Raw genomic sequence first — 90,042 nt, 5'->3', positions numbered from 1 at the left:
CGCCTCTCTCGACGCGCCTCTCTCGACGCGCCCCTCTCGACGCGCCCCTCTCGACGCGCCTCTCTCGACGCGCCCCTCTCGACGCGCCTCTCTCGACGCGCCTCTCTCGACGCGCCTCTCTCGACGCGCCTCTCTCGACGCGCCTCTCTCGACGCGCCCTTCTCGACGCGCCTCTCTCGACGCGCCTCTCTCGACGCGCCTCTCTCGACGCGCCTCTCTCGACGCGCCTCTCTCGACGCGCCTCTCTCGACGCGCCGTTCTAACACGACTAGCGCTCCAATCGGTACCCCACCTTCCAGACTGTCTTCACGTGCTGCGGGTTCGCCGGATCCGCCTCGATCTTTCGTCGCAACTCGGCGACGTGTGAATCCACCGTGCGCGTCGTAACGAACGCGCTATAGCCCCACACTTCCTTCAACAGCTCATTGCGGGTGACGACCGCGCCGTCCCGGCGGACGAGGGCAAGCAGCAGTTCGTACGCCTTCGGCGTCAGCGCGCAGGGCACTCCGCCGCGGGTAACCATTCGCGAGCTCGTATCGACCACGACGTCGCCGAAGCGCAGGGGCGCAGGCGCGGCGGCGCCATCGCGCGAGGAGCGACGCAGCAGCGACCGGACGCGCTCGAGCAACTCGAGGACGCCAAATGGCTTCGTGACGTATTGGTCGGCGTCGAGACGGAAGCCGCGAACCTTATCTGCCTCCTCGGCCTTGGCGGTGAGAATGACGACGGGCATCTTCATGCCGCGACTGCGCAGCGTCTGTAGCACTTGATAGCCATCGAGCTCGGGGAGCATGAGGTCGAGAAGGATCAAGTCCGGCGCCCACTGCTCGGCGACGGCGATCGCCTGCCGGCCGTCGTCGGCGATGGACGTCTCGTAGCCCTCGAGACTCAGATTGTACTGAATCCCGGCTGCGAGATCGGCGTTGTCCTCGACGATCAGGACGCGTGCCATGACGCGTCGGCGAGCGCGACTCGCCCGTTAGGCGGCGACACTCGCTGAAGGGGCAGCGTGACAACGAATCGCGCGCCCCGGGCCGCCGTCGCCGGCTCGACCCAACACCGGCCGCCGTGCAGCTCAACGACCTCGCGCACGATCGTTAGGCCGATCCCGCTTCCGCCCTTGGCCTGCGCCGCGGCTCCGCGGGTGAACGGCATCCAGATCTGCTCGCGCTCGCGGACGGGGACGCCCGGGCCTTCGTCCGTGACGCTCAAGACCACCTCCGCATCGCGCTGCTCGAGCGAAACACGCACCGTCTGATCGTTAGGCCCGTACTTCACGGCGTTGTCGAGGAGGTTGATGAGGAGATGCCGGAGTGCTTCCGGTCGCATCGCGAGCGTCGGGCGTGCTTCGATGGCGGTCACGATGCGGACCCGGCGCGAGGTGGCGAGCGGCCGAAACTCGTCGACGATGTGCTCGACTTCCGCGCCGAGATCCGCCGGCGCCGCGACCGTTCCCTCGCTCCGCCCAAGGCGCGAGAAGCGGAGCACGTTCTCGACGAGAAAATGAAGGCGCGTCGTCTCGCGATCGATGTGGCCGAGCGACCACTCGCGCTCGGCGTCGGTCCTGGCGCGTCCGAGACGGAGCGTCTCCAGATAGAGCTTGATCTGCGCGAGCGGCGTCCGCAGCTCATGCGACACGCTCGACACGAAGTCCGCGCGAAGACGGGCCAGCTCGCCTTCGCGGCGCAGCTGCGCCACCGCGACCACGGCGAGCGCCGCCGCGAGGCCGAGGACGCCGAACAGCATCGGCAGCCGCGACGACGGCATCCCACCGATGATCAGAGTTCCTGCAACTTCGGGTCGTATGATCGCGTCGACACCTAACGAACCGACACGGCTCGGCAGATCGATGTGCGACTCGAGGGGCGACGTCAGTCCGGGTGCCGAATCGAAGACTCGGTGGCCGGTGCGATCGCTCACGCGCACGGCGAGCACGTCGCGATTGCGACGGCCCTCGGTAAATGTGGAGGGGAGCAGCCCGTTGCCGTCGAGCACATCCGAGAGGAGGCCGGACAGCGCCGTCGTCGAGTAGCGTGCGCCATAGACCATCGTGTCCCCCCACGACGTCGGCATAAGCGTGTACGCGGCGAGCATCGGTCCTTCGCTCGTCTCACCGACGACTAGCGTGTAGCCGTGATCCGGCTGGCCAGCGGCGCGAATCCGTCGTGTCAACGTGTCGACGAGATACGTCTTTTCGGCGCGCGAGTAATCGCCGGCGAAACCAATCGCGAGCGGCTCCGGCATGGGCCGATCGACCTCCCATCCGTGCATCGGATCCGGATGGCTGTTGAGGCCGACGTCGAGATGGTCAGAGCCGATTTTGAGCGCAAAGAATGTGGACGGATTGGGTCCACTGCGTGCGCGGTGACACATGCACGCGGCGTCCCATGGCAGGTAGTGCGCGAGATCGCGCGCATCCGGCACGCGCGGCGACGTGTGCATTCCAACCCCATGATTCACCGCGCCGAGCGACTCGCGGAGCAGCGTCGTGAGCGCCTCGTTGAGATGCTGAGCGTAGCTCCATGCAGCGAAAGTGGCGTACTCGCGGAGCGCCCGCTCGGTCACCTCCTGCTGCGACCGAACCGTCCGCTGCGCGTCGACCACCGCGAGTGCCGTGAGGCCGATGCTCGCGAGGAGAACGATGAGCGGGACGCGAAATCGGAAGGACGAAGGCAGGCGGGTGGGAAACACCGAGGTATCATGGGTCGGGGACCTCGCCGGGACAACAGAGGGGGTGTGTAGGAACTGTGAAATCAGGGACGACAGCGGGCCACTAGAGCGAGCCGAGAAGAGGCCGCCGTTCTCGGCCCGACGTTCTCGACGGGCCTCTCTCGACAGGCCCTCCCGTGTGCCGCAGTTCGGTTCTATCCTCGCCTAACGAGCCGTTGGTGTATGAATTCTCGACGCCCGTAAGGCCGTTCGGACGACTCGTCCCTTCGACGGTCTGACCAGTCCGCCCATGTACTCGTCTGGTAGGCGTGAACGCGAAACGCGGCGATCGGGTGCTCGCCTCGGTCGCTCCCGTGTCCGACCCGACGATCCGCGAAATGCCGCCTCGCTCGCCGTTGACGTACCTGCCGTTCAGCCATGCCCGCAATAGCGCCTGTGCCCTCGCGACCGCGGCCGGCCTCCTCCTCGGCAGCGCGCGCGGCGCCGGTACCCAGGGCGTCGTCCCGCAAGGGGCGCCGCGCGACATGTCGCGCGTCGCTCTCCGCGACAGCACCGTCTTTCCGCCCATCATCCTGCGGGAATTTCGCGGCGCCTGGTTGAGCCCAGCGGCGGATGGCGACTGGCCCTCTCGGCCTGGTCTCACGGCTGAGCAGCAACAGCGCGAGTTGATCAACCTTCTGGATCGCGCGAAGGCAATTGGCCTCAATGCGATCATCTTTCACGTGAGGCTCAGCGGCGACGCGCTCTACCCCACGCCGCTCGCACCGTGGTCGGCCAAGCTCACCGGTCGCCAGGGAGTGAGTCCGGGCTACGACCCACTCGCCGTTGCCGTGCGCGAGGCGCACGCGCGGGGAATCCAGCTGCACGCCTGGTTCAATCCGTTTCGCGCATCACTCGACGGCGGCATCAAGGCGGCGCGAAATCACGTTACGCGCACCCACAGAGATTGGGTCCGTCGCTACGGCCGGCAGCAGTGGATCGATCCGGGCATTCCGACGGCGCGCGAGGCTGTGCTGGCGACGATCATCGACGTCGTCCAGCGCTATGACATCGATGGCGTACACCTCGACGACTTCTTCTACCCGTATCGCGAGACGCGAACGCACTATCGCCGCGTCGGTCGCGGACGTCATCGACACACCATCAAGATGGTCCACGAGCTCGATTTCCCCGATCAGTTGTCATGGATCAAGTACGGTCGTCGACAGAAATGGACGAACCGGGACGATTGGCGTCGTCACAACATCGACGATTTCGTCCAGCAACTCTATCAGCGCGTGCACGTCGCAAAGCCGTGGGTCGCGGTCGGCATCAGTCCGTTCGGTATCTGGCGCCCCGGTTATCCCGAAGGGATCGACGGACTCGACTCGTTCCGCGAGACGTACGCCGACTCACGCAAATGGCTGCGCGAAGGTTGGGTCGACTATCTCGCGCCGCAGCTCTATTGGCAGGTGGACGCCGCCGAGAATCGCTTTCGCGCGCTCGACGCCTGGTGGCGCACGCAGAATCCGATGGGGCGGCACATCTGGATGGGTCTCTACACCGCCGGCGCCGTCGGTCAGCCGCCGTGGCCGATCGACGAGATTCCGCGACAGATCACGATCCTTCGCGATGCCCGCGAAGGATCGATCGATTCCAATGGACACATTCACTTCCGACTCGGCTCGCTCGTCGCCAACGCCGGTCCACTCTCCGGCTCGTTAGGAGACCGGTTGGAATCGGATAGCTACCGCGACCCGGCCCTCGTTCCCGAAATGCCCTGGCTCGGCGGCAAGCCGCCGGCGCCGCCTGGCGCCGAGATCGTCAACGCGAGCGACGGCGACCGCCTAACGCTGAAGATCACCGCCGGCGATAGCGCCGCGGTATCGCTCTGGGTCGTCCAGATGCGGGACGCGGACGAGCACTGGAAGACGACGATCCTGCCCGTGGCGACGCGCGAATTTGTTCTGCCCGACAGCGCGGATCCGGATCTCGTGGCTGTATCGGCCGTGGATCGGGTGGGACAGACGAGCACGCGAACCGTTCTCCGACTGAGGCGCTAGCTCGTCATGCTGAGGAGCGAAAGCGACGAAGGATCTGCTTTCAAGGTTCTGAAAGCAGATCCTTCGTTTCGCTCAGGGTGACACCGGAGCTTTATCGAGTCGCCAGCTTCGGCGTCTCCTCGCTCGGTGCTTCCGCGAGCTTCACGTGCACCGTCTTCTCGGCGCCCTGTCGAACGAGCGTGAGTGAGACGACGTCGCCGGGGCGCTCGGAGCGAATCACGCGCTGAAGGGACGCGACATGGTCGATGTCATGACCGTCCGCGTTGACGATGATGTCGCCCTTCTCGATGCCGGCAGACTTGGCCGGGCTGGCGCCGTCCTGCGGGAACTCGGCGACCAGCGCACCACGGATCTGTGCCACGCCACCCTGCACGAGCTTGTCCGTTTGCGCGTCCTTCTGCGTCACTTCCCGAAGCTCGAGGCCAAGGACGCCGCGACGAACGTGACCGTACTGGACGATCTGGTTCATGACGTCCTTTGCAAGCGTCACCGGAATCGCGAAGCCGTAGCCAGCGTAGCTGCCGGTTGGGCTGGCGATTGCCGAGTTCATGCCAACGACCTCGCCGTGGATGTTGACGAGCGGTCCACCCGAGTTTCCGGGATTGATCGGCGCATCCGTCTGAAGATTGTCGACTACTGCGTACGGGCTGCCATAGAGCCCGGCGAGCCCACCCCGGCCCTTTGCGCTGATGATGCCCTGCGTGACGGTGAAGTCGAGGCCGAGCGGATTGCCGATCGCGAGCACCCAGTCGCCGACGCGAGTCGTCTCGTCGTTTCCGAGAGGGACGGTCGGCAGATTGTGCGCATCGATCTTGATCACCGCGACGTCGGTTGTCGGATCGCGACCTATGACCTTCGCGTCGAACTCACGCCGGTCGGAAAGAATGACCGTGACTTTGTTGGCGTCAGCGACGACGTGGTTGTTCGTGAGAATCGTTCCATCGGGCGACACGATGAAGCCGGAGCCCGAGGCGTGGATCACGTTGTCCTGCACTCCGCCCTGCCCACGTTGACCTCGACCGCCGAACGGCGCACCCATGTCGGGGAAGCCGAACTGACGAAGATCCGGGAAGTCGGGCATCTGCTGCATGCGCTGCGACGCCGGAACCTTGCCTTCGATGTGAATCGAGACGACGGCAGGGGTAACCTGCTGCGCGACGGCCGCGAACGCATTCTGCGTCTCGACGAGCGGTGCGATGACTGTTGCGTTGACGGCGCCGGCGTGCGCATTCGTGGACGCCTGCCGCGACGATTGAGCATGCAACACCGTCATGACGCCAGAGGCGACAATTGCGGCGCTGCCGATGGAGAGAGCGAGCGCCCGCGTGCGCCCGCCAGACGGTAACACAGACATGTTCAATTCACCTTCAAGTGTTAGAAAGTTGTAACCACTCGCGGCGTTAACGGTCGAACTGTGCGGACCATGGCCGTACGTCGCAGGAACGTAAAAGGCGGCCCCGATGCTCCGGCGCCGCCTGATGAGAGAACTGGAACACCGACGAGAATACCTACCCTGAGATGTCGAGAGGGTTCCGCCCGACATGGCGAGCCAAACCATTTCGCGCGATGCGCCATGGACTGTCGCGCTTGGCATTCGTGCCGTCGCGCTCCTCGTGAGCGGCGCGATCTGGCGGCGGGCGTCTCCGCGGCGTGCATTTGGAGGCGACAGGAGCTCTGCGGGGGAACAGGGCCGACGTACAGGGTGTCCGCAAACTCGCTCTGGCCCGTTTTGCTGAACGGCGCTACGCTCTATCAGTGGCCCTCTTAGCCCTTATTCTCTAGCCCCTAGCTCCTCGTGTACAAGCTCACTGAAACCAATTGGATCTGGCGCGACGGCGAGTTCATTCGCTGGCAGGACGCGCAGATCCATGTGCTTTCGCACTCCGTGCAGTTCGGCTCCTCCATCTTCGAGGGGATTCGCTGCTACGGCACAGCTCGCGGACCGGCCATTTTCCGGCTCCAGGACCACCTGCAGCGCATGATGGATTCCGCCAAGATCTACCGGATGGATTTGGCGTTCTCAATCGATGAGCTGGTGGCGGCGTGCTGCGAGCTGGTCGAGCGAAACGAGCTCGATGCATGCTACCTGCGGCCGATGATCATCCGTGGATATGGGGCGGCGAGCATGGTTCCCTTTGCCAGCCCGATCAACGTGTACCTGCCCTGCTGGCCATGGGGGACGTACCTCGGCGAAGGCGCGCTCGAGAACGGCGTCGACGCATGCGTCGCGAGCTGGAATCGTGTCGCCCCGAACACGATTCCGGCGATGGCAAAGATCGCCGGCAATTACCTGGGCGGTCAGCTCATCAAGATGGAAGCGATGGCCAAGGGTTTCGCGGAGGCAATCGCGTTAGGCACCGACGGCATGCTGAGCGAAGGCTCCGGCCAGAATCTCTTCCTCGTGCGAAAAGGCACGTTGTACACGCCGCCGATAGACGGGACGCTGCTTCCCGGCATCACACGCGAGTCGGTGCTCTCGCTCGCGGCCGAGGCGGGTATTCCGATTCGCGAGGAGCCGCTGCCGCGCGAAATGCTGTATATCGCGGACGAAGTGTTCCTCTCGGGCACGGCGTCGGAGATCACGCCAATCCGCAGCGTCGACAAGATCACGGTTGGCGCGGGGAAGCCGGGGCCGGTGACGAAAGAGCTCCAGCGAATCTTCCTGTCGACGGTACGCGGCGAGGGGCAAGATCCGCACGGCTGGCTGACGTATGTCCGCGCCGAGCGTGCCGATGCGCGTCCGTTGGTCTCTGAGCGGAGAGGGTAGAAGCTGTAGAGGGTTGAGGGTAGAGGGCAGAGGGTGTCGCTCTCAACCCTCTACCCTCCACCCTCCACCCTCCACCCTCTACCCTCTACCCGCTGCCCTCCCACGCATTCATTTCGGCGCGACGAGCATTCCCTTGTCGTCGAGTTTGAGCGTCGCCTTCGCGCTCGCTTCGACGGGCGTCATCTCATCGGCTTCGACGCGGATCTTGTCCGGCGCGACGCGAGCAACGGTGACGCGCGCGCCGGCGTGCATTCCCTTGAGGCCGAGCTCCGCGAGCTTGTCTGGGGATTCGAGCACGGCAGTGAAGCTCATCCCGATGCGGAGCTCGTCGTCGTCGCGGGGCTGGAGCTTCGCGCCGAGCTGCTCGGCGATCGCTTTGGCCGAGACCATGGTTGGGGCGGTGCTCTGCGGCTTGGGTTCCTGCTGGGCGGCGAGTGGCGCGGCGAGTGACGTTAGGCAGAGAGCAAGCGCCCACGCGCGCGGACGGAACGAAATGCTGGTCATGGCTACCTCCAGAAAGGCTTCTCTCGGTCGTGGTTGGTGATTGGTTGCTGATTGGTGGTGATTCGGATCGGCCGCTGGCGTCTTCTCGCCGGCTACCGACCACGAATCACGAATCGCCAACTACCAACCCACCAATCACCCAATCACCACCTTCACTTCCCCGGGGCCTGATCACTGTTCCCGATATCCCGAATGATCTTGTACCGGCCGTCGGGTTGTTTTCTCCAGATGACCAGGAATTTCCCGACGGCATGGCTCGGCTTTGCGCCTTTGGCAGCCGCGTTGCTGACGTCGTACGTCCCGGTTTCAATGGCGTACTCGCCCGACACGATGAGATCTGTCGTTTGGAGCTTGAACGAGGTCGGTTTCATCGTCGCCACCATTGCCCCGAAGGCTTTGGCGATTGCGTCGTGGCCACGGATGGTTGGCATATTCGCATCCATGAACATGGCATCGTCGGCGTAGAAGCTGGCGAGTGTCGCAGTATCACCTTTGAGCGCTGCCGCGCCGAAGCGCGCGTCGGCGCTATCGATCAGTTGCCTAACGGCGGCGGCGTCCGGCGTCGCCGTGCCGGCAAGGGTCGCGGTCGCAGGTGCAGCGGTGTCGGACCGACGAGCGTCCTTGGCACCGCACGCGGCGAGGGCGAGGAGAACAACGCATGTGAAACTCGAGCGCATACACGTTTCCTTTATTGAATGGGATGAGAGACCAGCGCGACGGTCACTTCGCGGGCAGATCACTGTTGAAGATGTCGCGGATCGCCTTGTAACTGCCGTCCGCCTCCTTCTTGAAAACCGTGAGCCCTTTTCCCTTGTCGCTCATCGCCTTGCCTGTCTTTGGCTGGATTGTCATCTCGAACGACGCCGTCTCGATCGCGTAGTCGCCGGTGATGAGAAGATCCTCACGGTGCGTCGCGAACGCGGTGACCTTTCCGGCTGCCAAGAAGGTGGCGAGCGCCTTCACGATCGCTTGGTGTCCCCTGGCCAGCTTGTCGTTCGGCACCATGACGATAGCGTCGTCGCCGTAGTACGCAGCCGCCGCAGCCCTGTCGCCCTTGAGGAGGGCGGCACCCTGCGCCGAGTCGGCGGCTTGGATGGCCTTGCCGATCGCTGCGGCGTCGACGCTCGGTGCGCCGGCGAGCGTCGCCGCGGCTGGCGACGTGGTATCAGTGCGCCGAGCTTGCTGTGTGGTGCATCCGGCGACGGCGGCGAGCGTGATCAACACGAGACACGATGTGCGCATGACGGTACCTCCGAGTGGGTGGCCCGGCGGAAATGGCGGGGGCCCCTATCATGGGCTCACCGTGCTCGTGCGGCAAGTCAGCGGCCTCCGGCCGCTCCGGCCCGCAGCGAGGCGGGATGAATGACCGTGGATGATGCCCCCGGTCCGACGCGTTGCGAGCGTGAAGCATCGAGCACTCCCCGCGGCAATCCCTCTAGATTCGTCCCATGCGCCTTCGCACCCGACTTCTCGCGCTCGCGATCCCCGCGCTCGCCTGCAGCGCCGCGGCGAAGCACCTCTTCACAGCGCCAACGGTCGCGTTTCGCGGTGTGACACTCGAGAGCATCACGCCGATCGGTGGACGCGTGCGAGTGAATCTCCTCGTGCACAACCCGAATCCATACAGTCTCGCGACGTCGGGGATGACGTACGAGTTGTTCGTGCGCGACACCATCGCGGTCGCGCGCGGAGTCGACACACTGCACCGAACCGTCGGCGGGCACGATTCGCTGCTCGTCGCGCTCCCGCTCGACCTGAGCCTGCGCGGTATACTCGCTGCCGGGAACGCGGTCGTCGGCTACGGCATGGTGCCATACCGTCTCATCGGCACCGTTACGGCGGACACGCCGATCGGCTCTCGCAACATCCCCTTCGATCAGAAGGGTGAGTTTGCGCCCGTGAAGCCGCGGTGACGCTGGTTGCTGGTCGCTCGTTGTTCGTTGCTGGTGATTGGCGGCGCGATCGATCGAACCCAAACATCGATCTCAACCACCAACCACCAACCACGTAGTCAGGCGGGCGTCGGAATCGGCTTCGCGGGCGCGATCGCCTCGACTTCGCCACGGGCATTCGTTAGGCGCGCCAGCTCGATCCCCATCTGCTGCGACGCCTCGAGCACCGAGGTGATCGGGCGCAGATCGGTCTCGCCGCCGTGGAGTCGCAGCAGATCGAGCCGGATCGACTCCAGCGCCGCGACTGCTTGCGCCAGAGATTCCCGAGCATGCGCTCGCGGCGCCGCGAGTGCACCGTCTCCACCCGCGTCGAGCGATTCGACGCGCTCGACATCCGCCCGGCAGGCAGCCGCATGCGCTTCGAGTCGCCTAACGACGTCGGGCAGCTCCGCGAGATGGATGCGATACGACTTCGGCAGCGCGTCGAACAGATCGCCAACCGCCAGGCCCAAGGCCATCTCGGTCGGGCGGTAGTCGAGCGATACCGGTCGGTCACGACGCTTCGGTGTCAACAAGCGCGTCACCAGCGCGCCCGCGCGGCTACTCCAGAACCAGGTCCGCACCGCACCCGTTAGGCGGCGTCGCAGGTCGCGCGGGACAAAGGGAACGCCGAGCGCGTGCGAGGCGATCGCGGACACGACGGCTGCTACCCCGGGGACGGCCACGACCGCCATCGCAAGAACTCGCGCTGGAAGCGAGTGTGATACCCACCGGAGAAGGCTGTAGGGATCGATCACGCGGGTTACCAGAAGCCCGAATAGCGCCGCAAATCCGATCGTTGCTCCGCGTAGAATCTGGAACCCGCGCGACAGCTGACCCTCTCGCTCGAACGCCAGCTCCTCGCGCTTTTCTGCCTGCCATAGCTTCACGGCGTGCTGCACATCGGGCAGTGTGTAGCCCGCTCCAAGCACTTTGCGCAGCTTCCGGGCGTGGAAGGTGAAGCTCGGGATCGCTGGCAGAAGCATGAACGCGAGTGTGACTGGCCAGTCGCCGCGCCGCAGCTCCGAGAGCGTGCCCATGAAGAAGACCGTGCTCCACATCAGATAGAGCGGCTTGAGCGGGTCCGACGCCCGGAGCCACAGTCGAAGTGGCGCGGGCAATTGCGTGCGATTCGATGGGAACTCGTCGAGCGCATCCGCCATCGCCTCACCCGTCGCAAAGCGCTCCGCCGCGTCTTTCCGAAGACAGCGGTCGATCGACGCTGCGAGGGGTCGCGGTAATCCCGATACGGCACGCGCCAGTGGCGTTGCTGGCTCGTTCACCTGTCTCGCCAGTAGCGCCGGAAGCGTCTCGGCGTCGAAGGGAAGGCGGCCCGAGAGCGCGAGATAGCCGACAATACCGAGGGAATACAGGTCGCTGCGGCCGTCGACCACGCCACCAGTTGCTTGTTCCGGACTCATGAATTGGGCCGTACCCATGATGCGTCCGGCACTTTCGCCATCGTCGTCACCCGTAGCGATGCCGAAATCGGTGACGAGCGCACGGCCCGTTGCCTTTTCGATCAGAATGTTGTCCGGCTTGACGTCGCGATGGACGACGCCGCGGCCATGCGCGTAGGCGAGCGCCCAGGCAACCTCTCGCAGCAGTCGAGTCGCGACCGCGGGAGAGAGAGGACCCCGTAGTCTCAATCGCTCACCGAGCGTCTCACCGTCGACGAACGCCATGGCGAAGTAGACGAATTCGCCCGCCTCGCCGACGCGGTATATCGGAACGATGTTCGGATGAGAGAGCGAAGCGGCGGTGCGGGCTTCTCGAACGAAGCGCTCGCGTAGCTCGGGACGAGTGCCTGGGAGGACCTTGATCGCAACCAGCCGGTTGAGCTGAACCTCGCGCGCGAGGTACACGATGCCCATTCCGCCCCGACCCAGCTCCCGCTCGAGGGAATACTCCCCCGCCAAGGCGGACTGCAGTTCGAGGAACTCCGGGTCCACGCGCGCCGCCATGTTCAATCTCCTGGTCGAGTACCTCGCTTACGGGAGGAGGGCGCTTCGGGTTGCGGCGTCGGCTCGGCGCGTATCCTGACCAGACTGCTCGATGGCGATTCATCGCGATGAATATGCCGAGCGATCGGGCCGAGAGACTCCGTTTCCTGCTTGCGCCGTGCGACTTCGAGCGCCGTGATGCAGGTGGTCAGCCAGACGGCGCCGGCGGCGAGTCCACCGACGACGTCGCTGAAGAAATGAAGGCCGAGGTACAGCCGGCTGTACCCGACGGCCGCGACGAGCATTGCGCCGATGAGGATGGTCGAGGTGCGCCAGAATCGGGAACCTGTTAGGCAGATCACGAAATACGCAATCATGCCATAACCCACCAACGCGCCGAGCACATGGCTGCTGGGAAAACTGAACGACGGCTCGGAGGCGTAGGCGATCTCGAAGATCGGCCGGTCGCGATGGATCGCATGCTTGAGTGCCCACGCGAGCACTTCCGCGCCGGAGAGTGCGGCGAGCCAGCCGGCGAGGGGCAGCCAACCGCGGCGCGACGAATACCAGATCGCGAGGGGCAGTCCGAAGACCGCGGTCGTCGACATGGTTCCGAGCCGCGTCACCGCAACCGAGAAGGCAATGCCGTGAGGCGTCGCACCGGAGTGCAACACTTCGGCGAGATCGAGATCGAAGCGGACGATCGCAGTCTTCGACAACACGCTCTGCGCAATCGCGGCAAAGACCAACAGCAAGACGAAGCTGACGCCGAGTCCAAGCGTGAGGTTGAGACCGAGATAGTGGGCCGGTGAGAATCGACGGAAGAGAATGGACTGCGCACGCGGTGATCGATCGGCGAGCCAACGCACGGGCCGCGACATCAAGACCCGGTGCCACAACGTGCCCTCGGCGCGCCAGGTGGCGTCGACGTCCTCGATCAGCCAACCGCCGGCGACGGCGAGTGTGACGAGCGCCGCGAGTCCGAAGCCCGCGACAAGAGAGGCGCGTACGATCTGATGATAGAACGGTGATGCGTGATGACCGAAGAAATAGCCGATGGCGCAGAAGGCGCAGGCCCAGATCGCGGCGCCGGCGAGATTGTACAAGGTGAAGCGGCGGGCGTCCATTTGCGACACGCCGGCGACGACCGAAATGAGCATACGCACAACTGGCACAAAGCGGCCGAAGAGCACCGCGCTCGTACCATGCCGCTCGAAAAAGCGATGCGCGTGGGCCAGGGCATTGCCGCCCCTGTGGGCATGACGCGAGATGAAGCTCGAGCCGGTGCGGCCGAGGTAGAATGCCGCGGTCGTCCCCGCCGTGGTCGAGAGCGTCGAGACGAGAAAGACGAGCGCGAGCGAAAGATGGCCGCGCGCCGCGAGCGCCGAGGCGGTGACGACCGTCGTATCGGTCGGGAACGGAATAGCCAGCCCTTCACCGAACAGGAAAAGGGCGATCAATGCATAGCCGTAATGTGCTACGAGCCCAACTAGATGCGCAGCCACGAAGCGGAAGATATCGAGACGGACACACCAATACGGCTGGCAGCTTCGATGCCAGCCAAGGCCCGTTTCGCACTACTTCAGGCTATACACGTAGGCCGCGAGAGCGCGGAGCTCGCGGCCGTTGAATTGGGTGATGTTCGGCATCTGCGTGCCGGGCTTGAGCGACTGCGCATTCGCGATCCATCCTTCGAGCGCGCCTAACGAGTTCGGCAGTACGCCCGCGGCGATCGTTCTGCGGCTGCCGACGTGGGTGAGATCCGGCGCAATCTGGCCCCGTGCCGGAGTGCCACGCACGGTGTGACAAACGACGCATGGGCCATTCACAAAGACCCGCTGTCCGAGCTGCGTCAGTGAATCCGCGGGTGGAGTGGCCGGTTCGAGCTGCGCGCGCCACCACCGGGCGAACGTGGCCGAGTCGTCGGCGACGACGGTGAAGGCCATGTGCGCGTGTTGGAGCCCGCAATACTCGGCGCACTGCCCGCGATATTCGCCGGGACGCTCGGCGCGAAGGCGAATGTCGTTCGTGTCACCCGGGATGAGATCGAGCTTGCCTTGCAGCTTCGGCACCCAGAAGCTGTGGATGACGTCCGCGGAGGTCAGAAGCACTCGCACCGGCTGACCGACGGGGATGTGGATCTCGTTCGCAGTCGTCAAGTACGTCTGCAGCTTCGGTCCGAGATAGTCGATCTGCCACCACCACTGGCGGCCGGTAACGTGAATGGTCAGCACCGGTGGGGCGCCGCGCACGGGGAACATTCCAAGAGTGCTCATCGCGACGACGAAGATCGCGACGAGTACGAGCGTGGGCATGAGCGCCCCGCCATACACGATCCAGCCGCGTCCTCGTGGCGTGAGGTCCGGACTGAGGTCCGTGGTGCGCCGATTGCGCGACACGGCCCAGGCAAGCACGATCACGACCCCGATGAAGATGATCGCGGACAGCACGATCATGAACCAGCCGAGCGTCGCGATGCGTCGTGCCGGATCGCCGCTTGCGTCGAGCGCGTTCATCGGCGTATCGCACGCGGCCAGCGCCACGACGGTCGCGGGGAGCGCCATACGGATCGCGGCGTACTGAACGCGGCACCCCATCAGTTCCGTAACGTGTAGAGGTAGGCGACCATGTCGCGCGCGACAATCGGGGAGACGTGGAGATTCGGCATCGCGGTATTCGGCTCCACGGATTGCGGATCAATGATCCACCGTTTCATGTTGTCCGGCGTGTTGGGCAGCTCGCCCGCGATCATCGTGCGATCGGCAATGCCATTGAGCGGCGGGCCAACCAGTCCCGCTGCGCCAGCGATGCCGTCGATCTGATGACACGCGCCGCACGAGAAAGCCGCGAGCGCCGTCGCGCCGCGCGAGACGTCGCCTCCCGGCACCGCGCTGTTGGAGACGCGCCGGGCGCACGCGACGACAGCGATGACGATGAGCACACGCCAGCTGCCTAACGACCGCGACCGGATCATGGGATGCCCCCGGAGACCGCGACGTTGGACGGTGCACGGTGATTGGCGAGCCAGGTCGCGAAGAGCGCTCCCGCAGCGGCGATGTAGAAGAGTCCACCCGGAACCCACATGATGAGCCCTGCGAGCTGCTGGTCCTCGAGCGGCGTGATCCCCCACGCACGCGCTCCCGCGGCCTGTATTGGGAACCATGGCTCGCGCGCGAACGCGAGTACGGCGCCTAACGCGCCGCTCTCCATCGAGGTCGCGAGAAGGAGAAGCACGCCGATCGCATAGGCCGATCGCCGTTCGTGTCGCGGCAGAAGAATGCGCCACCAGAGCAGGATCGCCGTCGCGATGAAGCTCAGGTGCTCGAGCGCATGAACCCAGGGCCGCTCGAGCGCCAGCGTGTACAATCGTGGCGCGTGCCAGAGCCAGAGCGCGGCCGTACTGCTGCCGAGGGCGAAGGGCCACGTTGTCGCTCCATGCCAGACGGCGAGAAGCCCCCGTGTGGCGTGCCGCTGCCGCAGCCACGTTAGGCGCCGTGGCGGCAACAGCCACGCCGCCGCCACATGCGGCATGCCGAGCACGAGGAGTGGCGGCGCAAGCATCATGAGGAGGAGATGCTGAACCATGTGCGCCGAGAAGAGCGTCTCTCCCAGAGCGTCGAGCGGTGACAGCAATGCGATGGCAATGGTCGCAAGGCCAGCCGAGAACGCGGTGACTCGCCAACGCGGAACGCCGCGGCCGACACCGGCTCGTCGCCACAAGGCGCGTACGCCCGACGCGTACGCGGCGGCCGCAACGGCAATCGCCACGATGACGCCGGGTTCGCCACCCCACGACGTCCACACATCGGCGGGACTCAGTGCGCTTGCATGCATGCGTTCAACATCAATGGCGCAATCGCGATCAGTGCGATGCCGAATGCGAAGATCGAGGCGACGAGAATTCCGACGAGCGCCATGAATCGAGCGCGGTCCCACTCCACGCGCGTGCTCTGGCCTGGTGGACGCGAGGCGACAATCGCGCGGTACGACCCGCGCGCCGCCCAGAGGGAGCCTAACGCGAGCACGGTGAAAGCCACGCCGAACACGACCTGCACGACGCCCGGGCTGGCGACCGGCCGCCCACGCAGGCCGTTCGGTGCGATGTCACAGCCACGCGACACGAGGAGATAGCCGACAATGAGCGCGATGATCCAGGCGGCCGGCGCGATCAAAACGCCAAACCACAGTCGCCGCTGACTCACGGGAATTCGCTCGGTGCCGGCGTCGATCATCGATAGAACTGGGGCGAGAGATAGATCGCGGTCAATATCGCGAGCCAGACGCCGTCGACGGTATGCCAGTACAGGAACACGTTCTTGACGGCGAGGTGCCGGTGGGCATCGAAGTGTCCGAGCAGTGAGCGAAGCCCGAGGTAGAGCATCAGCACGAGCCCGAACGCCACATGCACACCGTGAAAGCCTGTGATCGTGAAGAAGAGCGAGACGTACGCGTGCTCGCGTGGTCCCATGTGCTGCAGCTTCTCGGCGTACTCGCGCATCTGGAGAACGAGGAACGCGGCGCCAAGCCCGAACGCGACGAGCAATCCGATGCGAAAGCGGCCTCGTTCGTCTCGCTCGATGCCCTTCTCCGCCCAGATGGCCGCCCCGCTGCTCGAGAGGAGCAGCGCGGTCATGATCAGCGGCAGTTGGAGTTTCGGGAGCTCGAAACCAGGCGGCGGCCATTCTCGGTTGGCGACGGCGACATAGAGATAGCTTGCGAGCAGATAGGCGAAGAGCATGGCCTCGGTGAGGCAGAAGAGCACCATGCCCCACCACCCGACCTCTTCGCTGGAGCGAGTAGCAGGTGGGAGACGTCGGTCGTCGGGGAGCGGAGTAGGAAAGGCCCGCGCCGTCATACCTCGGTCTCCAACATCTTGTCGTGAACGGGCCACAGCCAGCGCGCGAGACAGAGCAGGGTCGCCACACCGCCGAGAGCCGTCAACCAGTCGAGCCTAACGAGCAATCCGACAAAGGCGACGAGCAGCGTAACAGCGATGAGCACGGTCCAGCCATTGTCTTCCGGCAGTTCGATGACCGCTTCGAGCTGGGCATCCAGCGCCGAGGTGCGCGGCGTGAGCCGCCCCTCGTCGTAGGCAGGGCCGAAGCGCAGCCCGCCGTCCCAGAGTGGATCCCGGCTCGTCACGAGCGGGATATGCTCGAAGTTGTACTCTCGCGGCGGTGAGCTTGCGAGCCACTCGAGCGAGCTCGCGCCCCACGGGTCGGGACCGGCCAGCACACCGGCGAAGCGGCTCTGCGCGACGTTCCAGATCGTGATCGCGACGCCGATCGCGAAGAGATACGCGCCTAACGTGGAGACGAGATTCGAGCTCTCGAGTCCGAGGCCTGGCTGGAATGTGTACACACGGCGCGGCATGCCGAGCAGCCCAGCAATGTGCATCGGAAAGAACGCGAGGTTGAAGCCGATCGTCATCACCCAGAAGCTCGCCTTGCCGATGCTCTCGCTCAGCAACCGCCCCGTCATCTTCGGGAACCAGTAGTACAGGGCCGCGAACACCGCGAAGACGGAGCTTCCCGCAATCACGTAATGGATATGTCCCACCACGAAATACGTATCGTGGATCTGCCAGTCGAACGGCACCGCGGCGCCCATGACGCCCGTGATACCGCCGATCGTGAATTGCAGAATGAAGGCGAGAGCGAACAGCATCGGCGTGGCGAGTACGACACGTCCGTGCCACATCGTCGCAATCCAGGCGAAGATGGTGACCGCGCTTGGAATCGAGATGGTCATACTCGCAGCGCCGAAAAAGCTCATCGACAGCTGCGGGAGGCCCGTCGCGAACATGTGATGCACCCAGACGCCGAAGCCAATGAGCCCCGTCACCACCGTGGAGACGGCGAGAAACGTGTGGCCAATGATCGGACGCCGGCAGAAGACGGGAATGATCATCGAGAGCATGCCCGTGGCGGGAAGGAAAATGATGTACACCCACGGGTGTCCGAACACCCAGAACAGGTGTTGCCAGAGCAACGGCGTGCCGCCGAGCGCCGGATTGAAAAAAACGAAATGCCAGCGTCGCTCCAGCTCGAGAAAGCCGAGAGCGACGGTAAGTGCCGGCATTGCGAGCACGACGGAGATCGACATCGTGAGCGAGCTCCACAAGAACAGCGGCATGCGATCGATCGACATGCCGGGTGCTCGCAGTTTGAGAATCGTGACGATGGAGTTGATCGCGCCCGCCGTCGTCGAGATGCCGAGGAAGAGGAGTCCGAGGACGTAGAACTCCATGTTGATTCCGGGATCGAAGCGCGGTCCGGTGAGCGGCGTGTACGCGAACCATCCGCCATCGGGCGCGTGGCCAATGGCGAAGCTCGCGTACATAAACACGCCCGCAAGCAGAAATGCGTAATAACTGAACGTGTTCAGCCGTGGGAAGGCGAGCTCTCGCGCGCCGATCATGAGCGGCGTGAGATAGAAGCTGAATCCCGATAGCACCGGCTGAATGAAGAGGAACATCATCGTGGTGCCGTGCATCGTGAACAGCTGGTTGTACAGCTCCGGTGAGAGGAGACGCGCTTCAGGGCGCGCGAGCTGCGCGCGCATCAACGCTGCTTCGACGCCGCCGAGGAGAAAGAAGACGAAGGCGGTGACGATGTAGCGAATGCCGAGCTTTTTGTGGTCGACCGTCGCGAGCCACGCCAGCGCGTTGTGTGGACTGGTCCACGATGCCTCGAGCTGGCGAATACTCGTCGTCGCGATCTCAGGGAGCGCGGTCGTGTCCATGACGAATGGCGGGTCCATTGTACGGCGTCGAGCGCCCGGGTCGTGCATTCATCACGCCATGACCGTGTAATTCCGGCGAATGAATAGGCCGCCCATTCAATTGTCGGTGCGCGTGCGCTAGCCGCCGCTCGAAGCGGTGCCACCTGCCAGGAGCTAGACCCGCAAGGCTAGCCCCTGGTCCCTCGCCTCCAGTTCCTATCTACGGAAGACGAACGACGTCGGCGCTCCGAGCACGATTTGCGTCCCGACCGACAGCGTTGCTCCGGCGACCGTGCCGGTGAACACCAGGCCGTTGAAGGAATCGGTCAGCGTGATCTGGCCGTTCTTGAACGAGAACGTACCGCCGACCGGCGCGTTGGTGTTGACGAACATCTCGTTCGTCGTTAGGTCCGTGCCGCGCACGCCGAGCTGGCCGGTCCAGCTATTGTCGTCCGCCAGAACTACGCTGCCGCTGACGAACTCGTCTCGCTCCTGCGAGTCCTCGTAAAACGCCGCGGGCACATTGTTTCCGTTCACTGTCTGGAGTGTGTAAGTCCCTGCGACTGTTTCGGGACCAATAGCCTTGTCGCCGCCACACGCGATGAGTAGCATCGCGAGGGACGCCAGCACGTACCTCCGCATAACGCCTCCCTGAGTGAGTGCGTCGCTCATCCTCCCCCATTTCCACACGAGCGGACGCCCTTGGAGGCCGCGAACGCAAATCGCGGGCGAGACAGTGCCGGATACCCGTGGAAGCCGATCGACTCGTTACAGCCGGTACGCAACGCGTCGAGACGAACACGACAGTCCCGCGCGCGCCGGACGCGACTCGTTATGCAACAGCTCAGGAGCTTTTGCGGGACGAACGCTTGCGGGAAGTCCGCTTGCGCGAGGAACGCTTGCGCGGGACCTTCGCTCCCTTCTTGCGCGCTTCCGACAGTCCGATCGCGATCGCCTGCTTGCGGCTCTTCACCTTGCCACCATGGCCGCTCTTGCCACGCTTCAGTGTTCCATGCTTTCGTCGGCGCATCGCGCTCTCGACGCGCTTGCTTGCACCGCGGCCGTATTTTCGTCGACTCGATTTGCGGCCGCCACGCTTTGCTGCCATGACCCCTCCGGGTAGAAGCCCGTCTTCGAGGAACGAGCCGATCCGGGTGCAAACATGATACCGCCCTACATGAATCACGGCGTCAACCGATACTCGAAAGGAGTCGTGTGTCGTGACGTCCGCTACACGGAGCATGAAGATGGAACTATCGAATGCGTTGCGCGCGCAACTACGGCGCGAGTCGAAATCCGCCGTCTCCGAATGCTGGGTGTACACCGCCGAACACGGGATTCAAGAAGTCACACTGCCTAGCGCGCAAGCGACGCTGACCATCGAAGGCCACCTGCTCCGACCCTGGTGCTTACTCGATCGCACGATCCTCGGCTGCGCCCTCGCGATTCTGTACAGCGTCGAGGCGCCCCCGCGCGAGCTGCGCGAGCGAGTCACGCAACTCGCGCGGACGCGATTTGCAGATCGTCCGTGGTTTCCACGTGCCCGGAACGCCGAGCGCAGCGCGTAGTGCGGGGCGCGCAATCTCTTGCCGCTGAGCACGAGCCTGATTCGTATCCTCTAGACGCGGGGCTCGGATAGCGCACACAATTGCGGGATGGCTCCAGCACCTATTCGCGTCGGTCTGATCGGCTATGGACTCGCCGGTTCGGTCTTTCACGCGCCGCTCATCGTTTCGACGCCGGCGTTGCGCCTGGCCGCGATCGTCACCGGCGACTCCGATCGGCGCGCGAAAGCCGCGCACGATCATCCGAGCGCGCGAATCGTGGAGAGCGCAGATCGACTCTGGGACGATGCCCGCGATCTCGACTTCGTCGTCGTCGCGACGCCGAATCGAACGCACGTGCCGCTCGCCCGAGCGGCGCTCGATGCGGGGCTACCGGTCGTCGTCGACAAGCCCTTCGCGCCGACTGCGGCCGAAGGTCGCGCACTGATCGCGCATGCCAGCGAACGTAACCTGCTGCTCACCGTCTTTCAGAATCGGCGATGGGACAGCGACTTTCTCACCGTTAGGCAATTGGCCTCGGACGGGAGCCTCGGAACCGTGTTTCGTCTCGATTCGCGCTTCGACCGTTGGCGGCCGATTCCGAAAGGAGGTTGGCGCGAACGCGGCGATCCCGCCGAGGCGGGCGGGCTACTGTACGATCTTGGGAGTCACCTGATCGATCAGGCGCTGTTGCTCCTTGGGCCCGTGTCCGATGTGTATGCCGAGCTGGATCGCCGCGCTGGGAGGCCGGTCGACGACGATGCCTTCGTCGCGCTGGCGCACGCATCGGGTGCGCGCTCACATCTAACGATGACCGTCGTGGCCGCGCAGCCTGGTCCGCGCTTCCACATCATGGGCAGTCGCGCCGCGTATTTGAAATTCGGGTCTGATGTTCAGGAAGATGCCTTGAAACGGGGCGAGCAGCCGACGCGGCCGGGCTGGGGTGAGGAGCCGCCCGAGCGCTGGGGCACGTTAGGCGTCGCCGACGACCGCCAATCGGTACGGACGGTGCCCGGCTCGTATCAGGATTTCTATACCGGCGTTGCGGCGGCGCTCCGCGAGAGCACGGCGCCGCCCGTCGACCCTAACGATTCGGTCGCCGGGCTCGAGATCATCGAGGCGGCGCAGCAGTCGGCGGCTGGCCGACAGGTCGTCTCGATCAGGCGCGGATCGTGAGCCAATCCGTGCGGACGCGGTCCCACTCCTGAATGAGGAGGCCGCGCTGCTCGAACAAGAGCCGGATCCGTCCGGGATCGTAGCCGACGACTTCCTCGAGCACCGGCACGAGCACGCTCAGCGCGTCGTCGCTGATCACGGTCCGGCGTGCGATCTGCGCGATGTGCCGTGCTTCCGACGCGGCAATCGTTAGGCCGTCGCCGCGATTGACGTGGAGCATCACATGGATGTCCGAGCTCCCGTCGCCCACGTAGACAACGCGCTCGCGCGGAACGCCGAGTCGAAAGCGGAGCTCATCGAGCGCCGCGACCTTGCCGAAGCCGGCCGGGACGCGCAGCACGGACGCGATCTCGCCCGTGGCAGCGTCGAACTCGAAACAGGTCGCGATAATTCGGTCGGGCGGCACGATGCCGTCGAGCGCGGCATTCACGACTTCCTGCGGCGCCGCGGACAGGACGTAGAAATCGAAGCGATAGCCGTCGATGCCCCGCTCCAGGCAATCGGCGAGCATATCGATGTTCCGCTTGAGACGGATGCGGCGGCCGACGTCGACGAGATCGTCACGGCGCACGCGGCGGAATTCGGGGTCGTGGCGCAACAAATAGGTCAGCTCCGCGCCCGACTGCACGAGGTTCAGCCGCGACAATCCCGCGACTTTCTCCGCGAAGCCGGTGAGGCCGAGCGACTCGCTCAACAGATGCCCCGAGTCGTTGAAGCTCAGGGTTTGATCGAAGTCGCTCACGAGCAGAAAATGCTTCGACATGCGGTTCCTCCGCGACGAAAACGCCCCCGCATCGGTCGAGGCGGGGGCGGGGGCGTATATCGTCAGTGTATGCTCAATTCGCCAGTCACGGTTGCGCCCCAGCCCTCGGCCGCCCCGCCTGGAGGGCGCCGATACGAAGCTGCTGGTGGCCAAATACGCGAGCGTTCATGGCTGGCGAACCACGAAGGTCATTGGGATGCCGACGTCGGCGTTTATCGCAATGTAGACGACCGGCGTGAAAGATCAATCGCGAGTATGGTGTCGCATGTCACCGTTCGGTCACGCTCGTCGCGCGGCGATGTCGATCGTGAAGCCGAATGGATCGTCGATGCAGAGGCCACGATCGCCGTCGCGAACGATCGGCACGACGTGAGCGAACGCTAAACCCGAGCGTGGCGTGGCCGAACGCGCTCGCGTCGGCCAGCGTCCAGGCCCTATGGATGTCGCGGACGACCGACGAGCGCGATCCCCAGGCGACGCAGCCAGTCGACAAAGGCTCGCGCCACCAGCGGCACGAGGCGCAGCGGTTCGGCCGGAATCGGCACCGCGGGCATCGCGCCGGCAACGCGCGCCGTTGTCGGCGTCGTCGGCGGGGAGGGCGGCAGCGGTTCCGCCTGCAACTCGGCCAGCTCGGGGGCCTCGAGCGTGCCGCGCAAGCATTCGGTGAACTGACGGAAGAGCTGTTTGTTCACGGACTCGATCATCCCGCGCCCGAATTGAGCCGCACGACCCACAATGTCGACATCGGCGACGACCTGCACGTGCGTCGCGCCGCCATCGAGCGGCGTCAGCCGACTCGTCATCGTCATCTTCGCCGAGCCGGCGCCGCTGCGTTCGCGGCCCTCGCCAACCATGCTGACGACGTGCGCGGCGTCGTCACGTCTCGTGATCGTCACGCGACCGTCATACGCCGCGGTGATCGGGCCGACCTTGACCTTCACGCGTCCGAGGAAAGTCTCGTCGCCCTGGACTTCAGTGAGCTCCGCGCCCGGCAGACAGTTCACGACCTGGCGAGGGTCGACCAGATAGCGCCAGGTGCGCTCGACTGGCGCGCGGAGCTCGAAGGTCTCTTCGATACGAAGCGACATCCACCACCTCCGTTACGCGCATATACCTGCAAACGCACGGACTCACGAGGACAACGGCTAGACGCGCATATGGACGAGCAATGTCAGCGAAGAGCTTGCAGCAACGCGAGCGCGCCCGGAAGGGCTCGAACCTCCAACCTTCTGATCCGAAGTCAGATGCTCTATCCAATTGAGCTACGGGCGCAGCGTCGCGGGCACCTTTCGGGTCCTTAGCGGACTCATTGACAGGTGGCCTGCTCAGAGTGACTCTAGCTGCCATCATGGCTCGTGGCCAGAGGGACCGCGCCCGCGGCCCGCTCCGCCGCGCCATGTGCAAGGGAGGCGCGAAATGATTCCGTCGTCCTTCGATTATCTCGCGCCGGCGACACTCGGCGAGGCAGTCAACCTGCTGCACGAGCACGCCGGCGACGCCAAGATCCTGGCCGGTGGCCAGAGCCTGATCCCAATGCTCAAGCTCAGGCTTGCCGAACCGGCATTGCTCATCGACATCAACCGCATTCCGGGGCTCGGCTACGTCGACGAGCGCGATGGCTCGCTCCGCATCGGCGCGCTCGCTCGCGAATCCGATCTCGAAACCGCATCGGTCGTTAGGCAGCGCTATCAGATACTGAACGACACGACGGCCGTCATCGCCGATCCACTCGTCCGGAACTCGGCAACGGTATGCGGCAACATCGCTCACGGCGATCCGGGGAACGACCACCCCGCGACCATGCTCGCGCTCGAGGCCACGTTCGTCGCCGTCGGGCCGCGCGGCGAACGCCGAATTGCGGCACGCGACTTCTTCCTCGGCCTGTTCAGCACTGCACTCAACGAAGACGAGATCCTCGAGGAAATCGTCGTTCCACGGCCGACGGCGCCGGCTGCGGGAGCCTATCTGAAGCTCGAACGCAAGGTGGGCGATTACGCGACCGCGGGCGTCGCCGTTCAACTCACTCTGGATGCGAGTGGAGGTTGTGCGCGTGCGGGAATCGGCCTGACAAATGTCGGCGCGATGGCGATCGAGGCGGTGCGTGCACAGGACTTCCTTCGCAATAAGCCGCTGGACTCGCCGACGATTGCCCAGGCCGCCGAGATTGCGGCGGGCGAAGCCGATCCGATCGAGGACCGCCGAGGCTCGGCGGACTACAAGCGCGATGTCGTCCGCGTACTCACTGCGCGCGCCATTCGCATCGCCGCGAATCGCGCTGCCGGAGCGAACATCGCAACGCCGCTGCCGTTCACCTACTCGCCCTCACAAGCAGCGCTCAGGAGTTAGGAGGCCAGTCATAGTCCCGAGCCCCCTATTCCCCAGCCCCCAGCCCCTATTCCCATGTCCAAGCACTCCGTTTCCGTCACCGTGAACGGCACGGCGCATCGCTCGGAGGTCGAGGCACGACTGCTACTCGTCCACTATCTGCGTGACGAGTTGCGCCTGACGGGCACCCACATCGGCTGCGACACGACGCACTGCGGCGCGTGTACCGTGCTGCTCGACGGCAAACCGGTGAAGTCGTGCACCTTGTTTGCGGTGCAAGCGGATGGACGCAGTGTGAGCACAGTCGAGGGCCTGGAGCTCGGGGGCGAACTGCACGCCGTGCAGAAAGCGTTCAAGGAGGAGCACGCGCTGCAGTGCGGCTTCTGTACGCCAGGAATGATGATGTCGGCGGTGGCGCTGCTCGAGCGCAATCCATCGCCGAGTGAGCTCGAGATCCGTCAGGCGATCTCGGGGAATCTGTGCCGCTGCACCGGGTACGTGAACATCGTCAAAGCCATTCAGCATGCCGCCGCGGACATGCGAGCAACGAGACACACGCCGGCGTATGTGCCGGCGCAGGAGCCGGCCCAAGTGAGCCGTTAGGAATCTGCGTATCCATCTCTGAGAGGTCTACTCGCCATGACGATGCCGCACACGAGCCCCGAAATCAGTGGCATGGGTCATTCGATGAAGCGCAAGGAAGACGGTCGCTTCATTCGCGGAAAAGGAAATTTCGTCGACGACGTGGTGCTGCCGGACATGCTGTTCATGGACATCGCCCGTAGCCCGTTCCCCCACGCGAAGATTCTGAAAATCGATTCGTCGCGTGCGCTGGCCACGCCGGGAGTGCTCGCGGTGATCACCGGACGCGACCTCGAGAAGTACAACCTGCACATGATGCCGACGTTGATGAGTGACACGCAGATGGTGCTACCCACCGATCGCGTCGTGTACCAGTCGCAGGAGGTCGCGGCGGTTATCGCCACCAGTCGTTATGCGGCCGCCGACGGCGTCGCGGCGGTCGACGTCGAGTACGATCCACTCCCGCCCGTCGTCGATCCATACAAGGCGATCGAGAAAGGGTCCACGCTCGTTAGGCCCGATCGGAAAGACACGAATCACATCTGGCACTGGGAAGCGGGCGACAAGGCCGCGACCGATCGGGTGTTCAGCGAAGCGGATCGTACGGTGTCGCAGCACCTCTATCTACCGCGGATCCACGTGTCGTCGATCGAGACGTGCGGCTGCGTTGCCAGCTACGACAAGGCCAACGAGAAGCTCACCGTCTACATGACGACGCAGGCACCGCACGCCGTGCGCACCGTGGTGGCGCTCGTGGCGGGCCACGTTGGCTTGTCCGAAGAACGCATTCGGATCATCTCGCCCGACATCGGCGGCGGCTTCGGCGGCAAAGTGCCCGTCTATCCGGGCTACGTCATTGCCATCGCCGTCTCGTTCTTGTTAGGCAAGCCGGTCAAGTGGATCGAAGATCGAATGGAGAATCTCCAGGCCGATTCGTTCGCCCGAGACTACCATATCGATGCCGAATTGGCATTCAAGAACGACGGTACGATCACCGGCATGCGAATCAAGACGCTCGCCGACCACGGCTGTGCCGACGCCGCCGCGAATCCGTCCAGGTTTCCCGCGGGACTGTTCAGCATCGCGACCGGATCGTATGACATGGCTGCTGCGCACATTGCCGTCGATGCGGCCTATACCAACAAGCCGCCCGGCGGCGTCGCCTACCGTTGCTCGTTCCGCGTCACCGAGGCCGTTCACACCATCGAGCGCATGGCCGACATCGCCGCGCACGAGCTCAACATGGATCCCGCCGAGTTCCGGTTGAAGAACTTCATACGTCCGGAGCAATTCCCCTATCAGTCGGCCACGGGCTGGTCCTACGACAGCGGCAATTACAAAGCCGCGCTCGAGATGGCGATGATGAAGATCGGCTATTGGGATCTTCGGAGGGAGCAGGAAGAAAAGCGCGCTCGCGGCGAGTTGATGGGGATCGGCATCTCGAGCTTCACCGAAGCAGTGGGAGCTGGACCGTCGCACACGTTCGACATTCTTGGGCTCAAGATGTTCGACTCGTGTGAGATTCGCATTCACCCGACAGGAAAGGCGCTCGCGCGCTTCGGCACCAAGTCGCAGGGCCAGGGACACGAAACGACGTACGCGCAGATCGTCGCCCAGGAGCTCGGGATTCCCGCTGCCCACGTCCAGGTGGAAGAAGGTGACACCGACACTGCGCCGTACGGACTCGGCACGTACGCGTCGCGTTCGACACCGACGGCTGGTGCCGCAGGCGCAATGGCGGCGCGAAAGATCCGCGACAAGGCGCGCAAGATCGCCGCGTATCTCCTCGAGGCGAGTGAAGACGATCTCGAGTGGGAGCCTGGGAAATTCCATGTTCGTGGCTCACCCGATCGCGCGAAGACGATTCAGGAAATTGCGTTCGCCGCGTACACGAATCATCCGCAAGGTATGGAGGCGGGACTCGAGGCGACGCACTACTACGATCCGCCGAATCTGACTTTTCCATTTGGCAGCTACATCGCCGTCGTCGATATAGATCGCGGTACTGGCGAAGTGAAAGTTCGTCGGTTTGTTGCCGTCGACGACTGCGGCAACGTCATCAATCCGATGATTGTGGATGGACAGATTCATGGTGGCCTGACGCAAGGGCTCGCGCCGGCGCTGATGGAAGAAATCCAGTATGACGAACAGGGGAACATCCAGGGCGGGAGCTTCATGGATTATCTGCTGCCGACGGCGATGGAGACGCCATCGTGGGAGTTGGATCGCACCGTGACGCCGAGTCCGCATCACCCGTTAGGCGCGAAGGGTGTCGCCGAGAGTCCAACCGTTGGAGCACCACCGGCGATCGCGAACGCGGTCGTGGACGCGCTGTGGCATCTGGGCGTTCGGCACATCGATATACCGATTACGCCGTTCAAGGTGTGGAAGATCCTGAGAGAGGCAGGGGTTAGAGACTAGGGGTTAGGCACTAGGGACTAGGGACTAGGCTGGCGCGTGACTGATATTCTCGAGCGTGTCACTGAACTACGGGCGAAGCGAGAGGCATTCGTCCTCGCTACCGTTGTGGCGAGCTATCCGCCGCAATCGGTGCGGGCGGGGGCGAAGGCCGTCGTTCTCGCCGACGGCACGATCGAGGGATGGATTGGCGGTGGTTGCATACGGCCCGTCGTCATTGACGAGGCTCGTGAGGCACTCGCGGCGAGCGCGCCGCGTCTCGTGCGGATGAACGCTGGCGCGAGTCGGGCCGACGCGTCGCGCGGCGTGCGCGACTATCCAATGACCTGCCAGGGTGAGGGTGGCGTGGAGATCTATCTCGAGCCGATGCTGCCGGCGCCCCGCCTCTGCGTCCTCGGCGAGACGCCGGTGGCCCGGGCGCTGAGCGATCTCGCGGGCGCGATTGGATATGTCGGGGTGGCGTCGCCCAACGAAGCCGACGCGGTCGTCATTGCAACGATGGGCGTGGGTGACGAGGACGCGCTCGCCCACGCCGCGCGAAGCGACGCCGCTTATGTCGGCCTCGTCGCCAGCCGGAAGAAAGCGCGGTTTCTGTTCGACTACCTGCGGGCAAGCGGCGTGCCTAACGACCAACTCGAACGCGTCAAAGCACCCGCCGGTCTCGACATCGGCGGCATGTCGCCAGGTGAGATCGCCTTGAGCATTCTCGCCGAAATTGTGCAGCGTCGCCATCATGCTGAGCGCAGCGAAGGATCTCCCATCCTTTCGTCGAAGCCGGCAACAGAGGCAGTCAGAGTAGATCCTTCGTCGCCGCGCGTTCGCTCCGCTCCTCAGGATGACGACACCGCGGTGGACCCGATCTGCGGCATGCGCGTGGACAGCGCGACGGCGAGGCACAGCCTCGAAGTCGGCGGCGAGACGTACTACTTCTGCTGCCCGCATTGCAAGGCGAGCTTCGCGAAGGCACACGCGTGAAAGAGGAGATCGCGCGGCTCCGGGATGCGATGGAGCGTGAGGCCTATGTCACCGATCGCGCGACCGCGACGGCCGCGTACCTCGCGATGACGCTCCACAAGCCGTTGCTGATCGAAGGACATCCCGGCGTCGGCAAGACCGAAGTCGCGAAGGTCCTCGCCCGCGCGCTCGAAGCCGAGCTCATTCGCCTGCAGTGCTACGAGGGCCTCGACGTCAACACGGCGTTGTACGAGTGGAACTATGCGAAGCAGCTCCTGCACATCAAGCTGCAGGAGGGCAGCTCTGCTAGCACACGCGAGCGCGAGGCCGAGATCTTCAGCCGGGAGTTTCTGCTCGAGCGGCCCCTGCTGCGCGCAATCACGAACGCTGACGCATCGCCAGTGCTGCTCGTCGACGAAGTGGACCGCAGCGACGAGGAGTTCGAGGCCTTTCTCCTCGAGGTGCTAAGCGATCATCAGGTCACGATTCCCGAGATCGGCACGATCAGCGCAACGCACCCGCCCTATGTCGTGCTGACCTCCAATCGCAGCCGGGAGCTGTCCGAGGCGCTGCGGCGTCGTTGCCTCTATCTCTGGGTCGATTACCCGACGTTCGATAAGGAATTGCGAATCGTTCGCAACAAGGTGCCCCAAATCGAGGCTCGCCTCGCCGACGAGGTCGTGCGATTCGTTCAGCGTCTTCGTGGGCGCAAACTGTCGAAGACGCCCGGCGTTGCCGAGTCGCTGGACTGGGCGCAGGCGCTGGTCGCGTTAGGCGCCGACGCCCTGGGCGACGAGCTGGTGGACGAGACGCTTGGATGTGTGCTCAAGGATGACGCGGACATCCGGGACGTTCGGTCGGCCATCGCTGAGCAAGGCCTCAGTGTACTCGTGAGCGAGGGTTAGCGTGAGCGATGGTCAGGGTGAGATGTGCAATCGACTGACGTGATCGAGCGCGTAACCGGTTTCTGCCGGCTCCTCCGCGAGAAAGGCCTGCAGGTGACACCGTCGGAGTCGATCGACGCAGTGCGGTCACTGGCGCTGCTCGATCTTGCCGATCGAACAGAGCTGTACCTCGCGCTTCGCGCGCTGCTCACGACGAGGCGCGACGATTTGCCACTTTTCGATGCGCTCTTCGCCGAATGGTGGCACCAGGGCGATGACTCGCAAGCGGGCTCCGATGCGGGCCAATCTCGTCGGCGGCGCTCCATGCCTAACGCGAAAGCGCAGGAGCCGCAAGCTGCCGGCGGGGCGCTCAGGAGGTGGGCGCAAGCCGGAGACGCGATGGACGAAGGACAATCTCCTGGCTTGTCGTCGCCGAGCTCGAACGACTCGCGTAGCAAGAAAGACTTCGCTTCGTTCGAGAGCACGGAGCTGGCCGATATCGAGCGACTCACAGCGATGCTGGCGCGCCGGCTCAACGCGCGTCGCAGCCGTCGCTGGCATCCGGCGCGCGCGGGCAACGGCGTGCGACTGGATCTCCGTCGGACGATTCGCCTTTCCCTCAAAACCGGCGGCGACGCGATCGAGTTGGCACGGCGCGAGCGCAAGCTGCGTCGGACGAAGCTCGTCGCGCTCTGTGACGTGTCCGGATCCATGGATCTGTACAGCCGCTTTCTGTTGCAGCTTCTCTATGCGCTGCAGCACGCCTTCGCGCGCGTCGAGACCTTCGTCTTCAGCACGCGCCTCGTTCGAATCACCGAAGCGCTCGCACGCGACACATATCGCACGGCGCTCGACAGTCTCACGCGGTCCGAGACGGATTGGTCTGGTGGTACACGGATTGGCGAGAGCATCGCCGACTTCGTCGTGGGTTGGCCGCGATTGATCGACCGCCGCACGGTGGTGATCGTGCTCAGCGACGGCTGGGATACGGGCGAACCGGAAATCCTCGGCGACGCAATGCGCGCGATTCATCGGCGGGCCGGCCGCGTCGTGTGGCTCAACCCGTTGTTAGGCAACCCCACGTACAAGCCATTGACGCGCGGGATGCAAGCGGCGCTGCCGCAAGCGGACGTCTTCGCGCCCTGCCACAATCTCTCGAGCTTGGAGGCGCTGGGAAGGCACCTCAGCCTGTGACGGTCAGGCGCTGCGTCGTTGGCCGGCCCTGAGGGATTCGACGAAGTCCCTGGCCTGGGCGAGATCGTAATTGTAGAGCTGTCGCGCGATGGCGATGGCGACCGAGTGCGGCGAGATAGGTGCGCAGCCGTGGAACGCACTCCCACGTTAGGCGCAAATGTCCCGGCTCGTCGAGCGTGACCGGCTCGTGTTGATATAACGGCGTAACGAGAGACTTCGTTTTCGCCGTTACCTGGCTCGAGGCCAGAGCACCCCCTGATTCATCTTCGAGACGGGCCCGATCCCCTTGTATACGAACTTCTGAATTCGCTTCCCCTCGTATGTCTCCGTCGTATAGATGTTGCCCTTCGAGTCGGTGGCGATGCTGTGCACGGCGAAGAATTGGCCCGGCTGACGTCCACCGTCGCCGAACATCGTCAGGATCTTGAGCGTCTGGCGCTCCATCACATACACGCGCTCGTTTCGCCCGTCGGCGAGATAGAGATATTTCTGCTGCGGGTCGCGTGAGAACGCGATGTCCCACACGGAGCCGTCGCCGCGCGTCAGCGGGAAGACGCGCTCCTCCTTCACGAACTTGCCGCTCTTCTGGAAGACCTGGATGCGGTCGTTCACGCGATCGCAGACATACACCAATCCGTCATTCGTGGGCTCGGCGCAGTGGACGGGGTTCCGGAACTGGGGCGCCGGTGCGGCGTCGGGATTGTACGGCCCCATGTTCGTGTCCTTCGGCGTGTTGCCGTACGCACCCCAGAAGCGCTTCACCGCCCCCGTGTTCATGTCGAGCACGACTGCGCGCTTGTTCCCGTAGCCGTCGGCGACGAACGCTTCCTGGGCTTTGACGTCGAAGGAAATCTTCGCTACGCGGCCGAAGTGATCGGTCGCGTTGCTGTTGACCGGCTGCTTCGGCGTGCCGATCTGCATCAGGAATTTTCCGTCGTGCGTGAATTTGAGAATATGTGAATCCATCCGGCCGTTGCCGCCGATCCACACGTTGTCCTTGTCGTCCAGCGAGATCCCGTGATTCGACTCGGGCCACTCGTAGCCTGCGCCCGGTCCGCCCCATGCCTTCACCAAATTGCCTTCGGGATCGAACTCGAGGATCGGGGGAGCCGCCGCGCAGCATTCACCGAGTGGAGGATGTGCCGCGGACCCGGCCTCGGTGCGCTGATTGAGCGTCGAATCGCCGCGATGGATGATGAAGACGTGATCCTTCGAGTCGACGCCGACGCCGATCGTCGAGCCGAGAATCCAATGGTTCGGTAGAGGCTTGGGCCAAAGCGGATCGACTTCGAAACGTGGTGCGTTCACGGCCTGCCGCGTGGCGCCCTGCAGTGCTGCTTGGCCGATACCGAGAGCGACAATCGCTGTTGCGAGTGTGCTGCCAAGAATCAGATTGCGTCGCCGCATCAAACGCTCCTTGAAGACAGGGGCCAACAGCTAGAGGTTAGGGGCGAGGTGCAAGGGTCCAGGGCCAGGGGCTAGAAAAGAAATTCGCTGTGATTCTACTTCCTAAAGGCCGTATGCGTCTAGGTTGGTGCGCTGTTGTTGCCGCAAGTATTCTCGTGCTGCCGGCGCGCGCGGTCGCGCACGAGATTCCGCCGAGCGTCATCGTACTCGCGTTCGTGAAGCCGGAGGCGAGTCGGCTGCGTGTGCTCCTCCGCGTGCCGCTCGAGGCAATGCGCGACGTCGATTTCCCGCTCCGCGGCCCGGGCTACCTCGATATTCCGCGCGCTTCGGCCCTACTGAAGGATGCGGCGCGGGTGTGGCTTGCGGGCTACCTGTCGCTCTACGAGGGCGACACGAAGCTGAGTGGCGCCCGGATTATTGCCGCGCGGGTGTCCCTGCCGTCGGATCGCTCCTTCGCGACATACGACGATGCGCTCACCCACCTCGACGCGCCGCCACTCGATTCGAGTGTGGACCTCTACTGGAAGCAGGCGCTACTCGACGTCCTGATCGAATTCCCGATCGGCTCGCCGCAGTCGCGCTTCTCGATCGACCCGGCGCTCGCCCGGCTCGGCCTGCGCACCACGACCGTACTGCGATACCTGCCGCCTAACGGTGCCGAACGGGCCTTCGAGTACATCGGTGACCCGGGACTCGTCTATTTGGATCCACGCTGGCATCAGGCGGCCCTCCGCTTCGTCTCGCTCGGCTTTCACCACATTCTGGACGGCATCGATCACCTGCTCTTTGTTTTCTGCCTCGTCATCCCATTTCGACGGTTGCGTCCTCTGATCGCGATCGTGACGTCCTTCACGGTCGCGCACTGTCTCACGCTGGCGGCGTCGGTGCTCGGGTTCGCCCCCGACGCGCTATGGTTCCCGCCGCTGATCGAGGTGCTCATCGCGCTTTCGATCGTGTACATGGCGCTCGAGAACATCGTCGGGCCGAAGCTCGAACGAAGATGGATCGTCGCGTTCGGCTTTGGGCTCGTCCACGGCTTCGGTTTCTCCTTCGCGCTTCGGGAATCGCTGCAGTTTGCCGGATCACATCTGGTGACATCGCTCTTCGCCTTCAATGTGGGCGTCGAGCTCGGACAGATCCTCGTTCTTCTGCTGGCAATTCCAGCGCTGACGCTGCTCTTTCGACGCGTTGTCGACGAGCGGATAGGTACCATCATTCTCTCGGCCTTCGTGGCGCACACCGCGTGGCATTGGATGCTCGATCGCGGCGCCGTGCTGCGTCGGTATCACGTGCAATGGCCGTCGGTGGATGCCGCCTGGTTCGCGAGTGCAATGCGGTCGTTGATGCTGTTGTTGATCGTGGTCGGGCTCGGATGGTTGTTGAGCGGCGGCCTCCGACGTCTGGCGGGCCGGCCGTCCACTGGCGAGGTTAGCGGACAATCTGAGGGGCTGGGGACTAGGGGTTAGAGACCAGGGACCGGATGTCGGGCACTTGATGCGAGAATTGGTTTTGCCGGTTTTAATCGCGCTCTGCGTGACCACAATTCCGGTGGACTCGTTGATGGCGCAGCACAGCGCAGGCGCAGCGTCGCGGTCGACGCAGAGCGGCGTGTACACCTCCGGACAAGCGTCGAGAGGTGCGGACGCGTATGCGGCGCTGTGCACGAGCTGTCACACGGCGGCGACGCACACGGGCGTGGCCTTTCAGAAATGGGACGGGCACTCCCTCTCGGAGCTGTACCGGTACATCAGCACGATGATGCCCAAGAACGAGCCGGGGAGTCTCGAACCAGAGCAGTACGCCGATCTGTTAGCGTATCTGCTCAAGTTGAATCAGATGCCAGTTGGTCCGAACGAACTACCAACCGATACGACGGTGCTCGGGACGATCCGAATCGAGACGAAGCCATCCATCGCGCCGAAGCGCGATAATCGTTAGGCTTCCGCGTCGCCAGGAATCGAGCTCTCACACGAGGAACTGCAGCCATGCGGTATCATGTTGCGAAGTGGCGTTGGGTCGCGGTGTCGCTGGTGGTGCTCGCGTCGGCCATGGGCGTTTTGTTGCTGCGCACCGAGCTGTCGAGCGCGAGTCAGGGAAAGCAGCTCGTGCGCGGGAACGCGCCCGGCGAGTGGCGTTATTGGGGCGCCGACGCGTGGAGTACGCGCTACTCGGCGCTCACTCAGATCGACGCGTCGAACTTCAGCTCACTGCAGGTGGCCTGGCAATGGAACGCCAGCGCCCTCGGCACCGACGAGTACTATCGCTCGACGCCGCTGTACGCGAACGGCCGGCTGTTCACAGTCGCAACGACACATCGCATCGCGTTCGCGATCGATCCGTCGACGGGCCGGACACTCTGGAAGTGGGGCCTCGAGGAGGGAATTCGCTGGCAGAAGGCGCCCCGGCAATACTCCGGGCGTGGTCTCTCGTACTGGACGGACGGCACGAATGAGCGCGTCATCGTCGTCACACCGGGTTATCACCTTGCGTCGATCGACGCCAAGACGGGCGTCCCCGATTCCAAGTTCGGCAAGAACGGCGTCGTCGATCTCATGGAGGGACTGGGATTCACACTCGTGCCGCTCGCGGTCGACGATTCGGGTCCGCTCATCATCAGTGAAGCGGCGCCGGCTCGTAAGGCACGTCCCGGCGAGAAGTGGGATCCGGTGAAGAAGATCGGCGCCGACGGCACGATGGGAATCGACCCGGCGCTCGGTGAGATCGCGAACAGCTCGCCGGCGATCGTCGTGGGTGATGTGATCGTCGTCGGCAATTCATCGATCCACGGCTACTTCCCGCTGCACAAACACAATATCCCCGGCTTCATTCGTGGATTCGACGCCCACACCGGGAAGCAACTCTGGAAGTTCGACCTCATTCCGCAGCCGGGCGAGTTCGGCTCCGAGACGTGGACGAGTGGCTCGAAGATCGGCACGGATGGAGTGGGGAAGAACGACGCCTGGGCAACATACTCCGCCGATCCTGACCTTGGTCTCGTGTACATCCCCGTCGGCATGCCGCTCATCGACGAGTATGGCGGCCATCGACCGGGCAACAATCTCTACAGCTCGAGCGTCGTCGCGATCGACGTCAAGACGGGGAAGCGCCGCTGGCATTATCAGTTTGTGCATCACGATATCTGGGACTACGACGTCCCGATGGCGCCGAACCTACTCGACGTGACCGTCGACGGCCGTCCGCGGAAGGTTCTCGCGGCGACGACGAAGCAGGGTTTCGTCTACACGCTCGACCGTGTGACGGGCGAGCCGATCTGGCCGATGGTGGAGACACCGGTGACCCAGAGCGAGGTCCCGGGCGAGCAAACGTCGAAGACGCAGCCGATTCCCTCTCGACCCGAGCCGTACTCGCAACAGGGCCTGGTCGAGTCCGATCTCATCGACTACACACCGGCGATCAAGGACTCGGCATTAAAGCTTGCTAAACGCTGCCGCATGGGGCCGTACTTCCTTCCCGCCGCCCTGGCTGACGGCTCAGGGCCGAGCAGATACAAATGCGCATGGTACGCCCCGGGCGCGTCGGGCGGCGTGAACATCGACGGCGGAACGGCGGCCGATCCGGAGACGGGGCGCATCTACGTCGGCAGCCAGAGCGGCCTGAGCACGATCCAGGTCCAGAAGGATCCGTGTTCGGAATTTCGCTACAGCTCACCGCACGACAGCTGCGGCTTGTTAGGCGCGTTGCCAGCGCCCGCCGGCTACGTCGCGCAAGCGGGTGCGCAGCGCGGACTCGGCTTCGAGGCACGCGCCGCCGGCTCGACGATCGGTGGCGTCTCGATCCTCAAACCAAAGCAATTCGGCGGCGTCACCGCGTACGACATGAACACCGGCGATAAGATCTGGTGGATTCCGAACGGCGTAACGACGCCGGTGACCTCGAACGATCCGTTATTCGCAGGCGTGACGCTGCCGTCCCAGCCGGGACGCGGACAAGCTCAGATCATCACAACGAAAACGCTCGTGATCTACGGAACCGGCCGCAGCGGCGGCCCCCCGCGTCCGCCGTATCATCTCTACGCCGTCGACAAAGCGACGGGCAAGGATGTCGGACAGGTGCAGATTCCCGGGAAGACGACCGCGGTCCCGATGACCTTCATGCATCAGGGGAGGCAGTACATCGTGTTCGCGACTGGGGCAGGCGACAAGACAGCCCTTGTGGCGCTGACGCTTCCGAAGGCAGGTGAAGGAGCGGGGCAAACGAAACGCTGAGACAGGGGCGTAGAGGGCGGCTCTAGAGCCGTCCCCTTACAGCCGTCCTCCGGTCGCGCCGTTCTCGATGCGCCTCCAACTCAACTTGCCTTAGAGGCTGTCCGTGCCTGCGGCACCACTTCCTTGAACGCCGATATGAATCTGCTCATCTCATCGGCCGTCCCCACGGACACCCGGAGATGCTCCATCATCGGTGGGAAGGGACGTCCCACGAGCACCCCTCTCTTCTTGAACTCGTCGATCACCTGCGGCACAGGTCGGCGAACGTGCACCAGGAAGAAGTTTGCCTCCGAAGGTATCACCGCGTAGCCGAGGCTCTGGAGCTCGTTCGTCGTCTTCTTGCGGAGGTCGAGGGTCATGCGCTTTACTTGGGCCTGCGTCGCCGTGTCCTTGAGAGCGGCAACGCCTCCGTACTTCACGATCGCGTTGATCGTGCCCGTCGTGAACGGACGCATGTCGCGAATCATGTCCTTCGGCGCGATCGCGTAGCCGAGTCGCATGCCGGCGAGCGCGGCGATCTTCGAGAAGGTACGTGTCACGATGATCGGACGTCCCTCGGTTACATACGGGATCGACGTCGCGTAGTCCAAATCTTCGACGAAATGGAAGTACGCCTCGTCGATGAGTACCGGCATGTCCTCGGGGATACCGTCGAGCAGCTGTTTGATCTCCTGCTTCGTCACGATGCGGCCCGTGGGATTGTTGGGGCTGCACACGTAGATGAATCCGATCTGTCGATCGTAGGCTCGTGCCGCCTTGATCAAGCCCGGTATGTCCTGACGGAAATCCGGGAGTACGGGGACGCGAATCGAGTCGGCCTTGTACGCCGTGACGTGCTGGAAGACGATGTCATACGACGGCTCCGAGCTGAGGATCTTCCGTCCGTCGCGGAGATAGGTGTTGCACACCACGTCGAGAATCTCACCGGAGCCAGAGCCGAGCATGACGTTTTCCTCTTTCACGTCGTGCAGCTTTGCAATTGCCTCGGTGATGCCGCCGTCCGGGTAGTTGTAGCGATTCGCGTACTTGAATGCCTGCGTCATCGCCTTCATCACGGCATCGGACGGGCCGTACGGGTTCTCGTTGTTGGCGAGCTTCGCGAGCGTGTCGTATTCGTCCTCGGTGGGCCGTAGACGTGGTGTCGCCGTGGCGATGCTCTGCGCGAAGAGTCGCGAGCTCGGCTCGAGGGTGAGATAGCCTAACGCGGTCGCGACGCCACCGACGAATCCGCGGCGAGAGAATCTACGTCCGTCCCCCATAGCTCCTCCTCTGATCGTTCGACCGTCGGCCCGACTCACGATGGCGCTACGTCGCGTTGATCCACACTGAGATCAAGGCTTGACATACCTCTTCAACGCCCGGGGCCCGACCTCGGCGCCGTAGATCACTCCATTCGCGTCCGCGGCAACACCTTCCGCTGCGCTCGTGCTCGGCGGATTCTCCGCGGGATCGGGAATGAGTGTCTTCACCGATCCATCGCGCGCGTTGCCGATTCGAATCCCGCGCTTCCACGTCGTCCGATCCTTCGCTACCGATCCTGACTCCGAATCGGCGACATAGATATTGTCGTTCGCGTCGATGAAGATTCCACTCGGACGGCTGAACTGGTACCACGTATCGAGCAACTTGCCATCCTGATCGAAGATTTTGATGCGGTTATTTCCGCGATCGCCGACGAACAGCCGGCCGCGCGAGTCCATCGCGAGCGCGTGCGGCTGATCGAGATCATCGGGACCATGCCCGAATGTGCCCCAGCTTTTGATCAGTTTTCCATCCTTCGAGAACTTGAGCACACGCGCCGTGCTTCCCGGTGCGGACGAATGTCCCTCGGCAACGAAGATGTCCCCGTTCGGCGCGACGAGGACGTCGTTCGGCTGCATGAAGTACTCCGTGCCCGTGCCACCGCCGGCCTTCCCGAGGGTCATCAGTAGCTTCCCCGTGGGACTGAACTCGAAAACCTGATGTCCTTTCGCCGGCCGCGACGTGTCCGCGGACGCGCCGCGCCCGCCAGTGCATGCGCAGTCGGTGACCCACACGTTGTCGTCCCGGTCGACGAAGATCCCGTGCGGCGACAGGAACATGCCCGCGCCAAAGGATGTCACTAACGTACCGTTCGCGTCGAACTTGAAGATCGCCGGCAGATTTGATCCTGCACAGCTATTCGCGCCGCAGCGCTCGGCGACCCACACGCTGTGTCCGTCCCGATCGATTTCGACGGCACTCGTTGCGCCCCAGCTTCGGCCGAGCTGCGCCCATCCCTCGATTGTGCGGTAGGGATTGGGGAGGTCGTTCGTCGGCGACATCGTCGCGCCTTGCGCCGTGACCTGAGATCGCGCCGCCAGGAGTGGCGTTAGGCAAAACAGCAGCGCAGCAACGACTCGATGAGGCTTCATGAGATTACACAGATCAGCAATGGGAGTGCGGACTTAGTCCGCGTTCACGCTATTGATCGTCAAGACCACGACAAGTCAGTCTTCGACAGGGGCAGAACGCGGACCCGCTTCCCGATTGCATCGAAAATCGCGTTACACACCGCCGGCGGTACCGGCGGCAGTGCCGGTTCGCCGAGGCCCGTCGGCGGATTCGCCGTCGTCAGGAAATGCACCTCGACCGGGCATGCCTGAGCCAGACGAAGGAGCTTGAAATCATGGAAGTTGCTCTGCACGGTGCGACCGCGGTCGATCGTGATCTCCTGGCCTAACGCCTCGGCAAGTCCGTCGAGCACTGCTCCCTGCACCTGGTTCTCCGCGTTGAGCGGATTGATGATCTGGCTCCCAATGTCCCCCGCGACCCAGATCTTGTCGACCTTGAGTGCGCCAGCCTTGCTCACCGTCACCTGCGCGACCTCGGCGAAATAACCGCGATGGCTGAAGTAGAACGCGACACCTTTTCCGGTACCGCGCGCCAGCTTCTGCTTTCCCCATCCCGACTTCTCTGCCACCATCTCGAGCACACCGCGCATTCGGCCAGCATCGAAGGTGAATCCTGGCGGTGGCGGCTGTTGCCCGGCGGCGGGAGTCGGATCCGCGATCGGCGTGTTTGCCAGCAGATCCAATCGGAACTGGACGGGATCTTTCCCCGCGGCGTGCGCGAGCTCGTCGAGGAACGACTGGAACGCGAACGAGAGCCCATTGCTCTGCGGCGCACGGAGTGCCCCGGTCGGCACGCCTAACGGCATCACCGACGCGCCAATCTCGCAATTCGGGATGTAGCGCGCCGGAAACTCGTTGGGCGAGATCCCCGCACTCGGCGCAAAGCGATCGCCCTCGCCAAACGACACGAAATGGTCGCGTAACGCGGCGAGCCGACCGTTGGAATCGACGGCACCCGTGAAATAGTGGAAGCCCGCGGGCCGATAGAAGTCATGACGGATATCGTCTTCGCGAGTCCACAGCAGCTTCACCGGAACGCCTGCCTGCTTCGCGATCCACGCCGCCTCGACCATGTAATCGTTGTTCAGCCGTCGGCCGAATCCGCCGCCGGTGCGGGTAAGGTGGATCGTAATGTCGTCTTCCTTCATGCCTAACGTGCGAGCGACGAGCGCTCGGCCCGCGGCTGGCGTCTGGCTCGGCGCCCAGATCTCGAGCTTGCCGTCACGGTACGACGCCGTCGTGTTCTGTGGCTCGAGTGGGGCGTGCGAGATGAAAGGATAGAAGTACTCGGCGTGCAGAACTTTCGCACTCGAGAGGGCCGCGTCGACGTCACCATCTTTGCGGAGCGTTCGTTGCGGCGGCTGCTTCGAGAGTTCGGCCGCTTTCGTCGCGAAGCCGACGCTCGACTGCTCGGCAGTCGCTCCTTCGTTCCATGTCACCTTGAGCGCTTGCCGAGCGTTCTTGGCGTACCACCAACTGTCGGCAACGATCGCGACCCCGCCGAGCAGTCCGGCGAGTTGCGGCCCGCCCTCGACGACGAACACGTGCTTGACGCCGCGCTCCTTCTTTACGTCGTCGATATTCGCGCTGGCGACCTTGCCGGCGAAGACCGGGCATTTCTCGTACACGGCGTACAGCATGCCCGGAAGCGTGACGTCGATGCCATACATCGGCTTTCCGGTAACGATCGCGTGATTGTCGACGCCCGGCACTCGTGTACCGATGATGCGAAATTGACTTGGATCTTTGAGCCGGACTCTCTCGAGATCGGGCGCGGGAATCGTTGACGCCTTCTCACCGAGATCGCCGTAGCGAACGCTTCGTCCGCTGGCTTTGTGGTGAACGACGCCGGATCGCGTCTCGCACTCCGACTCCGGCACATTCCAGGCTTGCGCTGCAGCGGTGACGAGCATCGCGCGCGCCGCCGCGCCCACGCGACGCATCAGCAGCCAGTTGTTCGGCGTCGCCGTGCTGCCCCCCGCGAATTGATTCTGGAACGCCGTCGTGTCGAGCGATGCCTGCTCGATGCGTACGTCCTTCCACTCGACGTCCAGCTCGTCGGCGATGAGCATCGGGAGCATCGTCTTCATGCCTTGCCCAATCTCGGGATTCTTCGCGACGATCGTCACCACGCCGGTTGGCGCGATGCGGATGTACGCGTTGGGCACAAAGTCGCCCGCGCCGCTCGGGGCGCCGGCCGATTCCGCGAGCGCTGTCGCTCCAGCGAACGGTTCGAAATAGCTGGCGAGCAGCACGCCGCCACCGACGAGGGCACTGGCGCGAATGAACTGACGGCGGCTGACGCGCTCGTTCGTTAGGCTTGTTGTCATGGCGCGCCTCCTATTGCTTGCTCGCCGCGCGTGCGCGGCCGGCCTGCGTCGTGGGGTTCGACGGCATCGTTGCCGCTCGATGGATCGCCTCGCGGATGCGAAGATATGTGCCGCAGCGGCAGATATTCCCGTTCATCGCCGCATCGATATCGGCGTCCGTCGGATTGGGTTTCTGCTTGAGCAGTGCTGCCGCCGACATGAGCTGACCCGCCTGGCAATACCCGCACTGTGGGACGTCGACCTCCTCCCAGGCGCGCTGTAGCGGGTGTGTGCCGTCGATCGACAATCCTTCGATCGTGGTCACCTCGGCGCCCTTCACCGCTGCAACCGGCGTTACGCAGGACCGGGTTGGAACGCCCTTCACGTGCACGGTACAGGCACCGCACTGCGCCATTCCGCAGCCGAATTTCGTCCCCTTGAGATCGAGCACGTCACGGAGCACCCAGAGCAGGGGCATGTCTGGCGGCACGTCGACGGTCGTCGACTTGCCGTTCACCTTGAATGAGATGGACATGGCAGTTGATGGTTGGTGGCTTGCGATCACGGGCACGAGCCACTGGCTTTCAGCGGGCGAACGGGCACCTGTAGCTCTATCTTAGCACAAAGCCGGGCCTCTCGCCGCGCATTCAACCACCTATAACCAGCGACTAGCAACCAACAAGAACAGCCGCCTCAGCTCGCCCGCAGGAAGTTCACGAAGCGTGTGAACCAACCCTCTGGCTGCTCTGGCTCGAGCGCCGGGATGCTTCTCTTCGCCCGGAACACCAGCGTCACGTGTCCCACGGTGAGCGTGCATCCATGGGCGAGCGCCCGCTCGGTCGCGACGCGGTAGCCATTTACGAACGTTCCGTGACGCGACCGGAGATCCGTCACGTACCACGTCTCACCCTTGAGCAGAAGAGTGGCGTGTGATGGAGCGACGCTCGGATCGGCAAGCCGCAGATCGTTCGCGCGCGAGCTACCAATCGCGCAGACGGCCCGTTCGATCGAGTAGTACGTGCCACGCAGGGCGCCGCGCGACACTTCCAGTGAAGCGAGCTGTTCGGGGCGCTCGTCGTCCACCGGCGCCGCCACGGTCGGTACAAACTCCGTCGCGCGCTGGCTCTCCACGTGGGGCGGTCGCGTCGCGCTCCCATTCTCGACTCGATAATCCTCATCACCGATCCGCAGGATGTCACCGGCGGCGAGGGCCTGATGCTCGCGAGATCGGATCCGGTTGACGAGCGTGCCATTCGCGCTCAAATCCGAGATCGCGAAGCCGGTGGCGTACGGCTCGATGAGCGCGTGCTTGCGCGAGACGCCGCGACCAGTCACGACGAGGTGACAGTCCTCGCTTCGCCCGATCAACATTCCCGCGCGCGGCACCGCGACCGTACGCCCCGTTCGCATTTCCCTCAGCAACCAGGGAGACAAGTCGTTAGGGTCGATATCTGGAATCGGATGCTCCGAGCTGGGACGGCCCGCCGCGCCAGCCGTCGGCGACGAGCCGCCCGAGACCTCGTGCGCGCCGTTCGCGGCCGGCGTGTCGACCGACAGATTGAAGATCAGGCGGTGTTCGCCCACCTCGAGATGCGAATTATCTAACAATTCCATCGAGGCGGAGCCGAGGATTTCACCATCGACGCGAACCGGGAAACGCGACGGAAGTCGCCGGATCGTCGTGCGCCCGTCGGTGCCGACGAGGATCAGCGCTGTCGGCGGAAGCAGTGCCAGTACCGACAGCAACACGCTGCCCTCGCCGCGGCCACCAAGGAGGTTGGCGCCAAAGCGAAGCTCGCAGTACTCGCTGTCGAACGAAAGGTACGGCATCCAGAGGCCCGGGCGAACGTGCGAGATCGCATCGTGACAGCAGTCACACGCTCATCACGAGGGCAAGGCGGCGTGGTCGGAGCCTGCATCGCCACTCAAAAGACGACCTAGCTCGCTCGACGCTTCGCACGAATCACGCTCGGACAATTCACCCTCGGAACGTTCGGGCAGTATGGCGTGATTGTGATTGGTCGTTGGTGATTGGTAGTTGGTGATCGGTGGGCAACGTGCACGAATCACCAATCACCAACCACCAATCACCAACTAGCAGCCACCAACCAAGATCACCGATCGCTCGTCTCCGGCGCTTTCGTCGTCAGGCGGTAGAGCAGCAACGCGGCACGCTTCGTCTGCACCGGAAGCATCCGCAGATCTGCCGTTTCCTTCGTCGTGTGATCGTCTCGGCCGGAAAGTCCGAGGCCGTCGATCTTCATCGGCACGATGTCCGGCACGAAGGACACATCCGCCGCGCCAGCTTTCGACGGATCGACCGCAGTCACCGGCCAGAGTCCCAGATCGCGGCTCACCTTGTCGTACAGCGTGAGCAGACGCCGATTGCCCGCCGTCGGCGCCATCGGCGGATAACCGGCATCGAAGGTCAGATCCCCAGTGGTATTCGGAAGGTGCGCCGCGACGATCGCCTGCATCGTCTGCTTCGCGCGCGCGAGCTGCTCCGGCGAGATCGTCCGCAAATCGCCGACGACGGTCATGCGCTCGGCGACGACGTTCGACTTTCCCTCCGCTGCCCCGGCGACGCCGGTACTGTCGAGATGCACCGCCGTGCCGCCTAACGCAAGACCTGGGTTGAATGTCAGGTAACGCTCGCCGGAAAGCTGCTTGTAGAACTCGCTCAACACGCGCGTCGCCTCGTAAACGGCACCCGCGCCCACGTCTTTCTGGAAGATCTGCGACGAATGCGCTGGTGTCCCCGTCGTCCGTAGCGTCCACGACTCATCGCCACGGCGGGAGATCACCGCGAGATGCGGATCTCCTGGACCGTCCTCGAATCCGATCGCCGCGTTGGCGCCACGTGACGCTTCGGTGAGCGCACGACGGGCTTCGCTGAGCGGCGTGCCGGCATCCTCTTCGTCACCGTCGTACACCACCGTGACGTTGAGTCGCGTGAGTATGCCCGCCGACTTCAGTGCACGCAGCGCCGCGATGATGATGACATCGCCGCCTTTCATGTCGATGACGCCGGGCCCGCGCGCAGTCGAGTCGTCCAGCCGCTCGAAACGCTGGAACGGACTGCTCGGCTCGAACACGGTATCCAGATGCCCGATGAGCAGCAGCTTGGGTCCTGGTCCCGGATGCTCGGCGACGAGGTGGCCGGCGCGGTGAAACGACGCGCCGTCCACCCAGCGCGTCGTGAACCCGAGCGAATCGAGCTCGACGCGCAACACGTCGGCCACGCGACGCACGCCCGCAAAATTCATTGTGCCGCTGTTCATGTCGACGACGCGCTGAAGCAGGGCGAGAGTGCGTGCATTCTCCGCGTCGACCGCTCGCACGATCACGCGTTCCTCGGGCGACAACAGCGTGTGTGCTTCCGTCCCCGCCTGTGCAGCCGCGCGCCCGGCCAGCGACAGGAACGCAAGGAGCGCGAATCGAGAAGGGAGTAGTCGACGCATGCAGGGAAGCTAAACGAGCGGCCCGGCGCCAGGTGTTAGGTCCGGGCAGTTCCGCCCGCGTTTGACTCCCCTCCGCGTCTCATTGGATCTTGCGTGCAACGTCTCGCGCGATGAGCACAGACCACGCGAAGGGATCGGGCACATGCTGCTTGAGGACGGAGTCCTTGATGGCCAAGGCATCAACGCGCTGACCGTGCTTGGAGGCGCATCGACCTCGAACGGCTTGGGGAATGGGACGGTCCTGATGCGGTGCTTTCGCTATCTCCGGCAGGGCCTGCGTGCAGTGCCCAGCATTCATCCAACTCAGTCCGCGATACGCCTGCGCGAATTGCAGCGCGTTTTCGTCCTTGCGAGACGCGACAAGCCGGTCGATGGCCTTGATCGCGGAGTCGTGCTGCGCCGTGAGCACGAGCATCTCGATGGTATCGGCGAGAGTTCCACGACCTTTCAGCGCATCCGCGTAGTGATTTACCGCGCGGTCCAGCCGGCCGTTGAAGGCGTCGATCAGTGCAAGCCCATGATGAGCCCAGCGTACCAGGCTGTCGACTCCCGCGGCGTCGTGCCCCGAAATCACCATATTGTACGCCTGCGATGCTGGCTGGAACTTGCCTTCGTAGACAAAGGTGTCGCCGAGCTCCAGGCGATAGGTCACGAGCAGATCCGGTCGCGTCGTGCCGCGCATCGCTCGGAGCAGCGTCATGCGCGCTTCGTTCGTCCGGCCCTCATTGAGCAGCGCCGCCGCGGCGTCTCCGATCGAATCACGACCCGTGGTTCCGGCACGCTGACCGTGCGCGGTCATTCCTAACGTGGTCACCGCCAGCGTGACGATGGCACTTCGATGAATCAATCCAAACATGCGAACCTCGTGTCACACACGTTGTGGCTGCTCATGTATTGCACGCTGCACGCCAGCATGCGGACGGACCGTTCGCGCGTTGACCAACTCGTTTCCGGGTCCTACGTTCGGCGGGTCACCTCCTACGAGAGCTCGTCACGATGTTCGTGCAAGGATTCCACAGTTCATATCGAGTGCTCTGCCGTGCGGTCGGCTTGCTCGCGATGATCACCAGTGTGAGTCAAGGGCAGCGCCAGATGGCGGCACCGCGACTCGACCAGCAGCTCGCGCCCTTACGTGTAATCGACGCGACGATGATCGACACTGCGTCGAAGGCGTGCAGCGACTTTTTTCAATTCGCGAACGGCGCCTGGCTTGCTCATGACACGATCCCCGCCGCCTACTCGTCCTCCGGTGTCGGTCGGGACATGGCGGATCGGAACGAGCTCGTCGTTCGATCCGTGCTCGACGAAGCGAGGGCGAAGCGCGCCTCGCCCTCGACGAACAGCACCCAGCGCAAGCTCGGCACTTTTTACGCGTCGTGCATGGACTCGCTCGGCGCGGAAGCGAAGGGGGCAACGACGCTCCGTCCAATGCTCTCCCGCATCGACGGCATAACGACACGCGCGCAGCTCCTGGCGCAGATCGCCGAGGCACAGATCAACGGCGGCAATGCAGTCTTCGCGTACGCGCCATCGGCGGACCCGCACGACGCAGCGCACTATATGGTGTGGCTCTTCCAGTCGGGACTCGGGCTGCCCGATCGCGACTATTACACCGATCAGGGCCCGTCCGCGGATTCGCTCCGTACCGCCTATGTCGATCACATCGCGAAGATCCTGAGGCTCGCCGGGGAAGAGGCGGGCGCGGCCGGTGGCGATGCGGTGCGGATCATGGCGCTCGAGACGGAACTGGCGAAAGCATCTACGCGTCGCGTCGATCTGCGCGATCCGGCAGCGACGGACCATCCCATGACGCTCGCGCAGCTCGAGGCGCTGACACCTAACGTCGATTGGCCAGCGTACTTTCGAACGATCGGGCTCACAGCGTCCGTCGCGAAGGTCAACGTCGCGAATCCGGACTTCGTCAAGCGCGCGAGCGAGCTGATCGAGTCGACGCCGCTTGCGGATTGGCGCGCCTATCTTCGCTTCCATGCGCTGTCGCCGGTGTCGCCCTGGCTCAGCGGTCCTTTCGTCAACGAGGATTTCGCGTTCAACTCGCACTTCACCGGCGCGAAGGAACTTCTGCCGCGCTGGAAGCGCTGCGCGCGCGAGACAGATCGACTGATGGGTGAAGCCCTTGGCCAGGCGTACGTGACGCGGACCTTTCCGCCCGAGGCGCGCGCCAAGGCACGCGCGGTCATCGACGACATCCGGGCCGCGTTCCATGAGCGTTTGCTACACCTCAGCTGGATGTCGGACTCGACTCGCGCGCAGGCGCTCGACAAGCTCGCGAGCATGTCGGAGAAGGTCGGGTATCCGGATCGATGGCGCGATTATTCACGACTCGTCGTCGGCGAAGGCGCCTTCGCGCTCAACGTGCAGCGCGCGAGCGCGTTCGAGTGGCGGCGCGTCGTCAATCGCCCGGGGCTTCCGGTCGACAAAACCGAATGGGAGATGACCGTGCCGACCGTCAACGCGTACTACGACGCCACGGTGAACGAGATGGTGTTCCCGGCAGGAGCACTGGTACCGCAGACCTTCGATCCTGCCGCCGACGATGCGGCCAACTACGGCTCGCTCGGCGGCAGCTGGGCGGGTCACGAGCTGACGCACGGCTTCGACGACGCGGGTCGTCACTATGATGCTGCAGGCAACCTGCGCGACTGGTGGCTCCCGGCGGACTCCGTGCACTTCTCCGAGCAGGCGGCGCTCGTGGTTCAGCAGTACAACAGCTACATCCAGGTCGACACGTTCCATGTGAATGGCCGGCTCACGTTAGGCGAAGATATCGCGGACTACGGCGGCGTGCTGACGGGATTCGACGCTGTGAGACGCGCGCTGGAGCGCAACGGGCGTCCTGGGCTCATCGACGGTTTTACGCCCGAGCAGCGGTACTTTCTGGCTTATGCCCAGAGCTATCGCCAGCACACCCGCCCGGCGGCGCTTCGTACGAGGGTAACGGTCGATCCACATGCGCCGGAACAGTGGCGTGTGAACGCTCCGCTATCGAACATGTCCGAATTCGCGGGGGCGTTTCATTGCAAGCCTGGGGATCCGATGGTGAGGCCACCCGAAGGGGTACCTCATATCTGGTAAAGAGGCGGAACGCCGTTCATGCTCTTCCGCGAGCCATTCGTGACATCCGGCCCCGTTTTCACGTCGTCGCGGATGGAACATGGGACCCAGCGCCAAACCCCGCTGGTATCAATCTCCGAAAGTGAAGAAATGACGCCCGCGCACCGATGCGCGTCGTGTCGCAGGTCTCACAAACGGAGATGCAGCATGCGGAAGACAACGATGGCCATGGCCCTAGGCCTGGCCCTTTCTCTCGGTTCCGTCGGGGTCGCTTCGGCCCAATCGACGCAGCAGCCCCAACGGGTCGAGCACGAAGGACGCGGCATGAGGCGCGGGCCCGGCCAGCAACTGCTGAAGGGTATCAACCTCACCGCGAGCCAGAAGGCGAAGCTCAAGTCGATGCGGGAGAGTGAAAAGAACAATCCCGGCAACGAACAGTTCCGAAAGGCCATGGCCGACGCGCGTGCCGCGCGCCAGCGTGGCGACACGGCTGCCGCGCGGGCGCAGATGCAGGCGCTAAGGCCGCAAATGGAGCAGGCGCGTGAACGTCAGGTCGCGGGGATCCGTTCGATTCTCACGGCGGACCAGCAAAAGCAGTTTGACGCGAACCTCGCCGCGTGGAAACAGCACGCCTCGCAGCGCCGAGCGGGCTCGGAAGCCGGTCGTAGCGGCCGCAACGCGGGGTCGCATAACGATCGATGATTCGTCATCGATCATGAGCAGGACGAAAAACCCGCCGGGGAGTTGTCCGGCGGGTTTTTTCTCGCTTGTGAGACGAGGTGTTCGGTTGTGGGACTGTCCTCGAGAGTCGTGGATCCGGTACGAATCGGCCCGGGTGACGTGATGAGTTGCTAATCGGCACTGACGTGCGGGCTGCACCGCTCATCTGGACTCGTTAGGCATGCACGAAATCGTGACGCTCTTCACAAATTCCACACACACGCTGCTGAAACCATCGTTCGCACCGGGGCGTCTAATCGGGCATGACACTCAGAGGAGTTTCGTATATGCTGCAGATTCGACGGCTCACAGTCGCCGCCGCGCTCGTCGCGCCCATCGCGGCCTCGGCGCAAGTGCCCGCTGGTTGGCAGGCCATCACCGACGGCTCCGGCGACTACACGGTACGTGCGGACGGATCGCACCGCGACGGTGGTCAAGGATTCGCCGGCGCCACGATCAAGGCGAATGTCGAATCGCCGCGTAGCTCGGCGATGCTCGCGCAGAGCGTTCGCGCCGATGCTTATCGCGGCAAGCGCATTCGCATGTCCGGATATCTCAAGACCATCGGCGTCAACGAAGGCACGGCCGAGCTCTTCATGCGTGTCGACGGCGGCGGTGTCGTGCAGACCTCCGACTACATGCAGAACCGCCCGCTCATGCTCACGAATGATTGGTCTCGTCAGGAGATCGTGCTCGACATTCCGCGCGACGCGATTGGTATGACGTATGGCTTCCTGCTCAGCGGGTCGGGACAGGCGTGGCTCGACGACGTGGAGATCGAGGAGGTCGGCAGCGACGTCGCCACGACGGGGCATCCTGGTGGATTGTATCCGGTTACTAGTTCGCCTAACCCCGGTGAGCTCGATCGTCGCCGTCGCGAGCAGGAAGTCGCCTATCGGCGCGCCGCCGAGACACCCGTGAATCTCGCATTACATGCGACGGGTGGTCGAGCAGTCGTCGTGGCGTCGCGCAATACGCCGTGAGCGGCTGCTAGTAGTCGGTTGCGGCTGACAAGCCTCAGCGGATGAGCCGGCGAGCAGCGACGCTCGCCGGCTTTCTCTGGTCGGCGATCGGCGAATTCGCGTTTGACGCCAAGCCCGCTTTCAGCGTCATTATCGGAGCGTGCGTTGCGCACGAGCTTCCCCGATTGATGACCGCTTTGCTTCGATCACTCACCGCTACGATACTCGCCGCCTGGCTTCTCGTCGCCTGTGCACGGGGCGACGACGATCGTTTCGTGCGTGGACATGGGCTGCGCGTCGCGTCGCTCCAGCCGACCACGCGCGTCTTCGTCTACCAGGCAGCACTCCGCGAGGCTTTCGAGCTCGATGATCCCGCGCTCACTCTCTTGCTCGATCGTCGTGTTCTTCCGCGGGCTGGCGGGATGGCGGAGGACGGCATGTTGCCAGGTACTGTCGAAGTCGGACTTCGTGATCGCGGAGTGATTCAAGGCACCTGCGAGCCGCCGATCACAGCCTCGCGCAAAACGCCGCATTGCGCTGGCCGCGGCCCCGGCTACGTGGTGCGCTTTTCCGACGTGCTCGCCCGCGGCGGCGACTCCGTCGAGGTCTATCTCGCCGCGCAGAAGTTCGACACGCCGACTTCCGGCGGCAGCGAGTCGCTCCGCTTCGAGCGGGCGTACCGGCTCGTTCACCGAGGCGACACGTGGGTACCGACGGCCGAAGCGCGCGTGCGCGAGACGACGCCCACACCTAACGAGCCAAAGAGCTGACGTCGCGTTTCTCCGCTCAACGAGCGAGGGGCCTAGCGGTAGTGACCGAGATCCGCCAACGCCATCGTACTCGGCATGAACGCGCCGCTCCCGCGCGCGATCTCGCGTCCCCGTGCGTCCTCGAGCACGCCCTCGGCGAGATATAACCGCTTCGACCGCGACACCACGCGACCGCGGGCGATCACCTCACCCTCGCTCACCGGGCGAGTGAGATAGAGATTGAACGACACCGTGAGCACAAAGACATCGTCGACGAGCGAGTTCGCCGCGAAGAACGTCGCGTCGTCGAGCGCCTTGAAGTACACAGCTCCATGCGCGGCATGAGCCGCGTGATGGAAATCCGGACGAACCGTTAAACGCAGCTCGGCGACGCCGGCTTCCGGGATGTGCAGTTTTGGCGCAAAGTACTCGTTGATCGGAGCCGCGTGATACATCCGCTCGAGCCGTCGAAAGTGCTCGGACATGCGAGAAGGTGCGAGTGATGTGTCGTAAGTGGCCAATGCCCGTGCATGATATACGTGATTTTACGCCTCCTCGCGCCACGCGCCCACTTGCCACCTCTCGCTCGCCGCTCGAACTTGCCCCGTGCTCTTACCCCTCCTCGGCCTCTATCAGACGCTCACCGGCGCGCCGGTATCCTCGGGCGCGACCTATAGCGGACGAGCGCTCGCGATGCATGCGCGTGCTCCCCGTCTCGAGTCCGACGTGCGCATCGACGGCGTGCTCGACGAGCCCGTCTGGGCAAGCGCATCGCGTCTCACCGATTTCTCGGAGTTTTCGCCGAAAGACGGACTCCCCGCCGAGGACTCGACCGAGGTGCTCGTCTGGTACTCGCCGACCGCCATCTACTTCGGCGTACGCGCGTACGAGCCTCACGGCGGACGCGCCGCCGTTCGGGCGACGCTCGCGGATCGCGACAAGATCACCACCGACGACCAGATCCAGATCATCCTCGGCACCTTTGGCGACGGACGTCAGGCCCTCGTGTTTGGGGTGAACCCGTTAGGCGTCCAGATGGACGGGACGATCGTCGAGCAGGGCCTGAGCCGCTCCCAAGGTTTTATCGTCTCGTCGGCCGGACGTGAGGCGCCGGACCTCAACCCGGACTACGTCTACCAATCCAAGGGGCGCCTCACCGACTTCGGCTACGAGGTCGAGATTCGAATTCCTTTCAAGTCGCTGCGTTATCAGACTGCCGACGTGCAAAGCTGGCGGCTTCAGGTCGTACGTGAGGTGCAGCATTCCGGACACGAGCAGACCTGGACGCCGGCGAATCGCGCGGGAGCGTCGTTCCTCGCGCAATCGGGCACGATCGATGGCCTCACCAATCTGCGCCGTGGACTCGTCCTCGACATCAATCCCGAGATCACGCAGCACACGTTAGGCGCCGAGACGCCCGACGAGCGGTGGGCCTATGCCGCGGAGCGGCCCGTCGTCGGCGGAAACGTCCGCTGGGGAGCGACCGAGAACATCACCCTCAACAGCACCTTCCATCCGGACTTCTCCCAGATCGAAGCCGATGCCGGCCAATTCGTCTTCGATCCGAGAGCTTCGCTTTTTTTCGCCGAGAAACGGCCCTTCTTCCTCGACGGCATCGAGCAGTTCAATACGCCCAACCAGTTGATCTATACGCGTCGGATAGTGCAGCCCGTGGCAGCCGGGAAACTCACTGGCAAAGAGGGCGGCACCGACATTGCCTTCCTGTCCGCTGTCGACGACCGATCTTCGTCGATATCGGGTCTCGACAATCCCGTGTTCAACATCCTTCGGTTGCAGCGTGGTCTCGGACCGGCGTCGCGTATTGGCCTCACGTATACGGACAAGGTCGACGGAGCCAACTCGAACCGCGTCGCCGATCTCGATTCGCGACTCGTCTTCGCCAAAGTCTGGAGTCTCCAGGCGCAGGCTGCCGGCAGTCGAACGCATACGGCCGCCACGGACGTCACGGCCGACGCTCCGTTGTGGAACACGACGTTGAGTCGCACGGGACGATCATATAGCGCTCGCTACACGTTCAGCGGCATCAGCGATCGTTTCGTCGCCGGCAGCGGCTTCATCAGTAGGTCCAACGTCGCGCACATCGGCGAGGACCAGCAATTCACCTGGTACGGTCGTCCGGGAGCCCTCGTCGAGAGCTTCACGTTCGATCAGTTCAATGACTTCACCTGGCAGTACGCGAAGCTGTTCAATCACGGCGACGCCATCGAGAAGAAGTTTCATTTTTCGACGGGGGCGGCCCTTCGCGGAGGATGGCGGGCAGGCGCCTCCGTGTATTGGGAGACGTTCGGCTTCGACACGGCGCTCTACGGGAACTACTATTATGAGCAAACGCTCAACGGGCGCGTCGACACGGTGAAGTTCGCGGGCGTCTCGCGCATCCCCAATCGCGACTACGTTCTCAATTTCGGTACGCCGACCTGGAACACCTTCTCGGCGAGTCTGCTGCTGATCTTCGGGCAGGACGAAAACTTCTTCGAGTGGGCGCAGGCCGACATCCTGTATGAGAGCTGGACGATGGCCTGGCGCCCGACGCAGAAGCTGCGCGTCGACGGCACCTACCAGCTGCAGGGGTACGTTAGGCGAAGCGATCAGTCGACGGTGCAGATCGGCCGCATCCCGCGGCTCAAAGTAGAATACCAGCTCTCGCGCGCCGTATTCGTCCGCGTCGTTGGCGAGTACGATTCGTCAAAGCAGGCAGCGTTGCGTGACGAGACACGCACATTCGGCCCGATCATTCTGCGCCAGCCCGACGGGTCGTTCGAGCCGGCGTTGGCGTTCGCGAGCAATCGCCTGCGGGCGGATTGGCTCTTCTCGTATCAACCGAATCCCGGTACCGTGCTCTTCGCGGGCTACGGAAGCACGCTGACGGAGCCTGACGCTCTGCGCTTTCGTGCGCTCGACCGCACCAGCGACAGCTTCTTCGTGAAGCTGACCTATCTGTTTCGACTGTGAGCGATCTTTGAAGTTTACTCACCAGCAATGGCGCTCATGATACCTTCCAATTCGCGTCGCAGCGCTCTCGTCGCAACGTTGTCGGCAGTGCTCGCCGCCGGCTGTGCCACGAGCTCGACTCCCGGGTCGTACGCGCAGGAACACGTCACCGTCGATTCACCGGGAGGCCGATTCGATCTATTGCTGACGCGCGAGCAGTACCTGTCGGCGGACACCCTCGCGGTGCCGCCCACGCGCGCGTGGTCGGGCCTCGTGCAGACATACGCGGGCCTCGGGGTTCCCTTGCAGGGCGCGGACGCCGCGAGTCGCACGATCGCGACGCAGTATTTCCATGCCCACGCGAGATTCGCCGGCGAGAGCATGTCGCGCTGGCTCGAGTGTGGCTCGACGATGACGGGTGAGATCTCGACGAGTTACGAGATTACTCTACGCTTCGGCACCCTGATCGACACGTCGGTCGCCGGTCGGTCGATCGTGCGTACGGCGGTGAGTGGAACCGCCATCGCACCAGGCAGCGGCACGACGCCGGTGGAATGCAGCAGCCGCGGGGCGCTCGAGCGCCGCATCGTTGCCCTGGTGGCTTCGAAAAGCAGTTCATAGTTGGTGATTGGTCGTTCGTTTCGGGAACGCGAGTATGCCAACCACGAAGCACCGAGGACGAACCGCGATGCGTGGAACGAATCTGGCGACGTGATCACGCACCGCATCAGGTGCCGGACTTTTCGGCGACCGACGCGAGGCAGCGAGGAGCGCCGCAGTGCCAGAACATTTCGATTCCGCCAGTTCTTTCACCCAACCCGCAAGCTCGCCGAGTTTCTCCGGCCAAGCGTGCGATCTCCTGGGCGCGACCGTTCGCGACTATCTCGAGGGTCGCGGCGCCCCGGACCAACTTGCGCTCGCAACGGCGCGGCTCTGCCGAGAGGCGCATACCCGCGGGCTCTCCGCGAACGACACGCTCGCCGAGATTCGCTCGACCCTAGCACGAATTCTCGAGGACTGTCCGCTCACATCGAGCGATCGTGCCGCCCTCGTCGCGCTCGCGATCGATGAGTGCGTGCACGCGTTCTATCTCGATCAGGGCTGAGCGAATGCCGATCGCGGGGCTTCACGTTCGTGAATCATCCCAGCGACGTCGATGCTGTTCGGGCATCTCGGTGAGCGTGCCACGCGGCGCCGCGCGACGCAGTATCGCAATCAGTTGCTCGTCAGGCAGGTCGGCCCAGTCCCTTGGCCACGTTTCGACATCGATTGCCCGCGCGCCCGCGGAGAATCGCAGGACCCGCGCGTCTTTGGTCGTCGGATGCGGTGTCACCGATACCGTCCACACGCGGCCTCCGGGATAGCGAAAGCTTCGCACGACTGCCAAATCCGCGATGGGCTCGCGTGCCGAGGCGGTCCGTGCCGGAAGCATCTCGCCTCGTGCCACCAATTGCTCGAGCGCCGAGTCGGAGAGGCGATGCCAATCGCGTGGAATCGGACACAGCCGCAGGCGTCGATCACCTCGCTTCGTCTCCATCACGACCCAGCCGAGCTGATAACAATCGGCCAGATAATCCTCGCCGCGGGTCGGAGGTGCAATCGCATCGGGGGTGATTTCCCAGGCGCGCCATTCCGTCCCGAAGCTATCGACAAACTCTCGAACCGGCATTCCCGACTCCAGCTATCGGACAACTCCACTGCGCGCGGCGAACACTCGACGCGCGCGTTGGTGAGTGCAGGATGCACGCCGATGCAATGGCGAGTCTGCGAAGTCTCGCGACGTCTACAGAAACTCAATCTTGCTTCGCGCCCCGTGATCGCGACATTGTGTCCACGAGCTCGAAGCGGCGCGGCGCGCTCCGCTGATACGCGTACTCCCCTGACGACTGAGGTGGCGTCGTCGACGTGATGTAACGGCTACGCCGAATATTCCAGTTCGACCGCCTCGGCACTCGCGAAGCAATCGACGCCGCGACGAAGCGCATCGGACGAGGGCGGCACGATCTTCATGCCGTGGCCTGCTGTGGGAAGCACGCGAATTGCACCGCGAATACCAGCGCGTAATCGGTCGCGAACGCTCGTTGCAAACAGGGGTCGGGCCCATGCCTCCGCGGTACATCATCGTCATCGGCGCATCCGCGGGCGGCGTCGAAGCGCTCACGAAGCTCGTTCGCAATTTGCCCAGCGATATTCCGGCGGCCGTGTTCGCCACGATTCATTTTCCGCCCACCGCAACCAGCGCACTTGCGCGAATTCTCAAGCGCGCCAGCTCCCTCACTCCTGCGCAAGCAACGGACGCGCATTCAATCGAGCAGGGCCGCATTTACGTCGCTCCGCCCGATCATCACTTGCTGGTCTTTCGGAACCGAATGCGGCTGTACCGCGGGCCGAAGGAGAACGGAAATCGGCCTGCCGTCGATCCGATGTTCCGGAGCGCCGCGATCGCATATGGTCCGCGCGTCATTGGTGTCGTGTTGAGCGGGAGTCTCGACGACGGCACGTCCGGACTGCTGGCAATCAAGCGCCGGGGCGGTATTGCCGTCGCACAGGATCCTGACGACGCCATGTTTGCATCGATGCCGCAGAGCGCGATCGATCACGTCGACGTCGACTATGTCACGAAGCTCGATCGGTTGCCCGCGCTGCTCTACGAGCTCTCCAAGCGGCCGCTACGCATGGAGGAGACCCTGGCGGCCGACGACGCGCAAAAAGAAACCGAGTACTCGGAGCTCGATCTCGCCCGTATCGAAGACAGCGACCATCACCCGGGTGTGCTCGCGCCCTTCGGCTGTCCCGATTGCGGCGGCACCTTGTGGGAGTTGCGCGAAGGCAATCTGGTCCGATTCCGCTGCCGCGTCGGTCACGCGTGGACATCGGAAGCCTTGCTGGCGAGGCAAGCGGAAACGCTCGACGCCGCGCTGTGGACGGCGTTGCGCGCGCTCCAGGAGAGTGCGTCGCTCAGCCAGCAGCTTTCGGAGCGCGCGCAATCGCGCGGCAACACGCGACTGGCTGAACGACTCGCTGATAACGCGGAACTCGCGTCGCGCCGTGCCGATATCATTCGCGACGTACTCCTTCGCGAGCGTGCAGCGGTGCTGAGGGACGATGCGGTTGTCGCGACGCCGGCGCGCAATTCCCAGAATCACTCGACGCGGCAAAGGGAGCGACCGACTGGTACGGACTAGAGTCCAGCAACCCTACCCACACCCTCGCGCGACGCTCATATTGCGACGTAAGCCCTTCTTACCAGTGCTACGCGCCGCATGTCCTCGCGCACGCCCGCCGGCCTCACTGCCCTCGTCGAATACTTGAAGCGGAGCCGCGGCTTCGACTTCGCCGGCTATAAACCGGCCAGTCTCGAGCGTCGCATCCAGAAGCGAATGGTAACCGTCGGCGTGCGGGACTATCCGGATTACGTCGATTATCTCGAGGTCCATCCGGAAGAATTTGAGATTCTTTTCAACACGATTCTCATCAACGTCACCGCGTTCTTCCGGGACGGTGGCGCGTGGGACGTTCTCAGCGAGCGCGTCGTCCCCGAGCTCCTCACGCGGAAGCCGGATGGCGCACCGGTTCGCGTCTGGAGCGCTGGATGCGCGAGTGGCGAAGAGGCGTACACGCTCGCGATGATCCTCGCCGAAGCGATGGGCGCAAAGGACTACAAGGAACGAGTCAAGATCTACGCGACCGATATCGACGAGGAAGCGCTCGCGCGCGCTCGTCAGGCAACGTACGACGCGCGTGAGATTGCAGGGGTTCCGCAGCCGCTCCTGGCAAGGCACTTCGAGCAGGTCGAGGCGCATTACACGTTCAGTAAGGACCTTCGCCGCAACGTGATCTTTGGCCGCCACGACCTGATTCAGGATGCGCCGATCTCACGCGTCGATCTGCTCGTGTGCCGCAATACGCTGATGTACTTCAACGCGGAGACGCAGTCCCGTATTCTGACGCGCTTCCATTTCGGGCTGAACGATGGAGGCGTGCTCTTCCTCGGGCGCGCGGAAACGCTGCTGACACACGCCAGCACGTTCGCCCCGCTCGATCTGCGCCGGCGTATCTCCACAAAAGTTCCTCGAGCGAGTCTCAATCTCCGTGAGCGTCTGCTCCTCATCGCGCAGAACGGGCCGGCCGACGACGGCAACGGCATCGATCTGCAAGTGCGCCTGCGCGAATCGGCGCTCGAGAGTGCGCCGATCGCGCAGCTCGTGGTGGATGTGAATGGAGGGCTCGTTCTGGCCAACGAACGAGCGCGCTCACTCTTCAGCCTGTCGGCGGCGGACCTCGGCCGTCCGATTCAGGATCTCAAGATCTCGTATCGACCCGTCGAGATACGCTCCTGCATCGACCAGGCGTACACCGAGCGGGTTCCTATCGTGCTTCGCGACGTCGAGTGGATCGCGCCGAGTTTCGACACGCGGTGGCTCGATGTACAAGTCGTCCCACTCATCGATACTGCCGGCGTGGTGATGGGCGCCGCGATCGCCTTCGCCGATGTCAGCGTTGCCAAACGATTACAGCGAGATCTCGAGCACGCCAACCAGGAGCTCGAGACTGCGTACGAAGAGCTTCAATCGACGAACGAAGAGCTCGAAACGACCAATGAAGAGCTGCAGTCGACAGTCGAGGAGCTCGAAACAACGAATGAAGAACTGCAGTCGACGAATGAAGAATTGGAGACGATGAACGAAGAGCTCCAGTCGACGAACGAGGAGCTGCAAACAATCAACGAGGAGCTCCGTCAGCGTAGCGACGAGTTGAATACGGTCAACGCCTTCCTTGAGAGTATACTCACGAGCCTGCGCGGCGGCGTCGCCGTCGTCGACGCAGAGCTCAAGGTCCTCGTATGGAATGACACCGCTGACGATTTGTGGGGCATTCGCGCCGACGAAGCCATCGGCCACAATCTGCTCGGCCTCGATATCGGGCTTCCGGTTGAGCGGATCAAGCAACCGATGCGGGAGTGTTTAACCGGTAACCGTCAATTCATCGAATTGCAGCTCGAGGCGACCAATCGGAAAGGTCGGGCGATCGATTGCCGCGTGACGTGTTCGCCGTTGCTCAGCGCGCGGCGAGAGATTCGTGGCGTGATCGTGATGATGGAAGACCTGGACGCCGAGGACGTCCTCGGGCTTCGTCGCGACGGTCGCGCCAGGCGGGAGTCCGAGTCGCGTGGTTGAGGAGACGCATCATGAGGATGCCGTCGAATGACGAGCGAAACCTGTATTCCCAGTTGCTCGTGATCAATCGTCAGGCGTTTACCCACGCGCACTACGAAGTTGCTTACCACGCGCTGGCGGCTGCGTTACACTCGGCCTATGACACGGGCGATCAAGAACGGTTGCGCGATGTGCAGTTCATCGCCACGTCACAGCGCGATTGGATAGACACCCATCAGCCCGATCACCGGCTGTCGACGAGCTCCGCGAGGGCCCGCGGCCAAAACAGCATGTTTACGATGCTGGAACGCCAGGCGGCGGCTGCCGGCACTCTACAGCTGCATCGCCGCAGCGAGATGCCTGATGAGTAAATGCTCGAACGCCGCGCGGGCCTTGGGGCCGGCGACGTTCGAGCACTCCTGAGGCGAAGATCTTACCGACGGGTTAATCGAACCGCGCCGACCTTCCTGTTCCCTCGTGACGGGCGGATCACGATCTCGATATCCCGACCGAGCCGCAGCAGAATGCGAACCAGTCGGTCAGTCGAGAAGCCGCGCAGCTTGCCGTTAAGCAGAAGGGAGACCTGCGAGCGTGCCTCTCCGGTCTCGTCCGCGACTTGCACCTGAGACATGTCGCGCTTGTCGACAATGCTCTGAATCTCCGACAGCAGATCTTCTTTCTTGATGAATGGGTTACGAACCCCCGGCTGCGAGCCGCGACGTCTGCGTTTTGCTGTGCCCACCCTGGACCCCGTTTGTGGATGTGACGTGAGTGTCCTTCGAACCGCGCGAACATTAATGAATTCTCACGATTCGGGAAGACCCGATTTCAAACTTGTTTGCTGAACTCACGCTTTGCATACAGAAAACGACCCAATGCCGTTTGCTTTTGTCGGAAAAGCCGGCGCCGGCCGAGCGATCTGGCAACCTCGAATCGGTCGCATCGACGTCGTATCGCGGCGCATGGGCGCCTCGGCTGACAGCAATCCGCGACTCACCGCCCGGTGAACGTCATTAGTCTGGACAAAAGTGATCTAGATCTCTTGACGCGCGCCCATTGGCGGCGCAAGCTCAGTTCTTCCGGCCGACGGATGGCATTCAAGAGATGGAAATCGAACGGCAGACGAATGGCGTCACGAACGAACTGGTCCTACAGTTTGCCAATCAGCGTCATCCGGGGTCGTGGTCTGACTCCGAGCTTCTGGCCAGAATTCTCGATGGCGTAGCCGACGGCATCGCTGCGCACGACGCGTCGGGGCAACTCCTCTTCATCAACGACGCCGGCGCACGGATGTGCGGCTATGAGAGTTCGTCCGCTGCGCTGCTGGCACCGCCCGGCGACTTTCTGATGCGCGTTCAGGCATTCGATGCCAACGGCTCAGCCCTCACGGAGCCAGACCTGCCCGGACCGCGGGCTTCCCGCGGTCATGTCATACCCGAGCGACTCCTGCGACTACAGCTGCGGGCATCCGGCTTCGAGCGTTGGCTGTCGGTGAAAGCGACGCCGATACTCGATCGGCGCGGCGCCGTCCGCATGTCGATCAGCATTTTTCGCGATGTGTCGCGTGAACGGATGATCGAAGCCGAGCACGAGCACGTCGTCCACAAGCTCGAGGTGGAGAACGCGCGGCTTGCGTCGCTCGTGGATGAGCTGCGCGCATCGGTCCGCCGGGACGACACGCGGCGCCCCGCAGATCGTTAGGCGCCGCCGCCCGTCCGGCTGTTCTTGGTCTTGATGATCACCACGCCGCTGGCACCGGCGTCGCCGTAGGCGCGTTTCGCGCTCGCTCCCTTCAATACCTGGATCGTCTCGATCGTCGACGGATCCAGATTGCGGACCGCCGTGGGGACACTCGCGCTATCGCCTCGCGGTAAAACGTGGCCGTCGAGCACGTACAACACGTCGTGCGGAAAGCCCAGCGCTACGCGCTCGTCCGTAGTCGGCACAACCGCGGGATGTGTAAATCGCGGAGTGCCGCAGGCGGTTATGGCGACAATGACTAAAATGAGCGACGGCCGGGACATGTGGGCAGGATATCGATGACAACAGTCGCGCATTCATCAGCGGCGAGAGCGGTCGGTCTCGAGCCCCCGCCCCTCCTCCCCTGGACCCTCTCGCCCCCTACATTACCGCGGCATGAGTGCGAAGCGCAATCTTGATACGATTTCTCCCTCGGGGAGCAACAGGGGTGCTGTCCCCGCGCCCGCGCGCGACGCGCGAACGATGGAGACGAGGCCGACACTCGTAGCGGGCACGACCGAGCGTGGCAGACCCATCACCCATGGTGAGCGGAATCCGGGCAAACCCCTGGACCTCGACGCCGTGCGTTCGATTCACGTCAATCGCAGCGCCGTCGAGCGCCGCGCCGCGACCATTCCAACTCGGCGCACCGTCAAGAAGGAATGGCAGGCCGCGTGGTTGCTCCGGGCGATCACACTCATCGACCTAACGACGCTCGCCGGCGACGACACCCCCGGAAACGTACGGCGGCTGTGCGCAAAGGCGCGCCGCCCACTGCGCGACGACCTGGAGCGATCATTGGGAGTTGCCGAGCTTGGTATTCGGGTGGGTGCCGTCTGTGTATACCACGCGCTCGTACCAACAGCCGTGGAGACTCTCACCGGAACGAACATACCCGTTGCTGCGGTTTCCGCGGGCTTCCCCGCGGGACTGAGTCCGTTGGAGCAACGGATTGACGAAATTCGCGCCAGCGTCGCCGCGGGCGCCCGCGAGATCGACATCGTCGTCACGCGCGCGCACGTACTCACCGGCAACTGGCAGGCGCTGTACGACGAGGTGAAGGCGTTTCGCGAGGCCTGTGGCGATGCGCAGATGAAGGCGATTCTCGCCACCGGCGAGCTCGCGACGCTGAACAACGTCGCGCGCGCGAGCGTCGTCGCGATGCAGGCCGGCGCCGATTTCATCAAGACGTCGACGGGGAAGGAAGGTGTGAATGCCACGCTGTCGTTCGCCCTCGTCATGGCGCGGATGATCCGCGAGTACCATGAGCAGACGGGGTACGTTGTTGGGTTTAAACCGGCCGGCGGCATCCGTAGCGCGAAGAACGTGCTGGAGTACATGTACCTGATGAAGGACGAGCTGGGGGATCGCTGGCTTCGGCCCGATCTCTTCCGCATCGGCGCGAGTGCGCTCCTCACCGACATCGAACGGCAGCTCGAGCACTTCGTGACGGGCCGCTATGCTGCGGCCCATCGCATGCCCATGCCCTAACGTCATGTCATCAGTCGCCGAAATTTTCGAGTCTCTCGAGTATGGCCCTGCTCCCGAGAGCGACAAGGACGCCGTTGGCTGGTTAGGCAAGCACGAACGCGTTTTCGGCCACTTCATCGGCGGCCGCTGGACCGCGCCTGGCGAGACCTTCGACGTCGTTAACCCAGCAACGCGGGCGATTCTCGCGCGCGTTAGTCAGGGAACCGCATCGGATGTTCACGCCGCCGTGGCGGCAGCACGTGACGCGCTGCCGGCCTGGCGGGGCCTAACGCCTCACGCCCGGGCACGGTGGCTCTATGCACTCGCGCGCGGTATACAGAAGCACTCGCGCCTTTTCGCCGTTCTCGAGAGCATGGATAACGGCAAATCGATCCGCGAGACTCGCGACATCGATATCCCGCTCGTTGCTCGACACTTCTACCACCACGCTGGTTGGGCGCAACTGCTCGACGCGGAATTTCCCGGTTACTCGGGCGTCGGCGTCGTTGGGCAGATAGTACCATGGAACTTCCCGCTGTTGATGCTCGCGTGGAAGGTCGCGCCGGCCTTAGCGGCGGGCTGCACCATCGTCATCAAGCCGGCGGAGTTCACACCCCTCACCGCGCTGCTCTTCGCCGAGCTTGCCGCCGACATTGGTCTGCCGGCCGGTGTTTTGAACGTGCTGACGGGTGACGGCGAGACCGGCAAGTCGATCGTTGATCACCCCGACGTCGACAAGATTGCGTTCACCGGGTCGACAGAGGTCGGCCGCGCCATTCGACGTGCGACCGCCGGTTCCGGCAAGAAGCTCAGCCTCGAGCTGGGCGGAAAGAGTCCATTCATCGTGTACGACGACGCCGATCTCGATGGCGTCGTCGAGGGCGTCGTCGATGCGATCTGGTTCAATCAGGGGCAGGTGTGTTGCGCCGGTTCGCGCCTCCTCGCGCAGGAAGGAATTGCACCGAAGCTCGAGGCAAAGCTACGCACACGGATGGAGAAGCTGCGCGTCGGGTCGTCGCTCGATAAAGCGGTTGACATGGGCGCGATCGTCGCGCCCGTGCAACTCGAGAGAATCCGCGGACTCGTCAGGCAGGGAGTAGAAGAAGGCGCGCGTATGTGGCAGCCCACCTGGGCGTGTCCGACGGAGGGCTATTTCTATCCGCCGACGCTCTTCACCGACGTCTCCCCGTCGTCCACCATCGCGCAGGTCGAGATCTTCGGGCCAGTGCTCGTGTCGATGACCTTTCGCACTCCAGAGGAGTCGGTCGCGCTGGCAAACAACACCCCGTACGGCCTCGCGGCGAGCCTCTGGACGGAGAACATCAATCTCGCGCTGGACATTGCGCCGAAGCTCAAGTCCGGCGTCGTCTGGGTGAATTCGACAAACCTCTTCGACGCGGCGGCCGGCTTTGGCGGCTATCGTGAGAGCGGCTTTGGCCGAGAGGGTGGCCGGGAAGGGATGTACGAATACCTAACGCGGGATGGGGGAGATGGGACGCGCGGCGCATTCGAGAGCGCCGCGCCCGGTGCCGCGCGTCCGGCGCCGCTCGGTGTTCACCCTCAACCCGCAGTCCACAGTGCTCTACCCCCCATCGACCGCACGCCAAAGCTCTTCATCGCCGGCAAGCAGGCGCGTCCCGACTCGGGGTACAGCCGTCGCATACACGGGCCTAACGCGGAGGTCGTCAGCGAAGTCGGCGAGGGCAATCGAAAGGACATCCGCAACGCGGTCGAAGCGGCGCACGCCGCCTATCGAGGGTGGAGCAAAGCAACGGGCCACAACCGGGCCCAGATCCTGTACTACATCGCCGAGAATCTCTCTGCACGCGCAGCCGAGTTCGCGAGGCGCATTCAGGCAATGACTGGACGTGACTCTGCAGACGCCACTCGCGAGGTGGACGCCGCCGTGTCGCGTCTCTTCACGTATGGCGCCTGGGCCGACAAGCACGATGGCGCCGTCCATTCCGTTCCGATTCGCGGCATCGCCATCGCCATGAACGAGCCGATCGGCGTCCTCGGTGTCGCCTGCCCTAACGAGTGTCCGCTGCTTGGCTTCGTCTCTGTCTTCGCTCCGACTATCGCAACCGGCAATACCGTCATCGTGATTCCGTCCGAGCCATACCCTCTCTCGGCTACGGATTTCTACAGTGTACTCGAAACCTCAGATGTGCCTGATGGCGTCGTCAACATCGTCACCGGAGGAAAGGACGCGCTGTCAATGGTTCTCGCAGAGCACGACGATGTCGAAGGGATGTGGTACTTCGGTTCACGTGACGGCGCGAAGGCGGTCGAGTACGCGTCTGCATCGAACATGAAGCGCACGTGGGCTACCTGGAAAAGCCGCGACTGGTTCGACGCGCGTCACGGGGAGGGCCGCGAATTCCTCCGCGAGGCGACGCAAGTCAAGAATGTCTGGGTGCCGTATGGGGAATGAATGTGAGCGCGTTAGTCCGCGCTCACAGCTGTGGCGTGTTGACGCTCGAGACCTGTGACGTTCCCAGATATTTCGTCAACCAGCTCTGCACCTCGCCCCACCACAGCCGCTGATTCTGCGGCTTCAGCACCCAGTGCCCCTCGTCGGGGAAGATGACCAGCCGGCTCGGCACACCCTGACGCTGCAACGCCGTGAACATCGACAGGTCCTCGGTATAGGGAACTCTAAAGTCGAGCTCACCACCGCTCACCAGCGTCGGCGTCTTGAAGTTCTTTGCATAGAGATGTGGCGAGTACACCCGATACTGCTCGCGCATCGCTTTCGGATTCCAGAAATCGCCGCCGTACTCCCACTCCGGGAACCACAGTTCCTCGGTGGCCGTGTTCATGTTCTCGAGGTTGAACGGGCCAGCGTGCGACACCAGCGCTTTGAATCGCGTCGAGTGTCCCGCGATCCAGTCAACCATGTAGCCGCCGAAGGAGCCGCCGGCCGCGCCTAACCGCGAGCGATCCATCCAGCTGTTGCGTGCCAGCGCCGCGTCCAGACCGTTCATCAGATCCGTATAAACCTTGCCACCCCAGTCCTTCGAGACACCGTTGACGAATGCCTGGCCGTAGCCCGTAGACCCACGCGGATTCACGATCACGAGCGCAAGGCCCGGCGCGGCGAACATCTGGTAATTCCAGCGCGAGTGCCATTGATCGAGCCAAGCTCCCTGTGGTCCGCCGTGAATCAACAGCACCGTTGGATACTTTCGCCCCGCTTGCCACTGCGGCGGCTTGACGATGAATCCCTGGACGCTGTCGCCGGTCGCGCCCTTGAACCAGAAATCCTCGACTGGATTGACGGCCAACCGCTTCACGAGGGCGTCGTTCTCGTGGGTGAGCTGGCGCGCGGCGGCCTTCCCGTTAGGCTCGACGTTGGCGACGAAAACTTCGGCTGGCTGATCGGCGGCGTCACGCGCCCAGGCGAGCGTCCGCCCATCGGCTGACAGGGTGAAGCCAGCGTTGTTGTGCTCGCCGACGAGAAGGGCGGGCCCACGCGGTTTCACCAGACTCGCCCCAGCCGTCCCCTGCTCGAGCACGAAGCGATATAGCTTCTCTCTGCCGACATCGGTCGTGTTCACATAGAGCGCGCTCATATCCGGCGCGAAGAAGTACGAGTCGGCATTTCGATCCCACGATGGGAGCAGCTCACGGCTCGTCTTCGTCGCTCGCTCGTACAACATCAGCCGCCACCGGTCCGACTCGAAGCCCGCGGTCTTCTGCGACGAGTATGCGATGAATCGCCCGTTAGGCGTGTAGATTGGGTTCTGATCGGCTCCCCTGTTCGCGGCCGTGATCACCGTCGCCGGGCCACCAGCCGTCGGTACGACGTAGACGTTGACATCCGTCGACCACGCGTCGGCGCGACCAGCGTCCTTGGCCGTGTAGGCCATCTCGGTGCCATCAGGCGAAAACGCGTAACCCTCGCTGCCGCCGAAAGGTCCAGGCGGTACGTCATATCGCGCACCGGCCGTGAGATCGCGTAGCCCTGAGCCGTCGGGTGAGACAACGAACAAGTGCGAGCGCGTTCCGTTGTCCCATGCGGTCCAGTGCCTGAACATCAACTGGTCGGCGATGTGCGCTTTCACCGGATTCGCCGCCGCGGCGCTGTCCCGAGACGAGTTGCATGCGTCCGTCGTGCAATCGGGATAGGCCGACGTCGTGAACGCGATGAGCGATCCGGTAGGCGACCAGACAGGTCCCGTTGCGCCACCACTCAGATTGGTGAGCTGGATGCGATTGCTGCCGGCACTATCTGCTACCCACAACTGTCCCGTCGCGATGTACGCGATGCGCCGACCGTCCGGCGACCAGCGCGCCTCGCTCGCGTTGACGTCGTCACCTGGGAAGACACGTGGTGCCGCGCCCGATACTGCGACGACAAAGGTCTTTCCCGTGCGCCGGTTCGCAGCGACATCAGTCGTCCTCACCGCATACAGCACCGAGCGTCCATCGGGTGAGACCTGCGGATCAGAGACTGCGCGCACCGCGGCGAAATCGTCAAACGTGATCGGCCGCTGCTGTTGAGCACCTAACGACTGACTGGCCGTTCCGGCCACGGCGGCAAAGACCAACGCAATCGATGCTTTCATGAGAGGCTTCTGGTGAGGATCCCGCTTCCAACGATACATCACGGCACGCGACGGTGCGCGTCACTTCGAACTGCCCCATGCGTTCAAAACATCCTCCGCAATGCGGCCCTCTGTCGCCTCGAGATCCGTAAAGTCGCCGCGATTCATGTTCGTGAATACGGCGGCCACGATCGGACCGGATCGCGCATAGATGATCCCGACGTCGTTGCCAAGTAAGGGCGGCCAGTCGCCAGTCTTGTGCGCGATCCCCGCGCGGAAGCGGATCCGCTGCGGCAGACGTGACTCGTAGAACTGCTCACGAAGAATGCGAAGCATCTGTTGCGTCGACGGCTGGCTCGCCAGCTGACCCTGCTGCAACTGCTCGAGCAATCTCGCAATCTCACGCGCCGTCGTACGGCCGAGCCACTTCGACGAATCGGCGACGAACGCAACATTTCTCCGCTCGGCACCACTGTCATTCGGGAATCCGCGCGTGAACACCTCACGGTCGGTCATCGATGCGAACTTGGGATCCGATTGCACCCACACCTGGCGGAACAACGTCCCCGTCGTTGCGTTGAGTCGAGTCTGACGATAACCGAGCGAGTCGAGCATCCGGTTCACGCGATCACGGCCGACTTTCGCGATCATGATGTCGGTCGCCGTATTGTCGCTCGTGATAATCATCTGGGTGAGGATGTCGCGTATCGTGGGCCGAAGACCGGGCGTGAATGTCTGCAACAGCCCGCTGCCGCGTCGCAGGTCTTCCGGCCGTATTGTGTACCGCTGATCGAGATTGAGCCGACCAGCGTCCGCGTCGCGAAACGCTAGAATCATCACCGGAATCTTGATCACGCTCGCCGTGTTCATCGGCACGTCGGCGCGGATGGCGATCTCTCGCCCGGCGACCCCGATCTGCTTCGCGTAGAAACTGCTCTGCGCCTGGAGCGAGTCGAGTCGCGCGCGAATCGTTTCCTCGAGAGACGGCGGCGCGACTCGTGATGCGAAGCCCGCCATTCGTGTTGCTCGAGGTGCAATTGGGAACCTCGTGCTCGGGCGGGCGGACCACGTCGTCCCGAGGAGGGTACCTGCAAGGAGGAGTGGAAGTGGGAGTGTGCGCATGGGGCTAACTAGCGCAACCGCGGGCTCGTTGGCAACCATCGTCGACATCTGTAACACTTGACTGGCCAGCAACGTTACGAGTGTGGTGGTGTAAGAGCGGTCAATGATGGGCTGGTTTCTCCAGCCCGTCCACGCATCGGTGATGACCATCGACGGGCTAGTCGCCCGTGGAGGTATCGACATGTCCAAGTTCTGTTTTTCGGTAAGCAACATCGAATCTCGTCGCGACGGCGAAATTGAGAGCGATTCGTTCTCCGATGCCGTGGACGAGTTGGGTCGCCAGATTGTCGTGAGCAAGGGTGATTTGCTCGAGATTGGCGTGTATGGTTTCCCACCCGCGCGCTTCGAGTGCGTGGGTCTGGTCAAGGGCAGCAGACCGATCTGGTTTCCGAGCGGTGGGCGGATGGCGGCGTAACGGCTGTGGGTCGAGGGCAGCGGGTAGGGGGTAAAGCGCTTCCGAGTCACCCACTTCCCTCGACACACTACCCTCGACCCACCACTCTCTGGGCAACCATTCCCGCCATCTCCATCGCGTTGGTCGTCCCATAGTTGCCATAGCAATTATTGAAGACGACGTGCACCTGCTCGGCCTCACCGGCGATCTCCACGATCTTCGGCACCCAACCACCGAGCTCCTCTTCGTTGTACAAGTAGCGAAACCGTTCGAGTACCGTCGTGCCGCGCTTCTCCCACGTCTCACCTCGACGTCCGTGCAGTCGAACGACGGCCAATCGAGACGATGTGACGGCGAGGTCCGGCGGTACGCTCGACGCAAATCCTTGCGGCTCGTCGACGATTATGTAGCTCATCTCTTGCTCGCGAAGCAGCGCCAGCGTGCGCGCACGATGCGCGCGCGCCAACCAGTCGCTGTGGCGGAACTCGACCGCAATCGGCAGCTCACCCAAGCGTCGTCGCGCACGCGCGAGCATCTCCGCGCTGTGCTGTGCCGGTCGCACCCACGACGGATACTGAAGGAACACCGCGCCGAGCTTTCCCGCTTCGTGGAGTGGAGAGATCGCGTCGGCAAAGATACGCCAGGCCTCATCTCGAATCTCGTGAGGCACGTCCTTGGCGTAGAGACGCTTCTTATCCACGATCTCGTTAGGTAGCGCGTCCTGGAGCACGCGTGGCAAGCGCGCGGTCTCCGTCGCGTGACCTGTCATCCAGCCGAACGCCTTCACGTCGAATGAGAAGTCTTCCGGCGTCCGGTGGACCCAGAGCTCCGCGACGCGCCGCGTCGGCAGCGCGTAATACGACGAGTCGACCTCGACGACGGAGAAAACACTGGAGTAGTATCTGAGCCGCGCCTCTGCCGACGTCACGCGATCCGGATAGAAGACTCCAGGCGCGATCAATGTCGGGTCCGTCCAGCTGGCCGTCCCGAAGCGAACGACAGTTTCGCCGGCGTGGACAAGCGCGGGCGCCGATCGCGTGATTTCGTCGGCGCGATCGCGCGCCGTCGCGATGCCCGGATCGTGTTCGGTCGAGCGATTGGTCGACGGCCGCGCCGCGCCGGATGCCATCAGTCTTTTCCCCGGTTTCGCTCCAGGAACTCATCCACCGAGGGAGGAACGAGCAAGTTGTCGGCAATCTTCGCGATTTCCTCAGCTTGCCGCCATGCCGTCTCGAGCAGTGCGAGCTCGCCTTCCATCGCGCGACGCTCGCTCTCCTCGTGCGACGCCATTTCCAGCGCAAGCCTCGACGCACTCGGTAGCTCTTGAAGCCGTCGTCCCATCCCCGATTGGCGCGCCACTTCGTGCACGAATTCGGAGGATGGCTTCTGCGAATCCTCGATGAGTCGCACGGCGTGCTCGACCTCGCGCTTTTCCGCGCCCGCCCAATTGATCGCCGGGAGGATGTAGCCCGCGCCTCGTTCCGCTTCCTCACCCGTCAGGTGCAGCGTCTCTCCGCGAAGTGGCAGTGAGAGGAGAAGCCCCCCATTTCCCGCGCTGCCTAGCCTAACGTCGACAAGGTCCCGACGACGCACGGCAGCAACTCGCTCGCCATGCGCCTTGTCTTCGTACGGGATACGCGCGACGATGGCGTCTTCGCTGCCATACGCGATCCGTCGATAGCCGGCGTAGATCCCACGCCAGATCCACCAACCGCCGCTGCCGAACCCCACGCCGGCGCTCACGCCTAACGCGACCCCGCCCGCGATCGCACCACCGACAATCCCCACGCCGAGACCGACGCGAACCATCCTTCGTCGGCGTCGCCGGCCGAATTGGTCGCCATATCGCCATGCCGCGAACTCCGGCCGCAGCGCCGGTCCTACGCGCACCAGCTCGAGCCCTTCGCGCACTCGTGCGAGCCCGATATTGTCCGTCGACACCCTCAGCCGCGTGTCACGAAAGCATCGCTCGCACGCTTCGATCGCCTCCCACCTCTCCTCGAGCGGCGACAGGTTCCACCGCTCGCACTTCCGACACACCACCCAAAGCCGCCCGTTCGCCGCATCGAACGCCAACCGCCGCCCGATGGGAAAGGATTCGATTACCTCGTTCGTCCCGAGGTTCGCGTTACAGAACAGGCAGGTGGAATACACCTACCAAAGATAGGGCGCGTACCCGGTCGGGCATCTGAGATTCAGCTTCCCTTCCTGATCTCGAGCCTGCCATTCCCGGTCTGAAGGTGAATCATCCGACCACCAGAGCCGATCGTGCCTCGCATGTGTTGCGGATCGAGACGGCCGATCAATTTGATGGCGAAATCAGTGCGTAGGTCGCCGTTGCCCGTGCTCGCATCGACATCGCCGTTGAAATCCGGCGGGAGCGTGACGCGCACCGCACCGGTGCCACTCGTGAAGTTCATGTCCCCGGCACTGGTGAGCGTTCCCATCCGAACATCGATGTCCCCGTTTCCGGTTGTCGCCGACACCGGACCAGCGGACGTCGAGACGAAAATGCGGCCGTTGCCGGTGGACGCACGCACAGGTCCGCGCGCGCTCTCGACCTGGAGGTCACCGTTGCCCGTAGACGCGGTCACGCGGCCATCAGTCTTGCCAATGCGAATTCCGCCATTTCCGGTGCTCAACTCCACGTCACTACCTGCTCGCTCGACAGAGACCTCACCATTTCCCGTTGTCGCGCGCAGACGCAAGCCGCCCGGCATGGCGATCGTGTAACGCACCGAAAATCGAGTGTTGCTGAAATTACCGTCATCGCACGCGCTCTCACCTCGATACACCGTGCAGATCGTCGCGCCAGACGATGACTCCCGCACATCGAACGAGATATCGCTCGGATCACCGCGCCCGCGCATTCGCTTTTCGGCGTGGACCTCGACACGATCACCGCTCGACTCGGTGACTGTGATTCCACCGACGATGTTCTTCACCGTCAGCGTTCCACCATCACCGATGCGAGCCGCCCAGACGAAGACACTGTCATCGCGTCCGCGGTTGTTCTGCGCGCCGAGCGTTGCCATTGCGGCGAAAGTAAGTGGCGCGACGAGCCGTAGGTACTTCATCGTCGAATGCCTCGAAACCGGAGAAGTGCAGCGAGCCAGCGAGCGAACCGCTGGCGTTCATTCAGACAACAGACATCTATCGATGGTTTGGATCGTCCGATGGCTTGGATCGTCACTCATGCCGCCGTTGCGCACCGTCAACGCGCCTGACGGCGCTCACGTTCGAGCAACGTCTTCTTGCGTTCGACACCCCACTTGTATCCACCGAGTTCACCGTCGTTGCGAACCACGCGATGGCATGGAATAACGACCGCGATTCGATTGCTCGCGCAGGCCTGGGCGACGGCGCGTGTCGCTCGGGGATTCCCCAGGTCCGCGGCGATCTCGCTGTACGACCGCGTTCGGCCAGGTGGAATCTTTCGCAGCAGCGCCCACACTTGCTGTTGAAATGCGGTCCCTTGCACGTCGAGCGGCACATTCAACCCGAGATTCCCGCCGCCGATGTTGGCTACGATCTCCGCGACCCAATCGCGATGAACATCGTCCCCGCGCTCGATCTCGGCGCGTGGGAAATCGGCTCGCAGCTTCCGGACGAGCGCTTCGTCGCCATCACCGAGCGCCACTGCGCAGACTCCGCGTTCCGTCGCGGCAACGAGTAGCCCGCCGAACGGTGAGTCGACGATCGTGTACGTGATGTGCATGCCCGCGCCGCCGCGTCGATAGGCAGCCGGGGTCATACCGAGCGTTCTGTCACTCCGCTCGTAGACTCGGCTGCTCGAGCCGAACCCCGCTTCGTAGGTCGCGCGACTTACCGTGTCGCCCGCGCGAAGCCGCGACTTGAAACGCGACACTCGCAGGCCGTCCTGGTACTCGCGTGGCGAAACCCCGAGCAACCGCTTGAACATACGCTGGAGATGAAACGGGCTGAGACCCACGTTCTCTGCCAGGGACGCCAGAGTGATGAGCTGATCCGGATGCTCTTCGATGTACAGCCGCGCTCGTTCCACTGCGATTGCCGCCGGGCCGAGCCGTGCCTCACGAGGATGACACCGCCGGCACGCGCGATAGCCCGCCTCTTCGGCCGCGGATGGCGCGCTGTAAAATGTGACGCGCGCTCGCGCCGGTTTGCGCGACGGACACGACGGACGGCAGTAAATGCGCGTGGATCGCACCGCGTACACGAACCGGCCGTCAAACCGCGGATCGCGCCGTTGTATTGCGCGCCACGCCTCATCACCATCGAGGACAGGAGTCGCCGGCTCGGCGCGAAACGTCGTAGGCATGGTCAACATCATGGATGCTCCGGAAAGGACTGGAGCGCAAGCTAGGGTTCTTGCGCGGACAGGCTATCCGAGGCTTGCGGTCAAAGTGGTGATTGGTGCCTGGTAGCTGGTGAAATCCGAACCACCAATCTCCAATTATGAATCACACGTTCTTCACCTCGCTCACCAGTCCTGTGAGCGACTTCTTGGCATCGCCGAACAGCATCAAGGTCTTCGGGTTGTAAAACAGCTCGTTCTCGATTCCAGCAAAACCGGCGGCCATGCTGCGCTTCAGAACGATGATGCTCTTTGCGTGATCGGCGTTGAGAATGGGCATGCCGTAAATCGGAGAGGCCTTGTCCGTGCGCGCTGCCGGATTCACGACGTCGTTTGCGCCGATCACGAGCGCAACATCGGCACGATCAAACTCCCCGTTTATCTCATCCATGTCATACAGCTTGTCGTACGGCACGTTCGCCTCTGCCAACAGAACGTTCATATGCCCGGGCATGCGGCCAGCCACGGGATGGACCGCGAACTTCACCTCGCCGCCACGCGCCTCGATCAGCTCCGCCAACTCGCGCACCTGATGCTGCGCCTGGGCCACCGCCATGCCATAGCCTGGGATCACGATCACGAGCTGCGCGTACGCCAGCTGCACGGCTGCGTCGTCGACGCTCGTTGAGCGAGCGCTCAACCCTTCCGTAGTCTTGCCTCCCGCCGTCACCTGCGAGCCAAAAGCGCCGAACAGCACGTTCGTGAACGAGCGATTCATCGCCTTGCTCATCAGGACAGACAGGATGAATCCCGACGATCCGTCGAGCGAGCCGCTGATGATCAGGATCACGTTGCCGATCGCGAAACCCGTCGCGCACGACGCCAACCCCGAATACGAGTTCAGCAAGGCGACAACCACTGGCATATCAGCGCCGCCGATCGGCATCACGAGGAGGATCCCGAACACGAACGCGAGCGCGATCAGCGCGTAGAATAGCGCCTGCCGCTCGGGATGTACGACGAGCATGCCGAATAGCGTCAGCATCGCGAGAAAAACCAGCGCATTCACGAGATTCTGGCCGCGATACGTCAGCGGCCGCGAGGTGATCAGCTCCTGCAACTTGCCAGCGGCGATGAGCGTTCCGCCGACGGTGACCATGCCTAACAGCACCTCGATTCCTAGCGCGGCCATGATCGGTCGCGGTATCCCTTCACTGTTCGTTATGCGAGTGTTGTACTCGGCGATGCCCACCAGCGCCGCCGCGAGTGCGCTGAACGTCAGCGAAAGCGCGATCCGCTGAGGCATCGCCGTCATCGGCACCCACATGCCGAGGGGATATCCGATCACGACGCCGAGGAGGAGCCCGCCCGCGATCCAACGGTAGTCCACGATCTGGTGGCTCACGAGAGTGCCGATGACGGCGAAGAGCATTCCCGCGGCGGCGAGCAGCATGCCATGTCTTGCTCGATCGGGACGCGTTAGGCTGCGGAGCCCGAGTATGAACAGGACCGATGCCGTTAGGTACGAGCCTTGAATGAAGTAGTCGCGCATTGCGCCGGCTGGGTATCGGTCGGTCAGCGCGGTGCTGGCGGCGCCGCGGAGGCGGCTTCGCGCTTCATCCCACCGGTGTCGCGCCTGAACATCCGCAACATTCGGTCGGTGATCAGAAAGCCACCGACGATGTTCGACGTCGCGGCCACCACCGCGATGAATCCGAGAATCGTCGCGACGCGGCTCTGTGCGGACCCCGCGGCGATCAACGATCCCACGAGCGAGATACCGGAAATCGCATTCGTCGCCGCCATCAGCGGCGTGTGAAGCAGCGACGGCACTTTCGAGATCACCATGTATCCCGTGAAGGCCGCGAGAACGAACACATAGAGCTCGAGAAGGAGCATCGTCTGGTCGGTTGAGAGAAGCCTTACTTGAGCACTTTGCCCTGATGGACAAGCAGCATCGCGCCGGTGATTTCGTCCGACGGATCGAGCACGAGCGCGCCATCCTTCACCAGATGCTGCAGTAGCGACAGAATGTTGCGACCGAACATCTGACTTGCGTGAAAAGGAACACTGCTCGGCAAATTCACCGGTCCCATGATCGCCACGTCGTTCGCGTGCACCGTTTCCCCCGGCTTCGACAACTCGCAATTGCCACCCGACTCGACGGCGAGATCTACAATCACCGCTCCCGCGCGCATCGTCTTCACCATGTCGCTCGTGATCAGCGTTGGCGCCGGCCGGCCGGGAATCTGTGCCGTCGTAATCACGAGATCGACGTCTTTGATGTGTCCCGCGATCGCGGCGAGGGTACGCTGCTGCTCCTCGTTCGTCTGCGCGCGCGCATAACCGCCCGCTGTCTCTGCTGACGAGCTCACCAACTCCGTAGCGACGAACGTCGCGCCAAGGCTCTGCACCTGCTCTCGCGCGGCCGGTCTCACGTCGAATGCGGAAACGACCCCACCGAGACGGCGCGCCGTCGCGATCGCTTGCAACCCGGAAACGCCCGCGCCGATCACGAACACGCGAGCTGGCGAGATGTTGCCGGCTGCCGTCGTCAACATCGGCAGGAACTTTCCCAACTCCGCGGCTCCCAGGAGCACGGCTTTGTATCCGGCCACGGTGCTCTGCGACGACAGGACATCCATCGACTGCGCACGCGTGATACGCGGAACCAGCTCGAGCGCCAACGAATCGACACTTCGCTTCGCGAGGGCTGTAGCGACCTCTTGGTGCTTGCCGGGGCGCATGAGTGAAATGACCGCCGTCCCCTCGCTGATCTGGCCGATCTCGTCGAGGGTCGGCGGCTGCACCTTCACGATCACCTGCGCGTTTGTCAGCGCCGATCGCGCGTCCGGGATGATTTGCGCGCCAACTGCGGTGTACGCCTCGTCGCGAAACCCAGCGTGTTGGCCTGCGCCCTTCTGCACCACTACCTCGAGACCCGACTTCACCAAGCGGCCCGCGCTATCCGGCGGCAGCGCCACTCGCTGTTCGCGAGTGGCGGTTTCAGTTGGAACGCTGATTCGCATGCGGGCGGGTGAAACGAGGCGTGGAGCGCCGATCCGGCGCCGGGGCGAAAACTAGCCCGCATGCCCAGTCGCGCAATGACGGGCAGAACTCTCGGTAAGGCTTTCGTAAGACAGAACGCGCACTCACGTTTGCCCGGGCGAATGCACATGTACTTTCCATGATTCTGTACTGGCCCGTGGAGTAACACATGGTTTTGCTTTGTCCCCGAATCGCTTACGCTGTGGTGATCGCGGTCGCTGGCGTTTTCAGCGCGCCGCGTGTCGTGTCCTCGCAGAGCGCACCGACGCGCGAACTGCCGCTCAAGCACGCTCCACAACCGACGGCCGCTGACATCACGCCGTCGGATCTCATGACGCGTCTGTACATCTTCTCCGATGATTCGATGCAGGGTCGTCGCGTTGGGACCGAAGGACATCAGCGCGCCACTGCCTACATCGAGCGCGAGGTACGTCGGCTGGGACTCGTCCCGGCGGGCGATAGCGGCGGATTCTTCCAGAATCTTCCTGTCTTCGAGCGCACGCTTGCCGGTGATCAGACGCTCGCCGCCGGCGGCACAACCTTCAAGCCATGGATCGATTATCTGCCGCGCGACAACGGGCCGAACGTCCGTGCGCTCAACGAGGCACCGGTGGTCTTCGGTGGGTTTTGGGCCGACACGGCGACTCGGATCTCTCCCGCGGCTGCTGCGAGAAAGTTCGTCGTCATCGCTGTGCCCAACGGACCGGATGGCCAGCCGCAGTGGCAAGCGAATCGACCACAGCTCACGCGCTACTACCTCGACGCGGCGGGCATCGCCATCGCCTCTCTCGACGCGATGGAACCGGAGGCACGTCAGGCGCTCTCCGAACCATCGGTCGACCTCCAGACACCGGAGCCGCGAGTACCCGAGTTGCCCGCCTTCATGTACCTCACGCGTGCGATGGCCGAATCGCTCCTCGCTGGGCCGATCCGAGGGACGGCACCGGGAAAACTGTCAGGGAAAACCGTCAGCGGATCCGTGCGTTTTAGCGATACGCACGCTCCGGCGCGCAACGTCGTCGCCATCCTGCCAGGATCGGATCGCACGCTCAAGGGCGAGTATGTCGCAATCGGCGCGCATAACGATCACATAGGCCTCGATCACAACCCTGTCGACCACGATTCGCTGCGCGCGTTCAATACTGTCATTCGTCCAGGCGGTGCCGACGATCCGGAGCGTGCGCCCAAGGCCGACGAGACGACGCGGATTCGCACGATTCTGGACAGCTTGCGCCGTATCCATTCATCGCGCCGCGACTCGATCTACAACGGCGCAGACGACGACGGCTCCGGGTCCGTCGCGCTCCTCGAGATTGCCGAGTCACTGGTGAATGCGAGCGTGAAGCCGAAGCGATCGATCCTCTTCATCTGGCACGCAGGGGAAGAAGAAGGTCTCTGGGGATCGGAATACTTCACCGATCATCCAACGGTGCCGCGCGATTCGATCGTGACCGAGCTCAATATGGACATGATCGGGCGCGGTCGCGCCGACGACGTGAAAGGGGGTGGACCCGGGTACCTCCAGCTCATTGGCTCGCGTCGCCTCTCGACGGAGCTCGGAGATCTTGTCGAGAGCGTCGCGAAGACGGAGCCGACGGCATTCCACCTCGACTATCAGTACGACGCGAACGGACATCCGCAGCAGTACTACTGCCGCAGCGATCACTACGAGTATGCGCGCTACGGCATACCGATCGTCTTCTTCTCTACCGGTGGTCATCGCGACTATCACCAGGTGACCGACGAGGCGGAGTACATCGATTACGACCAGCTCGCGCGCGTAGCGACGCTCGTGCGCGATGTCGCTGTGCGTGCGGCGAATCTCGATCATCGGCTCGTCGTCGACAAACGAAAACCCGATCCGCACGGCCAGTGCGTGCAGTGACCTTGACCGAGTTTCTCGGAGCTGGCACCTGATTTGACACAGTGAGCAAGAGCGTTCGCGCGCTTACTTTGTGCTTCGTATTGCGTCACTATTTCGTCTCTTGCCGGATGACGCTCTTCGTTCGCCGGTGAAGCTCCGCATGCGTGTCGTCGTCGAAAGCAGGGTCATGTTCAATCGCAGCATAGTTCCAGACCGGTATACCGATCTGCGCAATTCGCTCTCACGCCTTGCTTTGGTGGCGCTGAGCGTTGGCGCGTGCTCGTCATTCCATCGTGTGCCGAAAACGGCGCCTGCACCGACCGCGACCGCGACGAAAGCAGAGCCGGAGCCGGCGCCGCTCTTCACATCGCGTGACGGCGCGCCGACGAGCTTCGTTCGCTCGACTTCTGACGCGAAAACAATGCGAGTGGTCGGCGTGCGCGACGGGATCACGAAGCAAGCAGCCTTTCGGATGGCGACTGATTACCTGACGCAGAAGTACACCGTCGACGTCAGCGATCCGAACGCGGGTTTCCTGATGACGCGCTGGCAATCGACGCTCGTGCGCGATAGTGTGCCCGAACTTCGCTATCGCACGCGCATCATCCTGCGCTTCCTCGGCGACACTATCTGGAAGCAACTCACAGTGCACGCGGAGGCGAATTGGCTGCGCGGCGAAGAGTGGGAGGTGGGTTACGACGGTGCGCTACTCGATTCCGTGAGTACCCAACTGAACGTTCGATTGGGCAAGCGCAACTGACGAGCGGCTGCCGCTCTCTACATCACGACGTGGCGCGTGAGCTGCTTTATTCGCCACGGTTGCTTCGGTCCATCGCGTACCAGATCCGCGCGCCAGCTCGACGGAACTTCCGTGGGCATCTTCGACTGGTTCGCGATGACGTTGATGATCATCCGGTAATTCACCTGGGCCGCGTTCCTCGTCACGTTGGAATTCTGAAACACAATCGACTTCACGTGGACTGAGTCGGCCTTGTCCATGATCACCCTGAAGTACTTCTTCGTCTGATCGTCCTGATCGTAATTGCGATAGACCTCTGCCATCTTCGACGGAAGCCGTGACTCGATCGCGGCCTTGAGCGAATCGATCGGCTGCTGGAGCTCCGACGACACGCCGCTGCTCGCTGCCTTGCTGGCTGGCAATCCAGTATCGGCTGTCCTCATCGCGGCTGCGGTAGCGGTCCTGGTCGGCAACTGCGCCACCGTCGGCGGCGGCGCCGTAAACACGACAGCCGGTACCGCGGGCTTGTTTGCCGCTGCCTGCTCCAGCATCCGCGCTTGTTGCTCACGTTCGCGCGCATTCAGCATGCTGCGCGTGACCATGGTCGCCGTGATACCGACGGCCACGACGGCAATCGCGGCCACGCCCACGGCGCGGCGACCTCGCCAGAGCGGTCGCTGCGCCGCGACGCCCGGATACGGCGTCATCTCCTGCGTCGGCTGCTCGGCGGCCTGGATGAACACCGTCGGATTGCTGCGCGTCGTCGCCGGACGCCAACTCGGATCGTCGAAGCCACCCTCGAGCGCGATCGCAGGAATGAGCAGATCGCGTACTTCGGCCACCGTGGCGTATCGATCCTGCGGTGCTCGCGCGAGCATTCTCGCCACGATGAGATCGAGCGTCTTTGGCAACTCGGGCACGAGATCGCGCGCATGCGGAGCTCGCTCAGTGAGGCGCCGCTTGATCATTTGCTCGCGAGTCGGCTCGTCGAACGAGCGGCGGCCCGTGAGCATTTGATAGAAAATGCAGCCGAGGCTGTAGATGTCGCTTCGAGCGTCTACCGGATCGCCCAGCAACTGCTCGGGGCTCATGTACTCCGGCGTGCCGATCACGAGGCCAGTGCGCGTCAGTGATTCCGTCGGCCCTTCCTCCACCGCTTTTGCGATGCCGAAATCGACGACCTTCGCGATATCGCGCCCATTCTTGCCCGGCGCGACGATGATATTGTCCGGCTTGAGGTCCCGGTGCACGATGCCCAGCTCGTGCGCTGCCACCAATGCCTCGGCAACCTGGTGCGCGATGTCGACGGCCCGGGCAGGTTGCAGTGTCGTCTCCCGCTCGAGCAGCCTCGTGAGAGACACACCTTCGACATACTCCATGACGAGATAGACGACGCCGTCGGTCTCCCCATAGTCGAACACCGCCGCGACGTTTGGATGGATGATCCGCGCTGCATTCGATGCCTCGCGCGCGAATCGCTGCGCGGAATCGGAATCGCTGAGCAACGCCCCATTCATGACCTTCACCGCGCACTGGCGGTTCATCTTGACGTGCTCGGCGAGATACACCGTGCCCATACCACCTTCGCCAAGCCGCTTGAGCATGTGGTAGCGCTCGGCGAGAACGCGGCCCACGAACGGATCTGCCGATCCCTTGGGTCGGAGCGGAGTCCCGTCGTTTGGGCAGAAGCGCGAGGCCGTGTCGTACTCGACGCCGCATTGCGGGCAAACCTTCGCGATGGCGACCGCCTCTCCCTCACCGGGAGTCGGCTGTCGCGCAAGGCCGCCCGAGCCAATGACACTCACGCCAAGCGTTGTGTCGCCGGTTTGTGCACCGGCGGCACGACTGTTTTTTCCGCTCACCGCGCGTGCTGCTGTTTCGTCGCTCACGACACTGATCGAGTCTACTGGGGTGAACCGAACGGGCCCTGAGTGCGGCGACCGGCCCACTACCGAAGACGCGCTATCACTCATCTCACCCAGTGGCTCAGAAAGCGAAAGAGAGATGCGTTGAGTGCCGTCATCGAACGTGCCGTCCCCGTGCATACGAAGGGCCACGACAGCGTGACCTTCGGTTCGTCGCGCAAAGTATGCCGGTCCACCACCACCTGCATATGGCAAACTGCCGAGTAACTCGAATTCGCCCGCGACAGACTGGCGGACCTGCTCCAACAATTCCTGCCGCGCGTCCTCCGTACCCGGCGCGATACCCGAGAGGTCCGCACCACATGAACAGTATCGGGTCCATCCTTGCACTTCGGCACCGCACTGCGTGCACCAACTTGTCGGACCTGGTAGCGATTCCTCAAGGGATCGCCAAAGCGTTACATCGTAGCCTATGCCCGGCCCGAGACGTTCGTTTAGAGCGACGACGACGAGGGAGCCCGTGGCCTCCTCGCAAGCGAGAAACGCGGCACTGCCCCATTCACTTTGTTCGTCGAGATCGCTTCCGAGCAAAGCGATCACCGCGAAGGCACTCCCTACCGCCTGACGCAGGGCCTCTAACTGATCAGCCCGCTCAACGTCCAAGCTCGCCCCCGAGTTTTTCTGATCGGGAGGCTGAAGAATGGTTGGCGCAGAGGAGGTCGAAGGAGTCTGTTGAGGCATATGTCGCGGTCCCCAAGAGATATGGCGGATCGGTGGGGAGCGAAAGAGCGGACGGCTTAGCCTACGTCGTCCCCGCAATGGAGAGACGCCCGCGCTGTGAAGCGAGTCACGTGCAGTGTGAGAAAGATCACATCAACTTAACATGAAATTTCGCCTTGTGTTGCACGTGTCCGACCAGCTCTCAACCATGGCTGAGCCGTGGTACCGATCCTGCCCGGATTGCCATTGTTATGGCAGATCCGAATACAACGGTCGCGGCAGAGCTCCCAGGGTGGCGACACTATCCCATCGGAGTTGAGATCGCACCCGATGAGAGCGTTCACGTTCGAGTGTGGGCGCCGCAGCGCTCCGCAGTCTCATTTGTGGAGTTGAACCGGTCTGGCGACACGATCGTGGTGTCGGAGCTCGAAGGTGAAGGCAACGGCTACTTCTCTGGGTCTCTATCGAGCGCAGCCGCAGGCACGCTTTACAAGTTTCGATTGGAGGGCAGCGGCGACTTTCCCGATCCGATCTCGCGCTTTCAACCCGCTGGCCCTCACGGCCCCTCGCAAGTCGTCGATGCGCGGCGCTTTGCGTGGAGTGATGGCGGGTGGCGCGGGCCGATGCTTCCCGGCGCGGTCATCTACGAGCTTCACGTGGGGACCTTCACGCGAGAAGGCACGTATGCCGCGGCGGCAGCGCATCTGGCGGAGCTGGTCGACATCGGCGTCAGCATCATCGAGATGATGCCCGTGGCGGAGTTCCCCGGTCGCTTCGGCTGGGGATACGACGGCGTGTCGCTCTTCGCACCGTCGCACCTGTACGGTGCTCCGGACGATCTCCGGGCGTTCGTCGACGCAGCGCACGCGCATGGTCTGGGCGTCATTCTCGACGTGGTTTACAACCACCTCGGTCCGGACGGTAATTACCTGAAAGAGTTTAGTAAACACTACTTCAAGGGCAACACTGAGTGGGGCGAGGCGTTGAATTTCGACGGCGACGAGTCAGCGGCGGTGCGCGAGCTGTTCGTGATGAACGCGGCGTACTGGATCGACGAATTCCACTTCGATGGGCTGCGGCTCGACGCTACACAACAAATCTTCGACACGTCGACGCCGCATATCGTCGCGGTCATCAGTGAGTGCGTGCGCGAGAGTGCGCGTGGCAGGAGGACGATCGTGGTCGCCGAGAACGAGCCGCAGGATGCGATGCTCTTTCGCCGGCGCGCGCAGGACGGCTATGGGCTCGATGCGCTCTGGAACGACGACTTTCATCACGCCGCGACGGTGGCTCTCACCGGGCGAGACGAAGCGTACTACAGCGGTTATCGCGGCACCGCGCAGGAGTTCGTCTCCACGGCGAAGTACGGATTTCTTTATCAAGGTGAGTGGTATCGCTGGCAGCGCGCACGTCGCGGCACGCCCGCGTTCGACGTCGCGCCGTCGCAGTTTATCAACTTCATACAGAATCACGATCAGGTCGCGAATTCGGCGTTCGGCATTCGCGTGCATCGATTGACGTCGCCCAGTCGTTATCGCGCGATGGTGGCGCTTTTGCTGTTGCTCCCTCAGACACCGATGCTCTTTCAGGGTCAGGAGTTTCTCGCATCGGCGCCGTTTCTCTATTTCGCCGATCACAATCCCAGCCTGGCCACGCTCGTGCGGCAAGGTCGCGCCGAGTTCCTCGGTCAATTCGCGCACGTCGCGACACCGGAGGTCACCTCGCGACTCACGGATCCCTCGAGCGAGGAGACCTTCGTGCAGTGCAAGCTGGACTGGTCGGAGCGAGCGGAGGGCGGTCGCGCGTGTCATCTCGCCCTCGTGCGGGATCTCATCCGACTGCGGCGCATGGACGAGACGCTCCGCGGTCAGGCCGTGAAGGATCCGGAAAACCGCGACGGCGGAGTGCTGTCGCGCGCCATCGACGGTGCGGTGGTCGGTGAGCGAGCCTTCGTCCTGCGCTACTTCGGCGAGCGGCGGGAGCTCGATCGACTCCTTGTCGTCAACATGGGCCAGCGTTTGCAGCCTGAGCCGCTCGCCGATCCGCTCGTGGCGCCACCTCGTGGAATGGTGTGGCGGGTGTTGTGGTCTTCGGAGGATCCCGTGTACGGGGGTTGCGGTACACCAGCGCTCGACAGCGATAATTGCGGCTGGGTACTTCCGCCGGAGTCTACCGTCCTGCTCGCGGCGGTGGCAAAAGCCGGAGCACCGCCAGCACCGTGTCTGCCGACATCCGAGAAAGAAGCCCGTACACAGTGGAAAGCCAGATATGAGACGACTGCTGGATAGGATCGCGCGGCCCTTGGTTGTGCCGCGCGAAGAGGACGACGGTGGGAAGACGCTTCTCGATTCCGAATGGCTCGTCACGAATGGTCTGAGTGGCTATGCGTCGGGCACCGTCGCCGGCGTCAACACGCGCCGTTACCACGGATTGCTCGTTGCCGCGCTGCCGAATCCCATCGGCCGCCTTGTGATGCTCAACCATTTGAGCGAGCGAGCATGTGTCGCCGGCGGGACGCCGACGCCACTGGGCGGAGAGGAGCGAGTGGCTGGCCGTCTTGATCGTGATGTGGCACGCCGGCTCGCCGAATTCCGACTCGAGGCGGGGCTCCCGATCTGGGAGTATGAGTGGGCCGGCGCACGCATCGAGAAGCGGATCGTGATGCCACACAAGCAAAACACGATTTACATCCGCTATTGCCTAACGAAATGGGAGGGTCCGGTCCAACTCGAGCTCCATCCGGCGCTGCACTTTCGGTCATACGAGGCGCCGGTCAACCTGCCGATCAAGACGCGCTATGCGTTGTCGCAGTCCGCTGGCTATTACGTGTTCGATTCCGGCGATACGGCTTTTCCGCCATTGCGCATGCGGATCGATGGCGCGACGGCATCGTTCGTTCATGAAGAACGTGTGACGAGCGAATTCCTGTACCCGGTCGAGGAGGAGCGCGGGTACGAGTTCCGCGGAACCTTGTGGGCTCCGGGGCACTTCGAGATCGAGCTCGTGCCTAACGAACCAGTGACGCTCGTTGCATCGGCGGAAACTGAGCTGGTGATGTCGGCGCTGCCGCCGACCGAGGCGCTCGCGTGCGAGGAGGAGCGGCGGCGTCGCCTGCTCGACGCGGCGATCGCGACGCATCCCGAGACCGCGGACGAAGTCGCGGCGGAACTCGTGCTCGCTGCCGATCAGTTCATCTTCACGCCGGCGTACCGCCTCGTCGACAGCACGCGCGCGGCGGCGACGGGCGACGAGATCCGCTCGGTGGTCGCAGGCTATCACTGGTTCACCGACTGGGGGCGCGATACGATGATCAGCCTCGAGGGGCTGACACTGGTGACGGGACGTCACCGCGAGGCGGGATTCATCCTCCGCACGTTCGAGCAGTATGTTCGCGACGGCTTGATCCCGAACATGTTCCCTGACGGGAGCAACGAAGGACTGTACCACACCGCCGACGCAACGCTCTGGTTCTTCCATGCCTTGCACCGCTACGTTGACGTGACCGACGACCGTCGCACTCTCGTTAGGGCACTGCCGACGCTGCAATCGATCATCGAGCATCACCTGCGCGGAACCAAGTTCGGCATTCGTGTCGATCCCGCGGACGGACTGCTCTTGCAGGGTGCGGAGGGCTATCAGCTGACCTGGATGGATGCGAAAGTCGACGACTGGGTCGTGACGCCGCGTCGCGGGAAAGCGGTCGAGATCAACGCCCTCTGGTACAACGCACTTCGCTTGCTCGCGCAATGGCTCGATGAAGAGCGCGAGCACGACAGCTTCGCGACGAAGGTCGCGGATGCCGCCGAGCGCGCGCGTGTGTCGTTCAACAAGCGTTTCTGGAGCGACGACCTTGGATATCTCTACGACGTCGTCGACGGGGAGAACGGGGATTCGCGGCATTGTCGGCCGAATCAGATCTTCGCCATTTCACTTGACCATCCGATTCTGGATCGATCGCGATGGGAAGCGGTGCTCGACGTCGTGCACAAGCGCTTGCTGACGCCCGTCGGCCTGCGTTCGCTCGCGCCGGGCGATCCTGATTACAAGGAGCGTTACTTTGGCGATCTGCGCGCGCGTGACGCCGCGTACCATCAAGGCACGGTGTGGGCGTGGCTGATTGGACCTTGGATCGATGCGTGGCTCAAGGTGCATCCCGACGACGCGCCGGGTGCACGCCATTTCCTCGATGGATGCATTGCGGCGCTCGATTACTTCGGACTCGGGACGATCGGCGAGATCTTCGACGCGGCGCCACCCTACATGCCGCGTGGCTGCGTCGCGCAAGCGTGGAGCGTCGCCGAGGTACTGCGATCCTGGGTAAAAACTGCCGTCGAGCCGCGAGAGCCGATGCCCGTCGAGCCGGCACTGGCCGCTGAGGAAACGGTAGCGGCGGCATCCTGAAGGGTTGAGTAGAGCATAAACACTGAGAGCCCACGCATCATCGCGTGGGCTCTCGTTGTTTCCTTGCGGCATCCTGTCTTACGGCTTTTCCTTCTTGTCCTTGCGGATGTCACGCCGATCCTGGCGCACATCACGCCGATCGTGCCGCACATCGCGCCGATCCTGCCGCACATCCGAGCGGTCATGATGCAGATCGGTGTCGTCGTGCTTGACATCTCGGCGATCCTGCCGCAGATCGCGCGAGTCCTTCTTGACCTCCGCGGCATCACCCTCTCGCTTCGCTTCACGAAGCTCGCGGCGGTCCTGCCGGATATCGCGGCGGTCCTTGGACAGATCCCGCGCATCGTGACGGGTGTCGCCCCTGTCCTGCCCGACGTCGCGCCGATCCTGACGAATGTCGCGGCGATCGCCGCGCACGTCACGTCTGTCATGGCGCACGTCGCGTCTGTGTGCCGAGTCGGGCCGCACCGCCGGTATCCCGGCCTGCGTTGGGGTTTGCGCGGTGGCACTCGCACCGGCGAGCATAACGAGTGCCAAGGTCACCAAAGCTGACGAGACGCTTCTCATAAGCAATCCTCCTGCACTGACGACGGTCGTCCGTCCTCTCCGCGAGAGAGAACGCGCCGGGGAGGACGGACATGCGGCGCGCCCATGGAGGACGCCTTACGCGATCGAACGTTAAAGCACGATTCGCCCGCATCACGAGCGAGATGCATCTCATGTGACGAATATCACGACCAGGAGGTGACAGCGCGGATACGTCGCCGTTGTCAAATCGTCCAATTGTAGTGGTCACGATGAATGGCGACGCTCCGCGGCACTCGCATTGCCTTATATCGCTGTAAAGATTCACGCCGCGAACCGACACTCAGACGAGCAGGGCAAAGGCGCCCGCAGGAGACCCGACGTTGTTGACGCCAGCGCCCGAGAAGGTAGCATGAAGCGAATCGTCCTCACGAGCCTCATATTCGTAGCGATCAGCGGCTCCGTTCTTCGCGCACAATCCTTCAAGGAATCAAGCCTCGGTGCAATGCCGCTGCGACTCAGCGTGCGCCCCGATAGCCGATTATGGCTCGAGGGCAGCTCGAACGTGCGCGACTGGCGCTGCGATGCCACGTCGCTCGATGCCTCGATTGACCTCGACGCCGACGCGCACGGCGGCGCGACTTCAATTGAGCGCGTGCGCGGCGTTCAGGTCCGCGTGCCGGCGTACGCGCTGACCTGCGGCCGCAGCCAGATGGACAATATCATGTACAAAGCGCTCCGCGCCGACGACGAGCCGGACTGCCGCCAGATCGTTGGCAAGTTCGACATTGTCACGCGCGAGCCGGGTGACCCGGAACATTCACTCGTTATGCAGGGCACGCTGCGCGTTGCCGGACGCGAGCGCCTCGTGCGCGTTCCAGTCGAGGTACAGGAGCAGCGCGATGGATCGTTGCGCGCCCAAGGAGCGCTCCCGATCCTTATGACCGATTACGGCATCACGCCGCCGAAGGTGCTCTTCGGTGTGCTGCGTACGGAGAATCGAATTGTTGTGAAGTTCGATCTCCTCGTCGATCGCGCGTCGACGATCGCCAGCGCGGCCGGCGGCGAACGCTAGTCGTCCGCCGGCGCTCCGCCGACGAGCGGTTCGGGCGCGAAGTCGGCCTCACCGGCACCCGGCTCCCATGGGCCGTCGCGATCCGCGTTGAGTCGCATCAACTGGCGATCGGCGCTGCGCAACGCCGCGACGAGCCCCTGATTCAAAGCGCCCAGCAGCTTCAGCGCCAGCGCGCTGCGATTGTTCAGTAAACGCTCACACGATACGGAGTCGATCTCGGCGAGAACGGCGTCGCGGCGGACGGAACAGCTCGCCGAACGCGGTTCGGAATCGATGAGACTCGACTGGCCGAAAATGCTTCCCGGCCCGAGCTGCGCAAGGAGTTGCGGCTGGCCGCGGACCTTCACGCTGAGGTCGACCACTCCGCGCACGACGACAAAGCACGTGTGTCCTTCATCGCCTTCCTTGAAGAGAAGCGTCCCGCTCCCGAGGTCCCAGCGCTGCATCGATCGGAGCAGCTCACTCACTTCATCGACGGTGAGACTCCTGAACGCCGGAAATGCCACGAGAAGCTCAGGCGCGATGGACTCGGCCGCCGTGCTTTCCGTACCGACTACGCGCACCATGCGCGAGACGCGCGGCGCCATCTGTCGAGGGACCGCCGAAGCCGTCTCCGCGCCGCGCAGCGTCAACGCTTCGGAAATCTGGCGGCTCACCGCCTTGAGCTGCCGGCAGAGTGACGCCGCGATGCGCCACAGTCCGTCGCGTTCGGTCATGAACACTGGTTCGCTCGTCGTTAGGCGATGCGGCGAGAAGACGTCCGCGGGCACCCAATCCGGAGCACTGCCCGTCACTGCCATCTGCGCCACGGCGAGTCCCGCCGCCGTCGTGTAGCTTCCGCCGTAGCCGTTGTATCCGGCGGCAACGATCACGCCGGGTCGGAGGAAGCCGATCGCCGGTAGTTGGTCGGGCGTAAACGCCATTGGTCCGACCCACTCCGCCGAGGGCGGCCGTCCCTGCAGCTCCGGATAGTAGCGATCCCGGATGCCGAGCAATTCGTTGTGCACGCGCGACGATCGGCGCCGCGACGACGGACTCGTCATCGGCCGATCGGCACCCCCACCCAGCAGCAATGGCGCGAATCCATTGCGTGCTCCGGTCCGTGGTTGATTGAAGAACGCTGGCCCGTGCTCACACGTCACCACGCGTCCCCGCGCGCGGTCCGGCGCCAGCTCCGTGACTTGCACCTGACTCTGATGTGGGCGAATCGCGCTCAGCTCGGGAAAGAGATGGCTGGTGAACGCGTTCGTCGCGACGACGACGTATCGCGCGATGATGGTTCCTCGTTCCGTGATGACCTCGTGCCGGTCAGCCGCCGGCGACATCACTCGACGCACACGACACCGCGTGTACAGCTCGACACCGGGTCGGAGCGCGGCACGCAGCAACCCGCAGACATACTTGAACGGATGATATGTGCCGTCGCCGGGAATGAATCGGCCGAGGTACTCGTTCTCGAAGCCAAGCTCCCGCCGAATCTTGCGCCGCGACCAGAGCTCGATCCGTTGACCGTGCTGGGCCGCGAGCATCACCTCGTCGCAGATGCCCTGTTCCTCCTCTTCGGTGCTGGCGAGATGAAGCCAGCCGCGCGGCGCGAAATCACACTCGATGCGCTCGCGCAGGATGATTTGCTTGAGCAGGTCACGATTCCGGAGCGACAAGCCAAGCACCAGCGATGCCTGCCGTTCGCTTTCCGCCTGGACGACCTCGACGGGTAGCCTAGCATAACGACGACGCAAAAACGCGAGCCGTTCGCGTGCCAATCCTTCATAGACGCCGATTGAATTCTCCGGGATGAGCTCGAAGTTGCCGCCATTGCGGCCGCTGGCTTCGCCGGCGGGATCCCCCTGATCGACGACGACGACGCTTGTCCGCTCGCCTAACGCTTCGACGAGATGGTACGCCGCGGATGCGCCCGTCAATCCCGCGCCGATGACGACGACGCCAGCGGTTGTCGGTAGTTCCGGACGTGACTGGTAATTCGCGAGAGAGTGCGATCCGCGAAACCAGAAGGGTTGGTCGTTGGCTGGGAGCGAGATGGGATGTATCGTCGACTGACCCGTCCAGCCGAGCAAGTCCTGGAACGCCGCTCGCGCCGAAGTCGTGAAATCGCATTCTCGATCGAGACGCTGCAGCTCGCGCCCGGCAGAGTCACTGACGCGCCGCGCCGTTCCGCGGTCGGGACCGAGCAAGCGTTGGGCAAGGGCCTCCACTGCCTGAAGTGTGAGGCGCTCCCGCCGTATCGATCGGCTAGCGCGTAGCTGCTCAGTAGACATCGCGGTCGATGATACGACCGGAAAGGGGCTAGCGGATAGGGCTAGAGTGGCCGCCAGCTGCTATCGCGTGAACACCTAACACCCTGGCACCGAGCACCTTCCCCTCACCAGCCCATTCGCTGCCTCAGGCTGGTGATGTGCGCCGTATGATGTGGTCCGTGCCAGGCGTACAGCGCCAACATGGAATCGAGTGAGAGGGGAGCGTCCCATTCCGGGTGACTGAGCTTTCGTTCGAACTCGCTCGGTGCCATCGCCTCGAGGAGCCGGACCCAGCGCTCGTGAAGCGCCGTCAACAACGTGAGCGAGGTCTCGATCGGCGTATCGCGTGCGTCGGAGAGTTTTGCCCAGGCCGTCTCGTCGTACGGCTTGATCGTCGGCGTCTCTTCGGTGAGCGCTAGTTTGAAGCGAATGAACGCGTTCATGTGGCTGTCCGGCACGTGGTGCACAACCTGCCGCACTGTCCAGCCACCAGGCCGGTAGGGCGTGTTGAGTTGCGCGTCGGACAATCCCTTGATCGCGCCGCGAAAGTCGCTGGGCGCTCGCGCGATCGTATCGATCATCTGACGGCGCTCGCTGGTCTCCAGCGCGCGCGAAGGGCGCTGAAATCGGCCCGTGGGATAGCGGAGTGATTCGTCGGGGTTCATAAAGCGATCTCGGTTGCGGGTTGCCGCGGAGGTCCGATTCGTCGAAGTCACAAGGTATGATTGTCGCGGCGAATCACGCCAATGCGGCGACGATTCTTCGGAGGAGGGAGGGGGCTCATGGCGACGGCGGAAGGAACGGCAACGAAGCTCAACGGACCCGATCTGGCAACGGGGATCGACGCAGACGCGTTGAAGGACGGCTACAAGCTGCTCGGTCACGCGAATGGAGAGCAGGTCCTGCTCGCTCGTGTGGCGGACGAGTATTTCGCGATTGGCGCGACGTGCACGCATTACGGCGGGCCGCTCGCCGAGGGCGAGCTCGTCGACGACACGGTTCGTTGCCCCTGGCATCACGCTTGTTTCAGTCTGCGGAATGGCGAAGCGCTTCGCGCCCCCGCGCTCAATCCTGTTTCGTGCTGGCGGGTCGAGCGGCGAGGCGGGCGAATTGTCGTCGGCGACAAGATCGATCGGGATCCGCTGGCGCCGAGTTACCCCAATGCGCCCGCCAGCAAAGAGTTGAGCAAAGTCATAATCGTCGGCGCCGGTGCCGCGGGCACGGCGGCGGCCGAGATGCTGCGTCGGTGTGGTTTTCGTGGCGACGTAACGATCATCGACGAGGACGACGGTTCGCCGTATGACCGGCCCAATCTCTCGAAGGACTATCTTGCCGGGAACGCGCCCGAGGAGTGGATCCCGATCCGTCCGCCCGGGTTCTATGACGAACATCGGGTGGCGGTGCGGCGTTCGCGCGCGACCAAGCTCGATACGTCGGCACGCATGGTTCATGTCGACGGCGCGCCGCCAATCGGCTACGACGCGCTGATTCTTGCAACGGGCGCCGAGCCCGTTCGCTCAACGACGCCCGGTGCCGACCTGCCGCACGTGCACTATCTGCGATCGCTGCGCGACAGCCGCGCGATCATCGCCGCGAGCGAGCGCGCCACGCACGCAGTGGTGATCGGCGCGAGCTTCATCGGGCTCGAGGTAGCGGCGTCGCTTCGGACGCGCAATCCACGCTGCTCGGTCGACGTCGTTGCGCCCGAGGCGCTGCCGCTCGAGCGCGTCATGGGTCGCGATCTCGGTCAATTCATCAAGGCGCTGCACGAAGAGCACGGCGTCGTATTTCATCTCCAGCAAACAGCGACGAAGATCGAGCGTGCGGCGGTGACGCTCGCCAACGGCGAGCGGCTGGCCGCGGATCTCGTCGTCATCGGTGTGGGCGTGCGCCCGCGCCTTCAACTGGCGCAGGACGCCGGGCTCCGCATCGACAAGGGCGTCGTCGTCAATGAATATCTTGAGACGAGCGCGCCGCGCGTCTATGCAGCGGGGGATATTGCGCGATGGCCAGACCCGCACAGCGGCGCGCTTATCCGGGTCGAGCACTGGGTGGTCGCCGAGCGGATGGGTCAGGCCGCGGCACGAAACGTCCTCGGCGCGCGGGAGCGATTCGAGCAGGTGCCCTTTTTCTGGAGCGCACATTACGACGTCTCGATCAACTACGTCGGACATGCCGAACGGTGGGATCGC

At 63.6% G+C, this 90,042-nt stretch carries 78 protein-coding genes and 1 tRNA gene (1 of these 79 only partly in view); 36 read left to right on the top strand and 43 right to left on the bottom strand.

What is annotated here, in order from left to right; all coding sequences use genetic code 11:
- Positions 1–268 precede the first annotated feature (268 nt).
- Positions 269–952, bottom strand: coding sequence for a response regulator transcription factor (locus VGH98_12100; GenBank protein ID HEY2376709.1), 684 nt, complete (start codon positions 950–952; stop codon positions 269–271).
- Complete coding sequence (locus VGH98_12095) at positions 937–2,691, bottom strand: HAMP domain-containing sensor histidine kinase (protein ID HEY2376708.1); 1,755 nt, start codon at positions 2,689–2,691, stop codon at positions 937–939. The genes VGH98_12100 and VGH98_12095 overlap by 16 nt, the downstream gene beginning before the upstream one ends.
- Before the next feature lie 287 nt (positions 2,692–2,978).
- Here VGH98_12095 and VGH98_12090 point away from each other — a divergent pair, with 287 nt between their 5' ends.
- Complete coding sequence (locus tag VGH98_12090; protein HEY2376707.1) at positions 2,979–4,712, top strand: family 10 glycosylhydrolase; 1,734 nt, start codon at positions 2,979–2,981, stop codon at positions 4,710–4,712.
- Positions 4,713–4,803: 91 nt separating this feature from the next.
- Here the strand turns inward: VGH98_12090 and VGH98_12085 are convergent, their stop codons facing one another.
- Positions 4,804–6,066 carry a trypsin-like peptidase domain-containing protein gene (locus tag VGH98_12085; GenBank protein HEY2376706.1) on the bottom strand — a complete coding sequence of 421 codons (1,263 nt, stop codon included), beginning with the start codon at positions 6,064–6,066 and terminating at the stop codon, positions 4,804–4,806.
- 441 nt (positions 6,067–6,507) lie between these two features.
- Here VGH98_12085 and VGH98_12080 point away from each other — a divergent pair, with 441 nt between their 5' ends.
- Positions 6,508–7,479, top strand: a complete 972-nt coding sequence (locus tag VGH98_12080; protein ID HEY2376705.1) for a branched-chain amino acid transaminase — start codon at positions 6,508–6,510, stop codon at positions 7,477–7,479.
- Positions 7,480–7,587: 108 nt separating this feature from the next.
- On the opposite strand, the gene VGH98_12075 is transcribed toward VGH98_12080, so the two are convergent.
- The 3 genes from VGH98_12075 to VGH98_12065 all read right to left on the bottom strand — a co-directional run bounded on the left by VGH98_12075 (position 7,588) and on the right by VGH98_12065 (position 9,225).
- Positions 7,588–7,983 (bottom strand): hypothetical protein, encoded by a 396-nt coding sequence (locus tag VGH98_12075; protein HEY2376704.1) that lies wholly within the window; start codon positions 7,981–7,983, stop codon positions 7,588–7,590.
- Positions 7,984–8,135: 152 nt separating this feature from the next.
- Positions 8,136–8,660, bottom strand: coding sequence for a DUF4440 domain-containing protein (locus VGH98_12070; protein HEY2376703.1), 525 nt, complete (start codon positions 8,658–8,660; stop codon positions 8,136–8,138).
- 43 nt (positions 8,661–8,703) lie between these two features.
- A complete protein-coding gene (locus VGH98_12065) occupies positions 8,704–9,225 on the bottom strand; it encodes a DUF4440 domain-containing protein (protein ID HEY2376702.1) in 522 nt (173 codons plus the stop codon).
- A 206-nt stretch (positions 9,226–9,431) separates the two neighbouring features.
- Between VGH98_12065 and VGH98_12060 the strand changes: the two genes are divergently transcribed.
- The gene (locus tag VGH98_12060; GenBank protein HEY2376701.1) at positions 9,432–9,896 is read left to right on the top strand and encodes an LEA type 2 family protein; all 465 of its coding nucleotides are present in this window, start codon (positions 9,432–9,434) and stop codon (positions 9,894–9,896) included.
- Positions 9,897–9,994: 98 nt separating this feature from the next.
- Here the strand turns inward: VGH98_12060 and VGH98_12055 are convergent, their stop codons facing one another.
- The 10 genes from VGH98_12055 to VGH98_12010 all read right to left on the bottom strand — a co-directional run bounded on the left by VGH98_12055 (position 9,995) and on the right by VGH98_12010 (position 19,688).
- Positions 9,995–11,878, bottom strand: coding sequence for a serine/threonine-protein kinase (locus tag VGH98_12055; GenBank protein HEY2376700.1), 1,884 nt, complete (start codon positions 11,876–11,878; stop codon positions 9,995–9,997).
- A 2-nt stretch (positions 11,879–11,880) separates the two neighbouring features.
- Positions 11,881–13,362, bottom strand: coding sequence for a bifunctional DedA family/phosphatase PAP2 family protein (locus VGH98_12050; protein HEY2376699.1), 1,482 nt, complete (start codon positions 13,360–13,362; stop codon positions 11,881–11,883).
- Between the two features lie 72 nt (positions 13,363–13,434).
- Positions 13,435–14,454 carry a cytochrome c oxidase subunit II gene (gene coxB, locus VGH98_12045; protein HEY2376698.1) on the bottom strand — a complete coding sequence of 340 codons (1,020 nt, stop codon included), beginning with the start codon at positions 14,452–14,454 and terminating at the stop codon, positions 13,435–13,437.
- The gene (locus VGH98_12040) at positions 14,454–14,831 is read right to left on the bottom strand and encodes a c-type cytochrome (protein HEY2376697.1); all 378 of its coding nucleotides are present in this window, start codon (positions 14,829–14,831) and stop codon (positions 14,454–14,456) included. Before VGH98_12040 ends, coxB begins: the two co-directional genes overlap by 1 nt.
- Entirely contained in the window at positions 14,828–15,691 is an 864-nt protein-coding gene (locus tag VGH98_12035) for a cytochrome c oxidase assembly protein (GenBank protein ID HEY2376696.1), read from the bottom strand. The genes VGH98_12040 and VGH98_12035 overlap by 4 nt, the downstream gene beginning before the upstream one ends.
- Entirely contained in the window at positions 15,673–16,089 is a 417-nt protein-coding gene (locus VGH98_12030; GenBank protein ID HEY2376695.1) for a hypothetical protein, read from the bottom strand. The genes VGH98_12035 and VGH98_12030 overlap by 19 nt, the downstream gene beginning before the upstream one ends.
- Positions 16,086–16,622 carry a heme-copper oxidase subunit III gene (locus VGH98_12025; GenBank protein ID HEY2376694.1) on the bottom strand — a complete coding sequence of 179 codons (537 nt, stop codon included), beginning with the start codon at positions 16,620–16,622 and terminating at the stop codon, positions 16,086–16,088. Before VGH98_12025 ends, VGH98_12030 begins: the two co-directional genes overlap by 4 nt.
- An 86-nt stretch (positions 16,623–16,708) precedes the next feature.
- Positions 16,709–18,619 (bottom strand): cytochrome c oxidase subunit I, encoded by a 1,911-nt coding sequence (gene ctaD / locus VGH98_12020; GenBank protein HEY2376693.1) that lies wholly within the window; start codon positions 18,617–18,619, stop codon positions 16,709–16,711.
- 177 nt (positions 18,620–18,796) lie between these two features.
- Positions 18,797–19,222 (bottom strand): hypothetical protein, encoded by a 426-nt coding sequence (locus VGH98_12015; protein ID HEY2376692.1) that lies wholly within the window; start codon positions 19,220–19,222, stop codon positions 18,797–18,799.
- Positions 19,223–19,424: 202 nt separating this feature from the next.
- Positions 19,425–19,688: a DUF6496 domain-containing protein gene (locus tag VGH98_12010; protein ID HEY2376691.1), complete on the bottom strand. Its 264-nt coding sequence runs from the start codon at positions 19,686–19,688 to the stop codon at positions 19,425–19,427.
- Between the two features lie 112 nt (positions 19,689–19,800).
- On the opposite strand from VGH98_12010, the gene VGH98_12005 reads away from it, so the two are divergent.
- Both VGH98_12005 and VGH98_12000 read left to right on the top strand, forming a co-directional pair.
- Complete coding sequence (locus VGH98_12005; GenBank protein ID HEY2376690.1) at positions 19,801–20,148, top strand: hypothetical protein; 348 nt, start codon at positions 19,801–19,803, stop codon at positions 20,146–20,148.
- An 87-nt stretch (positions 20,149–20,235) separates the two neighbouring features.
- Positions 20,236–21,300, top strand: coding sequence for a Gfo/Idh/MocA family oxidoreductase (locus tag VGH98_12000; GenBank protein ID HEY2376689.1), 1,065 nt, complete (start codon positions 20,236–20,238; stop codon positions 21,298–21,300).
- Here VGH98_12000 and VGH98_11995 read toward each other — a convergent pair.
- Positions 21,284–22,063: a haloacid dehalogenase-like hydrolase gene (locus tag VGH98_11995; GenBank protein ID HEY2376688.1), complete on the bottom strand. Its 780-nt coding sequence runs from the start codon at positions 22,061–22,063 to the stop codon at positions 21,284–21,286. The two genes, VGH98_12000 and VGH98_11995, sit on opposite strands and share 17 nt — an antisense overlap.
- A gap of 255 nt (positions 22,064–22,318) precedes the next feature.
- Between VGH98_11995 and VGH98_11990 the strand changes: the two genes are divergently transcribed.
- Positions 22,319–22,447, top strand: a complete 129-nt coding sequence (locus tag VGH98_11990) for a hypothetical protein (protein ID HEY2376687.1) — start codon at positions 22,319–22,321, stop codon at positions 22,445–22,447.
- A gap of 50 nt (positions 22,448–22,497) precedes the next feature.
- Here VGH98_11990 and VGH98_11985 read toward each other — a convergent pair whose 3' ends face one another.
- Together VGH98_11985 and VGH98_11980 are read right to left on the bottom strand one after the other, a co-directional pair.
- Positions 22,498–23,151 (bottom strand): SRPBCC family protein, encoded by a 654-nt coding sequence (locus VGH98_11985; protein HEY2376686.1) that lies wholly within the window; start codon positions 23,149–23,151, stop codon positions 22,498–22,500.
- 110 nt (positions 23,152–23,261) lie between these two features.
- Positions 23,262–23,335: transfer RNA gene (locus VGH98_11980), tRNA-Arg, on the bottom strand.
- 144 nt (positions 23,336–23,479) lie between these two features.
- On the opposite strand from VGH98_11980, the gene VGH98_11975 reads away from it, so the two are divergent.
- The 6 genes from VGH98_11975 to VGH98_11950 are packed head-to-tail and all read left to right on the top strand — an operon-like array spanning position 23,480 to position 30,420.
- Positions 23,480–24,409 carry a xanthine dehydrogenase family protein subunit M gene (locus VGH98_11975; GenBank protein ID HEY2376685.1) on the top strand — a complete coding sequence of 310 codons (930 nt, stop codon included), beginning with the start codon at positions 23,480–23,482 and terminating at the stop codon, positions 24,407–24,409.
- Positions 24,410–24,463: 54 nt separating this feature from the next.
- Positions 24,464–24,991: a (2Fe-2S)-binding protein gene (locus VGH98_11970; GenBank protein ID HEY2376684.1), complete on the top strand. Its 528-nt coding sequence runs from the start codon at positions 24,464–24,466 to the stop codon at positions 24,989–24,991.
- A 36-nt stretch (positions 24,992–25,027) separates the two neighbouring features.
- Positions 25,028–27,391, top strand: a complete 2,364-nt coding sequence (locus tag VGH98_11965; GenBank protein HEY2376683.1) for an aerobic carbon-monoxide dehydrogenase large subunit — start codon at positions 25,028–25,030, stop codon at positions 27,389–27,391.
- Between the two features lie 36 nt (positions 27,392–27,427).
- Entirely contained in the window at positions 27,428–28,363 is a 936-nt protein-coding gene (locus VGH98_11960; protein ID HEY2376682.1) for an XdhC family protein, read from the top strand.
- Positions 28,360–29,247, top strand: coding sequence for a MoxR family ATPase (locus VGH98_11955; protein HEY2376681.1), 888 nt, complete (start codon positions 28,360–28,362; stop codon positions 29,245–29,247). Before VGH98_11960 ends, VGH98_11955 begins: the two co-directional genes overlap by 4 nt.
- 24 nt (positions 29,248–29,271) lie before the next feature.
- Positions 29,272–30,420, top strand: coding sequence for a VWA domain-containing protein (locus tag VGH98_11950; protein ID HEY2376680.1), 1,149 nt, complete (start codon positions 29,272–29,274; stop codon positions 30,418–30,420).
- 228 nt (positions 30,421–30,648) lie between these two features.
- On the opposite strand, the gene VGH98_11945 is transcribed toward VGH98_11950, so the two are convergent.
- A complete protein-coding gene (locus VGH98_11945) occupies positions 30,649–31,827 on the bottom strand; it encodes a hypothetical protein (GenBank protein HEY2376679.1) in 1,179 nt (392 codons plus the stop codon).
- Between the two features lie 113 nt (positions 31,828–31,940).
- On the opposite strand from VGH98_11945, the gene VGH98_11940 reads away from it, so the two are divergent.
- The 3 genes from VGH98_11940 to VGH98_11930 all read left to right on the top strand — a co-directional run bounded on the left by VGH98_11940 (position 31,941) and on the right by VGH98_11930 (position 36,053).
- Positions 31,941–33,293: a HupE/UreJ family protein gene (locus tag VGH98_11940; protein HEY2376678.1), complete on the top strand. Its 1,353-nt coding sequence runs from the start codon at positions 31,941–31,943 to the stop codon at positions 33,291–33,293.
- A gap of 67 nt (positions 33,294–33,360) precedes the next feature.
- Entirely contained in the window at positions 33,361–33,765 is a 405-nt protein-coding gene (locus tag VGH98_11935) for a cytochrome c (protein HEY2376677.1), read from the top strand.
- Between the two features lie 47 nt (positions 33,766–33,812).
- Positions 33,813–36,053, top strand: a complete 2,241-nt coding sequence (locus VGH98_11930) for a PQQ-binding-like beta-propeller repeat protein (GenBank protein HEY2376676.1) — start codon at positions 33,813–33,815, stop codon at positions 36,051–36,053.
- 80 nt (positions 36,054–36,133) lie between these two features.
- Here VGH98_11930 and VGH98_11925 read toward each other — a convergent pair whose 3' ends face one another.
- The 7 genes from VGH98_11925 to VGH98_11895 form a co-directional block, all read right to left on the bottom strand.
- Positions 36,134–37,312 carry an aminotransferase class I/II-fold pyridoxal phosphate-dependent enzyme gene (locus VGH98_11925; protein HEY2376675.1) on the bottom strand — a complete coding sequence of 393 codons (1,179 nt, stop codon included), beginning with the start codon at positions 37,310–37,312 and terminating at the stop codon, positions 36,134–36,136.
- A gap of 72 nt (positions 37,313–37,384) precedes the next feature.
- Positions 37,385–38,446: a peptidyl-alpha-hydroxyglycine alpha-amidating lyase family protein gene (locus VGH98_11920; GenBank protein ID HEY2376674.1), complete on the bottom strand. Its 1,062-nt coding sequence runs from the start codon at positions 38,444–38,446 to the stop codon at positions 37,385–37,387.
- A gap of 59 nt (positions 38,447–38,505) precedes the next feature.
- Positions 38,506–40,755, bottom strand: coding sequence for a molybdopterin cofactor-binding domain-containing protein (locus VGH98_11915; GenBank protein HEY2376673.1), 2,250 nt, complete (start codon positions 40,753–40,755; stop codon positions 38,506–38,508).
- A 10-nt stretch (positions 40,756–40,765) separates the two neighbouring features.
- Positions 40,766–41,269, bottom strand: coding sequence for a (2Fe-2S)-binding protein (locus VGH98_11910; GenBank protein HEY2376672.1), 504 nt, complete (start codon positions 41,267–41,269; stop codon positions 40,766–40,768).
- A gap of 158 nt (positions 41,270–41,427) precedes the next feature.
- Positions 41,428–42,564 carry an FHA domain-containing protein gene (locus tag VGH98_11905; GenBank protein HEY2376671.1) on the bottom strand — a complete coding sequence of 379 codons (1,137 nt, stop codon included), beginning with the start codon at positions 42,562–42,564 and terminating at the stop codon, positions 41,428–41,430.
- Positions 42,565–42,848: 284 nt separating this feature from the next.
- A complete protein-coding gene (locus tag VGH98_11900) occupies positions 42,849–44,195 on the bottom strand; it encodes a M20/M25/M40 family metallo-hydrolase (protein ID HEY2376670.1) in 1,347 nt (448 codons plus the stop codon).
- A 79-nt stretch (positions 44,196–44,274) separates the two neighbouring features.
- Positions 44,275–45,051, bottom strand: coding sequence for a tetratricopeptide repeat protein (locus VGH98_11895; GenBank protein ID HEY2376669.1), 777 nt, complete (start codon positions 45,049–45,051; stop codon positions 44,275–44,277).
- A gap of 140 nt (positions 45,052–45,191) precedes the next feature.
- Here VGH98_11895 and VGH98_11890 point away from each other — a divergent pair, with 140 nt between their 5' ends.
- The 4 genes from VGH98_11890 (at position 45,192) to VGH98_11875 (ending at position 49,719) form a co-directional block, all read left to right on the top strand.
- Positions 45,192–47,288 carry a M13 family metallopeptidase gene (locus VGH98_11890; protein ID HEY2376668.1) on the top strand — a complete coding sequence of 699 codons (2,097 nt, stop codon included), beginning with the start codon at positions 45,192–45,194 and terminating at the stop codon, positions 47,286–47,288.
- 186 nt (positions 47,289–47,474) lie between these two features.
- The gene (locus tag VGH98_11885) at positions 47,475–47,969 is read left to right on the top strand and encodes a Spy/CpxP family protein refolding chaperone (protein HEY2376667.1); all 495 of its coding nucleotides are present in this window, start codon (positions 47,475–47,477) and stop codon (positions 47,967–47,969) included.
- A 305-nt stretch (positions 47,970–48,274) separates the two neighbouring features.
- Complete coding sequence (locus VGH98_11880) at positions 48,275–48,970, top strand: hypothetical protein (GenBank protein ID HEY2376666.1); 696 nt, start codon at positions 48,275–48,277, stop codon at positions 48,968–48,970.
- A gap of 41 nt (positions 48,971–49,011) precedes the next feature.
- Complete coding sequence (locus VGH98_11875) at positions 49,012–49,719, top strand: hypothetical protein (GenBank protein ID HEY2376665.1); 708 nt, start codon at positions 49,012–49,014, stop codon at positions 49,717–49,719.
- A gap of 32 nt (positions 49,720–49,751) precedes the next feature.
- On the opposite strand, the gene VGH98_11870 is transcribed toward VGH98_11875, so the two are convergent.
- Positions 49,752–50,183, bottom strand: coding sequence for a PaaI family thioesterase (locus tag VGH98_11870; GenBank protein HEY2376664.1), 432 nt, complete (start codon positions 50,181–50,183; stop codon positions 49,752–49,754).
- Between the two features lie 121 nt (positions 50,184–50,304).
- On the opposite strand from VGH98_11870, the gene VGH98_11865 reads away from it, so the two are divergent.
- The 3 genes from VGH98_11865 to VGH98_11855 all read left to right on the top strand — a co-directional run bounded on the left by VGH98_11865 (position 50,305) and on the right by VGH98_11855 (position 53,755).
- Positions 50,305–52,671: a DUF5916 domain-containing protein gene (locus VGH98_11865; GenBank protein HEY2376663.1), complete on the top strand. Its 2,367-nt coding sequence runs from the start codon at positions 50,305–50,307 to the stop codon at positions 52,669–52,671.
- Positions 52,672–52,707: 36 nt separating this feature from the next.
- A complete protein-coding gene (locus VGH98_11860) occupies positions 52,708–53,271 on the top strand; it encodes a hypothetical protein (GenBank protein HEY2376662.1) in 564 nt (187 codons plus the stop codon).
- A 157-nt stretch (positions 53,272–53,428) separates the two neighbouring features.
- A complete protein-coding gene (locus VGH98_11855) occupies positions 53,429–53,755 on the top strand; it encodes a hypothetical protein (GenBank protein HEY2376661.1) in 327 nt (108 codons plus the stop codon).
- Positions 53,756–53,776: 21 nt separating this feature from the next.
- On the opposite strand, the gene VGH98_11850 is transcribed toward VGH98_11855, so the two are convergent.
- Positions 53,777–54,319 (bottom strand): hypothetical protein, encoded by a 543-nt coding sequence (locus VGH98_11850; protein HEY2376660.1) that lies wholly within the window; start codon positions 54,317–54,319, stop codon positions 53,777–53,779.
- A gap of 433 nt (positions 54,320–54,752) precedes the next feature.
- On the opposite strand from VGH98_11850, the gene VGH98_11845 reads away from it, so the two are divergent.
- The 3 genes from VGH98_11845 to VGH98_11835 all read left to right on the top strand — a co-directional run bounded on the left by VGH98_11845 (position 54,753) and on the right by VGH98_11835 (position 58,177).
- Complete coding sequence (locus VGH98_11845) at positions 54,753–55,835, top strand: chemotaxis protein CheB (protein ID HEY2376659.1); 1,083 nt, start codon at positions 54,753–54,755, stop codon at positions 55,833–55,835.
- Between the two features lie 78 nt (positions 55,836–55,913).
- The gene (locus VGH98_11840; GenBank protein HEY2376658.1) at positions 55,914–57,827 is read left to right on the top strand and encodes a CheR family methyltransferase; all 1,914 of its coding nucleotides are present in this window, start codon (positions 55,914–55,916) and stop codon (positions 57,825–57,827) included.
- An 11-nt stretch (positions 57,828–57,838) separates the two neighbouring features.
- The gene (locus tag VGH98_11835) at positions 57,839–58,177 is read left to right on the top strand and encodes a hypothetical protein (protein ID HEY2376657.1); all 339 of its coding nucleotides are present in this window, start codon (positions 57,839–57,841) and stop codon (positions 58,175–58,177) included.
- A 62-nt stretch (positions 58,178–58,239) separates the two neighbouring features.
- Here VGH98_11835 and VGH98_11830 read toward each other — a convergent pair whose 3' ends face one another.
- A complete protein-coding gene (locus tag VGH98_11830) occupies positions 58,240–58,548 on the bottom strand; it encodes an XRE family transcriptional regulator (protein ID HEY2376656.1) in 309 nt (102 codons plus the stop codon).
- A 314-nt stretch (positions 58,549–58,862) separates the two neighbouring features.
- On the opposite strand from VGH98_11830, the gene VGH98_11825 reads away from it, so the two are divergent.
- Positions 58,863–59,507, top strand: a complete 645-nt coding sequence (locus VGH98_11825; GenBank protein ID HEY2376655.1) for a PAS domain-containing protein — start codon at positions 58,863–58,865, stop codon at positions 59,505–59,507.
- Here the strand turns inward: VGH98_11825 and VGH98_11820 are convergent.
- Positions 59,504–59,830: a TonB-dependent receptor plug domain-containing protein gene (locus tag VGH98_11820; protein HEY2376654.1), complete on the bottom strand. Its 327-nt coding sequence runs from the start codon at positions 59,828–59,830 to the stop codon at positions 59,504–59,506. The two genes, VGH98_11825 and VGH98_11820, sit on opposite strands and share 4 nt — an antisense overlap.
- A 112-nt stretch (positions 59,831–59,942) precedes the next feature.
- On the opposite strand from VGH98_11820, the gene deoC reads away from it, so the two are divergent.
- Positions 59,943–61,037, top strand: a complete 1,095-nt coding sequence (deoC, locus tag VGH98_11815; GenBank protein HEY2376653.1) for a deoxyribose-phosphate aldolase — start codon at positions 59,943–59,945, stop codon at positions 61,035–61,037.
- A gap of 4 nt (positions 61,038–61,041) precedes the next feature.
- Complete coding sequence (locus VGH98_11810; protein ID HEY2376652.1) at positions 61,042–63,450, top strand: aldehyde dehydrogenase family protein; 2,409 nt, start codon at positions 61,042–61,044, stop codon at positions 63,448–63,450.
- 22 nt (positions 63,451–63,472) lie between these two features.
- Here VGH98_11810 and VGH98_11805 read toward each other — a convergent pair whose 3' ends face one another.
- A complete protein-coding gene (locus VGH98_11805; GenBank protein HEY2376651.1) occupies positions 63,473–65,587 on the bottom strand; it encodes a S9 family peptidase in 2,115 nt (704 codons plus the stop codon).
- Positions 65,588–65,647: 60 nt separating this feature from the next.
- On the bottom strand, positions 65,648–66,583 hold the full coding sequence (locus VGH98_11800) for a serine hydrolase (protein HEY2376650.1): 936 nt from the start codon (positions 66,581–66,583) through the stop codon (positions 65,648–65,650).
- Positions 66,584–66,827: 244 nt separating this feature from the next.
- Between VGH98_11800 and VGH98_11795 the strand changes: the two genes are divergently transcribed.
- Complete coding sequence (locus VGH98_11795; GenBank protein ID HEY2376649.1) at positions 66,828–67,103, top strand: hypothetical protein; 276 nt, start codon at positions 66,828–66,830, stop codon at positions 67,101–67,103.
- A 67-nt stretch (positions 67,104–67,170) separates the two neighbouring features.
- Here the strand turns inward: VGH98_11795 and VGH98_11790 are convergent, their stop codons facing one another.
- The 7 genes from VGH98_11790 to VGH98_11760 form a co-directional block, all read right to left on the bottom strand.
- Positions 67,171–68,211, bottom strand: coding sequence for a DUF72 domain-containing protein (locus VGH98_11790; protein ID HEY2376648.1), 1,041 nt, complete (start codon positions 68,209–68,211; stop codon positions 67,171–67,173).
- Positions 68,211–69,236 (bottom strand): hypothetical protein, encoded by a 1,026-nt coding sequence (locus VGH98_11785; GenBank protein HEY2376647.1) that lies wholly within the window; start codon positions 69,234–69,236, stop codon positions 68,211–68,213. The genes VGH98_11790 and VGH98_11785 overlap by 1 nt, the downstream gene beginning before the upstream one ends.
- Before the next feature lie 41 nt (positions 69,237–69,277).
- Positions 69,278–70,159, bottom strand: coding sequence for a DUF4097 family beta strand repeat-containing protein (locus VGH98_11780; GenBank protein ID HEY2376646.1), 882 nt, complete (start codon positions 70,157–70,159; stop codon positions 69,278–69,280).
- A gap of 137 nt (positions 70,160–70,296) precedes the next feature.
- On the bottom strand, positions 70,297–71,382 hold the full coding sequence (gene ada, locus VGH98_11775) for a bifunctional DNA-binding transcriptional regulator/O6-methylguanine-DNA methyltransferase Ada (protein HEY2376645.1): 1,086 nt from the start codon (positions 71,380–71,382) through the stop codon (positions 70,297–70,299).
- A 142-nt stretch (positions 71,383–71,524) separates the two neighbouring features.
- Complete coding sequence (locus tag VGH98_11770; GenBank protein ID HEY2376644.1) at positions 71,525–72,910, bottom strand: NAD(P)(+) transhydrogenase (Re/Si-specific) subunit beta; 1,386 nt, start codon at positions 72,908–72,910, stop codon at positions 71,525–71,527.
- 23 nt (positions 72,911–72,933) lie between these two features.
- Complete coding sequence (locus VGH98_11765; GenBank protein ID HEY2376643.1) at positions 72,934–73,257, bottom strand: NAD(P) transhydrogenase subunit alpha; 324 nt, start codon at positions 73,255–73,257, stop codon at positions 72,934–72,936.
- Positions 73,258–73,280: 23 nt separating this feature from the next.
- Positions 73,281–74,387, bottom strand: a complete 1,107-nt coding sequence (locus VGH98_11760) for a Re/Si-specific NAD(P)(+) transhydrogenase subunit alpha (protein HEY2376642.1) — start codon at positions 74,385–74,387, stop codon at positions 73,281–73,283.
- Positions 74,388–74,575: 188 nt separating this feature from the next.
- Here VGH98_11760 and VGH98_11755 point away from each other — a divergent pair, with 188 nt between their 5' ends.
- Together VGH98_11755 and VGH98_11750 are read left to right on the top strand one after the other, a co-directional pair.
- Entirely contained in the window at positions 74,576–76,291 is a 1,716-nt protein-coding gene (locus VGH98_11755; protein HEY2376641.1) for a M28 family peptidase, read from the top strand.
- Positions 76,292–76,391: 100 nt separating this feature from the next.
- Complete coding sequence (locus VGH98_11750) at positions 76,392–77,030, top strand: hypothetical protein (GenBank protein HEY2376640.1); 639 nt, start codon at positions 76,392–76,394, stop codon at positions 77,028–77,030.
- 17 nt (positions 77,031–77,047) lie between these two features.
- On the opposite strand, the gene VGH98_11745 is transcribed toward VGH98_11750, so the two are convergent.
- Positions 77,048–78,898, bottom strand: coding sequence for a serine/threonine-protein kinase (locus VGH98_11745; GenBank protein ID HEY2376639.1), 1,851 nt, complete (start codon positions 78,896–78,898; stop codon positions 77,048–77,050).
- 947 nt (positions 78,899–79,845) lie between these two features.
- On the opposite strand from VGH98_11745, the gene treZ reads away from it, so the two are divergent.
- The 4 genes from treZ (at position 79,846) to VGH98_11725 (ending at position 85,595) form a co-directional block, all read left to right on the top strand.
- Positions 79,846–81,882 (top strand): malto-oligosyltrehalose trehalohydrolase, encoded by a 2,037-nt coding sequence (treZ, locus tag VGH98_11740; protein ID HEY2376638.1) that lies wholly within the window; start codon positions 79,846–79,848, stop codon positions 81,880–81,882.
- Positions 81,863–83,995, top strand: coding sequence for an amylo-alpha-1,6-glucosidase (locus VGH98_11735; GenBank protein HEY2376637.1), 2,133 nt, complete (start codon positions 81,863–81,865; stop codon positions 83,993–83,995). The genes treZ and VGH98_11735 overlap by 20 nt, the downstream gene beginning before the upstream one ends.
- Positions 83,996–84,058: 63 nt before the next feature.
- Positions 84,059–84,547: a hypothetical protein gene (locus VGH98_11730; protein ID HEY2376636.1), complete on the top strand. Its 489-nt coding sequence runs from the start codon at positions 84,059–84,061 to the stop codon at positions 84,545–84,547.
- A 385-nt stretch (positions 84,548–84,932) separates the two neighbouring features.
- Complete coding sequence (locus tag VGH98_11725; GenBank protein ID HEY2376635.1) at positions 84,933–85,595, top strand: YceI family protein; 663 nt, start codon at positions 84,933–84,935, stop codon at positions 85,593–85,595.
- Here VGH98_11725 and VGH98_11720 read toward each other — a convergent pair.
- Positions 85,592–87,871, bottom strand: a complete 2,280-nt coding sequence (locus tag VGH98_11720) for an FAD-dependent oxidoreductase (protein ID HEY2376634.1) — start codon at positions 87,869–87,871, stop codon at positions 85,592–85,594. The genes VGH98_11725 and VGH98_11720 overlap by 4 nt on opposite strands.
- 104 nt (positions 87,872–87,975) lie before the next feature.
- Complete coding sequence (locus VGH98_11715; GenBank protein ID HEY2376633.1) at positions 87,976–88,515, bottom strand: putative metal-dependent hydrolase; 540 nt, start codon at positions 88,513–88,515, stop codon at positions 87,976–87,978.
- 117 nt (positions 88,516–88,632) lie between these two features.
- Between VGH98_11715 and VGH98_11710 the strand changes: the two genes are divergently transcribed.
- On the top strand, positions 88,633–90,042 hold the 5' portion of the coding sequence (locus VGH98_11710; GenBank protein HEY2376632.1) for an FAD-dependent oxidoreductase. The gene runs 138 nt beyond the window's last position; only the first 1,410 of its 1,548 coding nucleotides appear in the window; it begins with the start codon at positions 88,633–88,635; the stop codon falls past the right edge of the window.

Source organism: Gemmatimonadaceae bacterium, assembly GCA_036496605.1.
GTDB lineage: Bacteria > Gemmatimonadota > Gemmatimonadetes > Gemmatimonadales > Gemmatimonadaceae > AG2.
Note: the sequence above shows the minus strand (reverse complement) of the source record. Positions and strands in the feature narration are given on the sequence as shown.

What these genes read in the sequence shown, in the direction of transcription:
- VGH98_11915 (HEY2376673.1), bottom strand. Translation starts at nt 40,755, where the DNA reads ATGACAACAAGCCTAACGAACGAGCGCGTCAGCCGCCGTCAGTTCATT.
- VGH98_11845 (HEY2376659.1), top strand. Translation starts at nt 54,753, where the DNA reads ATGCCTCCGCGGTACATCATCGTCATCGGCGCATCCGCGGGCGGCGTC.
- VGH98_11910 (HEY2376672.1), bottom strand. Translation starts at nt 41,269, where the DNA reads ATGTCCATCTCATTCAAGGTGAACGGCAAGTCGACGACCGTCGACGTG.
- VGH98_11860 (HEY2376662.1), top strand. Translation starts at nt 52,708, where the DNA reads ATGATACCTTCCAATTCGCGTCGCAGCGCTCTCGTCGCAACGTTGTCG.
- VGH98_11925 (HEY2376675.1), bottom strand. Translation starts at nt 37,312, where the DNA reads ATGGGGGACGGACGTAGATTCTCTCGCCGCGGATTCGTCGGTGGCGTC.
- VGH98_12055 (HEY2376700.1), bottom strand. Translation starts at nt 11,878, where the DNA reads ATGGCGGCGCGCGTGGACCCGGAGTTCCTCGAACTGCAGTCCGCCTTG.
- VGH98_11735 (HEY2376637.1), top strand. Translation starts at nt 81,863, where the DNA reads ATGAGACGACTGCTGGATAGGATCGCGCGGCCCTTGGTTGTGCCGCGC.
- VGH98_11895 (HEY2376669.1), bottom strand. Translation starts at nt 45,051, where the DNA reads ATGTTTGGATTGATTCATCGAAGTGCCATCGTCACGCTGGCGGTGACC.
- VGH98_11780 (HEY2376646.1), bottom strand. Translation starts at nt 70,159, where the DNA reads ATGAAGTACCTACGGCTCGTCGCGCCACTTACTTTCGCCGCAATGGCA.
- VGH98_11725 (HEY2376635.1), top strand. Translation starts at nt 84,933, where the DNA reads ATGAAGCGAATCGTCCTCACGAGCCTCATATTCGTAGCGATCAGCGGC.
- VGH98_12035 (HEY2376696.1), bottom strand. Translation starts at nt 15,691, where the DNA reads ATGCATGCAAGCGCACTGAGTCCCGCCGATGTGTGGACGTCGTGGGGT.
- VGH98_11945 (HEY2376679.1), bottom strand. Translation starts at nt 31,827, where the DNA reads ATGCGGCGACGCAATCTGATTCTTGGCAGCACACTCGCAACAGCGATT.
- VGH98_11770 (HEY2376644.1), bottom strand. Translation starts at nt 72,910, where the DNA reads ATGCGCGACTACTTCATTCAAGGCTCGTACCTAACGGCATCGGTCCTG.
- VGH98_11990 (HEY2376687.1), top strand. Translation starts at nt 22,319, where the DNA reads ATGGTGTCGCATGTCACCGTTCGGTCACGCTCGTCGCGCGGCGATGTC.
- VGH98_11885 (HEY2376667.1), top strand. Translation starts at nt 47,475, where the DNA reads ATGCGGAAGACAACGATGGCCATGGCCCTAGGCCTGGCCCTTTCTCTC.
- VGH98_12075 (HEY2376704.1), bottom strand. Translation starts at nt 7,983, where the DNA reads ATGACCAGCATTTCGTTCCGTCCGCGCGCGTGGGCGCTTGCTCTCTGC.
- VGH98_11920 (HEY2376674.1), bottom strand. Translation starts at nt 38,446, where the DNA reads ATGAAGCCTCATCGAGTCGTTGCTGCGCTGCTGTTTTGCCTAACGCCA.
- VGH98_11905 (HEY2376671.1), bottom strand. Translation starts at nt 42,564, where the DNA reads ATGCCGTACCTTTCGTTCGACAGCGAGTACTGCGAGCTTCGCTTTGGC.
- VGH98_11715 (HEY2376633.1), bottom strand. Translation starts at nt 88,515, where the DNA reads ATGAACCCCGACGAATCACTCCGCTATCCCACGGGCCGATTTCAGCGC.
- VGH98_11890 (HEY2376668.1), top strand. Translation starts at nt 45,192, where the DNA reads ATGTTCGTGCAAGGATTCCACAGTTCATATCGAGTGCTCTGCCGTGCG.
- VGH98_11930 (HEY2376676.1), top strand. Translation starts at nt 33,813, where the DNA reads ATGCGGTATCATGTTGCGAAGTGGCGTTGGGTCGCGGTGTCGCTGGTG.
- VGH98_11850 (HEY2376660.1), bottom strand. Translation starts at nt 54,319, where the DNA reads ATGCCGGTTCGAGAGTTTGTCGATAGCTTCGGGACGGAATGGCGCGCC.
- VGH98_11765 (HEY2376643.1), bottom strand. Translation starts at nt 73,257, where the DNA reads ATGCTCCTTCTCGAGCTCTATGTGTTCGTTCTCGCGGCCTTCACGGGA.
- VGH98_11970 (HEY2376684.1), top strand. Translation starts at nt 24,464, where the DNA reads ATGTCCAAGCACTCCGTTTCCGTCACCGTGAACGGCACGGCGCATCGC.
- VGH98_12025 (HEY2376694.1), bottom strand. Translation starts at nt 16,622, where the DNA reads ATGGTGCTCTTCTGCCTCACCGAGGCCATGCTCTTCGCCTATCTGCTC.
- VGH98_12065 (HEY2376702.1), bottom strand. Translation starts at nt 9,225, where the DNA reads ATGCGCACATCGTGTCTCGTGTTGATCACGCTCGCCGCCGTCGCCGGA.
- VGH98_11790 (HEY2376648.1), bottom strand. Translation starts at nt 68,211, where the DNA reads ATGGCATCCGGCGCGGCGCGGCCGTCGACCAATCGCTCGACCGAACAC.
- VGH98_11900 (HEY2376670.1), bottom strand. Translation starts at nt 44,195, where the DNA reads ATGCGTCGACTACTCCCTTCTCGATTCGCGCTCCTTGCGTTCCTGTCG.
- VGH98_12030 (HEY2376695.1), bottom strand. Translation starts at nt 16,089, where the DNA reads ATGATCGACGCCGGCACCGAGCGAATTCCCGTGAGTCAGCGGCGACTG.
- VGH98_11810 (HEY2376652.1), top strand. Translation starts at nt 61,042, where the DNA reads ATGTCATCAGTCGCCGAAATTTTCGAGTCTCTCGAGTATGGCCCTGCT.
- VGH98_12070 (HEY2376703.1), bottom strand. Translation starts at nt 8,660, where the DNA reads ATGCGCTCGAGTTTCACATGCGTTGTTCTCCTCGCCCTCGCCGCGTGC.
- VGH98_11875 (HEY2376665.1), top strand. Translation starts at nt 49,012, where the DNA reads ATGAGCCGGCGAGCAGCGACGCTCGCCGGCTTTCTCTGGTCGGCGATC.
- VGH98_11840 (HEY2376658.1), top strand. Translation starts at nt 55,914, where the DNA reads ATGTCCTCGCGCACGCCCGCCGGCCTCACTGCCCTCGTCGAATACTTG.
- VGH98_11820 (HEY2376654.1), bottom strand. Translation starts at nt 59,830, where the DNA reads ATGTCCCGGCCGTCGCTCATTTTAGTCATTGTCGCCATAACCGCCTGC.
- VGH98_11720 (HEY2376634.1), bottom strand. Translation starts at nt 87,871, where the DNA reads ATGTCTACTGAGCAGCTACGCGCTAGCCGATCGATACGGCGGGAGCGC.
- VGH98_12100 (HEY2376709.1), bottom strand. Translation starts at nt 952, where the DNA reads ATGGCACGCGTCCTGATCGTCGAGGACAACGCCGATCTCGCAGCCGGG.
- ada (HEY2376645.1), bottom strand. Translation starts at nt 71,382, where the DNA reads ATGCCTACGACGTTTCGCGCCGAGCCGGCGACTCCTGTCCTCGATGGT.
- VGH98_12060 (HEY2376701.1), top strand. Translation starts at nt 9,432, where the DNA reads ATGCGCCTTCGCACCCGACTTCTCGCGCTCGCGATCCCCGCGCTCGCC.
- VGH98_11985 (HEY2376686.1), bottom strand. Translation starts at nt 23,151, where the DNA reads ATGTCGCTTCGTATCGAAGAGACCTTCGAGCTCCGCGCGCCAGTCGAG.
- coxB (HEY2376698.1), bottom strand. Translation starts at nt 14,454, where the DNA reads ATGGGGTGCCGCGTTCAGTACGCCGCGATCCGTATGGCGCTCCCCGCG.
- VGH98_11965 (HEY2376683.1), top strand. Translation starts at nt 25,028, where the DNA reads ATGACGATGCCGCACACGAGCCCCGAAATCAGTGGCATGGGTCATTCG.
- VGH98_11870 (HEY2376664.1), bottom strand. Translation starts at nt 50,183, where the DNA reads ATGTCCGAGCACTTTCGACGGCTCGAGCGGATGTATCACGCGGCTCCG.
- VGH98_11880 (HEY2376666.1), top strand. Translation starts at nt 48,275, where the DNA reads ATGCTGCAGATTCGACGGCTCACAGTCGCCGCCGCGCTCGTCGCGCCC.
- VGH98_12040 (HEY2376697.1), bottom strand. Translation starts at nt 14,831, where the DNA reads ATGATCCGGTCGCGGTCGTTAGGCAGCTGGCGTGTGCTCATCGTCATC.
- VGH98_11760 (HEY2376642.1), bottom strand. Translation starts at nt 74,387, where the DNA reads ATGCGAATCAGCGTTCCAACTGAAACCGCCACTCGCGAACAGCGAGTG.
- VGH98_11975 (HEY2376685.1), top strand. Translation starts at nt 23,480, where the DNA reads ATGATTCCGTCGTCCTTCGATTATCTCGCGCCGGCGACACTCGGCGAG.
- ctaD (HEY2376693.1), bottom strand. Translation starts at nt 18,619, where the DNA reads ATGGACCCGCCATTCGTCATGGACACGACCGCGCTCCCTGAGATCGCG.
- VGH98_11940 (HEY2376678.1), top strand. Translation starts at nt 31,941, where the DNA reads ATGCGTCTAGGTTGGTGCGCTGTTGTTGCCGCAAGTATTCTCGTGCTG.
- VGH98_12000 (HEY2376689.1), top strand. Translation starts at nt 20,236, where the DNA reads ATGGCTCCAGCACCTATTCGCGTCGGTCTGATCGGCTATGGACTCGCC.
- VGH98_12015 (HEY2376692.1), bottom strand. Translation starts at nt 19,222, where the DNA reads ATGCGGAGGTACGTGCTGGCGTCCCTCGCGATGCTACTCATCGCGTGT.
- VGH98_11835 (HEY2376657.1), top strand. Translation starts at nt 57,839, where the DNA reads ATGAGGATGCCGTCGAATGACGAGCGAAACCTGTATTCCCAGTTGCTC.
- VGH98_11755 (HEY2376641.1), top strand. Translation starts at nt 74,576, where the DNA reads ATGGTTTTGCTTTGTCCCCGAATCGCTTACGCTGTGGTGATCGCGGTC.
- VGH98_12085 (HEY2376706.1), bottom strand. Translation starts at nt 6,066, where the DNA reads ATGTCTGTGTTACCGTCTGGCGGGCGCACGCGGGCGCTCGCTCTCTCC.
- VGH98_11995 (HEY2376688.1), bottom strand. Translation starts at nt 22,063, where the DNA reads ATGTCGAAGCATTTTCTGCTCGTGAGCGACTTCGATCAAACCCTGAGC.
- VGH98_12010 (HEY2376691.1), bottom strand. Translation starts at nt 19,688, where the DNA reads ATGGCAGCAAAGCGTGGCGGCCGCAAATCGAGTCGACGAAAATACGGC.
- VGH98_11805 (HEY2376651.1), bottom strand. Translation starts at nt 65,587, where the DNA reads ATGAAAGCATCGATTGCGTTGGTCTTTGCCGCCGTGGCCGGAACGGCC.
- treZ (HEY2376638.1), top strand. Translation starts at nt 79,846, where the DNA reads ATGGCAGATCCGAATACAACGGTCGCGGCAGAGCTCCCAGGGTGGCGA.
- VGH98_11800 (HEY2376650.1), bottom strand. Translation starts at nt 66,583, where the DNA reads ATGGCGGGCTTCGCATCACGAGTCGCGCCGCCGTCTCTCGAGGAAACG.
- deoC (HEY2376653.1), top strand. Translation starts at nt 59,943, where the DNA reads ATGAGTGCGAAGCGCAATCTTGATACGATTTCTCCCTCGGGGAGCAAC.